Source organism: Devosia sp. RR2S18, assembly GCF_030177755.1.
Taxonomy (GTDB): Bacteria; Pseudomonadota; Alphaproteobacteria; order Rhizobiales; family Devosiaceae; genus Devosia; species Devosia rhizosphaerae.
The window spans coordinates 1,702,772-1,811,499 of the sequence record NZ_CP126539.1; the positions used below are offsets into that span (position 1 = coordinate 1,702,772).

General features: G+C 60.9%; 118 protein-coding genes, 4 tRNA genes and 5 pseudogenes (1 of these 127 cut by a window edge). 91 read left to right on the forward strand and 36 right to left on the reverse strand.

All coding sequences use genetic code 11. From position 1 onward, the window contains the following. Nucleotides 1-882, reverse strand: the 5' portion of a protein-coding gene (locus QOV41_RS08370; protein WP_284580758.1) for a hypothetical protein. The gene continues 96 nt to the left of window position 1, outside the view; the window shows 882 of its 978 coding nt (coding positions 1-882); its start codon is at nucleotides 880-882; its stop codon lies beyond the left edge, outside the window. 193 nt (nucleotides 883-1,075) lie between these two features. Here QOV41_RS08370 and QOV41_RS08375 point away from each other — a divergent pair, with 193 nt between their 5' ends. From QOV41_RS08375 to QOV41_RS08395, 5 genes are all read left to right on the forward strand, one after another. Continuing rightward, the gene (locus QOV41_RS08375) at nucleotides 1,076-1,657 is read left to right on the forward strand and encodes a nitroreductase family protein (RefSeq protein WP_284580759.1); all 582 of its coding nucleotides are present in this window, start codon (nucleotides 1,076-1,078) and stop codon (nucleotides 1,655-1,657) included. Between the two features lie 56 nt (nucleotides 1,658-1,713). Then, complete coding sequence (locus QOV41_RS08380) at nucleotides 1,714-1,962, forward strand: hypothetical protein (RefSeq protein ID WP_284580761.1); 249 nt, start codon at nucleotides 1,714-1,716, stop codon at nucleotides 1,960-1,962. A gap of 68 nt (nucleotides 1,963-2,030) precedes the next feature. Further along, the gene (locus tag QOV41_RS08385; protein WP_284580762.1) at nucleotides 2,031-2,840 is read left to right on the forward strand and encodes a transglycosylase SLT domain-containing protein; all 810 of its coding nucleotides are present in this window, start codon (nucleotides 2,031-2,033) and stop codon (nucleotides 2,838-2,840) included. Nucleotides 2,841-2,978: 138 nt separating this feature from the next. Further along, nucleotides 2,979-3,134, forward strand: coding sequence for a hypothetical protein (locus tag QOV41_RS08390; RefSeq protein ID WP_284580763.1), 156 nt, complete (start codon nucleotides 2,979-2,981; stop codon nucleotides 3,132-3,134). Nucleotides 3,135-3,217: 83 nt separating this feature from the next. Continuing rightward, nucleotides 3,218-4,417 (forward strand): DUF2336 domain-containing protein, encoded by a 1,200-nt coding sequence (locus tag QOV41_RS08395; protein ID WP_284580764.1) that lies wholly within the window; start codon nucleotides 3,218-3,220, stop codon nucleotides 4,415-4,417. A gap of 7 nt (nucleotides 4,418-4,424) precedes the next feature. Here QOV41_RS08395 and QOV41_RS08400 read toward each other — a convergent pair whose 3' ends face one another. Beyond that, on the reverse strand, nucleotides 4,425-5,201 hold the full coding sequence (locus QOV41_RS08400; RefSeq protein WP_284580765.1) for an NAD kinase: 777 nt from the start codon (nucleotides 5,199-5,201) through the stop codon (nucleotides 4,425-4,427). 101 nt (nucleotides 5,202-5,302) lie between these two features. Between QOV41_RS08400 and QOV41_RS08405 the strand changes: the two genes are divergently transcribed. Continuing rightward, nucleotides 5,303-5,440, forward strand: coding sequence for a hypothetical protein (locus QOV41_RS08405; RefSeq protein WP_284580766.1), 138 nt, complete (start codon nucleotides 5,303-5,305; stop codon nucleotides 5,438-5,440). Here QOV41_RS08405 and QOV41_RS08410 read toward each other — a convergent pair. Both QOV41_RS08410 and QOV41_RS08415 read right to left on the reverse strand, forming a co-directional pair. Then, complete coding sequence (locus tag QOV41_RS08410; RefSeq protein ID WP_284580768.1) at nucleotides 5,434-5,931, reverse strand: CpsD/CapB family tyrosine-protein kinase; 498 nt, start codon at nucleotides 5,929-5,931, stop codon at nucleotides 5,434-5,436. The two genes, QOV41_RS08405 and QOV41_RS08410, sit on opposite strands and share 7 nt — an antisense overlap. Nucleotides 5,932-5,993: 62 nt before the next feature. Beyond that, the gene (locus QOV41_RS08415; protein WP_284580769.1) at nucleotides 5,994-6,650 is read right to left on the reverse strand and encodes a hypothetical protein; all 657 of its coding nucleotides are present in this window, start codon (nucleotides 6,648-6,650) and stop codon (nucleotides 5,994-5,996) included. Between the two features lie 664 nt (nucleotides 6,651-7,314). Here QOV41_RS08415 and QOV41_RS08420 point away from each other — a divergent pair. The 3 genes from QOV41_RS08420 to QOV41_RS08430 all read left to right on the forward strand — a co-directional run bounded on the left by QOV41_RS08420 (nucleotide 7,315) and on the right by QOV41_RS08430 (nucleotide 11,374). Continuing rightward, nucleotides 7,315-8,658 carry a UDP-glucose dehydrogenase family protein gene (locus tag QOV41_RS08420; RefSeq protein WP_284580771.1) on the forward strand — a complete coding sequence of 448 codons (1,344 nt, stop codon included), beginning with the start codon at nucleotides 7,315-7,317 and terminating at the stop codon, nucleotides 8,656-8,658. Then, the gene (locus tag QOV41_RS08425; protein ID WP_284580772.1) at nucleotides 8,655-9,689 is read left to right on the forward strand and encodes an SDR family NAD(P)-dependent oxidoreductase; all 1,035 of its coding nucleotides are present in this window, start codon (nucleotides 8,655-8,657) and stop codon (nucleotides 9,687-9,689) included. Before QOV41_RS08420 ends, QOV41_RS08425 begins: the two co-directional genes overlap by 4 nt. A 605-nt stretch (nucleotides 9,690-10,294) precedes the next feature. Continuing rightward, entirely contained in the window at nucleotides 10,295-11,374 is a 1,080-nt protein-coding gene (locus QOV41_RS08430; protein WP_284577058.1) for an IS5 family transposase, read from the forward strand. A 707-nt stretch (nucleotides 11,375-12,081) separates the two neighbouring features. Here the strand turns inward: QOV41_RS08430 and QOV41_RS08435 are convergent. The 5 genes and pseudogenes from QOV41_RS08435 to QOV41_RS08450 all read right to left on the reverse strand — a co-directional run bounded on the left by QOV41_RS08435 (nucleotide 12,082) and on the right by QOV41_RS08450 (nucleotide 15,960). Beyond that, the gene (locus QOV41_RS08435; RefSeq protein WP_284580774.1) at nucleotides 12,082-12,537 is read right to left on the reverse strand and encodes a hypothetical protein; all 456 of its coding nucleotides are present in this window, start codon (nucleotides 12,535-12,537) and stop codon (nucleotides 12,082-12,084) included. A 19-nt stretch (nucleotides 12,538-12,556) separates the two neighbouring features. Then, nucleotides 12,557-12,751 (reverse strand): annotated as a pseudogene (locus tag QOV41_RS19855) (spike base protein, RCAP_Rcc01079 family); the annotation flags it as partial. 490 nt (nucleotides 12,752-13,241) lie between these two features. After that, complete coding sequence (locus QOV41_RS08440; RefSeq protein ID WP_284580776.1) at nucleotides 13,242-13,667, reverse strand: hypothetical protein; 426 nt, start codon at nucleotides 13,665-13,667, stop codon at nucleotides 13,242-13,244. 37 nt (nucleotides 13,668-13,704) lie between these two features. Beyond that, nucleotides 13,705-14,163: a hypothetical protein gene (locus tag QOV41_RS08445; protein WP_284580778.1), complete on the reverse strand. Its 459-nt coding sequence runs from the start codon at nucleotides 14,161-14,163 to the stop codon at nucleotides 13,705-13,707. Between the two features lie 135 nt (nucleotides 14,164-14,298). Next, complete coding sequence (locus tag QOV41_RS08450) at nucleotides 14,299-15,960, reverse strand: Na/Pi cotransporter family protein (RefSeq protein WP_284580779.1); 1,662 nt, start codon at nucleotides 15,958-15,960, stop codon at nucleotides 14,299-14,301. Nucleotides 15,961-16,250: 290 nt separating this feature from the next. Here QOV41_RS08450 and ugpB point away from each other — a divergent pair, with 290 nt between their 5' ends. The 7 genes and pseudogenes from ugpB (at nucleotide 16,251) to QOV41_RS08485 (ending at nucleotide 22,880) form a co-directional block, all read left to right on the forward strand. Beyond that, on the forward strand, nucleotides 16,251-17,576 hold the full coding sequence (ugpB, locus tag QOV41_RS08455) for a sn-glycerol-3-phosphate ABC transporter substrate-binding protein UgpB (protein WP_284580781.1): 1,326 nt from the start codon (nucleotides 16,251-16,253) through the stop codon (nucleotides 17,574-17,576). 108 nt (nucleotides 17,577-17,684) lie between these two features. Beyond that, nucleotides 17,685-18,567: pseudogene (gene ugpA, locus QOV41_RS08460) on the forward strand (sn-glycerol-3-phosphate ABC transporter permease UgpA). 23 nt (nucleotides 18,568-18,590) lie between these two features. After that, nucleotides 18,591-19,439 (forward strand): sn-glycerol-3-phosphate ABC transporter permease UgpE, encoded by an 849-nt coding sequence (gene ugpE / locus QOV41_RS08465; protein ID WP_284577742.1) that lies wholly within the window; start codon nucleotides 18,591-18,593, stop codon nucleotides 19,437-19,439. A 4-nt stretch (nucleotides 19,440-19,443) separates the two neighbouring features. Next, nucleotides 19,444-20,487, forward strand: a complete 1,044-nt coding sequence (locus QOV41_RS08470; protein WP_284577741.1) for a sn-glycerol-3-phosphate import ATP-binding protein UgpC — start codon at nucleotides 19,444-19,446, stop codon at nucleotides 20,485-20,487. 88 nt (nucleotides 20,488-20,575) lie between these two features. After that, a complete protein-coding gene (locus QOV41_RS08475) occupies nucleotides 20,576-21,322 on the forward strand; it encodes a glycerophosphoryl diester phosphodiesterase (RefSeq protein ID WP_284580783.1) in 747 nt (248 codons plus the stop codon). Between the two features lie 20 nt (nucleotides 21,323-21,342). Further along, nucleotides 21,343-22,113 carry a DeoR/GlpR family DNA-binding transcription regulator gene (locus QOV41_RS08480; RefSeq protein WP_284580784.1) on the forward strand — a complete coding sequence of 257 codons (771 nt, stop codon included), beginning with the start codon at nucleotides 21,343-21,345 and terminating at the stop codon, nucleotides 22,111-22,113. Then, entirely contained in the window at nucleotides 22,110-22,880 is a 771-nt protein-coding gene (locus QOV41_RS08485; RefSeq protein ID WP_284580785.1) for an HAD family hydrolase, read from the forward strand. The genes QOV41_RS08480 and QOV41_RS08485 overlap by 4 nt, the downstream gene beginning before the upstream one ends. A 21-nt stretch (nucleotides 22,881-22,901) precedes the next feature. Here the strand turns inward: QOV41_RS08485 and QOV41_RS08490 are convergent. Both QOV41_RS08490 and QOV41_RS08495 read right to left on the reverse strand, forming a co-directional pair. Continuing rightward, a pseudogene (locus tag QOV41_RS08490) lies at nucleotides 22,902-23,279 on the reverse strand (RrF2 family transcriptional regulator); the annotation flags it as partial. A 53-nt stretch (nucleotides 23,280-23,332) separates the two neighbouring features. After that, nucleotides 23,333-24,493, reverse strand: coding sequence for a hypothetical protein (locus QOV41_RS08495; protein WP_284580787.1), 1,161 nt, complete (start codon nucleotides 24,491-24,493; stop codon nucleotides 23,333-23,335). Between the two features lie 169 nt (nucleotides 24,494-24,662). Between QOV41_RS08495 and QOV41_RS08500 the strand changes: the two genes are divergently transcribed. Beyond that, entirely contained in the window at nucleotides 24,663-25,103 is a 441-nt protein-coding gene (locus QOV41_RS08500; protein WP_284580789.1) for a DUF305 domain-containing protein, read from the forward strand. 92 nt (nucleotides 25,104-25,195) lie between these two features. Here the strand turns inward: QOV41_RS08500 and QOV41_RS08505 are convergent, their stop codons facing one another. After that, the gene (locus tag QOV41_RS08505; protein WP_350150978.1) at nucleotides 25,196-25,780 is read right to left on the reverse strand and encodes a HupE/UreJ family protein; all 585 of its coding nucleotides are present in this window, start codon (nucleotides 25,778-25,780) and stop codon (nucleotides 25,196-25,198) included. A gap of 179 nt (nucleotides 25,781-25,959) precedes the next feature. Between QOV41_RS08505 and QOV41_RS08510 the strand changes: the two genes are divergently transcribed. The 3 genes from QOV41_RS08510 (at nucleotide 25,960) to QOV41_RS08520 (ending at nucleotide 27,651) form a co-directional block, all read left to right on the forward strand. After that, entirely contained in the window at nucleotides 25,960-26,352 is a 393-nt protein-coding gene (locus QOV41_RS08510) for an MAPEG family protein (RefSeq protein ID WP_284580792.1), read from the forward strand. A 59-nt stretch (nucleotides 26,353-26,411) separates the two neighbouring features. Beyond that, nucleotides 26,412-26,487: transfer RNA gene (locus tag QOV41_RS08515), tRNA-Trp, on the forward strand. 330 nt (nucleotides 26,488-26,817) lie between these two features. Next, nucleotides 26,818-27,651 carry a hypothetical protein gene (locus QOV41_RS08520; protein WP_284580794.1) on the forward strand — a complete coding sequence of 278 codons (834 nt, stop codon included), beginning with the start codon at nucleotides 26,818-26,820 and terminating at the stop codon, nucleotides 27,649-27,651. A 37-nt stretch (nucleotides 27,652-27,688) separates the two neighbouring features. On the opposite strand, the gene QOV41_RS08525 is transcribed toward QOV41_RS08520, so the two are convergent. After that, a complete protein-coding gene (locus QOV41_RS08525) occupies nucleotides 27,689-27,961 on the reverse strand; it encodes a hypothetical protein (protein ID WP_284580795.1) in 273 nt (90 codons plus the stop codon). Between the two features lie 56 nt (nucleotides 27,962-28,017). After that, the gene (locus QOV41_RS08530) at nucleotides 28,018-28,299 is read right to left on the reverse strand and encodes a hypothetical protein (protein WP_284580797.1); all 282 of its coding nucleotides are present in this window, start codon (nucleotides 28,297-28,299) and stop codon (nucleotides 28,018-28,020) included. Between the two features lie 256 nt (nucleotides 28,300-28,555). Between QOV41_RS08530 and secE the strand changes: the two genes are divergently transcribed. From secE to rpoC, 8 genes are all read left to right on the forward strand, one after another. Further along, complete coding sequence (gene secE, locus QOV41_RS08535) at nucleotides 28,556-28,750, forward strand: preprotein translocase subunit SecE (protein WP_284580798.1); 195 nt, start codon at nucleotides 28,556-28,558, stop codon at nucleotides 28,748-28,750. A 40-nt stretch (nucleotides 28,751-28,790) separates the two neighbouring features. After that, nucleotides 28,791-29,321, forward strand: a complete 531-nt coding sequence (nusG, locus tag QOV41_RS08540) for a transcription termination/antitermination protein NusG (protein WP_284580799.1) — start codon at nucleotides 28,791-28,793, stop codon at nucleotides 29,319-29,321. A gap of 140 nt (nucleotides 29,322-29,461) precedes the next feature. Further along, on the forward strand, nucleotides 29,462-29,890 hold the full coding sequence (rplK, locus tag QOV41_RS08545) for a 50S ribosomal protein L11 (protein WP_284580800.1): 429 nt from the start codon (nucleotides 29,462-29,464) through the stop codon (nucleotides 29,888-29,890). 4 nt (nucleotides 29,891-29,894) lie between these two features. Further along, entirely contained in the window at nucleotides 29,895-30,587 is a 693-nt protein-coding gene (rplA, locus tag QOV41_RS08550; RefSeq protein ID WP_284580801.1) for a 50S ribosomal protein L1, read from the forward strand. 301 nt (nucleotides 30,588-30,888) lie between these two features. After that, nucleotides 30,889-31,407, forward strand: coding sequence for a 50S ribosomal protein L10 (rplJ, locus tag QOV41_RS08555; protein WP_284580802.1), 519 nt, complete (start codon nucleotides 30,889-30,891; stop codon nucleotides 31,405-31,407). 45 nt (nucleotides 31,408-31,452) lie between these two features. Further along, nucleotides 31,453-31,833 (forward strand): 50S ribosomal protein L7/L12, encoded by a 381-nt coding sequence (gene rplL / locus QOV41_RS08560; protein WP_284580803.1) that lies wholly within the window; start codon nucleotides 31,453-31,455, stop codon nucleotides 31,831-31,833. 285 nt (nucleotides 31,834-32,118) lie between these two features. Then, entirely contained in the window at nucleotides 32,119-36,261 is a 4,143-nt protein-coding gene (rpoB, locus tag QOV41_RS08565) for a DNA-directed RNA polymerase subunit beta (protein ID WP_284580804.1), read from the forward strand. A 79-nt stretch (nucleotides 36,262-36,340) separates the two neighbouring features. Beyond that, the gene (gene rpoC, locus QOV41_RS08570) at nucleotides 36,341-40,525 is read left to right on the forward strand and encodes a DNA-directed RNA polymerase subunit beta' (RefSeq protein ID WP_284580805.1); all 4,185 of its coding nucleotides are present in this window, start codon (nucleotides 36,341-36,343) and stop codon (nucleotides 40,523-40,525) included. A 90-nt stretch (nucleotides 40,526-40,615) separates the two neighbouring features. On the opposite strand, the gene QOV41_RS08575 is transcribed toward rpoC, so the two are convergent. Next, entirely contained in the window at nucleotides 40,616-41,083 is a 468-nt protein-coding gene (locus tag QOV41_RS08575; protein WP_284580807.1) for a YbjN domain-containing protein, read from the reverse strand. A 474-nt stretch (nucleotides 41,084-41,557) separates the two neighbouring features. Here QOV41_RS08575 and rpsL point away from each other — a divergent pair, with 474 nt between their 5' ends. The 32 genes from rpsL (at nucleotide 41,558) to QOV41_RS08735 (ending at nucleotide 61,047) form a co-directional block, all read left to right on the forward strand. Beyond that, nucleotides 41,558-41,929 (forward strand): 30S ribosomal protein S12, encoded by a 372-nt coding sequence (gene rpsL, locus QOV41_RS08580; protein WP_035080811.1) that lies wholly within the window; start codon nucleotides 41,558-41,560, stop codon nucleotides 41,927-41,929. A gap of 14 nt (nucleotides 41,930-41,943) precedes the next feature. Then, nucleotides 41,944-42,414, forward strand: coding sequence for a 30S ribosomal protein S7 (gene rpsG, locus QOV41_RS08585; RefSeq protein WP_284580809.1), 471 nt, complete (start codon nucleotides 41,944-41,946; stop codon nucleotides 42,412-42,414). A 12-nt stretch (nucleotides 42,415-42,426) separates the two neighbouring features. Next, complete coding sequence (gene fusA, locus QOV41_RS08590) at nucleotides 42,427-44,517, forward strand: elongation factor G (protein WP_284580811.1); 2,091 nt, start codon at nucleotides 42,427-42,429, stop codon at nucleotides 44,515-44,517. Between the two features lie 55 nt (nucleotides 44,518-44,572). Beyond that, entirely contained in the window at nucleotides 44,573-45,763 is a 1,191-nt protein-coding gene (gene tuf, locus QOV41_RS08595) for an elongation factor Tu (protein ID WP_284580812.1), read from the forward strand. Nucleotides 45,764-45,833: 70 nt separating this feature from the next. Beyond that, nucleotides 45,834-46,142 carry a 30S ribosomal protein S10 gene (rpsJ, locus tag QOV41_RS08600; RefSeq protein ID WP_284581245.1) on the forward strand — a complete coding sequence of 103 codons (309 nt, stop codon included), beginning with the start codon at nucleotides 45,834-45,836 and terminating at the stop codon, nucleotides 46,140-46,142. An 85-nt stretch (nucleotides 46,143-46,227) separates the two neighbouring features. Beyond that, complete coding sequence (gene rplC / locus QOV41_RS08605) at nucleotides 46,228-46,929, forward strand: 50S ribosomal protein L3 (RefSeq protein ID WP_284580814.1); 702 nt, start codon at nucleotides 46,228-46,230, stop codon at nucleotides 46,927-46,929. Further along, complete coding sequence (rplD, locus tag QOV41_RS08610; RefSeq protein WP_284580815.1) at nucleotides 46,930-47,550, forward strand: 50S ribosomal protein L4; 621 nt, start codon at nucleotides 46,930-46,932, stop codon at nucleotides 47,548-47,550. Continuing rightward, entirely contained in the window at nucleotides 47,547-47,840 is a 294-nt protein-coding gene (locus QOV41_RS08615; protein ID WP_284580817.1) for a 50S ribosomal protein L23, read from the forward strand. The genes rplD and QOV41_RS08615 overlap by 4 nt, the downstream gene beginning before the upstream one ends. Before the next feature lie 18 nt (nucleotides 47,841-47,858). Further along, nucleotides 47,859-48,698, forward strand: a complete 840-nt coding sequence (gene rplB / locus QOV41_RS08620) for a 50S ribosomal protein L2 (protein WP_284580818.1) — start codon at nucleotides 47,859-47,861, stop codon at nucleotides 48,696-48,698. A 3-nt stretch (nucleotides 48,699-48,701) separates the two neighbouring features. After that, complete coding sequence (rpsS, locus tag QOV41_RS08625) at nucleotides 48,702-48,980, forward strand: 30S ribosomal protein S19 (RefSeq protein WP_284580820.1); 279 nt, start codon at nucleotides 48,702-48,704, stop codon at nucleotides 48,978-48,980. Nucleotide 48,981: 1 nt separating this feature from the next. Further along, the gene (rplV, locus tag QOV41_RS08630; RefSeq protein WP_284580822.1) at nucleotides 48,982-49,362 is read left to right on the forward strand and encodes a 50S ribosomal protein L22; all 381 of its coding nucleotides are present in this window, start codon (nucleotides 48,982-48,984) and stop codon (nucleotides 49,360-49,362) included. Next, nucleotides 49,362-50,099, forward strand: a complete 738-nt coding sequence (rpsC, locus tag QOV41_RS08635; RefSeq protein ID WP_284580823.1) for a 30S ribosomal protein S3 — start codon at nucleotides 49,362-49,364, stop codon at nucleotides 50,097-50,099. Before rplV ends, rpsC begins: the two co-directional genes overlap by 1 nt. Nucleotides 50,100-50,114: 15 nt before the next feature. Beyond that, nucleotides 50,115-50,528 carry a 50S ribosomal protein L16 gene (gene rplP / locus QOV41_RS08640; RefSeq protein ID WP_284580825.1) on the forward strand — a complete coding sequence of 138 codons (414 nt, stop codon included), beginning with the start codon at nucleotides 50,115-50,117 and terminating at the stop codon, nucleotides 50,526-50,528. Between the two features lie 11 nt (nucleotides 50,529-50,539). Then, a complete protein-coding gene (gene rpmC / locus QOV41_RS08645) occupies nucleotides 50,540-50,734 on the forward strand; it encodes a 50S ribosomal protein L29 (RefSeq protein WP_284580827.1) in 195 nt (64 codons plus the stop codon). 12 nt (nucleotides 50,735-50,746) lie between these two features. Next, nucleotides 50,747-50,998, forward strand: coding sequence for a 30S ribosomal protein S17 (gene rpsQ / locus QOV41_RS08650; protein WP_284580829.1), 252 nt, complete (start codon nucleotides 50,747-50,749; stop codon nucleotides 50,996-50,998). Nucleotides 50,999-51,064: 66 nt separating this feature from the next. Then, nucleotides 51,065-51,433 (forward strand): 50S ribosomal protein L14, encoded by a 369-nt coding sequence (gene rplN, locus QOV41_RS08655; RefSeq protein ID WP_284580830.1) that lies wholly within the window; start codon nucleotides 51,065-51,067, stop codon nucleotides 51,431-51,433. Continuing rightward, complete coding sequence (gene rplX, locus QOV41_RS08660; RefSeq protein WP_284580831.1) at nucleotides 51,433-51,744, forward strand: 50S ribosomal protein L24; 312 nt, start codon at nucleotides 51,433-51,435, stop codon at nucleotides 51,742-51,744. The genes rplN and rplX overlap by 1 nt, the downstream gene beginning before the upstream one ends. After that, a complete protein-coding gene (gene rplE / locus QOV41_RS08665) occupies nucleotides 51,737-52,294 on the forward strand; it encodes a 50S ribosomal protein L5 (protein ID WP_284580832.1) in 558 nt (185 codons plus the stop codon). Before rplX ends, rplE begins: the two co-directional genes overlap by 8 nt. A 30-nt stretch (nucleotides 52,295-52,324) precedes the next feature. Next, a complete protein-coding gene (gene rpsN / locus QOV41_RS08670; RefSeq protein WP_284580833.1) occupies nucleotides 52,325-52,630 on the forward strand; it encodes a 30S ribosomal protein S14 in 306 nt (101 codons plus the stop codon). A gap of 13 nt (nucleotides 52,631-52,643) precedes the next feature. Beyond that, nucleotides 52,644-53,042, forward strand: coding sequence for a 30S ribosomal protein S8 (gene rpsH, locus QOV41_RS08675; RefSeq protein ID WP_284580836.1), 399 nt, complete (start codon nucleotides 52,644-52,646; stop codon nucleotides 53,040-53,042). A 50-nt stretch (nucleotides 53,043-53,092) separates the two neighbouring features. Further along, nucleotides 53,093-53,626, forward strand: coding sequence for a 50S ribosomal protein L6 (gene rplF, locus QOV41_RS08680; protein ID WP_284580838.1), 534 nt, complete (start codon nucleotides 53,093-53,095; stop codon nucleotides 53,624-53,626). Between the two features lie 12 nt (nucleotides 53,627-53,638). Next, entirely contained in the window at nucleotides 53,639-54,001 is a 363-nt protein-coding gene (rplR, locus tag QOV41_RS08685; protein ID WP_284580840.1) for a 50S ribosomal protein L18, read from the forward strand. Nucleotides 54,002-54,020: 19 nt separating this feature from the next. Continuing rightward, on the forward strand, nucleotides 54,021-54,557 hold the full coding sequence (rpsE, locus tag QOV41_RS08690; RefSeq protein ID WP_284580842.1) for a 30S ribosomal protein S5: 537 nt from the start codon (nucleotides 54,021-54,023) through the stop codon (nucleotides 54,555-54,557). A 20-nt stretch (nucleotides 54,558-54,577) separates the two neighbouring features. Beyond that, complete coding sequence (gene rpmD, locus QOV41_RS08695; RefSeq protein ID WP_284580844.1) at nucleotides 54,578-54,766, forward strand: 50S ribosomal protein L30; 189 nt, start codon at nucleotides 54,578-54,580, stop codon at nucleotides 54,764-54,766. Nucleotides 54,767-54,783: 17 nt separating this feature from the next. Beyond that, on the forward strand, nucleotides 54,784-55,284 hold the full coding sequence (rplO, locus tag QOV41_RS08700) for a 50S ribosomal protein L15 (protein WP_284580846.1): 501 nt from the start codon (nucleotides 54,784-54,786) through the stop codon (nucleotides 55,282-55,284). A gap of 134 nt (nucleotides 55,285-55,418) precedes the next feature. Further along, nucleotides 55,419-56,759: a preprotein translocase subunit SecY gene (gene secY / locus QOV41_RS08705; RefSeq protein WP_284580847.1), complete on the forward strand. Its 1,341-nt coding sequence runs from the start codon at nucleotides 55,419-55,421 to the stop codon at nucleotides 56,757-56,759. Continuing rightward, entirely contained in the window at nucleotides 56,756-57,325 is a 570-nt protein-coding gene (locus QOV41_RS08710) for an adenylate kinase (RefSeq protein WP_284580848.1), read from the forward strand. The genes secY and QOV41_RS08710 overlap by 4 nt, the downstream gene beginning before the upstream one ends. 178 nt (nucleotides 57,326-57,503) lie before the next feature. Next, nucleotides 57,504-57,872: a 30S ribosomal protein S13 gene (gene rpsM, locus QOV41_RS08715; protein ID WP_284580850.1), complete on the forward strand. Its 369-nt coding sequence runs from the start codon at nucleotides 57,504-57,506 to the stop codon at nucleotides 57,870-57,872. Between the two features lie 80 nt (nucleotides 57,873-57,952). Then, a complete protein-coding gene (gene rpsK / locus QOV41_RS08720) occupies nucleotides 57,953-58,345 on the forward strand; it encodes a 30S ribosomal protein S11 (RefSeq protein ID WP_284580852.1) in 393 nt (130 codons plus the stop codon). Between the two features lie 103 nt (nucleotides 58,346-58,448). Beyond that, nucleotides 58,449-59,468, forward strand: a complete 1,020-nt coding sequence (locus QOV41_RS08725; RefSeq protein WP_284580853.1) for a DNA-directed RNA polymerase subunit alpha — start codon at nucleotides 58,449-58,451, stop codon at nucleotides 59,466-59,468. A 32-nt stretch (nucleotides 59,469-59,500) separates the two neighbouring features. Continuing rightward, nucleotides 59,501-59,929 carry a 50S ribosomal protein L17 gene (gene rplQ / locus QOV41_RS08730; RefSeq protein WP_284580855.1) on the forward strand — a complete coding sequence of 143 codons (429 nt, stop codon included), beginning with the start codon at nucleotides 59,501-59,503 and terminating at the stop codon, nucleotides 59,927-59,929. A gap of 74 nt (nucleotides 59,930-60,003) precedes the next feature. Continuing rightward, nucleotides 60,004-61,047, forward strand: coding sequence for an NAD-dependent epimerase/dehydratase family protein (locus QOV41_RS08735; RefSeq protein ID WP_284580857.1), 1,044 nt, complete (start codon nucleotides 60,004-60,006; stop codon nucleotides 61,045-61,047). On the opposite strand, the gene QOV41_RS08740 is transcribed toward QOV41_RS08735, so the two are convergent. Next, on the reverse strand, nucleotides 61,028-61,570 hold the full coding sequence (locus QOV41_RS08740; RefSeq protein ID WP_284580859.1) for a P-loop NTPase family protein: 543 nt from the start codon (nucleotides 61,568-61,570) through the stop codon (nucleotides 61,028-61,030). The genes QOV41_RS08735 and QOV41_RS08740 overlap by 20 nt on opposite strands. An 89-nt stretch (nucleotides 61,571-61,659) precedes the next feature. Next, nucleotides 61,660-62,841, reverse strand: coding sequence for a type III PLP-dependent enzyme domain-containing protein (locus QOV41_RS08745; protein ID WP_284580860.1), 1,182 nt, complete (start codon nucleotides 62,839-62,841; stop codon nucleotides 61,660-61,662). Nucleotides 62,842-63,040: 199 nt separating this feature from the next. Between QOV41_RS08745 and QOV41_RS08750 the strand changes: the two genes are divergently transcribed. From QOV41_RS08750 to QOV41_RS08775, 6 genes are all read left to right on the forward strand, one after another. Beyond that, nucleotides 63,041-64,513 (forward strand): DegQ family serine endoprotease, encoded by a 1,473-nt coding sequence (locus QOV41_RS08750; RefSeq protein ID WP_284580861.1) that lies wholly within the window; start codon nucleotides 63,041-63,043, stop codon nucleotides 64,511-64,513. Nucleotides 64,514-64,522: 9 nt separating this feature from the next. Beyond that, on the forward strand, nucleotides 64,523-65,836 hold the full coding sequence (locus tag QOV41_RS08755; protein ID WP_284580862.1) for a replication-associated recombination protein A: 1,314 nt from the start codon (nucleotides 64,523-64,525) through the stop codon (nucleotides 65,834-65,836). Between the two features lie 80 nt (nucleotides 65,837-65,916). Next, nucleotides 65,917-66,297 carry a fluoride efflux transporter CrcB gene (gene crcB / locus QOV41_RS08760; protein WP_284580863.1) on the forward strand — a complete coding sequence of 127 codons (381 nt, stop codon included), beginning with the start codon at nucleotides 65,917-65,919 and terminating at the stop codon, nucleotides 66,295-66,297. Further along, nucleotides 66,294-67,280, forward strand: coding sequence for an RluA family pseudouridine synthase (locus tag QOV41_RS08765; RefSeq protein WP_284580864.1), 987 nt, complete (start codon nucleotides 66,294-66,296; stop codon nucleotides 67,278-67,280). The genes crcB and QOV41_RS08765 overlap by 4 nt, the downstream gene beginning before the upstream one ends. Then, complete coding sequence (locus QOV41_RS08770) at nucleotides 67,277-67,951, forward strand: HAD-IA family hydrolase (RefSeq protein ID WP_284580866.1); 675 nt, start codon at nucleotides 67,277-67,279, stop codon at nucleotides 67,949-67,951. The genes QOV41_RS08765 and QOV41_RS08770 overlap by 4 nt, the downstream gene beginning before the upstream one ends. Then, nucleotides 67,944-68,723, forward strand: coding sequence for an ATP12 family chaperone protein (locus tag QOV41_RS08775; protein ID WP_284580868.1), 780 nt, complete (start codon nucleotides 67,944-67,946; stop codon nucleotides 68,721-68,723). Before QOV41_RS08770 ends, QOV41_RS08775 begins: the two co-directional genes overlap by 8 nt. On the opposite strand, the gene folK is transcribed toward QOV41_RS08775, so the two are convergent. The 7 genes from folK to cysP form a co-directional block, all read right to left on the reverse strand. Then, a complete protein-coding gene (folK, locus tag QOV41_RS08780; RefSeq protein WP_284580870.1) occupies nucleotides 68,720-69,163 on the reverse strand; it encodes a 2-amino-4-hydroxy-6-hydroxymethyldihydropteridine diphosphokinase in 444 nt (147 codons plus the stop codon). The genes QOV41_RS08775 and folK overlap by 4 nt on opposite strands. Nucleotides 69,164-69,166: 3 nt before the next feature. After that, nucleotides 69,167-69,550 carry a dihydroneopterin aldolase gene (folB, locus tag QOV41_RS08785; RefSeq protein WP_284580872.1) on the reverse strand — a complete coding sequence of 128 codons (384 nt, stop codon included), beginning with the start codon at nucleotides 69,548-69,550 and terminating at the stop codon, nucleotides 69,167-69,169. 4 nt (nucleotides 69,551-69,554) lie between these two features. Next, nucleotides 69,555-70,421: a dihydropteroate synthase gene (gene folP, locus QOV41_RS08790; RefSeq protein ID WP_284580874.1), complete on the reverse strand. Its 867-nt coding sequence runs from the start codon at nucleotides 70,419-70,421 to the stop codon at nucleotides 69,555-69,557. Then, the gene (locus tag QOV41_RS08795; RefSeq protein ID WP_284580876.1) at nucleotides 70,421-72,190 is read right to left on the reverse strand and encodes an SLC13 family permease; all 1,770 of its coding nucleotides are present in this window, start codon (nucleotides 72,188-72,190) and stop codon (nucleotides 70,421-70,423) included. Before QOV41_RS08795 ends, folP begins: the two co-directional genes overlap by 1 nt. 180 nt (nucleotides 72,191-72,370) lie before the next feature. Next, nucleotides 72,371-73,201: a sulfate ABC transporter permease subunit CysW gene (gene cysW, locus QOV41_RS08800; RefSeq protein WP_415926756.1), complete on the reverse strand. Its 831-nt coding sequence runs from the start codon at nucleotides 73,199-73,201 to the stop codon at nucleotides 72,371-72,373. After that, entirely contained in the window at nucleotides 73,182-73,958 is a 777-nt protein-coding gene (gene cysT, locus QOV41_RS08805) for a sulfate ABC transporter permease subunit CysT (RefSeq protein WP_284581247.1), read from the reverse strand. Before cysT ends, cysW begins: the two co-directional genes overlap by 20 nt. A gap of 116 nt (nucleotides 73,959-74,074) precedes the next feature. Next, on the reverse strand, nucleotides 74,075-75,073 hold the full coding sequence (gene cysP / locus QOV41_RS08810) for a thiosulfate ABC transporter substrate-binding protein CysP (RefSeq protein WP_284580880.1): 999 nt from the start codon (nucleotides 75,071-75,073) through the stop codon (nucleotides 74,075-74,077). Nucleotides 75,074-75,304: 231 nt separating this feature from the next. Here cysP and QOV41_RS08815 point away from each other — a divergent pair, with 231 nt between their 5' ends. Further along, a complete protein-coding gene (locus QOV41_RS08815; protein ID WP_284580881.1) occupies nucleotides 75,305-76,219 on the forward strand; it encodes a phosphotriesterase family protein in 915 nt (304 codons plus the stop codon). Here the strand turns inward: QOV41_RS08815 and rimO are convergent. After that, entirely contained in the window at nucleotides 76,216-77,541 is a 1,326-nt protein-coding gene (gene rimO, locus QOV41_RS08820; protein ID WP_284580882.1) for a 30S ribosomal protein S12 methylthiotransferase RimO, read from the reverse strand. The two genes, QOV41_RS08815 and rimO, sit on opposite strands and share 4 nt — an antisense overlap. A gap of 230 nt (nucleotides 77,542-77,771) precedes the next feature. Here rimO and QOV41_RS08825 point away from each other — a divergent pair, with 230 nt between their 5' ends. Beyond that, nucleotides 77,772-78,149: a DoxX family protein gene (locus QOV41_RS08825; RefSeq protein ID WP_284580884.1), complete on the forward strand. Its 378-nt coding sequence runs from the start codon at nucleotides 77,772-77,774 to the stop codon at nucleotides 78,147-78,149. A gap of 72 nt (nucleotides 78,150-78,221) precedes the next feature. Here the strand turns inward: QOV41_RS08825 and QOV41_RS08830 are convergent, their stop codons facing one another. Continuing rightward, nucleotides 78,222-78,887 (reverse strand): DUF4282 domain-containing protein, encoded by a 666-nt coding sequence (locus tag QOV41_RS08830; protein WP_284580886.1) that lies wholly within the window; start codon nucleotides 78,885-78,887, stop codon nucleotides 78,222-78,224. Nucleotides 78,888-78,918: 31 nt separating this feature from the next. Next, nucleotides 78,919-79,653 carry a lipoyl(octanoyl) transferase LipB gene (lipB, locus tag QOV41_RS08835; RefSeq protein ID WP_284580887.1) on the reverse strand — a complete coding sequence of 245 codons (735 nt, stop codon included), beginning with the start codon at nucleotides 79,651-79,653 and terminating at the stop codon, nucleotides 78,919-78,921. 98 nt (nucleotides 79,654-79,751) lie between these two features. Here lipB and QOV41_RS08840 point away from each other — a divergent pair, with 98 nt between their 5' ends. Both QOV41_RS08840 and QOV41_RS08845 read left to right on the forward strand, forming a co-directional pair. Continuing rightward, nucleotides 79,752-79,985 (forward strand): FliM/FliN family flagellar motor switch protein, encoded by a 234-nt coding sequence (locus QOV41_RS08840; protein ID WP_284580890.1) that lies wholly within the window; start codon nucleotides 79,752-79,754, stop codon nucleotides 79,983-79,985. Between the two features lie 132 nt (nucleotides 79,986-80,117). Beyond that, nucleotides 80,118-80,202 (forward strand) — tRNA-Leu (locus QOV41_RS08845). 224 nt (nucleotides 80,203-80,426) lie between these two features. On the opposite strand, the gene QOV41_RS08850 is transcribed toward QOV41_RS08845, so the two are convergent. From QOV41_RS08850 to QOV41_RS08860, 3 genes are all read right to left on the reverse strand, one after another. After that, nucleotides 80,427-81,740 (reverse strand): ferredoxin reductase family protein, encoded by a 1,314-nt coding sequence (locus tag QOV41_RS08850; protein WP_284580892.1) that lies wholly within the window; start codon nucleotides 81,738-81,740, stop codon nucleotides 80,427-80,429. A 116-nt stretch (nucleotides 81,741-81,856) separates the two neighbouring features. Beyond that, nucleotides 81,857-82,264 (reverse strand): VOC family protein, encoded by a 408-nt coding sequence (locus QOV41_RS08855; protein ID WP_284580893.1) that lies wholly within the window; start codon nucleotides 82,262-82,264, stop codon nucleotides 81,857-81,859. 274 nt (nucleotides 82,265-82,538) lie between these two features. After that, a complete protein-coding gene (locus tag QOV41_RS08860; RefSeq protein WP_284580895.1) occupies nucleotides 82,539-82,868 on the reverse strand; it encodes a hypothetical protein in 330 nt (109 codons plus the stop codon). Nucleotides 82,869-83,003: 135 nt separating this feature from the next. Between QOV41_RS08860 and mgtE the strand changes: the two genes are divergently transcribed. From mgtE to QOV41_RS08880, 4 genes are all read left to right on the forward strand, one after another. Continuing rightward, the gene (gene mgtE / locus QOV41_RS08865; protein WP_284580897.1) at nucleotides 83,004-84,419 is read left to right on the forward strand and encodes a magnesium transporter; all 1,416 of its coding nucleotides are present in this window, start codon (nucleotides 83,004-83,006) and stop codon (nucleotides 84,417-84,419) included. 324 nt (nucleotides 84,420-84,743) lie between these two features. Beyond that, a complete protein-coding gene (locus QOV41_RS08870; RefSeq protein WP_284580898.1) occupies nucleotides 84,744-85,421 on the forward strand; it encodes a glutathione S-transferase family protein in 678 nt (225 codons plus the stop codon). Continuing rightward, nucleotides 85,418-85,843 (forward strand): DUF1489 family protein, encoded by a 426-nt coding sequence (locus QOV41_RS08875; RefSeq protein ID WP_284580900.1) that lies wholly within the window; start codon nucleotides 85,418-85,420, stop codon nucleotides 85,841-85,843. Before QOV41_RS08870 ends, QOV41_RS08875 begins: the two co-directional genes overlap by 4 nt. Before the next feature lie 99 nt (nucleotides 85,844-85,942). Further along, a complete protein-coding gene (locus tag QOV41_RS08880; protein WP_284580901.1) occupies nucleotides 85,943-86,785 on the forward strand; it encodes a division plane positioning ATPase MipZ in 843 nt (280 codons plus the stop codon). A 41-nt stretch (nucleotides 86,786-86,826) separates the two neighbouring features. On the opposite strand, the gene QOV41_RS08885 is transcribed toward QOV41_RS08880, so the two are convergent. Together QOV41_RS08885 and QOV41_RS08890 are read right to left on the reverse strand one after the other, a co-directional pair. Beyond that, nucleotides 86,827-87,099: a hypothetical protein gene (locus QOV41_RS08885; protein WP_284580902.1), complete on the reverse strand. Its 273-nt coding sequence runs from the start codon at nucleotides 87,097-87,099 to the stop codon at nucleotides 86,827-86,829. Between the two features lie 78 nt (nucleotides 87,100-87,177). After that, nucleotides 87,178-88,719, reverse strand: coding sequence for an SPOR domain-containing protein (locus QOV41_RS08890; RefSeq protein WP_284580904.1), 1,542 nt, complete (start codon nucleotides 88,717-88,719; stop codon nucleotides 87,178-87,180). A 511-nt stretch (nucleotides 88,720-89,230) separates the two neighbouring features. Here QOV41_RS08890 and clpS point away from each other — a divergent pair. The 6 genes and pseudogenes from clpS to QOV41_RS08920 all read left to right on the forward strand — a co-directional run. After that, complete coding sequence (gene clpS / locus QOV41_RS08895; protein ID WP_284580905.1) at nucleotides 89,231-89,650, forward strand: ATP-dependent Clp protease adapter ClpS; 420 nt, start codon at nucleotides 89,231-89,233, stop codon at nucleotides 89,648-89,650. A 9-nt stretch (nucleotides 89,651-89,659) separates the two neighbouring features. Beyond that, complete coding sequence (gene clpA, locus QOV41_RS08900) at nucleotides 89,660-92,002, forward strand: ATP-dependent Clp protease ATP-binding subunit ClpA (protein WP_284580907.1); 2,343 nt, start codon at nucleotides 89,660-89,662, stop codon at nucleotides 92,000-92,002. 267 nt (nucleotides 92,003-92,269) lie between these two features. Continuing rightward, complete coding sequence (locus tag QOV41_RS08905; RefSeq protein WP_284580909.1) at nucleotides 92,270-92,542, forward strand: HU family DNA-binding protein; 273 nt, start codon at nucleotides 92,270-92,272, stop codon at nucleotides 92,540-92,542. Between the two features lie 133 nt (nucleotides 92,543-92,675). Beyond that, nucleotides 92,676-92,751, forward strand: a tRNA-Val gene (locus QOV41_RS08910). Between the two features lie 251 nt (nucleotides 92,752-93,002). Beyond that, nucleotides 93,003-93,079, forward strand: a tRNA-Asp gene (locus tag QOV41_RS08915). 340 nt (nucleotides 93,080-93,419) lie between these two features. Then, nucleotides 93,420-93,926: pseudogene (locus tag QOV41_RS08920) on the forward strand (circularly permuted type 2 ATP-grasp protein); the annotation flags it as partial. Between the two features lie 193 nt (nucleotides 93,927-94,119). Here QOV41_RS08920 and tnpC read toward each other — a convergent pair. From tnpC to tnpA, 3 genes are all read right to left on the reverse strand, one after another. Continuing rightward, nucleotides 94,120-95,664 carry an IS66 family transposase gene (gene tnpC, locus QOV41_RS08925; RefSeq protein ID WP_284578503.1) on the reverse strand — a complete coding sequence of 515 codons (1,545 nt, stop codon included), beginning with the start codon at nucleotides 95,662-95,664 and terminating at the stop codon, nucleotides 94,120-94,122. Nucleotides 95,665-95,733: 69 nt separating this feature from the next. Next, nucleotides 95,734-96,087, reverse strand: a complete 354-nt coding sequence (gene tnpB, locus QOV41_RS08930) for an IS66 family insertion sequence element accessory protein TnpB (RefSeq protein WP_284577182.1) — start codon at nucleotides 96,085-96,087, stop codon at nucleotides 95,734-95,736. Next, nucleotides 96,084-96,476 carry an IS66-like element accessory protein TnpA gene (gene tnpA, locus QOV41_RS08935; RefSeq protein ID WP_284577183.1) on the reverse strand — a complete coding sequence of 131 codons (393 nt, stop codon included), beginning with the start codon at nucleotides 96,474-96,476 and terminating at the stop codon, nucleotides 96,084-96,086. The genes tnpB and tnpA overlap by 4 nt, the downstream gene beginning before the upstream one ends. 86 nt (nucleotides 96,477-96,562) lie before the next feature. Here tnpA and QOV41_RS08940 point away from each other — a divergent pair. The 11 genes and pseudogenes from QOV41_RS08940 to QOV41_RS08990 form a co-directional block, all read left to right on the forward strand. Then, nucleotides 96,563-97,480: pseudogene (locus QOV41_RS08940) on the forward strand (circularly permuted type 2 ATP-grasp protein); the annotation flags it as partial. 22 nt (nucleotides 97,481-97,502) lie between these two features. After that, nucleotides 97,503-98,444: an alpha-E domain-containing protein gene (locus QOV41_RS08945; RefSeq protein WP_284580911.1), complete on the forward strand. Its 942-nt coding sequence runs from the start codon at nucleotides 97,503-97,505 to the stop codon at nucleotides 98,442-98,444. A gap of 7 nt (nucleotides 98,445-98,451) precedes the next feature. Then, nucleotides 98,452-99,249 carry a transglutaminase family protein gene (locus QOV41_RS08950; protein WP_284580912.1) on the forward strand — a complete coding sequence of 266 codons (798 nt, stop codon included), beginning with the start codon at nucleotides 98,452-98,454 and terminating at the stop codon, nucleotides 99,247-99,249. A gap of 31 nt (nucleotides 99,250-99,280) precedes the next feature. Continuing rightward, nucleotides 99,281-100,006 (forward strand): proteasome-type protease, encoded by a 726-nt coding sequence (locus QOV41_RS08955; RefSeq protein ID WP_284580913.1) that lies wholly within the window; start codon nucleotides 99,281-99,283, stop codon nucleotides 100,004-100,006. Between the two features lie 195 nt (nucleotides 100,007-100,201). Further along, nucleotides 100,202-101,236 carry an ABC transporter substrate-binding protein gene (locus tag QOV41_RS08960; protein WP_284580914.1) on the forward strand — a complete coding sequence of 345 codons (1,035 nt, stop codon included), beginning with the start codon at nucleotides 100,202-100,204 and terminating at the stop codon, nucleotides 101,234-101,236. A gap of 89 nt (nucleotides 101,237-101,325) precedes the next feature. After that, complete coding sequence (locus QOV41_RS08965) at nucleotides 101,326-102,081, forward strand: ABC transporter ATP-binding protein (protein ID WP_415926771.1); 756 nt, start codon at nucleotides 101,326-101,328, stop codon at nucleotides 102,079-102,081. Further along, nucleotides 102,078-102,896, forward strand: coding sequence for an ABC transporter permease (locus QOV41_RS08970; RefSeq protein WP_284580918.1), 819 nt, complete (start codon nucleotides 102,078-102,080; stop codon nucleotides 102,894-102,896). Before QOV41_RS08965 ends, QOV41_RS08970 begins: the two co-directional genes overlap by 4 nt. 117 nt (nucleotides 102,897-103,013) lie before the next feature. Beyond that, the gene (locus tag QOV41_RS08975; protein ID WP_284580920.1) at nucleotides 103,014-103,886 is read left to right on the forward strand and encodes a helix-turn-helix domain-containing protein; all 873 of its coding nucleotides are present in this window, start codon (nucleotides 103,014-103,016) and stop codon (nucleotides 103,884-103,886) included. 129 nt (nucleotides 103,887-104,015) lie between these two features. Then, on the forward strand, nucleotides 104,016-106,118 hold the full coding sequence (locus tag QOV41_RS08980; protein ID WP_284580922.1) for a TonB-dependent siderophore receptor: 2,103 nt from the start codon (nucleotides 104,016-104,018) through the stop codon (nucleotides 106,116-106,118). A 231-nt stretch (nucleotides 106,119-106,349) separates the two neighbouring features. Then, nucleotides 106,350-106,850, forward strand: a complete 501-nt coding sequence (locus QOV41_RS08985; protein WP_284580923.1) for an SH3 domain-containing protein — start codon at nucleotides 106,350-106,352, stop codon at nucleotides 106,848-106,850. A gap of 438 nt (nucleotides 106,851-107,288) precedes the next feature. Beyond that, complete coding sequence (locus tag QOV41_RS08990; protein ID WP_284580925.1) at nucleotides 107,289-107,705, forward strand: host attachment family protein; 417 nt, start codon at nucleotides 107,289-107,291, stop codon at nucleotides 107,703-107,705. Nucleotides 107,706-107,806: 101 nt separating this feature from the next. Here QOV41_RS08990 and QOV41_RS08995 read toward each other — a convergent pair whose 3' ends face one another. Then, entirely contained in the window at nucleotides 107,807-108,550 is a 744-nt protein-coding gene (locus QOV41_RS08995) for a hypothetical protein (RefSeq protein ID WP_284580926.1), read from the reverse strand. Between the last annotated feature and the right edge of the window lie 178 nt (nucleotides 108,551-108,728).

Here is a 108,728-nt window from a genome sequence, read left to right on the forward strand (position 1 = left end):
CACGTAGTCACCCTCGGCGAGCACGGTAGCCGGAAACGCGCCGAGTTCGGAGAATATTGTCTCTCCAGCCGCATTCTGCACAGTCCAGTCCACGTCGGCAATTGCCTCCCCACCTTCTTCCGAAACCAGTTTGAAGGACACTTGGCTGGCGTGATGAAAGAGAGTGGCGTCGGTCAATTGCCCCGGCTCGACGCGCAGGTCAGCGCGGACAACGGCATTGATCGTGCCGAAACGCGAGACGATGTGGTAGGTGCCGGCCGTTAACGTGACAATCTCATTGGCCGAGAGACCTTCGGCAATAAGGGTGCGAGTGGCTTCATCGCCGCCGGTATAGACGTCAAAAGTGAGCAGCGGCGGCGGAATGGGTATGTCGCCGGTGACCGCCGAGTTAAGGCGCAGGGCGCCCGCCTGAAGCACGAAGCTCCTGTTGTTCTGACCGGGAACGATGGTGACGGTCTCGCTGATCTGGGCGCGCCCATAGGCGGCGTGTACGACGTATTCGCCGGGCGGGAGCTCGAGACTGGCAACAGCGTCGTCGGACTTCGCAACAAGGGCCAGTTCACCGCTTGCGTCAGGCTCTGTTTCGAAGATGCGCCAGACGACGCCATCGGGAATGGCTTCGCCGCCTTCGGTGATCGTGGCGGAAAAAGAGACCGGCTGAGGTGCTGAGACCGCCGCAGAAATGGCGGCGGTGGCAGGTGTATCGCTGGAGCCCGCTGGAGCCGCCGTGCCGCCGTCCGAGAGTGTCGCTGGGTCGGGGCGGGGTCGGGGGAGGGGTGGCATCGCCTGGGCATCCTGCGCCAGCACTGGTGCAATAGAAGCAAAGGCGGCGGAAAGCGAGGCCAGGGCAAGCAACAGCACAAAAACGGGTCGCAAGCGCATCGGGTCTCCTGGCGTCTCCGCTGAATCGGAACATGGCCTAAGCGGCCAATGGGGAAAAGCTGTGTCATACCGCAGGCAGGATGAAAACAGCTGCGTTCTCCACATGCCTAAATTTGCCGTGCTCGGCAAGCAGAGCTGGCCCTGGGCGGGAGGAATGCGCTAACCCTCTCCGCGAAAAAAGGAGCCGAACTTCATGCCTGCGAACATTGCCCTGCGTGACTATCTGCTGACCCGGCGTTCTGTCGGCATTGCCTTTCTGCAGGAGCCGGGGCCCAGCGACGCCGAACTGGAGCAGATCCTGACCATCGGCACGCGGGTGCCCGATCACGGCAAGCTTGCGCCCTGGCGCCTGGTGCTGATCCGGAGCGAGAACCGCGCGGCGGCGGGCAAGAAGCTAGCGGAGATCGCACATCGCAGGAATCCAGAGATGGATGAGGCATCGCTCGCGGTCGAGGAGAACAGGTTCCTCCCGGCGCCGCTGACCATCATGGTGGTTTCCGCGCCCAAGGAGCACCCGACCATACCGCCGCTGGAGCAGTTGCTCTCGGCGGGGAATGTCGCCTTCAATCTCGTGCATGCCGCCTACGCCCTCGGCTTTGCCGCATCCTGGGTCACGCGCTGGTATGCCTTCGACGAGGAGGCTGCGACAATGCTGGGTGCCGGGCCGGGGGAGCAGGTGGTAGGCTTTATTCATATGGGCACGCCGACAGCCAGCATCGAGGATCGGCCACGGCCGGATCTCAGCACGGTGGTCAACGAGTGGATGACCCGCTAGTTCTGCAACATTCTGCCTTCGCCCCGCGTTCCCCTGGCGGGTAGGAGGAGGCAGCAATGACTGCACAACATTATATCGTGGCCCGGCATGAAGGACAGTGGAAGGTGAGCTTTCACGGGACCGATCAGGGGCCATTTCCGAGCAAGGACGAGGCTGTCGAAGTTGCAATCACCGACGCGCAGACACTGCACGAACGTGGGCTCGACGTGGAGGTTCTGGTTCAGGACATCGACTCAAGTTTCCGTACCGCCTGGTCTTCCAAGCCGGGCGGCGGTGAAGCAGAGGACCTGGGCAGCACGGCCTGACATGGTTAACGAGGGGTTAACCCTGCCGGGGTGAAAATCGGCAGAACGATTCTGCGGATAGAATACCTATGGGCGTACAGCCGATCTCCGTCCCACAGAGCCTGGCTCATGTGCTGACCTCTGCGGGCGATCGCAGCGGCGTGGATTTCGACTATCTGCTGCAGACTGCCATCCGCGAGAGCAGCCTCAATCCGCAAGCCAAGGCACAAACCTCGTCGGCGACGGGACTCTTCCAGTTTCTTGAAAGCACCTGGCTGCAGGTCATCAAGCAGGAAGGACCGCGGCTGGGCTATGGCGAAATTGCCCAGCATGTGGAGCGGACCGGGGGCGGCGACTACGTGGTGCGCGATCCGCAGTTGCGGGCGCAGATCCTCGATATGCGGAAAGATCCGCAAATGGCAGCCGATCTAGCCGCAGCCTTCACAAAGTCGAACGGGGACTACCTCCAGCAGCGGTTCGGTCGCATGCCAAGTGCCGGAGAACTCTACATCGCGCATTTCCTGGGGGCGCAGGGCGCGGAGCGTATGTTTCAGGCGGGCCTGCAGAACCCTGACCAGATTGCGGCCGAACTCTTTCCCCGGCAAGCCGATGCCAACCGCTCGATCTTCTATAATGGAGGGCAGCCGCGGACCATCCGCGAAGTCTATCGTGTGCTCGTTGCCAAGCATGAGGGGGGCGGTGTTGACGCAAGTTTTGCGGCCCAGCAGATGACGGGCGAGAGTGTTGCGCCAGAACTGCCAGTGGTGCCGTCGCGCTTTTCCCAGGAGAACATGTCGTTCACGGGCCTGTTCAAGACCGAGGCGGAACTGCCGGAGGAGGGTGCCAACACCGAGGGTGGCGAAGGGAGTGCCTTCTTCACGCAGCTCTATGTGCGTTAAGGTTTTGGTTGCCATGGCATATAACGGGCGGCGGAAAGCTGGCAGATCGATACAATTGTAGCAAACCGGGCAAGGGTCTGTTGAGGGAGGCGGCGCTTAGTGAGGGCAGCGAAACCGAATTCGCCCAAGGAGCACGAGATGCACGACGGCATCGTCCCAGCAGAGAGCGCAACCAGCACGACCATTCCGCGCGGCTGGATCATCCTGGGTGCGGCTGTGACGAGCTGGGCGCTGGTGCTGAGCGTCGGCGCTGGCGCAACGCAGCTGTTTGGGTATGTGGCAAGCGCCATCTAGCAGCCAATGGGTTACCAGACATGGTGAACCGTTCCTTAAGCCTTGCTGCATAGAGTGTTCTCTGCCGATGTGCGGAGAGCGGAATGGTTGCTTATCAGGAGTTCGTGTCACTTTCCCGGTCGCCAGACAGCGAGGAGAGGGGCAAGGCCGCGCACCTAGCCGCCTACGCTTATCTTAATCATGTGGGGCCGGCTGATGAACACGCGGCACTCTACGCCGCCCTTTTTGGCTTCCTCGATGACCCATCGGTAAAGGTGCGAGCGGCACTTGCCTATGGCTTGCTGCACTCGAGCGAAGCACCTCGCACGATCATGCTGGCGCTGCTTCGGGATAGTGCCATCATCTCGCGTGCCGTGGCGCAGTATTCTCCGGTGTTCATCGACGCCGACTTAATGGGGCTGATCCGAAGCGCTGACTTGCCTATGCTGACTGCACTGGCACAGCGCGCGAACATGAGCGAACGGGTGGCGGAGGCGCTGGTCGGACGCGAAGACCCTCAGCTGACACTCCGTCTCCTGCGGCGAGGAGACATCATACTTGGCGGGATGCTGCTGCAGCGACTAGCGGGTGATTTCGGCTCGGACGCAGCGATGCGTGGGGCGCTGCTGTCGCGCGCGGACCTGCCCGCCGCGGCACGGCTGCTGCTGGTGCAAAAGGTTGCCGAAGACCTGCGGCAAGCCCGCGTCGTCAAGGGGGCCTTGGCGGAGGAGCGGCTCGGCCGCGTGCTACGCGACAGCACCGATACAGCCGTGTCGGTGATTGGCGAGAAAGAGGCTGCGAAGGCCCAGGCTGACTATGTGACCGACCTTGTCGGCTCGGAGCGCCTAAACACAAGGGTGCTGCTGCATGCGGTGGTGACCGGTCATGTGCTGTTCTTTGCCGATTGCCTTGCCGAACTGGCGCAGACGCCCCGGCACAAGGTGTTCACCCTGCTTGAACATGGCAGCCGGCCCGCGCTCAACGCCTTGTTGGCACGCTGCGGACTGGGTGAGGGCGTGCGCAACCTCCTGGCGCGATTGGTGCTGCATGCACGTGCGAGCGATCTCGCCGATGATGTGGCGGCGCGGCATTATGTCGTGACTGCGCTGACCGAAGAGCTGATTGCTGAACACGCGGGTGCCATTCCCCCCGAGCTGGAAGAGGCATTCGCCTATCTCAGCGAGCAGAACGTCGTCTTGGCGCGCAAGGCGGCGCGCGGCGTAATGAGGGCGTTCGCCGAAGAGGCCACCGTGCCGATGGCGGCCATGAAGCTCGAGCACCAATTGGCACTACCTGCAGCCTGAGCTTCGACTAGAAGCGGAACTGCTCGCTCAAGACGCGCTCTTCCAGGCTGGTGCCGGGATCAAAGAGCAGGGTCACGCCGTGGGAGCGGTCCTCGCGCACCGTCACCTCGAGGATGTTCTGGAACTCGACGTTGTCGGCCACGGCGCTCACAGGACGCTTGCTTGCTTCCCGCGTGATGAACTTGACGATGGCCCGGTTGGACAGGATCGCACCGCGCCAGCGACGCGGCCGGAACGGTGAGATCGGCGTTAGTGCCAGCAGTTGCGCTTCGATGGGGAGAATGGGGCCGTGAGCGGAAAGATTGTAGGCGGTGGAGCCGGCGGGCGTTGAAAGCAGCACTCCGTCGCAGATCAGTTCCTCCATCCGCGTCTCCCCATCCACGATGATCTGGATCTTGGCGGCCTGATAGGTGGATCGAAACAGCGAAACTTCATTGAGCGCCAGCGCACTATGGGTGCCGCCCCCCGTGTCGAGCGCCTGCATCGCCAGGGGGTAGATGCGGGTGTGCTGCACCTGTGCCAGGCGTTGATCGAGGTGGTCTTCGGAGAAGGTGTTCATCATGAACCCGACGGTGCCGAAGTTCATGCCATAGACGGGAATGCCCCTGTCCATAACCTTGTGCAACGTCTGAAGCATGAGCCCGTCGCCACCCAAGGCGACCACGACGTTTGCTTCGCTGAGCGAGTGGTCGCCATAGCGCAGGCGTAGACGCGCCGCAGCAGCATCGGCATCGAAAGTGCCATTCGTCACGAAGCAGATGCGATCAACGGCAAAGTCCGGCACGGATGCACTCCACTGAATGGGCGTGCTTGCCTATCACGGCTTTGTCGGGGGAGCCAGCATCAGCCACACCGGCTTCAGTAAGGCTTACCTGGCGCTTCCTGATGATTGAGTACACCGACGACCTTAACAGCTTCGAGCTTGGATGCGTTGAGGATCTCAACGGCACGCCGCATCTCGGATTGGGCGGTGGTGACCGCACGTACGACGAAGACAATGAGGTCGGCGAAGAGCGTCAGTAGATTCCGTCGACAGCACGGGCGAGCGGTGGAGTATCGAGGATGATGATATCGAAAGACTTGCGTGCCGCTGCCATCAGCCGCTGGAAAGCGCACCCGGCGATCAGTTGATCGGTGGGGAAGTCGCTGGCTTGCGAGCCAACCAAGACAGTCAGTCCGGTGCTTTCATCACGTCCGACGATGGCACTCATGCGATCTTCCAGAAAATCGTCGGAGAGAAGATTCTTCAGGCCATATTGCGGGGCGATATCGAGATGGTGCGCAACGCTGGGCTTGCGCAGTTCGCGATCGATCAGGAGCTTGCGCTGGCCTGCGAGTGCATAGGCGCGGGCTAGCGACAGGGCCACCGTGGTCTTATCTTCGCCCGCCGATGAAGAGGTCACCATGATGATATGGCCGCCGCTGGCTCCCGTCGGATGCCGACGCAGCACCTGGTCGACACTGGCTCGCACCCGCCTAACGGCCTCTTCGAAGACGGAGAGGGGCGCATGCATCAAAGCATCCGAAATGCTGCGGTGCTCTGCCCGCCCAGGGCGGTGGCGCGGCATGGAGACCATCAGGCGCGATCCCAGAACTGCCGACGCTTGGCCTTCGGTGATGATGCCGCCGATGAAACGCTCATAAAGTGCGGCAAGAGCCAGCCCGAGACCCGCAGCCCAAGTACCGAGAGGACTAGCAGAAGCGGCCGGTTTGGGCCCGAAGGCGTACCTGGCGGCAAGGCGGGGGCGGCGATTCGGCTGTCGGCAAAGCTGGAGAGATGCTTCCGCCTGGAGCTGTTGGGATCTTGCAAGGAGAGAGCCTGATAATGGCGGCGCGCCAGTTCGGAAGATTGCTGCAGGGTCGAGAGTGCCGCCAGTTGTGCGTTGAGGCTCGCCTGCTCAGCGGCATTTTGGGAAGCGGCGAGGCGTTCGAGCAAACCTTGACGCGAACTCTCCAGTTGTGCCGCTGCCTGTTCGGCAACAAGTACAGGTCCCAAGTGCGGCCATAGCTGCGGACTGGCAGGGTCGAGGGTGCCCGCACTCGAGCTTTCCTGCCAAGTGGCACCGATGTAAGCCGAGAGAGCGTCGCGTGATCGCGTGGCGCTGGCGATCTTCGAGGTCAACTGGTTGTCGATGTCCGTTTGCGCAATGGAGTTGGCTATCCGAGCAGCCTTTTTGGGATCCTCCGAGCGTACGCTGATCGTAATCAGAAAGGTGAGACCCCGGCGCTGCACGCTGGTACGGGCGAACAGCTTGCCGAGGGCTCGCTGCAGAACCTGCTCTTCACTTCTGAATTCCGGCGCCCAGTGATAGGGGGCAGCAGAGTTTGGATGAAACCGCTGCTGCCGCCAAATTCCGGATCGGTCATCAGGTTCTGCTCTTTGAGCACCGCCAAAAGCACGTGATCGGATTTGGCGAGTTCGACCTCGCCGTCCACACGGGAATTTTCCAAACCACTCGGACCATAGTCTCGCTCGGGCGCAAGGACACTTCGCGCAGTCGGGTCGACCATGACGATAACACTCGCCGTGTACATATCGGACTATTGACGACAGCGATGATCGCAAGAGCCAGCAGCAGGATCGCCGTGCCGAAAATTATGCGGAATTGCCGCCGAACCAGGCTGCCCCCTCCGCAAGTCAGACACAGCGTCCATGGCAGACCTTCTATGCGGAGGGTGCAGGTGGAAGTGAAGTAACAGGGTATCTGAAATCTGATACGGCAAACTACTGATGTCACATAATTCTTATCAGCGTGCCGCGAGTTCTTCCAAATACCGTGAGCAGGTGAGTGCGTCGCTTGCGGCGGAGGTCGGCAAGGGAAACCATACCGACACAGGGTTCTAGTCACAAAGGGTACTCTCCTTTAGGAAGAGCACACCAATTGTGAGGGACTGCCATGAAGATTGCCGTTGTTGGGTCTGGTTATGTTGGTCTGGTCAGCGGGGCGTGCTTTGCAGACTTCGGTCACGAAGTGACCTGCATCGACCTCGACGAGCGCAAGATCACAGCGCTGAACAATGGCGAGATACCAATCTTCGAGCCGGGGCTGGAGCAGTTGGTCGCCGACAACAAGGCGGCCGGGCGGCTGTCCTTCACCACGAGCCTCGACGAGGCTGTTGCTGGCGCCCAGGTGGTGTTCATTTCGGTGGGCACGCCGTCGCGACGCGGCGATGGCCATGCTGATCTCAGCTATGTCTATGCAGCGGCAGCCTCGATCGCCAAGGCGGTGACCGGCTTCACCGTCGTGGTGACCAAATCCACCGTGCCGGTAGGAACCGGTGACGAGGTAGAGCGCATCATCCGCGAAACTAATCCGCAGGCAGATGTGGTGGTGGTCTCCAACCCCGAGTTCCTGCGCGAAGGCGCTGCCATCGAGGACTTCAAGCGCCCCGACCGGATTGTAGTTGGGATCGAGGACGAGCGCGCGCGCGAGGTGATGTCGGAAGTCTACCGCCCGCTTTATCTTAACCAGGCGCCGCTCCTGTTCACCGGCCGTCGCACGGCTGAATTGACCAAGTATGCCGCCAATGCGTTCCTCGCCATGAAGATCACCTTCATCAACGAGGTCGCCGACCTTTGCGAGCGCGTCGGCGCCGACGTGCAGGACGTGGCGCGGGGTATCGGCCTCGACAATCGCATCGGTTCGAAGTTCCTCAATGCCGGTCCTGGCTATGGTGGCTCGTGCTTCCCCAAGGATACGCTAGCCATGGTCAAGACCGGCCAGGACTATGACAGCCCACTGCGGCTGGTGGAGACCACCATCTCCATCAACGACCAGCGCAAGCGCGCCATGGGCCGCAAGATCATTGCCGCCTGTGGTGGCGATGTACGCGGCAAGACCATCGGCTTGCTTGGTCTTACCTTTAAGCCCAATACCGACGACATGCGCGACGCGCCCGCCATTGCCATTGTGCAGACCCTGGTGGATGCCGGAGCCAAGGTGCGGGGCTATGACCCCGAGGGGATGCAGGCGGCCAGACACGTGCTCGAGAACATCGAGTACGGGACCGACGCTTATGATGTGGCGAGCGGAGCCGATGCGCTGGTGCTGGTCACCGAGTGGAACGCTTTCCGTTCGCTCGATTTTGATCGGGCGCGCAGCGTCATGAACAGTCCCGTGCTGGTGGACCTGCGCAATGTCTATCGTCGCAAAGAAGTCGAGGCGAAGGGCTTCACCTACTACAGCATCGGCAAGCCAGCGCGCGCCGAAGCTGCGGGCGTGGCGCAAGCTGCCGAATGAAGGCACTAGTTACTGGATCGGCGGGCTTTGTGGGGTTCCACCTCGCCCGCCGCTTGTTGGCTGAGGGGCATGAGGTTCTCGGCTATGACGGTATGTCGGCCTATTACGATGTCGAGCTGAAGCGCCGACGCCATGCCATTCTCCGTCAGGAGGCGCGGTTCACCGCCGTCGAGGCCATGCTGGAGGACAAGGCAGAGCTCGACCGGGCTGTTGCGGACTTCCAGCCCGACATGGTGTTTCATCTCGCCGCACAGGCTGGGGTGCGCTATTCTATCGAGCAACCCGAGACCTATGTCAGCTCGAACCTGGTGGGCACCTTCAATCTGCTTGAGGCCATGCGGGCGCATCCGCCGCAGCACCTGCTGATCGCTTCCACTTCATCGGTCTATGGCGGCAATGAACAGATGCCGTTCGGCGAAGTGGACCGGACGGACTTCCCGATCTCCTTTTATGCCGCAACCAAGAAGGCCTGCGAGGCGATGTCGCATTCCTATGCGCATCTCTATGCGATCCCGACCACCTGCTTCCGGTTCTTCACGGTGTTTGGGCCGTGGGGCCGGCCCGACATGGCGCTGTTCAAGTTCGTGGACGCGATCGAGAAGGGCGAACCTATCGACATCTACGGCATGGGCCAGATGCGGCGGGACTTCACCTATATCGATGACCTGATCGAAGGCATTGTGCGGCTGATGGATGTGGTGCCCGTTGCGGGGCAGCCGGTGCAGGTGGAGGGAGTGACGGATTCTCTTTCGCCTGTCGCACCCTGGCGCGTGGTCAACATTGCGGGGGGCGAACCCACCGGACTGCTCGACTTTGTCACTGCCGTCGAGGCGGCGATGGGCATGCCGGCCAAGCGCAATATGCTGCCACGCCAGCAAGGCGACGTGGTGGATACATTTGCCGACGAGAATTTGTTAGCGGCGCTGACCAAATTTGTACCGCAAACAGACCTCGCCACCGGCGTGCGCGCCTTCGTTGCATGGTATAGGCACTACAAGTCTGGCCGAGCGAAAGTAAGGCGCCGCGCTTAGTCGCTGTCGTGGTGCAATTTTTCTCTGAGTACGTATTTACCTCTAGTATAGCCGACTAGAGGCGAAACTTGCGCCGGGCTCCAATCCGAAGGCGTATTGTATTGAAGATATTGATTGTCGGCCTCAACTATGCACCCGAGTGCATGGGGATCAGCGTCTATACAACGGGTTTGGCAGAGGCGCTTGCTGCTGCGGGGAACGAAGTTAAAGTCATCGCCGGCGTGCCATATTACCCGCGTTGGCAAGTGTTCCAAGTGGTGGGACGGCCTGGACCGATCCGGCACTTGAAGATGGTGTGTCGATACAGCGGGTGCGGCACTACTTGCCGCATAGACCTAGCGGCCTCGGACGACTGCTCCATCACTTTAGCTTTGCGGCCAACACCCTCCTGCCGGCGGTGTTGGCGGCCCGCTCCATGCGTCCGGACGTCGTGTTCACGGTGGCGCCTTCCTTAGCTTCAGCTCCAATAGCCAAATTGGCGGCAATTCTCTGCGGCGCCCGCGCTTGGCTGCATTTCCAGGATTTCGAGCTGGAGACCCGCAAAAACTCTCGCAGCATCGATGCTATCGTGATTCACTGATGTCGCCCGATCATGGAGCTGCATCATGGACCCACACTCGCTGTTCAGTCTCAACGATCATCTTGAGGCGCTGAGTCAGCATGGCGATCCGCTCGAGGTGTTGGAGCAGACGGTAGACTTTGAGTACTTCCGGTCTTGGCTGGTCGAAGGGCTGGGTTATGGCGATGGCAGCAAGGGTGGCCGCCCTCCGTTCGATCCGGTAGCCATGTTCAAGATACTGATCCTGCAAGCCCAGCACAACTTATCCGATGCCCGCATGGAGTTCATGATCCGGGATCGGCTCAGCTGGATGCGGTTCCTGGGGTTCTCGCTCGGTGACCGCACCCCCGATGAGAACACCATTCGCCATTTCCGCAACCGGATGACCGAGACCGGCACGCTCAAGCGGGTGATGAAGGCGTTCGACTGGCAACTGCACAAGAAGGGCTACATCCCTATGTCGGGGCAGATCGTCGACGCCTCCCTGGTGCCTGCGCCCAAGCAGCGCAACACCGATGGCGAGCGGGACGCCATCAAGGCTGGCAAGACGGCACAGGAGATATGGCCTGACGAGCCGGCCAAGGCGGCGCAGAAGGATACCGATGCGCGCTGGACGCTCAAGATTGGCGGCAGGGTGCGGTATCGGCCAGATGGCACGCCGTTGCCCATGATCGCGCTGCCGGTGTTCGGATACAAAAGCCATATCAGCATCGACCGGCGCTATGGCTTCATCCGGGCCGCTGCCGTGACCTCGGCCAATCATCCCGATGGACGCATGCTGCGCCAGGTCATCGACCGACAAAACACTGGCAGCGAAGTCTGGGCCGACAGCGCCTACCGCTCACAGAGCAACGAGGCTTGGCTCGCCGACCGCATGCTGACCAGCCGCATCCATCGGCGCAAGCCCAAGGGCAAATCGATGCCGATCGCGACCGCCAGAGCCAACGCGGCCAAGTCTGCGATCCGTGCCAAGGTCGAGCATGTCTTTGCCCATCAGAAAAACCGGTTCGGCCTGTTCATCCGCACCATCGGCATCACCAGAGCCGAAGCCAAACTCACCTTGGCCAATCTCGCCTACAACTTCGACCGCCTGATCTTCCACGAAAGGTGCGTTGCCAAGGCATGAGTCCGCCCGAAGCACCTCGAAAACGCCTCCATGGGTCGCCACCCAGGGCCGAAGCCCTAGCCCGACACTGAACTCAGCCAGCACTCATGGAAAAGCTGGGGCTCACCAAAGCAGTTTTTGCGGGTCTCCAGCTTGAGGCGGCTATAGCAACTGGTCTGCTGCGCGAGGGTCGTGTCTGCCGGCTGGGGAGAGCCGTTGAGTGCCTCACCATCCTGATGTTTGACACGGTGAGTACTATCTCATCCGCAGATGTGCCGGAAACTTGCCGAGAAGGGCGTGCTTGCCCATCGAATTGTGCAACTGCGCAACTGGGCTGATCTGGAGCGGGTGCAGCCACTGGATGGGCCTTCCAGGTACCGATCCGAATGGAATATTGCGACGCCGCATGTGGTGCTCTACTCCGGCAGCCTTGGGCTGAAGCAAGGAATGGACACCTTGTTAGAGGTGGCGCGATGCCTCTACCGACGCGAAGATTTGACCTTTGTCATCTGTGGGGAAGGGCCGGACCGCCGCGCCTTGGAAGAGGCGCGGTGGGACTATCCCGGGTTCAGTTCCATGATCTGCAGCCCACTGAAAACCTCCCGCAATTGCTGGGACTCGCGACAGTGCACCTCTTGCCGAGGTTCACCTGAGCGCCCGTGCCGAGCCGGAAGGTCGTCACCACCGGCATTGCTGTGGCGACGACGTTTGCAGTGCTGCCCGCGTCCTTAACTGCGGCGTGGAAGGTCTTGGACTGCGCTGACTGGCTGGAGCGGATGGCCCAGCCGCGCCGCCGCCATCGTGCCGATGTCCGATAATGTGGTGCCGTTGGCGATGGCGAATACCCGCACCACTTGGGAGGAGATGTCTCGTCGTACTCTCAGGCAGTTGGTGCCATCGTCGAGTGAGTAGAGCACCTCGTTGCCCGTTGGGTGCTCCGCCACAAGTGCGTCGACCCGGACCTGCACCGAAGCGTCCGTCCAGGGAAAGGTGACGGGTCCACTGACCACGGCGCCTCCGATAGCGTTGAGAAACGCTCCTAGAGTGGCGAACTGGCGTCCATCCCGCCAAAAGCGATTGCCGGCAAAGTCGAGGTGAGGGCGGCCTGGTCCTCCCACCAGCGATCGCGGAACCGGATTGCCGCTGTAACCCCCGATTGCCGCAACACCAAGCAAACCGCCCATGGTCAGCACAGCCCAAGAGATAAGTGGCGGTGGTTGCCGCGAGAACTTTCCGTACCCCCAGCGGCAGGAGCGTTCCGCCGGGCACCGCCTTCAATGTGACCTCGCCGCCCCACGCCATCTCCACGGCAAGATCACCTCCCGCGCCAACATTAATCGCGCGCGTGATTTCTTGTAGATTGTTAGTGTCGGATGGCACGAACTCATATCCCGAGATGGCTGGGCCAGTGTCGCTAAGCGCCTATTCTCAAACCGGTCCATTTCAACCTCCAATATTGCCCACCTAGGGTAATGGAGGTCCGCACCGCGGGGATGAGCGGTACAAGTGCGGGGGCGGAGGGGGCGCTGTAGACCCTGTGGGTCCTAGATGCTGACGACGGTCAACCCGCCACACTGAACTCAACTGCAGACCCGCCGACGCTCCCATGCAGGCGGCCCTCGTGGCGCGACCGGGCCACAGCGCATTTGCCAACCGCAACACCAGGGCTACGATTGATTGGCAAGTCCAGGAGGCAGTCTAACCGCTGGGCGAGACGAAAGCTGGGGAGGAGGGGTTTGATTGCCATTCTGGCGGATGGCCCGGTGCGTCATCCGGTTCTTCGACAGCGCCGAAGGGGCAGGAACAGGGAGCGGCGTTCGGAACTAGACACCAATAGAAAGACCCCGCCGAAGCGGGGTCCGTAATTCTTGGGCTCAAATCGTCTAGATTACTGAACCGGAGTGATGGTCGGAGCAGGGATTGTCTCTTCATCGGTTTCCAGCGGCTCAGCGTCGTCCTCGACGGGAGCTACGACCACAGCGTCAGGCTCGGCTGGCTCGACAGCATCAACCGGCTCAACTTCGGTAACGACAGCGTCGACCTCAGGGGTGGCCACCGGTTCTGCATCGATCGGCTCAACGATTGGCTCGACCTCTTCCACGATGGGCTCTTCCTCGACGATCGCAGGCTCAGTCTCGGTGATAACTGGAGTTTCCTCGATGACCGGCTCTGGCTCATCGGTAGCGAACCAGCCCAACAGCCAACCAAGCAGCAGCAGGGCGAGAATAACGGCGATCGCAATGCCGATCCACTTACCAGCACCGCTGCTCTTATTACCGCCGTCGGTGACCTTTGGGTCTCGATAATTTGCCATTTCTTGTTCTTCCGCTTTTATGTTGATGGTTTAGGGGTCAAAGGGCGCCACGACGGTAAGACCGTACATATGGGTCCGTGTAGGCAGGGTCGCGTTCTGCCGAGCCGCCACGCAAATTGGTGTATGGGTCGGCATCGCTGCGGGGGTACACCGTCTGGTCGGCGTAGTCGCTATCGGTGAGGTCGAGGTTATAGGCCTCATCCTCGGGCCGGCGCATGATCTTCTGAACATTGGCGATGTCGCCGTCGTCAGCCACCTCGGCCGAAACGACAAAGTCGCCACGCCGCACGCAGTTCTGATAGGTGCGAAGGTCATTTTCCGGCAGGTGAAGGTCGTGCAGCCGGTCATCATGCGACTGGTAGTCACCGCCGCTTGCCTGCGCCTGATCTGGAATGATGTGGATATCGCCGCGCGATAGGCCGATCGCCTCCAGTTCCTGTCGAACCAGATCGGCAACGGCGTGGGTACGGTAGATTGCTGTCACGTTGCGTGCCATGTCTGCTTATCCCAAGCTCGTGTAAGGTCTCCACTCAACTCACTGCCTCACGCATGGTTCCCATTCCCGTGAGCGGCTGCGTAGTGCGGAAGAGTCTTCTATCTCAGAGCAATCGGGAGAAGTGCAGTATGGCCTCTATGAGGGGGCGTGCACCAGCCTGGAGCTTAGGAGTTCGCCATTGTCGCTCAGGATCGAATAGGCGATCCCGCTGAGGAGGGAGTTGATCCGCCGCAGCGCGTGGATTGTCTCGAGGTGTAGGTCACTGGTGGCGATACTGGTGGCGTTGCCCACCCGCAGCCGCGCGAAATGGAGATCCATGCTGCGGCGCTCGAGGACCCCGATTTCGTCCTTCTCCGCTACCAGCTGCCGAGCAGACTCGGTATCCTCTGAGACGAGAACATTCAGGGCGAGCTGCATGTTGTCGAGCACGCGGGCGTGGAGATCGGTCAGCTCCTGCCAGCCCTGCGGGGAAAAGGTGAGCCGCCGTTCTTGCTTTTGGTCTGCAAGCTTTAGCAATTGCTTGGCGATGATGTCGCCCGCCTGCTCAAGGCTGATGGCAAAATTGGTGAGGTCGGAGGCGCGCCGGGTCTGGATCTCGTCCATCTGGTCCCAGTCTAGCCGCGTAAGGAAGAGCTTGATCTCGCGATTAGCTTGATCCACTTCCACCTCAAGGGCCTTGATCCGGCGGACGGCCGCCTTGTCGCCGCTCTGGTAGACATCCATCACCGGCTGCAGCATCACCTCAACCATCTCGCTCATGCGTAGCAATTCGCGGGTTGCACTGGCGAGGGCCGCATCGGCATTGCGGTAGTTGTTGGCGAGCAAGGCGGGTGTGCGCAGGCGAGCGACGTTAAGCTCCCCTTCAGTTGGTGGTTCGTTGATGAACTTGTCGGCCAGGTTTGCGGTGAGACGCGTTAACGGCAACCCCAGGATGAGGACGCCGAGATTGAACGCGATGTGCAACACGCTGGCCTGCTGCCCCACGCCGCCGGGCAGTTCACCGATGTTACCACGGAGCAATTGGTAGAAAGCCAGGCACAAGAGCGCGGCGCCGCCGCGGAAGGCAAGGGCCCCCATGGCGATGCGGCGGGCGCGAATATCGGCGCCACGGGTGAGGCCGAGCGCAATCAGCGTGCCTCCGAGATTGGCGCCCAGCACAAAGGCCGCGGCAACATCGAACGGGATCAATCCGGCGGACCCGAAGGTGATGATGACAAGCACGCTCGCCACCGAGGAATAGGACATCCAGGTAATCAGCGCCGCGACCAGGAAACCGGTCCAGAGATCCCCCTCCAGATAGCCGATGATGGTTCCGACCACGGCGCTGTCACGCCAAGGGGCGGTGGCCTCGGAGACCATCTCGAGGGACAGCAGCACGAAGGCGATGCCCAGCACCATGCGTCCCAATTGCTTGGTCTGCCGGCTGGTACCACGCAAGAACAAGATACCTCCCGCAATGATCAGGGGTGGCATAAGGAGGCTTAGATCGAACGAGAGAATGCTGGCGACGATCGCCGAGCCAAGATACGCCCCTAGCATCAAAGCGAGGCCCGTCGCCCCCTGCATCAGCCCGCCGGCAGCAAAGCCCGAGGCGAGTGCAGCCACCGCTGTTGAACTCTGCAGGGCAATGGCCATCACAGTGCCGGCGCCGGCTGCTGCCACGCGGCTCTTGTCGGCATGTGCCAGCAGACGCTTGAGCTGCGCGGAGTAGGCGCGTTCCACCGCGGTGCGCACCATGCGTACGGCCCACAAGAGCAGAACGATTGCGGCAATCAGGTGTACGGCAATGAAGTACATCGGGTCTCCTCGCTCAACTGCCGAGTTAATCTAAGCAGGAGCGTTTTTGATCCTATCATGTTCACATGAAAGCTCGCGCGGCAATGGCCAGCGTGTTGTACCCGATCGCAGCAGCGCAGCTCAGCTTGTAACGTAAGTAGCATCAGTATCTTGTTCGGCGCTTATCACGTCGAGCATGCAGGGCTGTGTTCAAGTGAACATTTTCGGCTTGCAAACTTGAACTCGGCTGCTACCACTTAGGTAAGCACGGGAGCGGGAGGCTCCTGGCGAATAAGAAAATGGGAGTGAGCATGTTCAAGAACGCACTGTTCCTGTCTGCAGGAATGGCGGCCGTGCTGGCTGCAACGCCGGCCTTTGCGCAAACTGAGATCAGCTGGTGGCATGCGATGGATGCCGAGTTGGGTCAGAAGCTTGAGGCGATTGCGCAGGGCTTCAACGAGAGCCAGGACGAGTTTGTTGTGGTGCCGACCTATAAGGGCACCTATGCCGAGACGCTGACCTCGGCGATTGCCGCGTTCCGAGCCAATGAGCAGCCCGCCATTGTGCAGGTGTTCGAGGTTGGCACCGGCACCATGATGGCGGCCGAAGGCGCCGTCCGCCCGGTCTACCAGCTGATGACCGACAATGATCAGCCCTGGGATCCCTCGGCATTCCTCGAGCCGGTGACCGGCTATTATTCGGACACCGAGGGCAATATCCTCTCGATGCCGTTCAACTCCTCGACCCCGATCATGTACTACAACAAGGACGTGTTCGAGGCTGCTGGGCTTGATCCCGAGACCCCGCCCCGGACCTGGGCCGAGCTCGAGGAGATGAGCCGCACCATCATGGAGGCGGGTGCTGCCCCCTGCGGCTTCACCACCGGTTGGGTAAGCTGGGTGCAGCTGGAGAACCTCTCGGCCATTCACGACCAGCCCTATGGCACGCTCGAGAACGGCTTTGGTGGCCTGGGCACCGAGTTCACCTTCAATGGCGAGGTGCAGACCCAGCACTGGGAGAACCTCAAGGCCTGGGCTGACGAAGGCCTGTTCCAGTATGGCGGTCCGGTGGGTGGTGCCGATGCGCCGCCGAAGTTCTATGCGGGCGAATGCGCCATGTACATGAACTCCTCGGCTTCGCGCGCCGGCGTCATCGCCAACGCCACCGATTTCGAGGTCGGCTTTGCCCCGCTGCCCTATTACGACGATGCGATTGCAGAGCCCAAGAACTCGATCATCGGCGGGGCGACCCTGTGGGTGCTGAACGGCAAGGACGAGGCGGTCTATGACGGCGTTGCCCAGTTCTTCACCTATCTCTCGAGCCCCGAAGTGCAGGCCGAGTGGCACCAGGCGACCGGCTACCTGCCGATCACCAATGCCGCCTATGAGCTGGGCCAGGAGCAGGGCTATTACGGCGAGAACCCCGGTTCGGAAGTGGCCATTGAGCAGATCACCCGGGGTGAGCCGTCGGCCAACTCCAAGGGCATCCGCTTTGGCAATCTGACCCAGGTGCGCACCGTTATCGACGAAGAGTTCGAAGCTCTCCTGGCCGGCAACAAGACCGCCCAGGAAGCCCTGGACGCGGCTGTCGAGCGTGGCAACCAGATCCTGCGCGACTTCGAAGCCGCCAACAGCTAAGCCGCTGCCGCTGAGCCGCCCTGGCGGCTCAGCCACCCAATCTCCAAGGGGCCTGGCGCAGCCGTGCCAGGCCCCCTTCGATAGCAGCCTATTGCCGCCGGAGTGCCCATGCAGGCCAAGCGCACCATCTTCCCCAACAAGCTCTTGCCCTATCTGCTGCTGGCCCGCAGCTGGCGGTCACGCTGGTGTTTTTTATCTGGCCGGCGGCCCAGGCGGTGAAGTCGAGCTTTGAGCGCGAGGACCCCTTTGGCTTCCGCACCACCTTTATCTGGTTCGAGAACTACCAGCGCCTGTTTGCCGACCCCGGTTACGTCAACGCGCTCTGGGTCACGGGGGTGTTCGCCATCTCGGTAACGCTGTTCTCGATGAGCCTGTCGCTGGTGCTGGCGGTGGCGGTCAACCGCGTGCTGCGCACCAATCGGATCTATACCACGCTGCTGGTCTGGCCCTATGCAGTGGCCCGGTGGTGGTGGGCATTTTATGGTGGTTCATGTTCAACCCCACCATCGGCATCGCCCCCTATCTGCTGCGGGGGCTGGGCATTGGCTGGAACCATCGCGTCAATGGCGAGCAGGCCATGCTCCTGGTCATCATTGCGGCGAGCTGGAAGCAGATCTCCTACAACTTCCTGTTCTTCGTGGCGGGGCTGCAATCGGTGCCCCAATCGCTGAGCGAGGCGGCGGCCATCGATGGCGCGGGGCCCATGAAGCGGTTCTGGACCATCATCTTCCCGCTCCTGTCACCCACCTCCTTCTTCCTTTTGATCGTCAACATCAACTACGCCATGTTCGACACCTTCGGCATCATCGATGCGACCACCTCGGGCGGCCCGGGGCAGGCCACCAACATCCTGGTCTACAAGGTCTATGCCGACGGCTTTTTGGGGCTCAACATCGGCTCCTCGGCAGCCCAGTCGGTGGTGCTGATGCTGATCGTCATCGCCCTGACGGTGGTGCAGTTCCGCTATGTCGAGCGGCGCGTGCAGTACTAGGGACCAGAGGGAAACAAAACATCATGGTCGAAAACCGCCCCTGGCTGACGCTGCTCACCCATCTGGTGCTGCTGGCCGGCGTCCTTGTCGTCGCCTTCCCGGTCTATCTGGCCTTTGTCGCCTCCACCCACACCAGCGGCGACTTCTTCCGCGGGCTGGTGCCGCTCCTGCCGGGTCCGCACCTGCTGGAAAACTACGGCCGCATGCTGACCGTGGGCATCTCCACGGCCGGCGCGCCACCGCTATGGATCATGCTCACCAACTCGCTGATCATTGCGGTGATCATCGCGGTGGGCAAGATCATCATCTCGCTGCTGTCGGCCTATGCCATCGTCTTCTTCAAGTTCCCGTTCCGCCTTCTGGCCTTCTGGATCATCTTCATCACCCTGATGCTGCCGGTCGAGGTGCGCATCATCCCCACCTTTGCAGTGGTCGCCAATCTGGGCCTGCTCAACTCCTATCTGGGGCTGACCCTGCCGCTGATCGCCTCGGCGACGGCCACGTTCCTCTTCCGTCAGTTTTTCCTCACCATCCCCGATGAGCTGATGGAAGCAGCGCGGGTGGACGGGGCGGGGCCCATGAAGTTCTTCCGCGATATCCTGCTGCCGCTCAGCCGCACCAATATCGCGGCACTGTTCGTGATCCTGTTCATCTATGGCTGGGTGCAATATCTCTGGCCCCTGCTGGTGACCACCGACAGCCGCTATTACACGGTGGTCATGGGCATCAAGCGGCTGGCCGCCACGGCCGATGCCGAGCCGCAATGGCACCTGGTCATGGCCGCCGTGATGCTGGCCATGCTGCCCCCCGTCCTTATTGTCATCTTCATGCAGCGCCTCTTCGTTAAAGGCCTGGTCGAAACGGAGAAATAACCCCATGGCCACGATCACCCTGTCCGGGGTCAAAAAGACCTATCCCGGTGGCGCCCAGGTGGTGCACGGGCTCGACCTCAACATCCTCGATGGCGAACTGGTGGTGCTGGTGGGCCCTTCGGGCTGCGGCAAGTCCACGCTGCTGCGCATGATCGCCGGGCTCGAAACGGTGACCGAGGGCACCATCGCCATCGACGATGCGGTGGTCAACGACAAGGAACCTGCCGAGCGCGACATCGCCATGGTGTTCCAGAACTATGCGCTGTATCCCCATATGAGCGTGCGGCAGAACCTGGAATACGGGCTCAAGAACCGCGGCACGCCACGACCCGAGATCGACGCCCGCGTCAGTGAAGCGGCCCGCATCCTCGAGATCACGCCCTTCCTCGACCGCAAGCCGCGCCAGCTCTCGGGGGGGCAGCGCCAGCGCGTCGCCATGGGCCGCGCCATCGTGCGCCAGCCCAAGGCCTTCCTGTTCGACGAGCCGCTCTCCAATCTCGACGCCAAGCTGCGCGGGCAGATGCGCATCGAGATCCGCCGGCTCCAGCGCTCGCTGGGCACCACCAGCGTCTATGTGACCCACGACCAGCTCGAGGCCATGACCCTGGCCGATCGGCTGGTGGTGATGCATGCCGGCCGCATCGAGCAGGAGGGCAAGCCCATGGACCTCTATGAGCGGCCCGCCTCGCTCTTCGTCGCGGGGTTCATCGGCTCGCCACCCATGAACCTCATCCCCCTCGATCAGCTTCGCGCCGCCGCCGGCACGCTGCCCGACCAGCTACCCCAAGGCGCCGACATCATCGGCATCCGCCCCGACGCCCTGCGTCTGGGTCCGGGCGAAGGCATCACCCTCACCGGCGTGGTTGAACTGATCGAGCCGGTGGGCGGGGAAAGCCACCTCTATGTGCGTCTCGACCCCCTCGCCGAACCGCTGATCCTGGTTACCCACGGCCGCGCCACCGTCTCCGAAGCCCAAACCATCACCTGCCACATCCCACTCTCAGCCATCCACCCCTTCAACAGCCAATCGGGAAAACGAGTGGAGTAGGGGGAAAGCCTTGCGCCCGCCCGGCACTGTCGCAAAACCGTAACAGAACCGACATAGGGGCAGGCGAGCCCGTTCGGAAAGAAGCGTCATGACTGAAACCGTGAAGAATGGTCCCGCCCGGGATGAAGTCCAGGCCCATCGTGGCGCCTCAGCCCTTGCACCGGAGAACACGCTGGCCGCGTTTCGGGTCGCTGCCGAGCAGGGCGCCAAATGGGTAGAACTGGACGTTGCGCTTCTCGCCGATGGCACCTTGGTGGTCATCCATGATGACACGGTGGACCGCACCACCTCCGGCGCCGGATCCCTGGGCGAGCTGACGCGGGGCGACCTGGGCCGGCTGGACGCTGGCGCCTGGTTCAAGGATCAGTTCGCCGGCGAGCGCATTCCCACCCTCGAAGAAGCGCTCAAGGTTCTGGGCGAGCTGGGTCTCAGCGCTAACGTCGAGATCAAGCAGCACAAGCACCACAAATCGCTGGATCAACTCACCAGCGCCGTGCAGGCCGCCTTGCGTACGCGCTCGCCGCAAACCGAAATCATGATTTCGAGCTTTGATCCCGGAGCGCTCAAGGCCATGCACCAGCTCGAGCCAGAACTCGAGATGGCCATGCTCTGGGTGCAGGTGCCGCAGGACTGGGAAGCTCAACTCGCCGGCATCCCGGCCAAGACCATCCACATGCACTATAAGGCTGTCAGCATCGGCTTGCTGGAGGAGGCGCAAAAGCGCGGCATCAAGGTGCGGGTCTGGACCTGCAACGATCCGGACGCACTGGCTTCCTTCTGGCGGGCCGGCCTAGCCGGCGTCATCACCGACGATCCACGCCTGTTCCTGAGCTGAGCGGGGCATGGGAGCGGGACATGCTGTCAGGCAGGCAACGCGACATCCTGGCTCTCATCGAGACCGAAGGCGCTCAATACATTGAAGCTCTGGCGGAACGTTATCATTTAACTACGCAAACCATCCGGCGTGACATCAATGCCCTTTGCGATCTCGGCTATGCCCGGCGTTTCCATGGCGGGGTCGATGTGCCGGTCGAGGCGCGGAACATCTCGGTTAACGCTCGCGCGGCCCTCAACAGCACAGCCAAGCAGCGGATCGCCCGGCGCATTGCCGAGGCTATCGAACCCCGCTCGACCGTGTTCATGGGCATTGGCAGTACGGTGCAGTTCGTGGCCGAAGCGCTGCGCGGTCATGAGGGGCTGACGATCGTCACCAACAATATCGATGTGGCACTGACCCTGTGCGAAGCGCCCCATATCGAGGTGCACCTGACGGGCGGGCTTTTGCGCCACAATGACCGGGACGTGGTCGGCGCCGATGTGCTGCGCTTTTTCGAAAAGTTCTACGCTTCCTACGCAGTCATCGGGGCCGGAGCCCTCCACCCGGCTAATGGCGTGCTCGACTTCAGCTACAGCGAGGCCCAGATCACCACAGCTTTGATCGACAATTCCCGCGCGCAATTTCTGGCGGCTGACGCCAGCAAGTGGACGCGTGACGCCTCGGTGCGCGTGGTGCCGTTCAGCCGCGTCAGTTGCCTGTTTACCGATCGTCTACCCGATGACGAAATTGCGCGGACGCTCAAAGCAGCCGGCACCGAACTGGTGCTGTGCGAAGAGGTGCCGGCATGATCTTCCGTGGGGTCGTTCCGGCGGCCGATGAGCTGGCCCAGGTGCGGTATCTCTTCACCGACATCGACGACACCCTCACCACCGAGGGGCGGCTGCTGCCCCAGAGCTATCAGGCGCTGTGGGACCTGCATGAAGCCGGCATCGCCATCGTCCCGGTTACCGGTGGCTCTGCGGGTTGGTGCGAGCATATCGTGCGCGCCTGGCCGGTTGCAGCGGTAATCGGGGAGAGCGGCGCCTTTAAAATGCGCCGGGTCGGGGGGCGGGTCGAGGTGGAGTTCTGGGAAGGCGAGGAGGTCCAGGCCAAGCGCCAGCGCCAGCATCTTCAAGCCATCACGCCGCTCCTGGGCGAGAGCTTTCCCGTCGCGCACGATCAGGCCTTTCGTCTTGCCGACGTTGCCATCGATATTGGCGGGCACAGCCGGGAGGCGATCGACGCCCTGGCCGAGGCGATCCGTGCCCAAGGGGGAACCGTGGCCATCAGCTCGATCCACATCAACACCTGGATCGGCGACTACAATAAACGCGCTATGAGCGAGCGACTGCTGGGGCAGTGGGGCGTGGCGGACAGCGATGTGGCGCGTTCAACCGCCTTTGTCGGGGACAGCCGCAATGATGGTCCCATGTTCGGCTTTATCCGCAATTCCTTTGGGGTGGGAAATATCCTCCCCATCCTTGATGATCTGTTGTTCAAGCCGCAATGGATCGTCAACCGGCCGGCAGGCCTTGGTTTTGCCGACATTGCCACGGCCCTGCTGAGCGCTCGCTAAAGCGAGCGGAGCAACCAGCTCGGCCAACGAGTGGCCGTTGGCGGTCGCAATAAACGCCTCCAGAGCCTCGTTGAGAACCTGCGGCAGGCTACAGACGGGTGTGTGGGGGCAGTCCGCGCCGCTCATGCATCCGACCATGGCAAAGTCGGGTTCGGTTACCCGGATGATGTCGCCGATCATGATCTCACTGGCAGGCCGGGAGAGACAAAGGCCGCCGCTGCGACCGCGGCTGGGCCGCAGCAAGTTTTCGCGGGCAAGCAGGTTCGCCACCTTCATGAGGTGGAAGCGGGAGATGCCGTAGAAGGCGGCGGCTTCCTGAATGGTGACGCGTTGCCCGGACTTGGAAGCCACATGCATCATCAATCGCAAGGCGTAATCGGTAAACTGGGTGAGACGCATGCAAGCCTCAAAAATGAAGGCAGCCCCGCCACGTGCGAGACTGCCACTTTTGCTTACTGTGCGGGCTGCAGGACGGTGAGGCCGTGCGGGTGCTCGGGGTTGGGCAGGTGGGTCAGCAATTCGCCGTCTGGGGCGACCGGCCCGGTGTGGCGCTCATAGTCGTAGAACATGGCGTGGAGCCCCCAGTAGCTGCCGGCAATGACGACCAGGGCGGCGAGTAGTCCTGCTGGGATGCTGCCGACGGCAGGCACGAGGCTCTTGAGCTTGAGGCCCGAAGGTGTCGGGTCGGCGGCGATCAGGAAGAGCGTGCCCATGATCAAAGCGTGGCCAACCAGGTCGATGCGGCCGAAAGGATAGACCGCGGCGATGAAGATGATCAGCAGCGCAATGGCCGAGAGGCGACGAATCAAGGGGGTCCAGAGGAGGCCAAAGCCCATGGTAAATTCGGCAACGCCAGCCATCGGGATGAAGGTATCACGCGGCATGCCGAAGGTCAGGAACGGACGCTCGTCAACCAGTGGGTAGAACCATTCGGGATAGGCGAATTTCTCCAGGCTCGACCACATCAGCGCAATTGCCACGCCCCAGCGCAAGATGGTGAAGCGGTGCTGAAACCACTTGCCGTTCGGGTCGGCCGCAAGAACAAGGTAGCCAGCGACAGCCACGCCAAGAGCGAGATAGTCGAGCAGGTGGAAGAAGTCGTAGTCGCGCAGGGCGATGACCCATAGGCCGATAATGCCTGCGGCGGCCAAGGGCATGGTGCGGCGCGAAAATACCAGCGCAGCGATCAACAGCTGCAACCACGACACCCACTCATTGGGGGTCTGCAGGTCGGGGGTGAGGTAGACCCCGCCAACGGCGAAGATGGCGACGAAGAAGGCGCCGATAACGCACCGCATGAAGTCGTCCGAACGGGTCCACAGCGGAAGGCTGGCGCGGTCCAGGCCGGCAGCAATGGTCGGGCCAGCCTGGCTGCGCTCGAAGAACACCGTGGCGGCGAAGAAGGCCAGCACAAGGATGATGCCGAGCCAGAACCAGCCATTGGCCAACGTGTCGGTGATTGGCGCAGGGGCTGCGCCCACCACATAGGGGGCAAACCACTTCACGTGTGCATAGGCGGGGGTGGCAAGGCTCATGGCGCCGCCAAGCGTCACGGCACCAGCGGCGAAAGGGGCGAGCCGGCGCAGCGCAGTCCGTCCGAACCGGCTGGCCATCTTTGGCTCTTGTTGCATGTGTTTCACTTCCGACTCCTATAGTCCCTGCAAATCCTGCAGTCCGGAGACGGTTCTAAAGATGCATTTCGCCCGCATCTTTGATCTCGGTCAATCACGGGCGCCGGTTTTTGCGCGATGGTCTGGTCACGAAATCGAAGGATCAAAGATCATGGACATTATCAAATGGGGCACTGCGGCGGTGCTTGTCGCCGCCTTTACAGGCGCTCTGCTGGTGCGCGACAATCCCACCGTATCTGCCACCGAGGTGGCGCTACCGGCCATTTGTGGTGACATTCATGCCGATCATGGAGGCAGCTCGATGCAGGCGCATATCGACATGATGGCTGCCGACGCCGGTGATGCACATGCCGCGCTCCTGCAAACCATGGAGCCCATGCACTCAGACATGATGCGGGGCATGACCGCCGAAGATTTTGAGGTCGCCTTCGTGTGCAGCATGATTCCGCACCATCAGGGGGCCATTAAGATGGCGCAGGTAGCACAGCAATATGGAACCGAGCCCTGGGTCATGATGATGGCGCAGGAGATCATCGCCACCCAGGAACTGGAGGTCCGAGAAATGCAGGGCTGGTTGGCGCGCAAGGAATAGCGAGAGCGCCGGCTGTTCGGCTGGCGTGATTACTGGGGGTGCGCCGGTCTCACGGTTAGGCGCTGAGACGGCGAGCACCTGCTCGACCGTCGCTAGAGCCAGCCCGCGAGCACGCCCACGCCGCATAGGGTAAGCGCGCCTCCAGTAAGGCGCGCCATGGCAGTGCCATGACGACCGACCAGCTTGGCCACTCCGGCAGTCACACCAATCCCGGCCACATGGAGCAGGCCGGTGGCCACCAGAAAGCCCAGGCCATAAGTTAGTCCGCTGGCATCGGCCGGCATTTCGGCGCCGTGCGCGTGACCGTGGAAGACCGCGAAGATCCCGACGAGGACTGCAGCAAGGCTGACTGGCAGGGAGCGCCCCGCTGCCGCGAGCGCGCCAATAGCAAAGCTCGAAAGGGCGATGCCGAGTTCCACATGCGGCAGGCCGATGTGGGCCGACCTAAGCAGAAAGCCCACCAGCATCATGCCGACAAAGGAGAGGGGCACCGCCCACAGCGCCCGTCCACCCAGGACAAAAGCAAACACGCCCACCGCGACCATAGCGAGGACATGATCGATCCCGCCGATGGGGTGTTCAAAGCCATGAACGAAGCCACCAGCATGGCCGCCGCTGTGGGCGAAGGCGAGAGACGGGCTCAGCAGCAATGTGGTGAGGGCGAGAAATAGGCGCATCGTCATCCTTCCGGGACGTTCATGTCCCTGAGTGATCAAACTGGCTTTCGCCACAGCTCCCGATCTCGCATCGCCTTTATCAATCTGTCCGTCGGCTTTGTAAATGGTCGCGGTGATCTCTTTACGGCCTGGAGCCGTTGGGAGCAGAGTGCCGCTACGATCACTGCCGGAACACCTTCATGCTGCTGATAATTTTCCTCGTGCTGCTGCTGCTGCTCGTGCAAGTTCAATTGCCCGGCAAGTACCTCACCGACCAGGTCGGTGCGAAGGCGCAGATGGGGCCAAGGGATGATCTCCCCGAGCCAACCGTGGCGCTTTCCCGTTCGCGACGCGCGCTCAACAATCTACAGGAAACGCTGCCGGCATTCCTCACCCTGGCGGTGCTGTCGATCGTCTTCGACGAACAGGGGTGGCTCTCGCTCGCCGGTGGGGCACTGTATTTCCTGGGTAGGGTTGCCCACATCGTGTGCTACATGAAAGGGGTATCGCCCTGGCGGTCGGTCAGCTTCCTCGTGGCGTCGATCGGTGTTCTTCTTGTGGCCATTCCGCTTGTTCCCCATATCTGGCGCTAGGCCAGTCAGAGGGTCTTGCGCGGCGCGTTCTTTGCTATTAGACACTGCCGCACGCCTGAAGGGGTTTAGCTCAGTTGGTAGAGCATCGGTCTCCAAAACCGAGGGTCGTGGGTTCGAGTCCCCCAGCCCCTGCCAGGCGGAAATCTTCCAAATCGATGATTTGATGCAAAGCCTCTGACGCGAGTCAGCCGAGATCGCCTGCCTCAGAGATGTTCAGCGTGGCCTTTGCCGCACGCTCAAGCGCTTTAGCTGCCGCTCCTTTGCAGGCTTACGGAACTCTTCGGACAACTCGCCCGCGTCGGAACGATAATCGAGCTCGGCATAAGGATCGGGATCGGCGGGGACGTGCGTCATAGCCGAGGATGTGAACCATCCGCTTCCTCCGTTCAAGTCAATCGTGAGCAACTTCCTTGTCACTTCCCCGTTTGGTTGCCGCGGGTGGCTTGAACTCTCCTGGAGGAGATCATGAAGAGCGTTTCTTGTCTGGCTTTGGCAGCAGCCTTGGCCCTTTCGTTCTTGCCGATGTCCTATGCTCAATCTGCTAGCGCCACGATGGACGCTGCAGCTGGTGCTTCGGTTGACGCCACGGCTGGTGCCACTGTTGACGCTGCAACCGATGCTGCCGGTTCGGGAACCGGCGCGAGCACCACAACGGGTGCAAGCACTGATGCTTCGGCTGAGGTTGACGCTTCCCTGGACGGCGATGGCGATGGAACCGTCTCTGCAGAAGAGCAGGCTGTCGGCGGCAATGCTTCCGGTGGTACGACTGCGGGCGGAACTGTATTGGGGGGTGCGACAGCTGGCGGTTCGGCTTCCGGTGGCACAAGTAGCGGAACAGCGGCTGGCACCTCCGGCACGGCTACTGAAGAGGAAAGCGGCGCGTGTTACCTCGCCGATTTCAGCTCCATGGCTTCGTGGACCGAAGAGGACATGGCGTCGCTGAATGCCGCGACCAACGCGCAGATCATCATGGTCAGCGGATGCGATGATGACGATGCGACGGTCTTGACCACAAACTCAACAACCAACGCGGATCTGAATGCCGCGGTGTTCGCCAATCAGAACCTTGCCTCGCAGCTGGCAGCACAAGGCATCGGTTCGGGAGAAGTGCTTGGCGTTGATCTAGAAGGCGGTAACGTCGTCCTCTATGTCGAGGACAATACGGCCTCTGAGGGCAGCAGCAGCGCTACCGAAGGTGCCATGAGCACCGAGGCGACCGGCACCACCGATGGATCCGCAACGACCGACACAAGCGGGTCAGTCGAAGGCTCGGTCACGACCGAAGGCAGTAGCAACTAAACTAGAACCCGAAAGGGGCGGGGGACCGCCCCTTTCCTCAAGGCGGATTCAGCCGTTGAAGATTGTTGAATCGCTGCTGTAGTTCCAGCCGCTTGATGTCCATTTGGAGAGCGCGCAGCTGGAGCGACTGGTCTCGAGCGGCAGCCGCAGCATTGGCCTCTAGTTGCAGACAGAGCAGGCGCTGTTGGTTTGCGGCGATCGCCTCGGCTGTTGTGGCGGGCACCGCAGCAGGACACCCGGCCCAGCTCGACGCGGTGCCGAGCAGCGTCGCCATGGCGGCAATAGAGAGTGACTTGGCTAGTTTGCGCATGCTCCATACTTGGTCGCTGCCGCGCCTGAAGCAAATCACAAACGGTGGAGGGGCGCCTACTCAGCTGCCACGGCGAACTTTTGGGTGTGCCGCGACTTTAGCCGGTTAAGCTGATGGGCCGCATGCGCCAGCAGAGCCGTGCGCACCTCGTTGGAGGGCACATGGCCAACATCAGCCTTCACCTTGAGGTCAAGGTTGTAGCGGCTCTTATTCCCCATGAACCGTTCTTCGATACCGACGCGCACCACGCCGGTGATGCGTCCCGATATCGTCTTATGCGGTCCAAAGTATCGGACCTCGCATGCCGTCACGCTGAAAGCCGTATCCTCGAACCCCACGCCAAGGCCCTCCCGAAGCCATGTTTTGGTCGCAATCGGATCAAAGTGCATCGCGCGGCGGAGTGCAAGAAGAATCCACAGCTTTTTCAGGATTCGTTAACACAGTGTCGTGGGCGTCACTGATTCGGTGGTCTTGGAATAGTTTGTGAACGCTGTTGCAATTGGCGCCGGCTTTCTCTAGATACCCAAGCTCCAGCCGTGCGGGATTCCTGCGCGGCCTTTGGTTTTGCACCAAAACACCAAAGAGTAGATTTCGATGGCCCGTACCAACCCGATGACGTTCCTGCAGCAGGTGCGGCAGGAAGCTTCCAAGGTAACCTGGCCGGGCCGCAATGAAGTGCTGGTCTCGACCCTGATGGTTCTCGTCCTGGTCGCCTTCGCAAGCATCTTCTTTCTGGTCGCGGATCAGGTCATTTCCTGGCTGGTCTCGCTGATGCTTTCGATCCGCTAGTCGGGTCACGAACACTAATATCTAGGAGCGGCGACGCGGCATGGCCAAGCGCTGGTACATCGTTCAGGCTTACTCGAACTTCGAGCGCAAAGTCGCCGAAGACATCAAGCAGAAGGTTGCCCAGAACAAGCTGGAAGACCTTTTCGAAGACGTCATCGTGCCGACCGAGAAGGTCGTCGAGGTGCGGCGCGGCCGCAAGGTCGATGCCGAGCGCAAGTTCTTCCCGGGCTATGTGCTGGTGAAGATGGAAATGACCGACCAGGCGTTCCACCTCATCAAGAACACGCCCAAGGTCACCGGCTTTCTCGGTTCGGACAACAAGCCGATGCCAATCTCGGAAAAGGAAGCCATGGCCATCCTGCAGCAGGTGCAGGAAGGCGTCGAGCATCCCAAACCTTCTATCAGCTTCGAGGTTGGTGAGAATGTGCGCGTGTCGGACGGTCCCTTCGCCAGCTTCAACGGCGTGGTGGAAGAGGTCGATCACGAACGTGCCCGCCTCAAGGTGGAAGTTTCGATTTTCGGGCGTCCCACTCCGGTGGAGCTCGAATATGGTCAGGTCGAAAAGGTCTGATCCCAGCGATTGGCGTGAGCCAAATCGCACCAGCCCCCGGGCTGGGAAGCCGTGGGAGAGCAGGGCGGTCGCCAATTGCCCTTAAGTCTCGCACCACGGCGTCAAACGCCTGCTTCGGCAGGCTCTAGAAAGGACGAAAAATGGCAAAGAAAGTCGTTGGCTACGTAAAGCTGCAGGTGCCCGCTGGCTCCGCAACGCCGTCCCCGCCGATCGGGCCGGCCCTGGGTCAGCGCGGCCTGAACATCATGGAATTCTGCAAGGCCTTCAATGCGGCCACGCAGGAGATGGAAAAGGGTTCGCCCATTCCCGTGGTAATCACCGCCTACGCCGACAAGAGCTTCACCTTCGAGATGAAGCAGCCGCCGGTGACCTACTTCATCAAGAAAGCCGTGAACCTTAAGTCGGGCAGCAAGCTGCCGGGCAAGGAATCGGCCGGTACCATCACGACAGCCCAGCTGCGTGAGATCGCCGAAAAGAAGATGAAGGATCTCAACGCTGACAATGTCGACGCCGCTGTGTCGATGATTGCCGGCTCCGCCCGTTCCATGGGCATTCAGGTCGAGGGCTAAGAGAATGGCAAAGATCGCAAAGAAGGTCGCCAAGGCTCGCGAGGGCATCGACCGCAACAAGCTCTACAAGCTTGATGACGCCATCAAGATGGTCAAGGAACGCGCCACCGCCAAGTTCGACGAGACCATTGAGGTAGCAATGAACCTGGGCGTTGACCCGCGTCACGCCGACCAGATGGTCCGCGGCGTCGTCAACCTGCCCAATGGCACCGGCAAGACCGTGCGCGTGGCTGTGTTCGCCCGTGGCGCCAAGGCTGAAGAAGCCACCGCTGCTGGCGCCGACGTGGTCGGTGCCGAAGACCTGCTCGAGACCATCCAGGGCGGCAAGATCGATTTCGATCGCTGCATTGCCACTCCGGACATGATGCCGCTGGTCGGCCGTCTCGGTAAGATCCTGGGCCCGCGCAATCTGATGCCGAACCCCAAGGTCGGCACCGTGACCATGGATGTCGCTGGCGCCGTCAAGGCTGCCAAAGGTGGCGCCGTGGAGTACCGCGTCGAAAAGGCCGGTATCATTCATGCTGGCGTTGGCAAGGTCTCGTTCTCGGACGAGCAACTGCTGCAGAACATCAAGGCGTTCACCGATGCCGTGCAGAAGTCCAAGCCCGCTGGCGCCAAGGGCACCTATGTGAAGCGCGTTGCCGTGTCTTCCACCATGGGCCCGGGCGTGCATGTCGAGCCCGCTTCGGCCGTCTAAGGCCGATCAAGAATTCCAGGCGGGTTCGCTCGCCTGGATTGTTCCTTCGGGAACGAAAAGTCCTGTCCGAGACTGCCGGTACCAACCGATTTGGGTTGGCTTAATGCCACAAGGCGCCAGCATAGATGGGGTGAGAAACCGGATTTCGGCCCGCAAGGGCAGGGGTGCGGATCGAACCTAAGCCAGAGCTTTCGAGCGCTTGGCTGGCAGGCACACTAACCGCTGATGTCCGGCTTGCCGGCACCAGCATTTGGCAATGGTCCAAGGCTCCGTGCCGGACGACCAATTCGTGGAGACTGTAATGGAAAGAGCGGAAAAGCGTGAAGTCGTCGCTTCGCTCCAGGCTGCCCTTGGTGGCGCTGGGTCGATCGTCGTCGCGCAAAACTCCGGCCTCTCCGTCGCTGCCTTTACTGACCTGCGCGTGCAGGTCAAGAAGGCTGGCGGACAGGTCAAAGTCGCCAAGAACCGCCTTGCCAAGCTCGCTCTGAAAGAAACCGACGTTGCGGATATCGCGGACCTGTTTACCGGTCCAACGGTCCTCGCCTATGCGGAAGACCCGGTTGCTGCGCCCAAGATCGCAGCTGCCTTCGCGGATAAGAACCAGAAGTTCATCATCCTCGGTGGCGCCATGGGTCAAACCGCGCTCGACGCCAATGGCGTCAAGGCGCTGGCCACGATGCCGTCGCTCGACGAACTGCGTGCCAAGCTCGCCGGTCTGGTTAAACAGCCGGCTGCGAAGATCGCAACCGTCGTCGCGGCGCCGGGCGCGGGCATTGCCCGTGTTTTGGCCGCTCATGCGGAAAAGAGCGAAGCGGCGTAAGGCCCTTCAATAGTTCGAACCCAACCCTATATAGAGAGAAACAAAATGGCTGCTGATCTCGCCAAAATCGTTGACGACCTGTCCGCACTGACCGTCCTGGAGGCTTCCGAGCTCTCCAAGATGCTCGAAGAGAAGTGGGGCGTTTCCGCCGCTGCTCCGGTTGCTGTTGCCGCTGCTGGCGGTGCCGGTGCTCCGGCCGCTGCTGCTGAAGAAAAGACTGAATTCGACGTGATCCTCGCCTCCTTCGGCGACAACAAGATCAACGTCATCAAGGAAGTCCGTGCCATCACCGGCCTGGGTCTCGGCGAAGCCAAGGCTCTGGTTGAAGGCGCTCCCAAGGCGATCAAGGAAGCAGTGTCGAAGGCTGAAGCCGAAGACATCCAGAAGAAGCTGGAAGCTGCTGGCGCCAAGGTCGAACTCAAGTAAGTTCGCCTCTGCCATAAAATTTGCGAAATGGCGCTATACGTGCCATTTCGTTTCTGCATCTCCGTGCGAGATGATTCGCTGGGCCGATTGGATGGGTCACAGGCGCCACTCTACGAAAATATGAAGAATTGGATGCCGATGGTCGGGCAATAGCCCCATGTGACCTCTCTTGAGGTGGCCGACGGAAGCCCATGAATACCGGGCATATATCCCGATACCCGACGGCTGATAGTCGGGTCTTTGGATATGTGCCTCCGAGACAATCGCTAAAGAAGAGGAGCCCTTATGGCTACCACGTTCAACGGCCGCCGCAAGGTCCGCAAGTCCTTCGGTTCCATTCGCGAAGTCACGGAGATGCCCAACCTGATCGAGGTTCAGAAGGCCTCCTATGATCAGTTCCTCCTTGTGGACGAGCCAGAAGGCGGCCGCCCCGATGAGGGGCTTCAGTCCGTTTTCCGCTCGGTTTTCCCGATCACGGACTTCTCCAATACCGCTTCTCTCGAATTCGTGAAGTACGAGTTCGAGCAGCCCAAGTACGACATTGACGAGTGCCGTGCGCGCGACATCACGTTCGCTGCCCCGCTCAAGGTGACGCTGCGGCTGATCGTTTTCGAGGTGGACGAGGAGACCGGTGCTCGCTCTGTCAAGGACATCAAGGAGCAGGACGTCTACATGGGCGACATGCCCTTCATGACGTCTAACGGCACCTTCATCGTGAACGGCACCGAGCGCGTTATCGTTTCGCAGATGCACCGTTCGCCGGGCGTGTTCTTCGATCACGACAAGGGCAAGACACACTCGTCCGGCAAGCTGCTGTTTGCTGGCCGTATCATTCCTTATCGTGGTTCCTGGCTCGACATTGAGTTCGACGCCAAGGACATCGTCTATGCGCGTATCGACCGTCGTCGTAAGATCCCGGTCACCTCACTGCTCAAGGCCCTGGGTATGGACGCCGAGGAAATCCTCGCGACCTATTACAACACCTTGCAGTACGAAAAGACCGAGAAGGGCTGGCGCGTTCCCTACGATGCCGAGAAGTGGAAGGGCGCAAAGCCTAGCCGCGACCTGATCGACGCTAAGACCGGCGACGTCGTGCACGAAGGCGGCAAGAAGCTGTCTGCGCGCCAGGCCAAGAAGCTGGCCGAGGAAGGCCTAACGCATCTGCTCGCTACCGATGAAGACCTCTACGGCATGTATGTCGCCGAGGACCTCATCAACATGAAGACCGGTGAGGTCTACATGGAAGCCGGCGACGAGTTGGACGAGAAGACGCTCACCAAGATGGTCGAGCTGGGCTTCGACGAGCTGCCAGTTCTCGATATCGACCACATCAGCATCGGTGCCTATCTCCGCAACACGCTTGCCGTGGACAAGAACGAGTCGCGGGAAGACGCGCTCTTCGATATCTACCGCGTGATGCGCCCAGGCGAGCCGCCGACCGTTGAGACGGCCGAGGCCATGTTCCAGTCGCTGTTCTTTGACTCCGAACGCTACGACCTGTCGGCCGTAGGTCGCGTCAAGATGAACATGCGTCTCGAACTCGACGCTCCTGACACCATGCGGACCCTCCGCAAGGAAGATATCGTGGAGGTCGTTCGCACATTGGTCGACCTGCGCGATGGACGTGGCGAGATCGACGACATCGACAATCTGGGTAACCGCCGCGTCCGTTCGGTTGGCGAACTCATGGAGAACTCCTACCGCCTTGGCCTGCTCCGCATGGAACGCGCCATCAAGGAGCGCATGAGCTCGGTCGAAATCGATACGGTCATGCCGCAGGACCTGATCAACGCCAAGCCGGCGGCCGCCGCCGTGCGCGAGTTCTTTGGCTCGTCCCAGCTCAGCCAGTTCATGGACCAGACCAACCCGCTTTCGGAAATCACGCACAAGCGCCGTCTCTCGGCTCTTGGACCAGGTGGTCTCACCCGCGAGCGTGCTGGCTTCGAAGTCCGTGACGTGCACCCGACGCACTATGGCCGTATCTGCCCGATCGAGACGCCGGAAGGCCCCAATATCGGTCTGATCAACTCGCTGTCGACCTTCGCCCGCGTCAACAAGTACGGTTTCATCGAAACTCCGTACCGCAAGATCGTGGACGGCAAGCTGACCGAGGACGTGGTCTACCTTTCCGCCATGGAAGAGGCCAAGCACTACGTCGCTCAGGCCAACGTGCAGTTCAATCCGGATGGCACGCTCAAGGACGATCTGGTTGTGGCTCGCCACGCTGGTGACAACGGCCTGACGCCAAAGGAAAACGTCGACCTTATGGACGTTTCCCCCAAGCAGATGGTGTCGGTTGCCGCCTCGCTGATCCCGTTCCTTGAAAACGATGACGCTAACCGTGCTCTGATGGGCTCGAACATGCAGCGTCAGGCTGTGCCGCTGCTGCGTGCCGAGGCTCCCTATGTGGGCACCGGCATGGAAGCGGTGGTGGCTCGTGACTCGGGCGCTGCCATCGTGGCCAAGCGCAAGGGCATCGTGGACCAGGTGGACGCCACCCGTATTGTTATTCGCGCAACGGAAGAAACCGATGCGTCGAAGTCGGGCGTCGACATCTACAACCTGATGAAGTTCCAGCGTTCGAACCAGTCGACCTGCATCAACCAGCGTCCGCTGGTGGTTGTGGGCGACCACATCAACGCCGGTGACATCATCGCCGATGGTCCCTCCACTGAACTGGGCGATCTCGCCCTGGGCCGCAACGTGCTCGTCGCGTTCATGCCGTGGAATGGCTACAACTTCGAAGATTCCATCCTGCTTTCCGAAAAGATCGCGATGCAGGACGTCTTCACCTCGATCCACATCGAGGAATATGAAGTGATGGCCCGCGATACCAAGCTCGGCCCCGAGGAAATCACGCGCGACATTCCGAACGTGTCGGAAGAAGCGCTTAAGAACCTCGACGAAGCCGGTATCGTCCACATCGGTGCGGAAGTTGCCCCTGGCGACATTCTCGTCGGCAAGATCACGCCCAAGGGCGAAAGCCCGATGACGCCGGAAGAAAAGCTCCTCCGCGCCATCTTCGGCGAGAAGGCTTCCGACGTTCGTGATACCTCGCTCCGCGTGCCGCCGGGCGATGCTGGTACTGTTGTTGAAGTGCGCGTGTTCAATCGCCACGGCATCGACAAGGACGAGCGCGCCATGGCTATCGAGCGCGAGGAAATCGAACGTCTCGCCAAGGACCGTGACGACGAGCAGTCGATCCTCGACCGTAACGTTTATGCGCGTCTCAAAGAGATGCTGTTTGGCAAGGCTGCCACTGCTGGTCCCAAAGGCTACGTGGTCGGCACCAAGCTCAACGACTCGATCTTCGAGGCCCAGCCCCGGTCCAAGTGGTGGCAGTTTGCCGTCGACGACGACAAGGTGATGGCCGAGATGGAAGCCCTCCACGCTCAGTATGAGGAGAGCCGCCGTCTGCTCGAGCAGCGCTTCATCGACAAGGTGGACAAGCTGCAGCGCGGTGACGAACTTCCGCCCGGCGTGATGAAGATGGTCAAGGTCTTCATCGCGACCAAGCGCAAGATCCAGCCAGGCGACAAGATGGCTGGTCGCCACGGCAACAAGGGTGTGGTTTCCCGCATCGTGCCAGTGGAAGACATGCCGTACCTTGAAGACGGTACGTCGGTCGATATCGTGCTGAACCCACTGGGCGTTCCTTCGCGCATGAATGTGGGCCAGATCCTCGAGACGCACCTGGGCTGGGCTTGTGCCGGCATGGGTCGCAAAATCGACGAGATGGTTCGCATCTACCAGCAGAAGGGCGATCTGACACCGCTGCGTAACGAGGTGGCTACCCTCTTTGAGGGCGACACCTCGATCACCGATCTGGACGATGATGGCCTGATCCGCCTGGGAGAGCACCTTTCCAAGGGTGTTTCGATCGCTACGCCGGTGTTCGATGGTGCCAAGGAAGCCGACATCGTCGTGATGCTCGAGCGGGCAGGGCTCAAGGGCTCGGGTCAGTCGACCGTCTTTGACGGCCGTAGTGGCGAGCAGTTCGACCGGCAGGTGACCGTTGGGTATATCTATATGCTCAAGCTGGACCACCTTGTGGACAACAAGATCCACGCCCGTTCGATCGGACCGTACTCGCTCGTTACCCAGCAGCCGCTGGGCGGCAAGGCCCAGTTTGGTGGTCAGCGCTTTGGCGAGATGGAGGTCTGGGCTCTGGAGGCGTATGGCGCTGCTTATACGCTGCAGGAAATGCTCACCATCAAGTCGGACGACGTTGCTGGTCGTACCAAGGTCTACGAGGCGATCGTCCGCGGCGACGACACCTTCGAAGCGGGTATCCCGGAAAGCTTCAACGTTCTGGTCAAGGAAATCCGGTCGCTCGGTCTCAATGTCGAGCTCGAGAACCGCGAGATTGCCGGACCGGACTCGGAAGCCGAAGCGGAGCTCGCTCCTCCTCAGGAAGCGGCGGAATAATCCGGCACTTCCAAACCCTATCAACTTCCGTTCAGAATGCGTTCATAATCGCATCCTGAACGGATAGAGGAGAGAATTGATGAATCATCATTCCCACGTCATGGATCCGTTCAACCCGGCGGTTCCGGTGCAGACCTTCGATCAGATGAAGATCTCCATCGCCAGCCCCGAAAAGATCCTGAGCTGGTCCTACGGCGAGATCAAGAAGCCCGAGACGATCAACTATCGTACGTTCAAGCCTGAACGCGATGGTCTGTTCTGCGCGCGCATCTTTGGCCCCGTGAAGGACTATGAATGCCTGTGCGGCAAGTACAAGCGCATGAAGTTCAAGGGCGTCATCTGCGAGAAGTGCGGTGTCGAAGTCACCCTCAGCCGCGTCCGTCGCGAGCGCATGGGCCACATCGAACTCGCCGCCCCCGTCGCCCACATCTGGTTCCTTAAGTCCCTGCCGAGCCGCATCGCACTGCTGCTCGACATGACGCTGAAGGACATCGAGCGTATCCTCTACTTCGAGAACTACGTGGTTCTCGATCCCGGTCTGACGCCGTTCACCCAGAACGAGCTTCTGACTGAAGAGCAGTTCCTCGACGCCCAGGACGAATACGGCGCTGACAGCTTCACCGCCAAGATCGGCGCTGAGGCTATTCGCGACATTCTGCTTGCACTCGACCTCGAGAAGATCGCGGCCGACCTGCGCGTGGAGATCGCCGAGGCGACCACCGAGCTGAAGCCAAAGAAGCTGGCCAAGCGCCTCAAGATCGTCGAGCAGTTCATCGTTTCGGGCAACAAGCCCGAGTGGATGATCATGACCGTCATTCCGGTCATTCCGCCCGAGCTGCGCCCGCTGGTGCCGTTGGATGGTGGCCGCTTCGCCACCTCCGACCTCAACGATCTCTATCGCCGCGTTATCAACCGCAACAACCGGTTGAAGCGCCTGATCGAACTGCGTGCTCCGGACATCATCATCCGCAACGAAAAGCGCATGCTGCAGGAAGCTGTGGACGCGCTGTTCGACAACGGCCGCCGTGGCCGCACCATCACCGGTGCCAACAAGCGTCCGCTGAAGTCGCTATCCGACATGCTCAAGGGCAAGCAGGGCCGGTTCCGCCAGAACCTGCTTGGCAAGCGCGTCGACTATTCCGGGCGTTCGGTGATCACCGTGGGCCCGAACCTCAAGCTGCACCAGTGCGGTCTTCCCAAGAAGATGGCGCTCGAGCTGTTCAAGCCCTTCATCTATTCGCGTCTCGAGGCCAAGGGCTTCTCCTCGACGGTGAAGCAGGCCAAGAAGCTGGTGGAAAAGGAAAAGCCGGAGGTCTGGGATATCCTGGACGAGGTGATCCGTGAGCACCCGGTTCTGCTTAACCGCGCACCGACGCTTCACCGCCTTGGCATTCAGGCCTTCGAACCCATCCTGATTGAAGGCAAGGCCATCCGTCTGCATCCGCTCGTCTGCTCGGCCTTCAACGCCGACTTCGACGGTGACCAGATGGCTGTGCACGTTCCGCTGTCGCTCGAAGCGCAGCTGGAAGCGCGCGTTCTGATGATGTCGACCAACAACATCCTGCATCCGGCGAATGGTCAGCCGATCATCGTACCGTCGCAGGACATCGTGCTGGGCCTCTACTATCTCTCTCTCATGAACGAGCGTGAGCCGGGCGAAGGCATGGTGTTCGGCTCGTTCGCCGAGCTCGAGCACGCGCTCGACAACAAGGTCGTTACGCTCCACACCAAGATCAAAGGTCGCGTTCCTGCCTGGGACGAGAACGGCAACAAGACCACTCAGATCGTGGAGACCACCCCTGGTCGCATGCTGATCGGTCAGATCCTGCCGCTGAACCCTGCTGTGCCGTTCTCGACGGCCAATCAGCTGATGACCAAGAAAATGATCTCTAAGATGATCGATACCGTTTATCGCGGTTGTGGTCAGAAGGAGACGGTCATCTTCTGTGACCGCGTCATGCAGCTTGGCTTCAAGAATGCTTGCGATGCCGGCATCTCGTTCGGCAAGGACGACATGGTTATCCCTGCGTCCAAGTATACGATCGTGGATCAGACCCGTAAGCAGGTCGAGGAGTTCGAGCAGCAGTACAATGACGGCCTGATCACTCAGGGCGAAAAGTACAACAAGGTTGTCGACGCTTGGGCCAAGTGCGGTGACAAGGTCGCCGAAGAGATGATGGACGCGATCCGCACCGTGCAGATCGATGAGGAGACCGGTCGTCAAAAGCCGATCAACTCGGTCTACATGATGAGCCATTCGGGTGCGCGCGGTTCGCCGGCGCAGATGAAGCAGCTTGCCGGCATGCGTGGCCTGATGGCCAAGCCGGACGGCTCGATCATCGAGACGCCGATCACGGCTAACTTCAAGGAAGGCCTCAACGTTCTCGAGTACTTCAACTCCACCCACGGTGCCCGTAAGGGTCTGGCGGATACGGCGTTGAAGACTGCGAACTCGGGTTACCTGACCCGTCGTCTCGTCGATGTGGCGCAGGACGCCATCATCGTTGCCGAAGACTGCGGCACCGAGCGTGGCCTCACCATGGAGCCGATCGTTGACGCTGGCCAGGTTGTTGCCTCGATCGGGCAGCGCGTGCTGGGCCGTACCGCGGCCGACGACATTTTCCATCCGCTGACGGGCGATCTGATCGCTCCCAAGGGGACGCTCCTGGAAGAAAAGCACGTCGAGGTCATCGAGGAAGCCCGCATTCAGTCCATCCGCATTCGCTCGCCGCTGGTCTGCGACATGCGTCAGGGCACTTGTGCGGCTTGCTATGGCCGTGACCTGGCACGTGGTACGCCGGTCAACATGGGCGAAGCCGTCGGCGTCATCGCGGCGCAGTCGATCGGTGAACCCGGGACACAGCTCACCATGCGGACGTTCCACATTGGTGGTACCGCGCAGGTGGTTGATACCTCGTTCCTGGAAGCTGGCGCGGAGGGCACCATTGCCATCCGTAACCCGAGCGTTGCCATGGTCGAAGGCGGCCGTCTGGTCGTCATGGCCCGTAACGTCTCACTCGCCATTCTCGATAGCGACGGCAAGGAACGTGCGACCCACAAGGTTGCCTACGGCTCCAAGCTGCTCATCAAGGAAGGTGACCAGGTTCGTCGTGGCCAACGTCTGGCCGAATGGGACCCCTACACCCGTCCAATCCTCGCCGAAGTCGAGGGTGAGGTCGTGTTCGAGGATCTCGTCGACGGTGCCTCGGTGGCGGAGAACACCGACGAAGCAACCGGCTTCACCAAGCGCGTGGTCATCGACTGGCGCTCCAGCCAGCGTGGCGAAGGTCTCAAGCCAGCCCTTGCAATTGCTCGGGGTGGTCAGGTTGCCAAGGCCGATCGTGGTGGCGATGCCCGGTATCTGCTGTCGGTCGACGCGGTTATCGCGGTCGAACCAGGCGAGAAGGTCTCGCCGGGTGATGTGCTTGCCCGTATTCCGCTGGAATCGGCCAAGACCAAGGACATCACTGGTGGTCTGCCGCGTGTTGCCGAACTGTTCGAGGCTCGTCGTCCGAAGGATCACGCCATCATCGCCGAGATCGATGGTACCATCCGCTTCGGTCGCGACTACAAGAACAAGCGTCGCGTCATTATCGAGCCGAACGAGGACGGTGCCGATCCGGTGGAGTACCTGATCCCTAAGGGTAAGCCGTTCCACCTTCAGGAAGGCGACCCGATCGAAAAGGGCGAGTACATCCTCGACGGCAATCCGGCACCGCACGACATCCTGGCAATTAAGGGCGTGGAAGAGCTTGCTCGTTACCTCGTCAACGAGATCCAGGAGGTCTATCGACTGCAGGGCGTGTTGATCAACGACAAGCACATCGAGGTGATCGTTCGCCAGATGCTGCAGAAGGTTGAGATCGTGGAGCCCGGTGATTCTGGCCTGCTCAAGGATGAGCAGCTCGATAAGCTGGATTTCGACGAGCTCAACGACGCGCTTGTTGCCGAAGGCAAGAAGCCCGCAACGGCCAATCCGGTCCTGCTGGGCATCACCAAGGCGTCGCTGCAGACCCGCTCGTTCATCTCGGCGGCCTCGTTCCAGGAAACCACTCGCGTCCTTACGGAAGCTGCGGTTTCGGGCAAGGCCGACCTGCTCGAAGGTCTCAAGGAGAACGTCATCGTTGGTCGCCTGATTCCGGCCGGTACGGGTGCGGGAATCTCGGCTGCCAAGCAGATCGCCACCAAGCGCGACGACCTCATCCTCGACGAGCGCCGTCGCCAGGCGAACACGGTGCAGATCCCGGCTCCTGCGGCCGAGTAAGATCAAACCACGTTGCAGAAATAGGGAAGGGGCCTTCGGGCCCCTTTTCTTTGTTCACTCCGCTAGATGGATCGGCCGCTTCCAAGCGCCTCAACGGTAGCCGACATACTCCGCATACTGGTTGAGGACACGCTCCCATATCCCGAACTGAGCCTGGAGATACGCCTTCGTGACGCCAGGGGCGAGGTCGACATCCATTTCCACGCAGGCATCCTCATCCTCGTCCAGATAGGCGCGGCTGAAGCGCATGTTGTAGTTCCAGGTATTAATGACTTCCAGACTAGGTTCTATATCTAGAAAGCCGAGGTAGAAGTTCAGATCTTCGCAGTCTTCGTTACTGCTGCAGTTGCGAAAATAGACTTGGTAGGCAATTCCGTTGATCTTTCCCGAGATCTGCGGATCGCCATTGGACTGGGTTACGAGGTTAGCTGATCCAAAGCTCTGCGCTATGTTGAGGATCTCGGAGGTGTCCGCTGCCGTCAGCAATTCCTGTCCTAGGGGCGCAGCCGTCATCGCCAACAGCATCCCAGCCCCGGCCCAGAAAGTGGTGAGCTTCACTTGTCTTCCCCCCTTTATTGCTGCCTTCCCACGCGGCGTGGGGATGCAAACCTAGTGGACGATCCTACATATTTGAACGCGACCTGAAAGATGCGGATGGGTCAACTCGACTGCTCTGCGAGAGGTTAACGCCCTTATCACCGCCAAGTGTTCGAAAGTTTCCGCATGGCTCGCTCCCGGATTTTTCAAGAAAGAATCCTTGACGGCGCGAGTCATCGGCTCTAAACAGCGCCTACCTTAGCGGTCGGTCGTGATTGTCACACCGGGTCCCTGCCACCTAGCGCGGGAATCCAGGACAATCAAACACACTGTCGGGTAACTAGACGAAGCAAATCCTTGTGCGCATGACTGCTGCCGAAAGGCGGGTGGTCCGCTGCAATTAGGGCGCTGCCGGCTCCAATATGGTGTCGGGTGAGCGCCGTTTTGGTTTGCTTGTGTTGACCGAACTAAATTTTGGACGATGGAAAGAGCGCAATGCCCACCATTAATCAGCTGATCCGCAAGCCACGCGCCAGCAAGCCAAAGCGGAACAAGGTTCCGGCCATGGAAGCGAACCCGCAAAAGCGCGGCGTTTGCTCTCGCGTTTATACGACGACCCCGAAGAAGCCGAACTCGGCTCTCCGTAAGGTTGCCAAGGTTCGCCTGACAAATCAGCGCGAAGTCATCTCGTATATTCCGGGCGAAGGCCACAACCTGCAGGAGCACTCCGTGGTCCTGATCCGTGGTGGCCGCGTTCGCGACCTTCCCGGTGTTCGTTATCACGTGCTCCGCGGCGTTCTCGATACGCAGAGCGTCAAGGACCGCAAGCAACGCCGTTCGAAGTACGGCGCGAAGCGGCCGAAGTAAGGAGAATTTGAGTCATGTCCCGTCGCCACCGCGCAGAGAAGCGTGACGTCATTCCCGATCCCAAGTTTGGCGATCTGGTTGTCACCAAGTTCATGAACTCCCTCATGAAGGACGGCAAGAAGTCGGCTGCAGAGTCGATTGTCTATGGCGCCTTCGAGATCGTCGAGTCGAAGTCCAAGCAGGATCCGATCACCGTGTTCCACGGCGCTCTGGACAACATTCGTCCGGCTGTTGAAGTCCGTTCGCGCCGCGTTGGTGGTGCCACGTACCAGGTTCCGGTCGAAGTTCGTGCCGACCGTCAGCAGGCCCTTGCCATTCGCTGGCTGATCGACTCCGCCCGCAAGCGCGGCGAGAACACCATGCGTGAGCGCCTGTCGGGCGAGCTCATGGATGCGATGAATGGCCGTGGTCAGGCCGTCAAGAAACGCGAAGATACGCATCGTATGGCTGACGCCAACCGTGCCTTCTCGCACTACCGCTGGTAGGAAGGATTACCGATGGCTCGCGATTACGAAATCGGCAAATACCGCAACTTCGGCATCATGGCTCACATCGATGCCGGTAAGACCACCACGACCGAGCGTATCCTCTACTACACCGGCAAGTCCCATAAGATCGGCGAAGTCCATGACGGCGCTGCTACCATGGACTGGATGGAGCAGGAGCAGGAACGCGGGATCACCATCACTTCGGCTGCTACCACGACCTTCTGGAAGGGTCGCGATGGCACCATGCACCGCTTCAACATCATTGACACCCCCGGCCACGTGGACTTCACCATTGAAGTTGAGCGTTCGCTGCGCGTGCTCGACGGTGCGATCGCGCTGCTTGATGCCAATGCTGGTGTTGAGCCGCAGACCGAGACCGTCTGGCGTCAGGCTGACAAGTACAATGTTCCGCGTCTGATCTTCGTCAACAAGATGGACAAGATCGGTGCCGACTTCTACCGCTGTGTCGAGATGATCGGCTCACGCCTCGGCGCCAAGGCCGTTCCCGTGCAGCTGCCAATCGGCGCCGAGAACGAGTTCAAGGGCGTTGTCGACCTGATCGAGATGAACGCACTGGTCTGGCGCAACGAAGAGCTCGGCGCGCAGTGGGATGTCGTCGAGATCCCTGAAGACATGCGTGCGTCGGCCGAGAAGTACCGCGAGCAGATGATTGAAGCGGCCGTGGAAATGGACGATGCGGCTATGGAGTCCTACCTGGAAGGCCAGGCTCCGGACAACATGACCATCCGTCATCTGCTGCGTCGCGGCGTGATCGACACCAAGTTCTTCCTGGTCTATGCGGGTTCCGCTTTCAAGAACAAGGGCGTACAGCCTCTGCTTGATGGTGTGGTTGACTTCCTGCCGGCTCCGATCGACGTTCCTGCTATCCAGGGCATCGATGCCAAGACCGAAGAGAAGATCGAGCGTCACGCTGACGACAGCGAGCCGCTGTCGATGCTGGCCTTCAAGATCGCCAACGACCCGCACATGGGTACGCTGACGTTCTGCCGCATCTATTCGGGTCACCTCGAAGCCGGTGCGCAGCTGGAAAACACGGTCAAAGGCAAGCGCGAGCGCGTCGGCCGCATGTTCCAGATGCACGCCAATAGCCGTGAGCAGATCACTGAAGCCTATGCTGGCGACATCGTCGCGATCGTTGGCCTCAAGGATACCACGACCGGCGATACGCTCTGCCCGACGAGCTCCCAGGTTATCCTCGAACGGATGATCTTCCCCGAGCCGGTTATCGATATCTCGGTGGAGCCCAAGTCAAAGGCCGATCAGGAAAAGATGGGCCTCGCGCTCAATCGCCTAGCTGCCGAGGATCCGTCGTTCCGCGTCAAGACCGACGAAGAATCCGGCCAGACAATCATCTCGGGCATGGGTGAACTTCACCTCGACATTCTTGTCGACCGCATGCGCCGCGAGTTCAAGGTCGAGGCCAATATCGGTCAGCCGCAGGTGGCCTATCGCGAGACGATCACCCGCAAGACTGACAAGGACTATACCCACAAGAAGCAGTCGGGTGGTTCGGGTCAGTTCGCGCGCATCAAGCTCATTGTTGAGCCCGGTGAGGCTGGCAAGGGTCTTGAGTTCGTCAACGCCATCGTTGGTGGCGCTGTGCCGAGGGAGTACATCCCTGGCGTATCCAAGGGTGTTGAATCAGTCATGGGCGCAGGCCCGCTGATCGGCTTCCCGGTGGTGGACGTGAAGGTGACGCTCGTCGATGGTGCCTACCACGACGTCGACTCTTCGGTCCTCGCCTTCGAAATCGCCGCACGTGCGGGCTTCCGTGAAGCTCTTCGTGAAGCTGGCCCGAAAATTCTCGAGCCAATCATGAAGGTTGAAGTTGTCACGCCGGAAGACTACATGGGCGACGTCATTGGCGATCTCAATTCGCGTCGTGGGCAGATTCAGGGCACTGAAAGCCGTGGTGTTGTCCAGGTCGTGAACGCCTTTGTGCCGCTTGCCAACATGTTCGGCTACGTGAACTCGCTGCGCTCGATGAGCCAGGGTCGTGCACAGTACACGATGGTCTTTGACCACTACGAACAGGTTCCGCAGGCGGTCGCCGACGAAGTCCAGGCCAAGTACGCCTAACTTAAAAACTGAAACGAGAGGTTGGCCTCCGGGCTGACGAATACGGAGAAAAGCGATGGCTAAGGAAAAATTTTCCCGCAATAAGCCTCACTGCAACATCGGCACGATCGGTCACGTTGACCATGGCAAGACCTCGCTGACCGCAGCGATCACCAAGGTCCTGGCTGAGACCGGTGGCGCAACCTTCAAGGCGTACGACCAAATCGACGCGGCCCCCGAAGAAAAGGCCCGCGGTATCACCATCAATACCGCTCACGTCGAGTACGAGACCGCGAACCGTCACTACGCTCACGTCGACTGCCCCGGCCACGCTGACTATGTGAAGAACATGATCACCGGCGCGGCCCAGATGGACGGCGCGATCCTGGTTGTGTCGGCTGCTGACGGCCCAATGCCCCAGACCCGCGAGCACATCCTGCTTGCTCGTCAGGTTGGCGTGCCAGCTCTGGTCGTGTTCCTGAACAAGTGCGACATGGTCGACGATCCGGAACTGCTCGAGCTCGTTGAGCTGGAAGTCCGCGAGCTCCTGAGCTCGTACGAATTCCCCGGCGACGACATTCCGATCGTCAAGGGTTCGGCTCTGGCCGCGCTCGAGAACTCGGACCAGAAGCTCGGCCACGACGCCGTTCTGGAACTGATGCGCAATGTCGACGAGTACATTCCGCAGCCAGAGCGTCCGGTTGACCTGCCGTTCCTGATGCCGATCGAAGACGTGTTCTCGATCTCGGGTCGTGGTACTGTTGTGACCGGTCGTGTTGAGCGCGGTATCGTCAAGGTTGGTGAAGAAGTCGAGATCGTCGGCATCAAGGCAACCCAGAAGACCACCGTTACCGGCGTTGAAATGTTCCGCAAGCTGCTCGACTCGGGCCAGGCTGGCGACAACATCGGCGCGCTGATCCGTGGTATCGACCGCACCCAGGTGGAGCGCGGCCAGGTTCTCTGCAAGCCCGGTTCCGTGACCCCGCACACCGACTTCGTTGCTGAGGCTTATATCCTCACCAAGGAAGAAGGCGGCCGCCACACTCCGTTCTTCGGCAACTACCGTCCCCAGTTCTACTTCCGTACGACTGACGTGACGGGCATCGTGACCCTGCCTGAAGGCACGGAAATGGTGATGCCGGGCGACAACATCAACATGAACGTTCAGCTCATCGTTCCGATCGCCATGGAAGAGAAGCTCCGCTTCGCTATCCGTGAGGGTGGCCGCACCGTCGGCGCCGGCGTCGTCGCGAAGATCCTGAAGTAAGTTTCTCTGAAACATTCGCGGCGCGCGGATGATCGCGCGCCGCGATCCTTTTTCGTCAGGATTTGAGAAGATGAACGGTCAGAATATTCGCATCCGGCTTAAGGCGTTTGACCATCGCGTGCTCGACTCGTCGACCCGTGAGATTGTCAACACTGCAAAGCGGACGGGCGCGCAGGTTCGCGGCCCAATCCCGCTGCCGACGCGACTTGATAAGTTTACCGTCAACCGTTCGCCGCACATCGACAAGAAGTCGCGCGAACAGTTCGAGATCCGGACCCACAAGCGTCTGCTGGACATTGTGGACCCGACTCCCCAGACGGTTGATGCGCTGATGAAGCTCGATCTCGCCGCCGGCGTCGACGTCGAAATCAAGCTCTAAAAAGCACACGAGTTTCGCGCCTACCAAACAAAGGGTCCTCTGAAGTCATGACCCGGTACGGCGCCAAGAGAGAAGGTAATAACCGATGCGTTCTGGATTGATCGCACAGAAGCTGGGCATGACCCGCATCTTCACCGAGGACGGCTCGCACGTTCCGGTCACGGTGTTGGAACTGCAGAACTGCCAGGTGGTGGGCCAGCGGACTGCCGAAAAGGATGGCTATGTCGCGCTGCAGCTCGGCGCCGGCCAGGCCAAGGCAAAGAACACGACCAAGGCAGAGCGCGGCCAGTTCGCCGTTGCCAAGGTCGAGCCGAAGCGCCACGTCGCTGAATTCCGCGTCGACGCCGAGAACCTCATCGAGGTTGGCGCCACGCTGCAGGCCGACCATTTCGTCGAAGGCCAACTGGTGGATGTCACCGGTACTTCGATCGGTAAGGGTTTTGCCGGCGGTATGAAGCGCTGGAACTTCGGTGGTCTGCGTGCGTCGCACGGTGTGTCGGTTTCGCACCGCTCGATCGGTTCTACCGGTGGTCGTCAGGATCCCGGCAAGACCTTCAAGAACAAGAAGATGCCGGGCCATATGGGCGATCGTCGCATCACCACGCAGAACGTCAAGGTCGTCAAGACCGACGTTGAGCGCGGGCTGATCATGATCCAGGGTTCGGTTCCGGGCGCCAAGGGCGCTTGGATCATGATCAAGGACGCGGTTAAGAAGCCGGCTCCCCAGGGCGCTGCCTTCCCGGGCTCGTTCAAGGCCGCCGCCGAAGTCGCGGGGGAAGGTAAGTAAATGGAACTCAAGGTAACAACCCTCGACGGCAAGGCTGCCGGCAAGGTTGATCTTGCCGATACCGTGTTCGGTCTGGAAGTCCGCCAGGACATCCTGCACCGCATGGTCCGCTACCAGCAGCTCAAAGCTATGGCTGGCACGCACGACGTCAAGAACCGTTCTGAAGGTGCACGCACCGGCAAGAAGTTCGTGAAGCAGAAGGGCTCGGGCGGCGCTCGCCATGGCGATCGCAAGGCTCCCCAGTTCCGTGGTGGTGGCCGTGCATTCGGTCCGACCCCGCGTAGCCACGCGATCGACCTGCCCAAGAAGGTCCGGGCTCTGGCTCTCAAGCACGCCCTGTCTGCCAAGGCCAAGGACGGCTCGCTGATCGTGGTTGACTCTGTTGTCCAGAACGAAGCCAAGACCGCAGCGCTCCGGACGACCTTCGGCAAGCTCGAATGGTCCAACGCGCTGATCATCGACGGTGCTGCTGTCGACCAGAACTTTGCTCTGGCCGCTCGCAACATTCCGAATATCGACGTGCTGCCGGTGCAGGGGATCAATGTCGTTTCGATCCTCAAGCGTGACAAGCTCGTCCTGACCAAGGCAGCGCTTGAAGCGCTGGAAGCGAGGTTCGCATGAACAAGCTCAGCGCTTACGACATCATCCGCAACCCCGTCGTGACTGAAAAGTCCACGATGGCTTCGGAGCACAACCAGGTCGTTTTCGACGTGGCGATCGATGCTAACAAGACCGACATCAAGGCTGCCGTCGAGCAGCTCTTCTCGGTCAAGGTCAAGACAGTGAACACCCTGGTCCGTAAGGGCAAGGTGAAGCGCTTCCGTGGCCGTATCGGTACGCGCAACGACGTCAAGAAGGCCGTTGTGACCCTCGTCGACGGCCAGTCGATCGATATTTCGACCGGCCTCTAAGGGACAAGAGACAGACAAATGGCTCTAAAAACTTACAATCCCACCTCCGAAGGCCGTCGTCAGCTGGTCACGACCGACCGTTCGGAACTGTGGAAGGGCAAGCCGGTCAAGACCCTGACCGAAGGCCTTTCGAAGTCCGGTGGTCGCAACAATCGCGGCCGCATCACCTCGTTCCATCGTGGTGGCGGACATAAGCGTACCTATCGCATGATCGACTTCAAGCGCGTGCGTTTCGACGCCGTCGCTACGGTCGAGCGGCTTGAGTACGATCCCAACCGCACGGCTTGGATCGCGCTGATCAAATACGAAGATGGTGAGCTTGCCTATATCGTGGCTCCGCAGCGCCTTGCTGCTGGCGACAAGGTTATCTCGTCGATGAACACCGTCGACGTGAAGCCCGGCAACGCCATGCCGCTCGAGCGTATGCCCGTCGGTACCATCGTGCACAACATTGAGCTCAAGCCCCGCAAGGGTGGGCAGGTCGCCCGTTCGGCAGGTGCCTATGCTCAGTATGTTGGTCGCGATCAGGGTTGGGCTATCCTGCGCCTCAACTCGGGCGAGCAGCGTCGTGTCCATGGTTCGTGCCTCGCCACTGTTGGCGCGGTTTCCAACCAGGACCACTCCAACACCTCGCTCGGCAAGGCCGGTCGTAACCGTTGGCTGGGCCGCAAGCCCGTCAACCGCGGTGTGACCATGAACCCGATCGACCACCCGCATGGTGGTGGTGAAGGCCGTACCTCTGGTGGCCGTCACCCGGTGACCCCATGGGGCAAGCCGACCAAGGGCAAGAGGACCCGCAGCAATAAGGCGACGGACAAGTTCATCGTTCGTAGCCGTCACTTGAAGAAGGGCAGGTAAGCCATGACCCGTTCAATCTGGAAGGGGCCGTTCGTCGACGGCTACATGCTCAAGAAGGCCGAGAAGGCGCAGTCGTCTGGTCGCAACGATGTGATCAAGACCTGGAGCCGCCGATCGACCATTCTGCCGCAGTTCGTTGGTATTACCTTCGGCGTCCATAACGGTCAGAAGCATATCCCGGTCAACGTGACCGAAGACATGATCGGCCACAAGTTCGGTGAATTCGCGCCGACCCGGACGTACTACGGTCACGCGGCCGACAAGAAGGCCAAGAGGAAGTAAGATGGGCAAGCCAAAGACTGAGCGCGCTCTCAAGGATAACGAGGCTAAGGCTGTTCTGCGCATGCTGCGCATCAGCCCTCAGAAGCTGAACCTCGTCGCGCAGTTGATCCGTGGCAAGAAGGTCGAGAAGGCTCTGGCCGAACTCGAATTCAGCCACAAGCGCATCTCCGGCCAGGTCAAGAAGGTGCTCGAGAGCGCCATTGCCAACGCCGAAAATAACCATGGACTCGACACCGACGCCCTCGTCGTTGCCGAAGCCTTTGTCGGCAACTCGCTGGTGATGAAGCGTTTCACCGCCCGCGGTCGTGGTCGTTCTTCGCGCATCGAAAAGCCGTTCTCGCATCTGACGATCGTCGTGCGGCAAGTTGAGGAGGCCGCATAATGGGCCAGAAGATCAATCCAATCGGCTTCCGCCTCGGCATCAACCGTACGTGGGACAGCCGCTGGTTCGCCAACAAGGGCGAATATGGCACGCTGCTGCAGGAAGACCTGAAGATCCGCGAAATGCTGCTGAGCGACCTCAAGGCCGCTGCCGTTTCCAAGATCGTCATCGAGCGTCCGCACCGGAAGTGCCGCGTGTCGATCCACACTGCTCGTCCGGGTATCGTGATCGGCAAGAAGGGCGCTGACATCGACAAGATCCGCGCCAAGGTGAAGAAGTTCACCGACAGCGAAGTGCACATCAACATCGTTGAAGTGCGCAAGCCCGAGACTGATGCGACGCTGGTTGCTCAGGGCATTGCCCAGCAGCTGGAACGCCGCGTGGCCTTCCGTCGTGCCATGAAGCGCGCTGTGCAAACGGCGATCCGCATGGGCGCCGGCGGTATCCGCGTCAACGTTGGTGGCCGTCTGGGTGGTGCCGATATCGCCCGTACCGAATGGTACCGCGAAGGCCGTGTGCCGCTGCACACCCTGCGCGCCGATATCGATTATGGCACTGCTGAAGCCGAGACCACCTACGGCATCATCGGCATCAAGGTTTGGATCTTCAAGGGCGAAGTCCTTGAGCACGATCCGAGCGCTCATGAGCGTCGCGCTACCGAAGGTAACGAAGGCGGTCAGCGTAGTGAACGCGGCCCGCGGTCTGACCGCGGCGATCGCGACCGCGAACGCGCATAAGAAGGTTAGTTCATTATGCTGCAACCTAAGAAGACCAAGTTCCGCAAGGCCCACAAGGGCCGCATCCATGGCAATGCCAAGGGCGGCACCGAGCTGGCCTTCGGTCAGTATGCTCTCAAGGCGACCGAGCCCGAGCGCGTTACTGCTCGCCAGATCGAGGCGGCTCGCCGCGCGATCACCCGCGAGATGAAGCGTCAGGGTCGCGTCTGGATCCGCATTTTCCCGGACGTGCCGGTTTCCAAGAAGCCGACCGAAGTTCGTATGGGTAAGGGCAAGGGTTCGGTGGAATACTGGGCCGCTCGCGTCAAGCCGGGCCGCATCGTGTTCGAGATCGATGGTGTGCCGGAAGACGTTGCCAAGGAAGCCCTGCGCCTCGGCGCAATGAAGCTGCCGATCATGACGCGGGTTGTTACCCGCATTGCCGACTAAGGACAACGAGTATGAAATCCAGTGATGTGCGGAGCAAGACCGCAGACGAACTGAAGGATCAGCTCGTCGACCTCAAGAAAGAACAGTTCAACCTGCGTTTCCAGCGTGCTACCCAGCAGCTGGAAAAGCCCGACCAGGTCAAGAAGGTCCGCCGCGATATCGCGCGGGTCAAGACGATCCTGGCCGAAAAGAACGCAGCTAAGTAAGGAATAAAAGCCATGCCAAAGCGCGTTCTGCAGGGGACTGTCGTCTCCGACGCCAACGACAAGACCATCGTGGTCCGTGTCGAGCGCCGTTTCACGCACCCGCTTCTCAAGAAGACGGTGCGTCGTTCCAAGAAGTACCACGCTCACGACGAGAACAACGTGGCCAAGGTCGGTCAGACCGTTTGGATCGAAGAAACCGCGCCGATCAGCAAGAACAAGCGCTGGGCCCTGGTCCAGGAAGCTTCTTCTTCGCAGTCTGCGTAAGAGAATTTTAGTTTAGGTCGGCGCGCCGGATGACGGTGCTGCCGGTAATCAAGAAGGCATCCAGTCATGATCCAGATGCAGTCCAATCTCGACGTCGCGGATAATTCCGGCGCACGTCGCGTCATGTGCATCAAGGTGCTGGGCGGTTCGCATCGTAAATACGCCTCGGTCGGCGACATTATCGTCGTTTCGGTCAAGGACGCTATTCCGCGTGGCCGCGTTAAGAAGGGTCAGGTCATGAAGGCCGTGGTGGTTCGCACCGCGTTCGACATTCGCCGCCCCGATGGCACCGTCATCCGTTTCGACAAGAACGCCGCGGTTCTGATCAACAATAATAAAGAACCAATCGGCACACGTATCTTCGGACCAGTTCCACGCGAACTTCGCGCTCGGAACCACATGAAGATCATCTCGCTTGCACCAGAGGTGCTGTAATGGCCGCAAAGATCAAAAAGGGCGATAAGGTCGTCGTCCTCACCGGCAAGGACAAGGGCAAGACCGGCCAGGTCCTGTCCGTCATTCCGACCGAGACCAAGGCACTGGTTCAGGGTATCAACCTGGTCCGCCGCCACACCAAGCAGACCGCGTCGACCGATGCCGGCATCTTCACCAAGGAAGCGCCGATCCACCTGTCGAACCTCGCGATCGCCGATGCGAATGGCAAGCCCAGCCGCGTTGGTTTCCAGATCAAAGACGGCGTGAAGACTCGCGTCGCCAAGTCGACCGGAGATTCGATCGATGGCTGAGACCGCTTACATTCCGCGTCTCCGGACCGAATATGAAAACGCGATCAAGCCGGCCCTGCGCGAGCAGTTCGGCTACAAGAACGTGATGCAGCTGCCGCGCCTGGACAAGATCGTCCTCAACATGGGCGTTGGCGAGGCTGTCAACGACACCAAGAAGGTCCGCAACGCTGCGGCCGAGCTCGAGAAGATTGCCGGCCAGAAGCCTGTTGTCACTCATGCTCGCAAGTCGATCGCCGGCTTCAAGGTGCGTGAAGACATGCCGCTTGGCGTCAAGGTCACCCTGCGCAAGACGCGCATGTATGAGTTCCTTGACCGTCTGGTGAACATCGCGCTGCCGCGTGTTCGCGACTTCCGCGGGCTGAACCCGAACTCCTTTGACGGTCGTGGCAACTATGCCATGGGCATCAAGGAACACATCATCTTCCCCGAGATCAACTATGATCAGATTGATCAGGTTTGGGGTATGGACATCGTGATCGCCACGACGGCCACCACCGATGATGAGGCGCGCGCGCTGCTTAAGGCATTCAACTTCCCCTTCCGCCAGTAAGCGGATAGGGAAGGGAAAAAGGATCAGGACATGGCAAAGACCAGCTCCATCGAAAAGAACAAGAAGCGCGCCACGCTCGCAAAGCAGTATGCTGCCAAGCGCGCTGCCCTCAAGGCGCAGACCAAGGATCAGTCGATCCCAATGGACCAGCGCTTCGCGGCTCAGCTCAAGCTGGCCGAACTGCCGCGCAACTCGGCCAAGGTCCGCGTGCGCAACCGTTGCGAAGTCTCGGGTCGTCCCCGTGGCTTCTATCGCAAGCTCAAGATGAGCCGTATCGCTCTGCGTGAGCTTGGCAATATGGGCCAGATTCCGGGCCTCGTGAAGTCGAGCTGGTAAGGAGAACATCGAGATGAGCTTTTCCGATCCTATCGGCGATATGCTGACACGCATCCGCAACGCCCAGCTGCGTCGCAAGAATTCCGTTTCGACCCCGGCTTCTACGCTGCGGGGCCGCGTGCTGGACGTGCTCCAGTCCGAAGGCTTCATCCGCGGCTACTCGGAGACCAAGTTCGAGAACGGCGCTGCAGAGTACGAGATTGAACTCAAGTACTCCGAGAATGACCCGGTTATCCGCACGATCGAGCGCGTTTCGCGTCCCGGCCGTCGCGTCTATGCTTCGGTTAAGAATATTCCGCAGGTGGCTAACGGTCTTGGTGTGTCGATCCTCTCCACCCCCAAGGGTGTGATGGCCGACCACGAAGCCAAGGCTGCCAATGTTGGTGGCGAGGTACTCTGCCGCGTATTCTAAGGCCTTATGGCCTTGGAATCGTGGTAAGACGATTACTCAAGGAAATACAAATGTCACGTACTGGCAAGAAACCGGTTGCACCGGTGAGCGGCGTTACAGTCACGATCAATGGTCGTACCGTCACCGCCAAGGGCCCGAAGGGCGAACTGAGCATGCAGCTCATGGATATCGTCAATGTGGAGCAGGGGGATGACGGCGTCGTCGTCCAGCCCGCCAACGATACGCGTGAAGCGCGTGCGGCCTGGGGTACCACCCGTGCACTGATTCAGAACCTGGTAACGGGTGTCAGTGCGGGCTTTGAGAAGCGCCTGGCCATCCAGGGTGTGGGTTACCGCGCCGCGATGCAGGGCAAGGATGTCAAGCTGTCGCTTGGCTTCAGCCATGAAGTCGTCTACGAGGCCCCCCAGGGCATCACGCTTGCCGTGCCGGCACCGACGGAAATCGTCGTTACCGGTTCTGACAAGCAGCAAGTTGGCCAGGTTGCAGCGAACATTCGTTCTTGGCGTCCCCCCGAGCCCTACAAGGGCAAGGGTGTGCGGTACCTTGGCGAGCAAGTGTTCCGCAAAGAAGGCAAGAAGAAGTAAGGAGCGCCACCTATGGCTATCAGTGCAAAAGGTGCGGAACGCCGCAAGGCTCGTGTCCGCAAGGCGCTCAAGGCTCGTGCCTTCGGTCGTCCTCGTTTGTCCGTGTTCCGTTCGGACAAGAACATCTACGCCCAGATCATCGACGACACGACCGGTCGTACTCTGGCTGCCGCCTCTACGCTCGACAAGGACATCAAGTCCTCGGTCAAGAATGGTGGTACCGCTGAGGCCGCTGCCACGATTGGTAAGCTGATCGCCGAGCGCGGCACCAAGGCCGGCGTTGCCGAAGTCGTCTTCGACCGCGGGTCGTACATCTATCATGGCCGTGTGAAGGCCCTTGCAGACGCTGCCCGTGAGGGCGGCCTGCAGTTCTAACACGGCGAGGAAAGAAATTATGAGCAGAGACGTTCAAGAGCGCGAAAGCGAATTCGTCGATCGCCTGGTCCACATCAACCGCGTGGCCAAGGTGGTCAAGGGTGGTCGTCGCTTCGGCTTCGCCGCACTCGTGGTTGTTGGCGATCAGAAGGGTCGCGTCGGTTTCGGCCACGGCAAGGCCCGTGAAGTTCCCGAGGCGATCCGCAAGGCCACCGAGCAGGCCAAGCGCACCATGATCCGCGTGCCGCTGCGCGATGCCCGTACCCTGCACCACGACGTGCATGGCCGTCACGGCGCCGGTAAGGTCATCCTGCGTGCAGCCGTTCCAGGTACCGGCATTATCGCCGGCGGTCCAATGCGCGCTGTGTTCGAAACGCTTGGCATCAACGACATCGTTGCCAAGTCGCAGGGCACTGCCAACCCCTACAACATGGTGCGGGCCACCTTCGATGCGCTTAAGCGCGTCGACAGCCCTCGCTCGGTCGCATCTCGTCGCGGCCTCAAGGTATCGGAACTGCAGGCTCGCCGTGGCGAAGCTGCGGTTTCCGAAGCCTGATCCGGAGCCGGAGAAAAGCAATGGCCAAGGACAAGACCATCACCGTGCAGCAGATCGGTTCTCCGATCCGCCGCGAAAAGAGCCAGCGCGCGACCCTGATCGGTCTCGGGCTCAACAAGATGAACAAGCAGCGCGAGCTGGTTGATACGCCCGAAGTTCGCGGCATGATCAACAAGATCCCGCACCTCGTCCGCGTCGTCGGCGAGTAGCAGAGAAGGTCCGACAAATGACCCGTTTGAACGAACTTCGCGACAATCCCGGTGCCAACAAGCCACGCGTGCGCGTCGGCCGTGGCATTGGCTCGGGCGTCGGCAAGACCGGTGGCCGCGGCGGCAAGGGCCAGACGGCCCGTTCCGGTGTTGCGATCAATGGCTTTGAAGGCGGCCAGATGCCCCTTCACATGCGTATGCCAAAGCGTGGCTTCAATTCCTTCAATCCCAAGGATTGGAACCAGATCCGCATTGACCGCATCCAGGCCTATATGGACAGCGGCAAGCTGGACGCCAAGGGTGTCATCGACGCCCAGGCCCTGGTTGATGCCGGTGTAATCCGTCGCCCGCGCGACGGCGTGCGCCTCATCGGCGCCGAAGGCTTCACCGCCAAGAACGTCACCTTCAAGGTGGACTACGCGACCAAGGGTGCTACTGCTGCTGTTGAAGCGGCTGGCGGCAAGGTCGACGTCATCCCGGCTAAGCAGCCGTGGAAGAAGGCCCCACGCGCCGAGTAATCCACTCGGCAGGGCGCACCCGGTCTTGCGGCTGGGTGCGCTCTTTTGGTTTGTTGCGTTCCCTTTGCGGCAGATGCATCTGTCGCTCGGGGCGCTCCGAGCGCACCTGGCCTTGAAGCCATAGGGAGCGAATAATGGCGTCCGCAGCCGAACAGCTGGCCCGTAATCTTAATTTTTCGACCTTTTCCAAGGCGAAGGCTCTGCAGCAGCGCATCTGGTTCACACTGGGCGCGCTGCTCGTCTATCGTCTGGGCACTTTCATTCCAGTTCCCGGCATCGATCCGGATGCGTTCCGCGCGACCTTCGAGCAGTCGCAGCAGGGCATCATCGGCATGTTCAACATGTTCTCCGGTGGTGCCGTCGAGCGCATGGCGATCTTTGCGCTGAACCTTATCCCCTACATCACGGCCTCGATCGTCGTGCAGGTCGTCTCCACCGCTTCGCCGCGCCTTGAAGCGCTGCGCAAGGAAGGAGGCGAGGCCGGCCGTCGCAAGCTCAACCAGTACACGCGCTACTTGACTGTGCTGTTCTGTTCGGTGCAGGCCTATGGCATTGCCGTGGGTCTTGAGGCGAGCCCTGGCGTGGTTCTGGATCCAGGTTGGTTCTTCCGCATGTCGACCGTCATCACCCTGGTGGGCGGTACCATGTTCCTGATGTGGCTGGGCGAGCAGATCACCGCGCGCGGTGTCGGCAACGGTATTTCGCTGATCATCTTCGCCGGTATCGTGGCCAATCTGCCTGCGACGATCATCCAGACGTTCGAACTCAGCCGTACTGGGGCTATCCCGGGTGTTGCCGCTTTCGCCATGCCGGTGATTTCCCTGGCGGTTATTGCGGTGATCGTCTTCTTTGAACGCGCCCAGCGTCGGTTGCTGATCCAGTATCCGAAGCGTCAGGTCGGCAATAAGATGTTCCAGGGGGACACCTCCCATCTGCCGCTTAAGCTCAACACCGCCGGTGTTATTCCGGTGATTTTCGGCTCCTCCTTGCTGCTGCTGCCAGCGACCATCGCGTCGTTCGCGGCCCAGGGGAATGCGCCGGAGTGGTTGCAGGTAATCACGGCCCTTTTGGGTCGCGGGCAACCGCTCTATCTGGCGCTTTTTGCCTTCTTCATCATCTTCTTTGCCTTCTTCTACACCGCGATCGTCTTCAATCCGCAGGAGACGGCTGACAACCTCAAGCGTTCGGGTGGCTTCATTCCGGGTATTCGCCCGGGCGAACGCACCGCTCAGCACATCGACTATGTGCTGACACGCATCACGGTGATCGGGGCGATCTACCTAACGGTCGTGGCGTTGATCCCCGAGGTGATGTTCAGTCAGCTGGCGGTCAGTCAGTTTATCGGTGGTACTTCGCTGCTGATCATGGTCACGGTGACCCTCGATACCGTCAGCCAGATCCAGAGCCATCTGATCGCTCAGCAGTATGAAGGTCTGGTCAAGAAGTCCCGTCTTGGAGGAGGCAAGCGTCGATGAGGTTGATACTGCTCGGACCGCCAGGGGCGGGGAAGGGGACCCAGGCTAAGATTCTCGTGGAGGATTATGGCATCCCACAGCTCTCCACCGGCGACATCTTGCGGGCTGCCATTGCAGCCCAGACTCCTCTGGGTCTGGAAGCCAAGGCAATTGTTGATCGCGGCGACCTCGTTAGTGACACCATCGTCAACGGCATCGTGTCGGAACGTCTCGATGCCGAGGATTGCAAGCCAGGCTTCATCCTCGACGGTTTCCCTCGCACGATCGCCCAGGCGAATGCCTTGGATCAGATGCTCGCGCAAAAGGGCATGAAGCTCGACGCCGTAGTGGAGCTCAAGGCGGATGCCGATGAACTGGTGCGCCGGGTTATCCAGCGGGCCAAGGATTCGGGCGGCGCCCGCGCCGACGATAACGAAGAAGTGCTGCGTAAGCGCCTCGGCGTCTACGCTGAGCAGACTGCCCCCTTGGTGAACTACTATTCGCAAAAGGGCCTGCTGAAGACGGTTGACGGGATGGCTCCAGTCGATCAGGTGACCTCGGCAATCAAAACGGCTATCGAGTCGTAATTAATTGGGCTTGACTTCGCGGTTGACTCCTCGAAATCGAGCCCTTAAAGAACCGCGTCAGTCTCATGGATTATTGGGCTGGATTCGGTTCTCCACACTGGTTGGGGGTCGAAATCCGGTCCCTTGTTGTTTTAGGGCGCCAACCGTGATGGTTCGCGCTGAATGAAGGAGAGCAGACGTGGCTCGTATTGCTGGCGTCAACATCCCGACGAACAAGCGCGTGATCATCGCGCTTCAGTACATCCACGGGATCGGCGAGAAGTTCGCCAAGGACATCACTGAAAAGGTCGGTATCCCGGCCGATCGTCGGGTCAATGAATTGACCGACGCTGAAGTCATCCAGATCCGTGAAGCTATCGACCGCGACTACGTCGTGGAGGGTGATCTTCGCCGTAACGTGGCGATGAACATCAAGCGCCTGATGGATCTTGGTAACTACCGTGGCCTGCGCCACCGTCGTGGCCTTCCGGTCCGCGGTCAGCGGACCCACACCAATGCCCGTACCCGCAAGGGTCCGGCCAAGCCGATCGCCGGCAAGAAGAAGTAAGAACCCGCTTCTCGGGTTCTTCGATGTAGCTGCCGGGGCCTGAGGCTGACGGCAGCGCTGATATCGCTTAGAGGAAGTAAATGGCTAGAGCTGAAGCTGCGCGCGTCCGCCGTAAGGAGCGCAAGAACATCACGTCGGGTGTGGCCCACGTGAATGCGTCGTTCAACAACACGATGATCACCATCGCCGACATGCAGGGCAACACGATTTCGTGGTCCTCCTCGGGCGTGATGGGTTTCAAGGGTTCGCGTAAGTCGACCCCCTATGCGGCACAGGTTGCTGCCGAGGATGCTGCCAAGAAGGCGCAGGAACATGGCATGAAGACCCTTGAGGTCGAAGTTCGTGGTCCTGGTTCGGGCCGTGAATCGGCGCTCCGCGCGCTGCAGGCTGCCGGTTTTAACGTTACCTCGATCCGCGACGTGACCTCGATCCCGCACAATGGCTGCCGTCCTCGCAAGCGGCGCCGCGTCTAATCCAGACGGTTCTGGGCACCCCTGGCCAGTTATGGCTGGGGGTCCTTATTGCGTTTGCGGCAAGCGGCTGGGCTAGAGCCGCGATTTTGAAAGGACATGAACCGTGACGATCCAGAGGAACTGGCAAGAACTAATCAAGCCGACCAAGCTGGAGATTGTTTCGGGCAGCGACAACGCGCGCGTGGCTTCGGTAGTTGCCGAACCGCTTGAGCGCGGTTACGGGCTTACCCTGGGTAACGCTCTTCGTCGCGTGCTGCTGTCGTCGCTTCAGGGCGCGGCAGTGACTGCAATCCAGATTGAAGGCATTCTGCACGAATTCTCCTCGCTCCCGGGCGTGCGCGAGGACATGACCGACCTCGTCCTGAACGTGAAGGAAATCGCGCTCAAGATGGGCGGCGAGGGTCCTAAGCGCCTGCAACTGTCCAAGCAGGGTCCGGGTTCCGTTACCGCTGGCGATATTCGCGTAACCGGCGACATTGAGGTGCTGAACCCCGATTTGGTGATCTGCCATCTCGACGATGGCGCCGAGATCAACATCGAGTTCACCGTCGATACCGGCAAGGGCTATGTTGCCGCCGACAAGAACCGTCCCGAAGACGCGCCGATCGGCTTTATCCCGGTCGACGCGCTGTTCTCGCCGGTTCGTCGGGTATCCTACAAGGTTGATGCGACCCGTGCGGGCGAGAGCCTCGACAAGGACAAGCTGACCCTGCAGGTCGAGACCAATGGCGCAATTTCCCCGGAAGACGCCGTGGCTTACGCTGCGCGCATCCTCCAGGACCAGTTGTCGGTGTTTGTGAACTTCGAAGAGCCCAGCAAGGAAAAGGCGCAGGATTCTGTGCCCGAGCTGGCGTTCAACCCGGCACTGCTCAAGAAGGTCGACGAGCTCGAGCTCTCGGTCCGTTCGGCAAACTGCCTCAAGAACGACAACATCGTCTACATCGGCGACCTGATCCAGAAGACGGAAGCCGAGATGCTGCGGACGCCGAACTTCGGCCGCAAGTCGCTCAATGAAATCAAGGAAGTCCTGGCACAGATGGGGCTTCATCTCGGGATGGACGTCAACAACTGGCCGCCCGAGAACATCGATGACCTCGCCAAGCGCTACGAAGATCATTATTGATCCGGCGCCGCCAAGATTTTTAGGAGATAACCATGCGCCACGGTAATTCCGGCCGCAAGCTGAACCGGACCGCTAGCCACCGCAAGGCTATGTTCGCAAATATGTCGGCAGCCCTGATCAAGCACGAGCAGATCGTAACGACCCTGCCTAAGGCGAAGGATCTGCGCCCGATCGTCGAAAAGTTGATTACGCTAGGCAAGCGCGGCGACCTGCACGCTCGCCGTCAGGCCATCGCCCAGATGCGCGATGAAGATCAGGTGGCAAAGCTTTTCGCGGTGCTCGGCCCCCGCTACAAGGATCGTCAGGGCGGCTATATCCGCATCCTGAAGGCCGGCTTCCGCTACGGTGACAACGCACCGATGGCTGTCATCGAGTTCGTTGATCGCGACGTCAATGCCAAGGGCCAGGACAGCGGTCCGGTTCAGGTGCGTGACGACGAGGACGAGTCGGTCGCCGCATAAGCGGTTCCGACGCTAGACTTTAGGAGGCGGCTGCGGTTCATTCCGTGGCCGCCTTTTGCTTTTGAGGAGTGAGGATGCAGTCGGGATTGGTTCTGGTGACGGGTGCCAGCGGCTTTGTGGGCAAATGGACGGTGCTTGAATTGCTGCGTGCCGGGTTTTCGGTGCGCGGCACGGTGCGTTCGGACCTCAAGGCCGAAGCGGTGCGTGCTGCCGTGCACGAGCATTTGGGTGCCGATGCTGTGGGGCGCCTAAGTTTCGTTCAGACCGATCTGATGCACAACGCTGGCTGGCTGGAGGCCATGGATGGCGTTAGTGCTGTAGCGCACGTGGCGGCGCAAATCGTGGGGATCGAGCCCAAGGATCCGCATGAGGTGGTTGGGCCGGCATTGGAGGGCACGGAACGCGTGTTGCGCCATGCCATAGCGGCGGGGGTGCGGAGGATCGTCATGACCTCCTCGATCGCCACCGTTGCGTATGGGCATGGCCACGAAACCGGCAAGCGGACCTATACCGAAGAGCATTTCACCAATCTCGAAGCGATGAAGTACACCTGGGCCTACTGCACCGGTAAGACCAAGGCGGAGCGGCGCGCTTGGGAGATGGCCAAAACCGATGACCTCGAACTGACCACCATTCATCCTGGCGCCATCATGGGCCCGGCGCTTGATGAGGATACCAGTATTTCGTTGGGCTTGGTCGGTGCGATCCTCGAGGGCAGGGTCAAAGCGCGGCCGAGCAATGGCTTCTCGCTTATCGACGTACGGGATGTCGCCGCCATGCATGTCGCAGCGCTCCGAAAGCCCGAGACAGCCGGCCACCGCTATCTCGCGGCTGGTGACTACGTGCCGTTCCCAGAGGTCGCCGAGATCTTGCGGGAGGCCTATCCTGACCGCGAGATCAGCCGCAAGGACGTGCCCGATTGGGTGATAAAGCTCGTCGCGCGCTTTGTTGGTGGCAGTGCGCGCCAGATCATCAACGACATCGGCAACGAGAAGCACTTCGACCGCAGCAAAGGCGAGGCGCTGCTCGGCCGTCCCTTTATCTCCGGCAAGGAGGCACTGCTCGCCTCTGCCGAAAGCCTGATCAGCCTCGGCTTGGTCAAGAAAGCGACAGCCTGAGATCCCAAGCAGCGCAGAGGGCCGCCACGTCCCGCTGGTCGCGGCAGAAGACAGCAGGCAGGCCTGTCTCGCTAGCCAGCTTGCGGTGTGCCTCTGCAGTGCCGCGCGTGTGCCACAGCCAGTGGATCATGTCCCATTTGATCGAGTCCTTGCCGCCCTCGAGGGCACCCACGCGCTGCCGCTGCAGTGTGCGTTTGAAGTAGCGGACGTATCGACTGAGGAGGGGCGCATCCACCACGACGATGCCGGTCGCGCGGGCGAGGCGTTGTGGCAGGATTTCTGAGTAGTTCCCGTCCATCACCCATTCAGGCTCGGCGATCGCTGCCGCATGGAGGGCGTGGAAGTCCTCAGTTGGCCGCGGCTCCCAGTCGGTGTGCGGAAGATGCCGGAACAGGTCGACATGATAGGCGGGAACGCCGAGCTTGTCGGCCAATGCCACCGTCAGGGTGGACTTGCCGGCATTTGTCGGCCCCGTCACCATGATGCGGCGGCCGAGCTGGGCAAGGGGCAAAATGTCCGTCATCTCGGTGCTTCCATGTGGCAACAGAAAAAAAACCGCCCCAGGGTACCGGAGCGGCTCGCATATCGGCTAGTGATTCTGCTGATGCCGATCTATTCGGCGGGCGCCATATCCTTGCCGGTATAGACTTCCTCGACCCAGAACTGATCGCGGCGGTCAAAGCCGTTGAACGGGGTCAGCGACGCCTGGGTATAGGCACCCATGAGGCCGAACTCGATCCAGTCGTCTTCGTCGATATCGGCGGGCAGGGTGAAGACCTGGGGCAGCACGTCATAGCTGTCGCAAGTGGGTCCCCAGATGGTGAAGTCGGAGAATTCGCCATTGTTGTCATGGAGGCGCGGGCCGCGCCAGACGCGCACGGGTGGAGTGAAGTGCATGAACTTCACTTCCATCAGCGCCCCATAGGCACCGTCATTAACGTAGACCGACTGCCCGCCACGCTGGTGCTTGACCCGCAGCAGCAGCGAAGTGGAGCTGGTGACCAGCGCGCGACCGGGCTCGATGATGAGGTCGGGCTTGTTGTTACCGAAATGCTCCTCGACCGCTGTCAGGATGGTCTCGAAATAATAGTCCATCGGCGGCGCTTCGCTTGTGGGATAGCGCGCCGGATAGCCGCCACCGAGGTTGAGGCGCTTGAGCCCGATCTTGGCTTCCTCAGCGATGCGCGCGGCCGCCGCGATATGCCGCTCATAGGCGTAGGCATCCTCGCATTGCGAACCCACATGGAAGCAGAGGCTGGGCGTATAGCCCATTTTGTCCACGGCCGTGACGATCTCGGCCGCTGCCTGCTCCATCACGCCGAACTTGATGCCGAAATCATAGGACTTGAGCGCCTTGCCGGCCTTGAAGCGGGTGGTCACCTCGACATCGCGGCTGGGCGACACCACCGCCGCGAGTTGATCGAGCTGCTGGGGGTGGTCGATGGTGAAGGAACGGACGCCGAATTCCTCATAGGCGCGAGCAATCTCGCGCTTATTCTTGATGGGATTGTTGTAGTGCATCGCCGCGCCGGGCGCGTAGTCGCGCACCAGTTCCATCTCCGTGTTGGACGCCACGTCGAAAGCCTTGAGCCCCTCTTCATGCAGCCGGGCGAGGATGTGGGGGGAAGGGTTGCACTTGACGGCATAGGTCAGAAGGCCGTCAAAGCCCTTCTTGAACATCTTGACCTGCTTGTGCAATTCCCGCTCGGAGAACAGAAAGGCGGGGAAATCCGGAGCTTCGGCCGCGATCAGGGCCGACGTATTCGGATAGACTTGCTTCGTCTCAGTGGTCATGGACGACTTGCCTTTCAGGGCTGGCGCTGCGGGGGAAACGAGCGCTGCATATAGGGTGCGCGACCCCCTCGCGCAAACGATTATTTGGCCAACCAGAATGACAGGGGCGTGACGTCATTTTGGTGACAGATTCCGGGCGTTTGGCTCGCTCTCCGATGGCCTGCCTCGGGGCCAACGCAAGACCTTGGAGGTTGGTTCGATGAGTGTGCGTAGCTGGCTGATGGCGGCCGTCGTGATCGTGGTGCTGGCCGTCAGCGGTACGTTGCTGTTTTCGCCCTGGAACGGACCATCCATCGCCCAGCTCGATCCACCGGTTGCAACAGCGCCCGTGGAGGAGCCTCGGCAACTCCCCGTCAGCCGCGAGCAGATCCAGCTCAGCTTTGCCCCGGTGGTCAAGAACGCCTCGCCGTCGGTGGTCAATGTCTATGCCACGCGCATTGAGCAACAGGCCGCCTCGCCCTTCGCTAACGACCCGTTCTTTTCGCGCTTCTTCGGCCAGCAGCCCTTTCGCAGTCGCCCCCGCGAGTCCCAGTCGCTCGGCTCGGGGGTGATCGTGGAGGAAAGCGGCGTCATCCTTACCAACCGCCACGTCATCGAAGGCGCGACCGACGTGCGCATCGCGCTCTCTGACGGCCGCGAGTTTCCAGTCGAGATCGTGGTGGAAGACACCCAGACCGACCTTGCCGTGCTGCGCGTCACCGACCCCGATGGGGTGACCTTCCCGGCGATAGTCTTCTCGGATTCCGACGCCCTGCAGGTCGGCGATCTGGTGCTTGCTATTGGCAATCCATTCGGTGTCGGCCAGACCGTCACCAGCGGCATCGTCTCGGCCTTGGCGCGCACCGGCGTCGAAAGCTCGGACTACGAGTTCTTCATCCAGACCGACGCAGCGATCAATCCCGGCAATTCGGGGGGTGCCCTGGTCGATCTCAGCGGGCGTCTCGTCGGTATCAACACTGCCATCTACTCCCAGACGGGTGGGTCGGTCGGCATCGGCTTTGCCATTCCCGCCAACATGGCCCGCGTAGTGGCCGAGGCGGGCGTTGCCGGTGGCGAGATCATCCGGCCCTGGTTTGGCGCCCAGATGCAGGCAGTCACCTCCGATATCGCGGCCAGTCTTGGCCTGGCGGCGCCGCACGGCGCCCTGATCACTGAAGTGGCCCCTGGCGGCCCGGCGGAGCGCGCGGGTTTCGCCTCGGGCGACGTGATCCTGAGCGTCGATGGCCTCAGGGTCGACGATCCCAGCGCCTTCAACTTCCGCCTAGCTACCCGGCCGATCGGGGAAACCACCGTCCTCACTCGCCTCCGGCGCGGCGAAGAGCTGGATGTGCCGTTCACCATCGAGCCGGCGCCGGCGCCCAGCGAGGACATGATCGCCACCATCACAGGCAATTCGCGGTTCGCCGGCGCTACGGTGCGCGAGCTCGACCCGGCGCTCGCCGAAGCCAAGGATCTGCCCTACGACGCCCGCGGGGTCGTGGTCACCGCCATTGAGCCCGGTTCGCCTGCCGATCAGATGGGCCTCTTGCCCGACGATGTGATCCTCTCGCTCAACGACATCGCTGTGGAAACAGCGCTGGTCTTCCGCGACATTGCATCCAATCGCGTGCGGACCTGGCAGATCATCCTGCAGCGAAACGGCAGGGTGACGCGTAGCATCGTCAGCGGCTAGAACAGTACCATGACCGACCTTTTTGCATCAGAGCCGCAGGCCGACACCGCGCGCCCCCTCGCTGACCGGCTGCGGCCCCGCTCGCTCGATGAGGTCATCGGCCAAACGCACCTGCTGGGCCCCGAAGGCACGCTGCGCCGCATGATTGCGAGCGGCCGCTTGGGCTCGCTGATCCTCTGGGGACCGCCGGGCACCGGCAAGACCACTGTGGCACGTCTCCTTGCCGACCGGATCGGCCATCGCTTCGAGCAGATCTCGGCCATCTTCTCGGGGGTCGCCGACCTCAAGAAGGTCTTCGAGAAGGCACGCTTTGAGCGCCTCTCGGGGCACAAGACGCTTCTTTTTGTCGACGAGATCCACCGCTTCAATCGCGCCCAGCAGGATAGCTTCCTGCCGGTGATGGAAGACGGGACGGTGGTCTTGGTTGGCGCCACCACCGAAAATCCGTCCTTCGAGCTCAATGCGGCGCTGCTCTCCCGCAGTCAGGTGCTGCGCTTCGAATCCCTTAGCGCTGACGATCTCGAGCATCTGCTGCAGCGCGCCGAGACGCTGCTGAACACCAAACTGCCATTGGCCGAAGAGGCACGCGCAACCCTCCTGGGTCTCGCCGATGGGGACGGCCGGGCGCTACTCGGGCTGGTGGAGGAAATCGTCTCTGCGGCTTCACCTGATGAGGTGCTCGATGCCAACAGTCTGCTAACACTAGTGCAGCGTCGGGCGCCCATCTACGACAAGGCGCAGGACGGCCACTACAACCTGATCTCGGCGCTGCACAAGACCATCCGCGGCTCCGATCCGGACGCGGCGCTCTATTATTTCGCCCGCATGCTCGACGCCGGGGAAGACCCGCTGTTCCTGGCTCGGCGCCTGATCCGCATGGCTGTCGAGGACATTGGCCTGGCCGATCCGCAGGCGCTTCCCCAAGCAGTCGCTGCCCGCGATGCCTACCAGATGCTGGGCTCGCCCGAGGGCGAATTGGCGCTGGCGCAGGTGGTTGTCTATCTCGCGCTCGCGCCCAAGTCGAACGCGGTCTACACTGCCTATAAGGGCGCCATGAGCATCGCCAAGTCCACGGGTTCTCCCATGCCGCCCATGGTCATCCTCAACGCTCCCACCAAGCTCATGAAAGGCTCTGGCTATGGCGAAGGCTATATCTACGACCACGACACGCCCGAAGCCTTCTCCGGCCAGGAGTATTTCCCCGAGAAACTGGGCCGGCAGAAGTTCTATGAGCCGGTGGAACGCGGCTTCGAGCGCGAACTGCGCAAGCGGGTAGATTACTTCGAGCGCCTCCGCGCCAGCAAAGGCAGCCCTGAAGACTAGGCGCCTAGCCTGACCCCTGCCTTCTATCTACCATGCTGCCTGGTCGTGGTTTTCTGCTTTCGGCTGCGCTAAGGGAAGCTATGCAGGCATTTCTTCTGGTGGGCGCCGGCGGCGCTCTGGGCGCCATGGCGCGCTATGGCACATCGGTCCTGATCACCCGCTGGTGGCAGGGGGGCTTCCCGCTGGCTACCATCGTGGTCAACGTGTTGGGCTCCTTGTTGATGGGGGTGTTGATCGGCATCCTCGCGCGCCTGACACCCACCTGGGCCCCCGAAGCGCGGCTGTTCGTGGCCGTGGGGGTGCTCGGGGGCTTTACGACCTTCTCCACCTTTTCCCTCGATGCGATAACGCTGCTTGAGCGCGGAGCCGTCGGCCAAGCCGCCACTTATATGCTGATCTCGGTTGTGGTTTGCCTCGCCGGGCTCTATCTCGGACTTTTGCTGACCCGAGGCATGGTATGAGTGGCGTTCAACATCGAGAAGTAAGTGGTGATGAGGACGGCATGCGGGTCGATCGGTGGTTTGCCCGCCACTTCCCCCAACTCGGCTTTGGGCGCTTGCAGAAGCTGATCCGCAATGGCGAGGTCAAGGTCGACAAGGCCAAGGTGACCACCAGCACCCGGCTGCTCCCCGGCCAGACTGTGCGAGTCCCACCGATCGATGATCCAGAGGCGCCTAAGCCGGTGCGCGTCAACGACACCGAGGGCCAGTTCCTGCGCGACCTTATCCTCTACGAAGACGAGGACCTTTACGTCTTCAACAAACCGCATGGACTGGCCGTACAAGGGGGGAGTGGGACCAAGCGGCATATCGACGGCATGCTCAAGAGCCTCCCCAACAAGAAGGGCGAGACACCCAAGCTCGTCCATCGGCTCGACCGGGATACGTCCGGCTGCTTGGTGGTTGCCAAGACATCGGCCGCGGCCACCCATTTCGGTGAGGTTTTTCGCTCTCGCTCGGCGCGGAAGATCTATTGGGCCGTGGTCGCCGGCAATCCGTCGCCACGCCAGGGCGAGATCTCGTGCTTCCTGCTCAAGCGTGCTACCACCGATGGCGAGCAGATGGTGGTGGTCAAGAACGGCACGCCTGGCGCCCAGCATTCGCACAGCTACTATTCGACTACCGATACCGCCAGTCGCCGCTTCGCCTGGGTGACCTTGAAGCCGGTCACCGGCCGAACGCACCAGCTGCGCGTGCACATGGCGCAAATGGGAACGCCGATCATCGGTGACCCCCGCTACTTCAACATCGAGAACTACCAGGGCGCCGAGGGTCTGGGGGAGGGCCTGCACCTGCACGCGCGGCGCATCGCTCTTCCCCTGCGCAGTGGCAAGCGGCTCGATATCTCCGCGCCCCTGCCGTCCCACATGCAGCAGAGCTTTGAGGCGCTGGGTTTTGATGCCGACCGTTTCGACGTCAACGGCGACCCGGAGGACGGCAAGTGATCCTCGTCATGTTCGACATGGACGGCACGCTGATCGACACGCAGGCGCTGATAGCCGAGCACATGGCGGCGACGTTTGCCGGGGCTGGCCTGGTGCCGCCCACACCGGCGGAATCGCGCCGGGTGATCGGCCTTTCCCTGCCAGTCGCACTGGCGCGCCTGGCCAAAACCGATGACCCCGTCCTCATCGACCAACTAGTCAATGACTATCGGACGCACTACCGCGCGACCCTCCTCACCCAGCCGGATCGGGAAGGCCTATACCCCGGTGCGCGGGAAGCCGTCGAGGCTCTGCGTGCGCGTGACGACGTCGTGCTCGGCATCGCCACGGGCAAGGGCCTCAATGGCGTCCACCGCATTCTTGAACTGCATGGCCTCACTGACTATTTCAGTACCTTGCAGACCCCCGATCACAACCCCTCCAAGCCGCACCCCGGCATGCTCCAAACTGCCATGCGTGAGACCGGGGCTTCGCCACAACGCACCATCATGATTGGTGACACGACCTTCGATATCGAGATGGGTGTCGCCGCCAAGGCCCGCACAATTGGTGTGACCTGGGGTTATCATGAACCGCGCGAGCTTATCGCTGTTGGTGCGGAAACGATGATTGATCGTTATGATCAGCTTGAGGGGGCGATCGACAGACTGGTGGAACAGACCCATGCGTGACCAGCTCGAAGACGCTCTCCAGCACACCCAAGACGGATACGGCCGGGCACAGCACCTCCAGCAGGTGGAACTGCCCAAACGCTTCTACAAGGACGTCGGGGTGGCGCCCTTCGAAGGCGGCTTTGTCGTTACTCTGGATGGTCGCCAGTTGCGGACCCCCGGCAAGAAGGTCCCGATCATCCTGCCGGCGCTCTCCATCGCCCAGACCATGGCAGAGGAGTGGGCCGCGCAAGGCGAGTTCGTCGATGCCCGCACCATGCCCACCACCCGGCTGATCAATTCGGCGGTAGAGAGCGGCGAGCAAGCGGTTCCCCTATTTCGGGAGGAGATCATAAAGTTCGCCAGTGGCGACCTGATGCTCTACCGCGCCGATAGCCCACAAGAACTTGTGTCCCAGCAGGAAGTCAGCTGGGATCGGCCCCTGGTGGCGATATCCCGCCATTTCGGCGTGGCCTTCCAGCCGACCATCGGCATCATCCATCAGCCGCAGCCGCAATCAACGCTGGATCGGCTGGCCGAGTCGCTGACGGACGAGGGGCTCTTTGTGCTGACGGCGCTGGTTTCGATCACCGGGCTGACCGGCTCGGGGCTCCTGGCTATCGCGTTCTGGAACCGGCTGATCTCAGCCGAGGAGGTTTGGTCCGCCGCCCCTGTCGACGAGGACTTCCAGATCTCCCAATGGGGTGAGGACGAGGAAGCGGCCGAGCGTCGCGCCAAACGGCGGGCGGAGTTCGATAGTGCCATCGCCGTGCTACAGGCTTTGCGCCCTTAGTTGCTAATCCGTGCGTTTTCGATGATCCAATCGACAACAGTTTTGTCGATTTCCCGGAGTGGCGTGAGCACGAAATCGCGCTCATGTGCATGCGGATGGGGCAGGGTCAATCGGGGGTGCTGCAGCACCTCTCGATCATAGGCGATGATGTCGATATCGATGAGCCGCGGACCCCAGCGCTCGTCTCGGACCCGGCCCATCGCCAGCTCGATGCCAAGCAGAACATCAAGCAGATCAAGCGGTTGAAGGCTGGTGTTGATTTCTAGAGTCGCGTTGGCAAAATCCGGCTGATCCGTCTTGCCCCAAGCTTTGGTGGTTAAAACCAAAGACTGTTTCGCCACCGAAATATCGGCATGTGCTGCAATCCGGCGCACCGCCTCGGCCAACTGGGCCGGCGGATCACCGATATTGGCGCCGACACTGAGCCAAGCATTCGCCATGGTTCAGCTTTTCCGCTGTCGGTGCAATTCGATCGCCGCTTCGCCCCGGACCATGGCAATGGGCGCCTCGGGCTTGCGGACACGCACGACGATCCATTTAACCTCTTGAAAAGCCTCAAAAATGGCGGTGACGATGTTCTGTGCGACAGCTTCGATCAGGTGCATGCGGCGGCCATCGAAGGCCTCCTTCACCACATCGTAAATGCCGGCATAGGAAACCGTGTTGCTGATGGTGTCAGTGTACCCCGCTTGGGAGAGATCGACGCCGCATTCAAGGTCCACGAAGAATCGCTGGCCGAGCGCCTTCTCCTCACTCATCAGCCCGTGATACCCGTAAAATCCGAGGTCTTTGAGGATGATACGGTCGCCCGTGAATGCGTCGGCCATGACCTTATTCTCCCGTTTCGGGCGGACCATATAGCGTTGCTTCGGCGACGCGAAGGGCGTCGCGATTGGGTTTTACGTCGTGAACTCGGAAAATGTGACCGCCGTTCATGTAGCCGAGGACAGTGGTGGCAATAGTGCCGGCGAGGCGCTCTTCGGGCTGGTTTTGCAAGAGCTTACCAATCATCGACTTGCGTGACGTGCCGACCAGGATCGGGAAATCGCCGCCAAGATGAACGGATCCAGAATGCGATTTCAGCTCCCGCAACAGCGCATAGTTCTCAGCTAGCGACTTGCCGAAGCCAAAACCGGGGTCCAGCATGATCTTGTCGCGACTTATTCCCGCCGCTGCGGCACGTGCTAGGGTGTCGGCGAAATAAAGCTGCGTCGAGTGTTGCAGCGGTGTGGAGCGATCTCGGTCCTTGTGCCAATGCATAGCGATCACGGGAACGTCGTGGAGCGCGGCAATGGGGGCCATTTCCGGTGCGCCCTGGAGGCCGTGGACATCGTTGATGATGGAGGCGCCGGCCTGGATCGCCTGATCGGCGACGAGCGGCTTGTAGGTGTCAATTGAGATCGGCGCGGACACACCCGCAGCAATCAACGCATCGATCACCGGCATGACGCGGTCGAGTTCTTCCTGAGTGCCCACAGGCTCGGCGCCGGGACGGGTGCTCTCGCCGCCGATGTCGAGGATGTCGGCGCCTTCGGCTATCATGGCCTGGGCATGCGCCACCGCCGACTCGACCAGATTATGCTGACCACCATCGGAGAAACTATCTGGCGTCACGTTGAGAATGCCCATCACCAGCGCGCGGCGGCCCAGTTGCAGGGGCGGGCGGTTCGGCAGGGCGATGGTGTGCGTGCTGTGCATCAGAACGGCCACACCAGCATGAGCATGGGAACGCCCACCAGAACAACAAGGATGGAGAGCGGTAGCCCTAGCCGCCAATAATCACCGAACTTGTAGCCGCCCGGGCCCATCACCAGTGTGTTGCACTGGTGTCCGATGGGGGTGAGAAAGTCGCAGCCCGCACCAATGGCCACCGCCAGAAGGAAGGCTTCGGGGGCGTAGCCTAGTTCGGCGGCGAAGGTCGCGGCGATAGGCGCCATCACCAGCACGGTGGCGGCATTGTTGAGGAAAGGGGTCACCGCCATGGCAGCGACCATGATCAGGGCCAGGGCGCCCCAGCCCGGCAGATGGCTCGCCACCATGGAGAGCCAGGCGGCGATAATCTCGGTTCCGCCGGTGGTGCGCAGCGCATCCGAGACGGGAATTAGGCAGGCGAGCATAATGAGGATCGGCGCGTCGAGCTGGTTATAGACCTCGCGCAGGGGCAGGGCTCGGGTGAGCACCATGGCTACGGCTGCTGCAAAGAAAGCTGCGGCTACCGGAACGAGGCCGGTCGCCGTTGCGGCCATCGCGACCAGGAGGATCACAACGGGAATGAGGCCGTTGCGGAAGCTGCCTAGCCGTAAGCCGCGTTCCACGAGAGGCATGCAGTCCCATTCGCGCAGCAGCTCGGGCAGGCGCTTGATGTGCCCCTGCAACAGAATCACGTCGCCATTTTCGAACTTGATTTGACCCAACCGCTCGGTGAACCGGCGGCCACGCCGGCTAATGGCGAGAAGGTTGAGGCCGGTCCGATCAAAGAGCGTCAACTCCTGGGCGCTTGCCCCAATTAGCCCGGAACTCTGGCCGATGATTGCCTCAATGATCCCGATATCGGCAGAGTCCTTGGTCGCCGCCCCCCGGCGCTCGGAGAAGACCAGTCCGGATTGATTGACCATGGTGTCAAGGGCGCCGGGCTCACCCTCGATGATCAGGATGTCTCCCGCCTTGAGGGTAGCGTCAGGAAGGGGCGTCCGACGGCGCCCGGTGGCGCTGACGATGCCGGTCACCATTGCCTGACCGTCGGCAGCAGCCTGGATGTCGGCGATGGTGCGGCCGATGGCCGGAGAGTCCTCGAGGACGCGCGCCTCGGTCGTATAGTTCTTGATCTCGATGGCCCGGTCAAACCCGGTCTCCTCCTGCCGGCGTTCGGGCAGTAGGCGATAGAAAATCGCGAGGAAGACGACGCCCACGATCGCCAGAGCCGCTCCGACCGGGGTGAAGTCGAACATCGTGAAAGGGACGCCGGTTATCTCGGCACGCACCCGAGAGACAATGATGTTCGGCGAGGTGCCGATCTGGGTCATCAACCCGCCCAGCAGCGATCCGAACGCCATCGGCATCAGGAACAGCGATGGCGATACGGAGGACTTCCGCGCCATCTGAAAGGCGATAGGAATCATAATCGCCAGCGCGCCGATGTTCTTGATGAAAGCGCTGAGCACTGTGACCACGACCACCAGCAGGATCAACTGCGAGCGCGGGGCCGAGAGGTTGGGGGCGAAGCGGCGGACCGCAACATCCATGATGCCGGATCTCGATATCGCGCCACTCACAACCAAGGCGCTGGCAACGATAATGACGATGTCATCAGCAAAGCCGATAAATGCGGCCTCGGGCGGTACGACACCTACCGCCAGCGCCGCTAGAAGAGCCGAAACGGCGACGAGGTCGTAACGCCAGCGCCCCCAAACGAACGCCACCATCATGGCGCCGATGACGGCGAAGGCGAGAAGCTGTGGTGTGGTCATTCAGAACCCAAGGCGGTGTGATCCGCAGAGAACGCAGCAGAGCTCTATGGAGAACCCGAGCTCGCGAAATATAAAGTGCGGGACGAAGGTGGAACCAAGTGCAGGCGCAATGCAAGGACTATGTGGCGGTCGAAGTCCGCGCCGCACGCTTGACCGGCATGCGCCGGGCAAATTGCCGGCTTAGCTGCGCCAGACGCGCGCCTCTAGCGCAGCCTTGAGGACCAGGGTCAGCACGGCGATCAGCGCCAGCGTGGAGGCCGCAGCAAAAGCACCTGTCACATTGAAATCGTTGAACAGCTGACTCACCTGGAGCGGCAGCGTATTGGTTTGGCCGCGGATGGCACCGGACACCACCGAGACCGCGCCAAACTCGCCCATGACCCGGGCATTGGTGAGCACGGCGCCGTAGAGGATGGCCCAGCGAATGTTAGGCAAGGTGACGTGCCAGAACATCTGCCAGCCGCTGGCTCCCAGGCTTAGCGCTGCCTCCTCGTCCTCCGACCCTTGCTGCTGCATGAGCGGGATCAATTCGCGCGCCACGAACGGAGCGGTGACGAAGAGACTGACGAGGAAGATTGCCCAGACGGTGAACATCAACTGGATGCCCGCGCCTTGAAGGGTAGGGCCGAGCAGTCCCTGGCCGCCATAAAGAAAGAGATAGACCACCCCGGCGACGATAGGGCTGACGGATGCGGGGAGCTCGATCAGCGTAACCAGCAGGTTACGGCCCCAAAATTTAAAGCGGGTAACCAGCCAGGCCACGCAGATGCCGATGACGACATTGACCGGCACCACCACGAGCGCTGTCAGCACGGTGAGCCAGATGGCGTGCAGCGTGTTGGGCTCGAAGATGTTGGCGAAATACGCGCCGATGCCTTCGCGCAGGGCAAAGGCGAAGATCAGGAGCAGCGGCACCAGCAGCACCAGAATCGACAGCACGAAGGCAGTGCCGATGAGTGCCAGTTCGGCGCGGGAGCGGGTGGTCTGCATATCAGCCGTTCCGGTTTGCATAGTGGGTTTGCCAGACCTGGAGCGCGTTGGTGAGCAAGAGCGCGGCAAAAGCGAGAAGCAGCATGACGAACGCCATAGCGGCTGCCGCTTCGTAATTATATTCGTCGAGGCGGATGAAGATCAGCAGGGAGACGACCTCCGTCAGTCCAGGCAGATTGCCGGCGATGAAGACGACGGCGCCGAATTCGCCTAGGGAGCGGGCAAAGGAGAGGACACAACCGGCCATGAAGGCGGGTAGGATGGTCGGCCAGATCACGCGGGTGAAAACCTGCCAGCGTGAGGCGCCGAGCGTCGCTGCAGCTTCCTCGAGGCCGCCTTCCACCTCTTCGAGTACTGGCTGGACAGTGCGCACGACAAAGGGCACCGATGTGAAGAACATGGCAATCGCGATGCCGACCAGCGTGTAATTGACCTTGATCCCGTTGGGTTCAAGGAGTTGTCCATACCAGCCCGTATTGGAGAACAGCGTCACCAGCACGAGGCCAGCAACTGCGGTGGGGAGAGCAAAGGGCAGGTCGACGAGAGCATCCAGCATCCGCTTGCCGGGGAATTCATAGCGTGTCAGCACCCAGGCGAGCAGCAGGCCGAAGGCCCCGTTAAAGGCAGTGGCCAGCAGGGCAGCGCTGATGGTGACGCGGTAGGCGGCAAAGGCGCGGTTGGAAGCAACGATGCGCCAGAACTCTTCCAGGCCCATGCCCCCGACCTTGAGCAGCATCGCCATGATGGGTAGCACGATGATGAGGGTCAGATAGATCATGGAGACGCCCAGCGTCAGGCCGAAGCCGGGCAGCAGGTGCCGGCCGCGGCGACGGGGGGCGCCCAGCGGAGCAAGACGCGGCCCGGCGGCCGCGTCGATATGTTTGACCTCAGAGGTCACTGGTTGAGGAACACGCGATCGAGCAGGCCGCCATCGGCGAAGTGCTCTTCGGTGACCTGGGCCCAGCCGCCGAATTCATCCTCGACGGTCACGAGGCGCACTTCGGGGAAGGTCCCGGCGTGGGCAGCAGCGACGGTCTCGTCATTAACGCGGTGGTTGTGCCCGGCTGCGATCTCCTGGCCTTCGGTCGTGTAGAGGAAGTCGAGGTAGGCCTTCGCAAGGTCGCGGCTGCCGCGGTTGTCTACGACCTGGTCGACAATGGCCACCGGGAACTCGGAAAGGAGAGAGACGCTCGGAATCACGGGCTGGTAGTTCTCGGCGCCCAACTGATCGCGCACGCTCAGCACTTCCGCTTCGAAGGTGATGAGGACGTCGCCCAGCTGCCGCTCGGTGAAAGCGGTGGTCGCACCACGTCCACCCGTTTCGAATACCGGCACGTTCGAAAAGAGCTTGGTGAGGTATTCCTCGACCTGCGCTTCGTCGCCGCCAAACTCCTCGTTGGCCCAGGCGCGAGCGGCCAGATAGGTGTAGCGGCCGTTACCGGAGGTCTTGGGATTGGGGAAGATCACCTGCACATCGTCGCGCGCGAGATCGCCCCAATCGGTGATGTTCTTGGGATTGCCCCCGCGGACGAGGAAGGCGGGCAGGGAATAGAAGGGCGAGGCATTGTTGGGGAACTCGCTCTGCCAATCGTCCGAGACAAAGCCGCCTTCGACGAGGCGCTCCACGTCGGTCACCTGATTGAAGGTGACGACGTCGGCGGGCAGCCCCTCGAGAATGGCGCGTGCCTGGGTGGAGGTGCCAGCATGGGACTGGTTGATGGTGACAGCGGTGCCCGTCTCAGCCTCATAAACGGGCACGAAGGCCTCGTTCTGGGCGGCGAAAATCTCGCGGGCAATGTCGTAGGAGGCATTAAGCAAGTCAGTGGGCTGCGCCAGAACAGGCGCGCTGCCAATGGCGAGCGCGGCGACGGCGGCGGAAAGAAGCTTGTGCATGGGACGCTTTCATCAGAGGTGAAACGGAGCTCGGGGAGTTTCTTGCACTGGGCTGTGAGCGGACGTCCAGCAGCAAATGTTTGCTTCGGATGACTAATTCTCGCCCTAGTTCGTGCGCGAAAAGCCGTTGCGTGGCCCTGCGGCGCAACGCGATTTCATTTCCGCGGGATTGCAGCGACGGCTTTACAATGCGTCCGCGGTGGTGACACTCGGGCAAAAAGGGAGGTGACGATGAAGAGCTTGGTGACGACGCTGGGACGGTTCGAGCGGGAGCAGCTCGGCCTGATCCTGCCGCACGAGCATGTGTTCGTGGATATGCGCACGCCCGACCAGCCCGGCTATGGCGAGGCTAACGCGGCCGACGTGATTGCACTGATGGCGCCGCAGATCGAGGCTATCAAGGCGCAGGGCATTACGGCGCTGGTGGAATGCACGACGGGCGGGGTGGGTCGGCGGGCCGATATCGATCTGGCCGTCTCGCGGGCGACCGGCATGCCGATCGTGGTGCCGACTGGCAATTATCGCGAGCCGTGGATACCCCAATGGGTGCATGAGGCCGATGAGACGGCGCTGGAAACCTGGATGGTGGGCGAGTTGACCGAAGGTATCGAAGGTACCGGTGTGGCCGCGGGCTGGATCAAGCTCAGCGCCGGTGATGACGGGATCACGCCGCTCGAGGAACGCATCCTGCGCGCAGCGGGCCGAGCAGCGGTGCGAACGGGCGCAGTTATCGGCTCGCATACGATCCGCGGGAAGGTGGTGATGGACCAGCTGGATATTCTTGCCGAGGAGGGGTGTCCGGCAGACCGCTTCATCTCCATCCACATGCAAGAAGAGAAGGATTTCGGTTTGCACCGGGCGCTGGTGGAGCGCGGCGCCTGGATCGAATACGACCATGTCGGGCGAGCGCCCGATGCCGATGTGCTGGCGCTGGTGCTGCGGGCCATCGAACAGGGGCTCGACCGTCAACTGCTCATCAGCCACGATTTGGGGTGGTACGATCCAGCGCAGCCGGGCGGCGGTGTGCCGCGACCCTATACGCATCTGGTGGACTGGCTGCTGCCGGCGCTGGACAAGGCCGGCGTGCCAGCCGCCACGATTGGGCGGCTGACGCGAGATAATCCCTTCGACGCCTTTGCGCGTTAGCCGGCGAGCGGCTCGGCGAAGAGGTCGTATTCGTCGCTATCGGTGACGACGACGTCCAGCATGTCGCCGGGCTTGATGCCGGTGGCATTGCTGATGATGACCTGACCGTCGATTTCGGGCGCATCCCACTTCGAGCGGGCGATGGCCTTGTTGGTTTCGGGCTGCACGTCATCGACCAGCACCTGGATGGTGCGGCCGCGCTTTTTGGCGAGCTGGCCGGCTGACACGGTCTGGGCGACCTCCATCAGCTGCTCCCAACGCTCCTGCGCCACCTCGTCGGGCACGATGCCCTCGAGTTCGTTGGCGGGGGCACCGGTCACCGGCTCGTATTTGAAGCAGCCAGCGCGGTCGATCTCGGCTTCCTCGATGAAGTCGAGCATCATCTCGAAATCTTCGTCCGTTTCGCCGGGGAAGCCCACGATGAAGTTGGATCGCACAGTTAGATCAGGGACTTGGCGCTTCCAGTCGAGAATTCGATTCAGCGTCTTTTCCTGGTGCGCGGGGCGGCGCATCGCTTTGAGCACCGTCGGCGAAGCGTGCTGAAACGGGATGTCGAGATAGGGCAGGACGAGGCCATCGGCCATCAGCTCCATGATTGCATCGACGTGGGGGTAGGGGTAAACATAATGGAGGCGCACCCAGGCGCCCAGCTGACCCAGCTCCTTGGCCAGATCGTAGAACTTGGCCTTTACGGGGCGGCCGCGATACATCGATTCCGCGTACTTGACGTCCACGCCATAGGCGCTGGTGTCCTGCGAAATCACCAGCAATTCCTTGACGCCGCTGCGGACCAGCTGCTCGGCCTCGCCCAGAACGCCAGCGGCGGGGCGGGAGGCGAGGTCGCCGCGGATCTGCGGGATGATGCAGAAGGAGCAGCGATTGTTGCAGCCTTCGGAAATCTTGAGATAGGCGTAGTGGCGCGGCGTCAGCTTGAGGCCACTTTCGGGGACGAGGTCCACGAAGCGATTAGGCACTGGCGGAAGGTGCTCGTGCACGGCCGAGACGACGCTTTCGTACTGATGCGGGCCGGAAATGGCGAGCACGCTGGGGTGCGTCTTGCGGATCAGGTCCTCTTCGACGCCTAGGCAACCGGTGACGATGACCCGGCCGTTCTCGTTGAGCGCTTCGCCGATGGCCTCAAGGCTCTCCTGCTTGGCGCTGTCGAGAAAGCCGCAGGTGTTGACCAGTACGACGTCGGCGCCGGCATAGTCGCGCGAAAACGAATAGCCCTGCGACCGCAGGGTGGACATGATGCGCTCGCTATCAACGAGGGCTTTGGGGCAGCCGAGGCTGACGAGGCCAATTTTTGGCGCTTGGCTCATGAGAGCGTGACATTCCAATGTTGGAGGATTGGGCGCGTCATACAGAAAACTGCCCGGTTACGCAATGTGACTGCCTCCCGCCCGGCGCGGGGCAGGGCTGATGGGAGCGGCTAACACAGGGTCTTGAATGGGACGCTTCCGCGAACAGTGCGTGCGGCAGAGCCCTGCTACCCGCCGAGGAGGCGCTCGGCTACGCCTCTGGTTTCCTAAAGCGTCACCTGGAGCTTCCCGTGTTTGATCGTCTCTCCGCCTATGCGCCGCAGGCCCTCGCCGTGCTGCGCATCGTCACCGCCCTGCTGTTTCTGGCCCACGGTACGCAGAAGCTGCTTGGCTTCCCGGCAGCCGAATGGTCTCCGGGAGCCTTCTCACTGCCCTGGTTTGCCGGCGTCATCGAGATCATCACCAGCATCCTAATCATCCTGGGCTTCTTCACCCGCCCGGCAGCCTTTGTCGCCTCTGGCACCATGGCGTTCGCCTATTGGATCGCGCATGCGCCGTCCAATTTCTTTCCGGCGAATAACGACGGCGACGCAGCGATCCTCTTCTGTTTTGTCTTCCTCTACCTCGCCTTTGCGGGGCCGGGCGCCTGGAGCATCAACAAGAAGTAGGCTGTGCGCTACGCATGAAAAAAGCCGCCGAGACCAATGTCGCGGCGGCTTTTTCGTGTTCCGTTGCAGGACTTACTCTGGTTTCTTGGCCGGGCTGCGCTTGGCGGTGCGACGCGGTTTGAATACTTCGCCAGATTTGGTTGCCGGGCTGCGAGTCACCTTGGTCTTGGGCTTGGCCCCCTCAGCTGAGGCGAGCGCCGCTTTGGTCTTGGCTGCGGGGTCCTTTGCGGCAGGCGCCGTCGTAGGTTTGGGCGCGATGTTGCCAGGGGAACTCGGCGTGAGGGTCACCACCGGCTCCGGCGGCGCGGAAGGCCGATGGGGCGCAGCATCGGTTGCCGGCGCGGAGTAGTCGTCGGCGTCCGAGTAGTCAGGGTCTTCGCTCTCCTCGGCCAGATCGCGAATCGCTTCGCGAACCTCGTCAAGCAGCGAGGCGGAATAACGCGATCGTGCAGCCGGCTCGCCTTCGCTCTCATGGCGGCGGAAAAAGACCAGCAGCCCTTCGCAGAGGATGCGCAGGCCCACGAAATAGAGAAGGCCAAAAACGACAATCTCGAGCAGACCCCAAAGCCCGATGCCAAAGCCCAAGCTGAAGGTGAAGAAGAAATGCGCGATGGCCCAGAGCAGGATGCCTGCCAGACCCAGAGCATAAAAGATCGGTACCAGCTTGGGCGCGAGCACGGCATCGAGCCGGGACAAGGTCCGGCTGGTGAAGAGGCGTTTGAGATCGTCCATAGTCATCGCATCGCTCCGTAAGGCTCGATTCCGGGTTTCACGCAACTTGGCCGCGCAAGCCAGCGCTGACAAGGCTTTCCTCGGTCGAATCGTGGGTGGAGCCAAAACGGCGCTCGAAAGCACCCCTGAGAACCGAATCCACCTCCGCCATGGACACCAGTTGTCCGAGATCCTCGAAGCTGGTGACGCCCTGGTCGATAATGCCGCAGGGCACAATGCCGTCGTAATGGTCCAGATTCGGTGCGACGTTGAGCGATATCCCATGGAAGGTCACCCATTTGGAGACGCGAACGCCGATAGCGGCAATCTTGTCTTCCTTGAGCAGTCCTTTCTCGGGCCGGCGCACCCAAACACCGATACGACCCTCACGTCGCTCGCCGACGATGCTGTGGGCCGCCAGGGTATCGATGACCCAAGCCTCTAGGCCCTGGACGAGGCAGCGAATGTCGCGCCCGCGTTCGCGCAAATCGAGCATCACATAGGCCACGCGTTGGCCGGGGCCATGATAGGTGTATTGCCCACCGCGCCCGGCATCATAGACAGGAAAGCGCGGCGACAGCAGGTCGCTGGCCACGGCCGAGGTGCCGGCGGTATAGAGCGGGGGGTGCTCCAACAGCCAGACCGCCTCCTGCGCCTCTCCGGCAGCAATTGCCGCAGCCCGCGCCCGCATGGCGGGGAGTGCCTCTTCATAAGACACAAGTTGGGGCGAGATGATCCACTCCACCGCTCGCCCGTCTGCGCGTGCCAGCTTGCTGGACGTTGCGCAGGCCATCTCACCTGATGTTAACGGTTCCATAACCATGGTTGCCAGAAGATTACCCTATCTCGATTCAGCGGCCGCACGCGGCCCTTTGCGGTACAGCCTTATCTATGAGCACGCTCGACAACATTGAAGTGGATATCACCGTTGAGCTGGGTGCAACCACCATGCCCATCCATCATCTGTTGCGAATGGGCCGCGGGGCAGTGATCGAACTCGACGCGCTGGAGAACGATCCGCTCAAGATCTACGCCAATGGTACGCTGATCTCGCAGGGTGAAGTCAGCGTGGAAGAAGGGCATCTGCGCGTCCTCGTCACCGAAAAGATCCTCAAGCGCGGCTAATCCTCGGCGCGCTCTACGCTTTTTGCTCACTTCCCACACGGGTTAGGGAAATCTCGTCGAAACCGCTTGTGGTTACAAAAGACCTTTGCTACATCCCCACTCGCTTCGCCACTGGCGAGGCACTACCAGAGTGCGGTCGTGGCGGAACTGGTAGACGCGCAGCGTTGAGGTCGCTGTGCCGCAAGGCGTGGAAGTTCGAGTCTTCTCGACCGCACCAGTCATCCCTGTGATGACTGAACTACAAAATGGGCTGCCCTCCGGGGCGGCCCTTTTTGTTTCAGGCGGTTCCCGCGTGATTGCAGATGGCTTACTGCTGGGGCGGGCACCGTCAGGCGTCAAACGTTGAGCACCACGCCGAAGCCCAGCGCGAGAGCGACGACGAACGCAATAAGTGCAATGGCAAGGATCAGTGCCAGCCGAGTTCTCATGGCGCCTAGCTCCTCATACCATGCCGAAGACTTCAGAATCGATGTTGCTATCGGGCACTCCCATCTCCTCGAGAGTGGATTTGATCCCCTCCGTCATCGGCGTGGGGCCACAAAGGAGGAACTTGTAGCCGTCGAGATCGCCGGGGAGATGCTTCTCGAGGATCTCCCGGGTCACATAGCCTTTCTCGACATTGGCACCGGGCGGCGGATCCTCCACCACATGCACGAGCTTGAAGTTGAGGCTCTTCTGCATCTCGGCTAGTTCCTCGCGAAACGCGGCGCTTTCCAAATCGGGATTGGCATAAAACAGTACTGTCGGATGGTCATCACCTCGCGCCTGCATGGCTTTGAGGTTTGAGAGCATGGGCGTGATGCCGATGCCCCCGGCAATCATTGCGAAGCCCTTCACCGGCTTTTCCCGCTCCGTGGTGAAGACGCCGAATGGCCCTTCCAAATAGCCGATGTCTCCGGGCTTGGCCTTGACAACCGCATTGGAGAAATCCCCAAGGGGTTTGATGGAGAGCGTGACGTTGGGCCCTTCCTCGGGGGCACTGGCAATGGTGAAGGGGTGCTCGTCCAGCTGGTAGGGCGAGCCTGCAAAGGTGAGCCATACGAACTGGCCGGGCTTCCATGGATTCAGCGGCTTGCCCAGTGGCTCGAACACCAGGGTATGGGCACCGCCGCGCTCCTCGGTGTTACTCACCACCCGCCAGGGATTGCGCCGCTGTAGCCAGGGCTTGCCGACGCGCAGCCACACCAGCAGCAGCACCCACGCCAAGGTGACGCCGAGCCACAGGGCCCGCGTTTCTACGGCGGCGGTAAAGCGCCCGACGCCAAGGACATGGGAGATCGCGGCTCCGAAGCCGATGACGGCGAGCCCAAAATGCACGTAGCGCCAGAACTCGTACTCAAGCTTGAGCCACTTGCGGAACTCGGAGGTCACCACCAAGAGACCAAAGGCAACGAGCGCCACCCGGCCCGAGGTCAGCTCCCACCGCGCCTCCAGCGGGTTGAGCTCACCAAGTTCCGCCTCGAACCAGAAGTAGAGAATGCCGAAATGTCCAAGGATGACACCCAGCGTGCCCAGCGCGAGATAGCGGTGGAAGAGATAGACGATGTCGGCACCGAAGGGGTAGGTCAGCGCGCGAAAGCGGGCGGTTAGGGCAAACTGCATGCCGGTGAGGGCAAGGGCGCCAAAGCCAAGCCCCATGGAGAAATCCCACAGCAGGTTGCGTCCATCGACCCTCTCACCGGCGAGCAGTACCGCAAAGGGGAGCGCCAGGACCACGAAGGCGGCGAATACCCAGGCCACTGCTTGCTGTTTCATGCATGCTCCTCGTCGTCGTTCAAAGAACAACGACAGGAGGGGGGGCTCGTTCCCCTAGGGAGAGTCGGCCCGTTTGTTACATGCGCAGAATTCTCGTTCAGCTTGCCCGCGTCAATTTAGCTTTCCGCTGGCGAGTCGATAACCCAGGTGACACCGAAGCGGTCCATGGTCAGGCCGAACCCTGGAGACCATGGCTGAGACTCGAAGGGCATGAGCACGGTGCCCCCTTGGGACAGCGCCTTGAAAATGCGACGAGCCTCCTCGACAGAGTCAGCGGCGACGGTGACGCTGTAGCCGCTGCGGCCGGAAAAATCCTGCATGTCCTGACCCATCAGCGCCTGGTCGCCGATGTCAATCCAGGCATGAACGATCCGGTCCAGGCGATCCTCAGGGACGCCTTCGGCCATTCCAGGCATGTCGCGATGACTCAACATGCCGCGGATCTCGCCACCCAGAATGCGGGCATAGGTGGTGAACGCCTCGCGGCAATCGCCGTCGAAATCAATGTTGGCAACGACTTTCATGACCCATTCCTTTGGTTGTGGAGCAAACATAGCAAGCCATCTCAACACGCATGTGACTGATGCTATCCCCCGATGACCTGCCTCATCCCGTCAGGACGAACAGGACAGGCTGATTTCGACACGTTCTTGAAACGCAGGACGAATTTTCCTTGGTGCCACACTGGAGTTGCTCCCGCTCGCGTGACGCGGGCTAGCGTCCGCGTCCGGCGTGTTACAGAGGAGCCGCGGTGGGCGCGGATTTCCACCCTTGGAGAGCTGTTGCTCAGCGGATAGTCTAGTCCGGCGTCACGTAGCGCCGAGCATCATCCAGTCGGAGCGACAGCTCCTCGTTGTCAATCTTGTCGAGGTGGATCAGTACGGCCGTCTGGCCCACGAGGTCATCGGATTCGAAGTAGATGGTGGGCGAGATGTCGAGGAGGAGTGCTTTCTGTTCCGCGGGGCAGGGCAGCATCAGGGTCTTGCTGCTGAGCAGGCGCGCAAAGGGCTTATCGCCAACCATCAGTTCGGGTTGCTCGCCGGTGCCGCCGCGCCGGAGATTGTCGAGCCCGCGACCCCGTGCCAGGGTTTCGATGCGGGAGAGGGCGGTATCGAGCTCGGAAGACATGGCAGACATCCTTTTGAGGCGTGCAATTTTCGGTGCTTACGGCGCCAAACCGCTTTGCCCACTCTGGCGGAACGACGTCCGATTGGCTACAGCTTGGCCCGCCCCCGAAACTCCCGTGCCACGCAAAGGGCTCCCATGAGCACAGACCTCGAGACAGAACCCAGGCTAGAGCCTGGGATTGATACCAGTGCGCTGCGCGACGAGAACGATCGCATCAGCATGCATTGGCTCGAGCGCTTGCGCGCTTATCTCGAGGCTGGCCGGGCCGAGGACGTCGCCGAGGTGATGGCGCCGCTACATGCGGCTGATGTAGGCGACGTGCTCGAGGCGCTGAACGGCGATGAGCGCCTGCTTCTGCTGCGGCAGCTGGGCCGGCGTTTCGATTATTCGGCGCTGACCGAAGTCGATGACAGTGTGCGCGCGCAACTCATGGAGGAGCTGCCCAATGCCGAAATCGCCCGTGGCGTGGCGGGGCTGGACAGCGACGACGCCATCTACATTCTCGAGGACCTCGATCAGGAGGATCGCGACGAGGTCTTGGCCAAGTTGCCGACCTTCGAGCGGCTGAGCCTGAAACGCAGTCTCGACTTTCCCGAAGACTCCGCCGGGCGGCGGATGCAGACCGACTTCATCGCCATTCCGCCGTTCTGGACGGTGGGTCAGACCATCGATTATCTGCGTCGCGAACAGGACCTGCCGGACGAGTTCTACCAAATCTACGTGGTCGACGCGTCCTATCAGGTGCTCGGCACCATTCCGCTTGACAAGTTCCTCCGGGCGCCGCGCGTGACGCCCATCGAAGCGCTGATGAACACCAACCTCGTGCTGGTCGATGCCAATGTCGACCAGGAGGACGCGGCCCGCGAATTCGAGCGCTATGACCTGGTCGAGGTTGGCGTGGTCGACGAAAGCCGACGCCTGGTGGGTGTGCTTACCATCGACGACATGGTGGACGTCATTACCGAGGAGGCCGACGAAGACATCCGCCTGCTGGCGGGCGTGGGCGACGAGGATATTTCGGATTCCACCATGGATACGGTGCGCAGCCGCGTACCGTGGCTGGTGGTCAACCTCATTACGGCGGTGGCGGTGTCGGTGGTGATCGGCTTTTTCGATGCCACGATCGAGCAGATGGTGGCGCTGGCCGTTCTTATGCCCATCGTCGCATCCATGGGCGGCAATGCCGGGGCCCAGACCATGACGGTGACTGTTCGGGCCCTGGCCATGCGTGAACTCGATGGCCCTCGCCTCAAGCGTCTCATCACCCGCGAGGTGGTGGTAGGCTTCGTCAATGGCGTGATTTTTGCGTTTTTAATCGGCATCGTCACCTGGTTGCGCTTCGGCGATGCGGAACTGGGCGTGGTGATCGCGCTCGCCATGATCATCAATCTGATTGTGGCGGGGACCGCGGGCATTCTGATTCCGCTCACTCTCGATAAATTCAAGGCGGACCCAGCGATCGCCTCGGCGGTATTCGTTACGACCATCACAGACGTGGTCGGATTCTTCGCTTTTCTGGGTATTGCGGGGCTGTGGTTCGGCCTGTTCTAGGCTCCGCTCGACGGCTTTTCGCACTGTGCACTGTTGCAGTTTGGTCGCTTGCTAACCATCTTTGGCGCGGTTAACGTTTTGCTACCGGATGGCGCGAGCGACATGCTCTCGCCCCGGAGTGAGGCTGACAAGGAGCACTGTATGCGAAGTCAACCGAAGACCAATATGTGGCGGGCTGCGAGCTGGACGCTGGTATGCCTGATGTCCATGGGACTGGTTTTCTCTGTTGTTGCCGGCGTCTAGCGCCTGAGTTCTTCACTTACTCCATTGGAAGGGCGCCCTGGCCACCGGGGCGCCCTTTCTTCGTCGTCCACGAGGTTTTCTATGAAGCTGCTGATCGGCAATCGCAATTATTCGACGTGGTCTCTCCGGCCGTGGCTGGTGCTGACCCATTTTGAAATTCCGTTCGAGGACGAGGTGCTGCAGTTGTCAGGGCCCGGCTGGCAGGAGAACCTGCGCGAACGCTCCCCCACGGGCAAGGTGCCCGTGCTGCTCGACGGCGACCTGGTGGTGCCTGAGACGATTGCCATTATTGAATATCTGGCGGACTGTTTCCCCGACAAGCCGATCTGGCCCACCGATACTAGTCAACGCGCCCGGGCCCGCGCCGCATCGGCGGAGATGCATGCTGGCTTTACTGGTCTACGCAGCCATGCGCCGATGAACCTGCGTGCCAGTTATCCGGGCCGGGTGAACCTCGACACGGTCGCCAAGGACCTCAAGCGCCTCGAAGCGCTCTGGGGTGAACTGTTGCTGGCATCAGGTGGCCCGTTCCTGTTCGGCGCCTTCACGGCTGCCGACGCGATGTATGCGCCTGTGGCAACGCGTATCCGCACCTATGATCTTCCGGTGTCGGACGTTGCGGGAGAGTACGTGGAGTCCATCTATGGCCTGCCGGCTTTCCAGACCTGGCTGGCCGAGGCGCTTAAGGAGCCGTGGGTTGTCGACGACGATGAGATCGACGTGATCCAGGGCCGGATCCCGCCGGGAGTGCTCGCATGATCCACATGATCAAGCTCAGCGTGGGGGTGTCCAGCTTCGAGGAGTTGGAGAGTTATCGCGACCAGCGCGCCCATTGGTGGGGTGCCGATTATGGCGAGGAGGTGCATGTGCACCGCACCCGCATGATGCCCAAGCGGGCCAAGGAGATGGAGGGCGCCTCGTCCATTTACTGGGTGATCTCGGGGCAGGTGGTATGCCGCCAGCCGATTCTGCGGTTGGCGCCCTACACCAATGAGGAAGGCAAGGACTACTGCGACATTATCATGTCGCGCGACATGATCCGCACTGTGCCCTACCCGAAGCGCCCCTTTCAGGGCTGGCGCTACCTGCGGCCGGAAGACGCGCCGCCCGATCTCGGCGCCAACGAGAACGGCGGATCGCTGGAGATTGCCGCCGATCTGGCGCGGCTCGGTCTCATTTAGAGACGACATTCGCGTGTCATCGGCCCTCCGTTAAAGACCTGTTAACCATGCGGGCCGTTGTCTGCGTATGGGGCAAGGTTTCTGATTTGGAGTCGGCACATGGCGCGGACTGGTGCGCATGTCATCGTGGTGGGGAACGAAAAGGGCGGGTCGGGCAAGTCGACCACCGCGTTCCACCTGGCAATCTATCTGCTGTTCGAAGGTTATCGCGTGGCCACGATCGACGTGGACAGCCGGCAGCAGACGTTCACGCACTATGTGCGCAATCGCCGCGCGCACATGCAGGAGCGCGGGCTTAGCTTGCCCAATCCAAAGCATTTCCACCTGCCGTCGGCCTGGGGCGATTCCATCAAGGAGAACCAGCGCGCCGAGTTCGACATCTTCCGCCGTGCGGTGGGGGAGGTGGAGGACAATGTCGACTTCCTGATCATCGATACGCCCGGTTTCGACACCAATTTGTCGCGCCTGTCGCATTCACTGGCTGACACGCTCGTGACGCCGGTCAATGACAGCCTGATTGATCTCAACGTCTTGGCTCGGCTGGATCCCGATACGGGCGTGCCGATCGAGACCAGCCACTATTCGCGCCTCGTGCAGAAGGCGCGCTCCGAACGGCTTGCCGTGGATGGTGAGACCATCGACTGGGTGCTGGTGCGAAACCGCATTTCGATGTTGGGCTCGCGCAATGCGCGGCAGGTGCACGCCACGCTTGATACGATCGCCAGCCGTTTCGGCTGCCGCATGGCCGATGGCATCGCCGAGCGCGTGATATTCCGCTCGCTCTTTCCGATCGGCATGACCGTGTTTGATCCGGTGGAGGATGCGGCAGCCGAGGCTTCGTCGTCGCACGCCAGCGCCCGCCAGGAGTACAGAAACCTAGTCGCGGCGCTCAACCTGCCGCTGCCGCATCGCTTCCGCGAGCCGATGCGCCTCTCGGCCTGAGACGGCAAGGAGCGACCAGCGGGGCTACCCCGCTGGTGGGTTCAGGCGCGTTCGCCGAAACTCATGTGCACGGCGCGCTTGCCACCTGGTGCAAAGACATCGAGATCCACCTGGACCGGCCGCTGCGCCATGCGACGGGTGCGGGCCGATAGCGCCAGTACGACACCGAGCAGATCGCTCACTGAGCGTTTGCGTGGCAGCATGCGGCCGGTCATTCCGGCCAAGGCGCGATTGCGGATCGCCATATCTGGCGAGGCCAGACTGGAGCGGCCGACAAAACTGGCAAGCTCCTGAAGGGCGTTACGTTCACTCATTGGGCTACTCCAAACACAGGCACCAATGCTTCCCTTACTGGCCGGCAGCCCATGGGCCCCGGCTCATTTTTGTTGTGCCTAACCCTGCATGGCCAGGCAGCTCAAATTTTGTTCCTTGAGCTGATTGCAGACAGCGCTGGCATCGTCACGGTCACCGAAGCCGACGAAACGGGCTCGATAGAAGGTCTGGCCGTTCTTCTCAAACCGTTCCACATAGGAGCGGAAATCGTTTAGATTGCCGACCTTGCCGGCAGCGTCCGAAAGCATGGCGCGGGCACTATCCTCTGAGGGCCCGGCACCGATCTGCACTACCCAGCCCCCGACCGCGCCGGCAGCAGCGGTGTCGTTTGCTGCCTGGCCGGTCGAATTGGTCGGACTGAAATCGAGGGGCGCCGAAGGGGTGGTCTGGCCGAGCGCGGATGGGGGCGCACCGAGCTTGTAGCTGTCGCTGAGCCAGGCGCCGATCACGTCGGCATTGGGGTACTCTACCTGCGGCGACTGCGAAGGTGCGGCGAGTACGGTAGCGGCTTCCACCGCGGAGGCTGCCGGTGGCGTCACCGGAACCGGTGCCGCGCTGGCGACCATCACTTCGGGCATGGGCTGGGCCGGAGAAGTCTGCGGACGAGCGCCATTGGCAGCAACCAGTTCGGCCAGGCGCCAGCCGGGCAGGGGCTTGGGCATGACGAAGACAGGCTGCGGCTGCGCAAACGCCACCTGCACATTGCCCTGGCGACCGGGCTGCGGCACCAGCGCTGCCTGTAGGTAATCGCCGCGACGCCCCTTGCTGAAGTAGTTGGAAACCAGCTGCCGCACCTTTTCGTCACGTGCCGCTGCAGAATTGAAGCCAAAGGCAACCACGATGACGTGGCGGCCGTCACTGCGGGCGGCGGTCAGCAGGTTGGAGCCGGCGGCGTTGATGTAGCCGGTCTTGATGCCGTCCACGATACCCTTATAGCCCAACACGCGGTTGTGGTTTCCGTAGGTCTTCTTGCCGTAGCTGAAGCTCTTGGTCTGGAACAGGTCGTAGTAGTTGGGGAAGTGCTGGTAGATGGCAGCTCCGAGGATCGCCTGGTCGCGAACCGTGGTGATCTGGCCGCCATCGGGCAGGCCCGAAGCGTTGCGGTAGGTGGTCGAGCGCATGCCCATGGCGCGGGCCGTGGCGGTCATGCGTTCGGCAAATCTGGATTCGCTGCCGGAAATGTGTTCGGCAATCACGCGGGCCATATCGTTGGCCGAGAGCGTCACCAGCGACTTCATTGCGTCTTCAACGGTGATGGTCGAGCCAGCGCGCAAGCCCAGCTTTGTGGGCACCGCGGACGCCGCATGCTTGGAAACCGTCATCTTGGTAGAAAGCTTGAGGTTGCCCGCACTCAATTCCTGGAAGACGACATAGAGCGTCATCACCTTGGCGACAGACGCCGGATAGCGGCGGGAGTCGGCGTGCTCCTCGTAGAGGACCTGACCCGACTTGGCATCAACGACGATGCCCGCATATTTTCTAAGGTTTTCGATCGCTTGGGCGGGTGCCACCATCGGGGTGGACACTGCCAAGGTTACGAGGACTGCGGCCAGGGCGCGGAAGAGGACGACGCGCCACGGGGTTTTCGCCTGAGAAGCCACCCGGAACTCCAACTCTTTTTACCTGTCACTGCTGTGACTGGTTACTAAACACACGGTTGCTGGTCGCGGCGCGCCCCCGCCGCCAAGCCAAGCTCGATCATGCTGAACCTATGACCCCGCCGTTACCATTCCGTAAAATGCAGTCGAATTAGGCGAGGGTGTGGAAGCTAAGTCACGGCTTGGTGATGTCGTGGTTAACAAAAGAGTTCGGGCGAACGAAATCCACAATGCGGGCATTGCAGCTCAGCAGGCAACCGAGAGGGCACAACGGTGATGACGCATCGCACGAGCAAACCGTTGTCGGCTCCAGATTACCCTGCTCTTGAACTTGGCTACGTTTGCACCAATCTAAGGATCAACACCGGCCGCCGCGAGGCAGCATGCCAAGCCGGTTTTTCTCAAACACCCTCCTCACAATATTGGGAATCCACTCAGCTTAAAACCGGGCTGGATTTGCCTACATAATGGGTCCACCATGCTGCTTCGTCCGATCCACGACAGTTGCCCGAAGATGACCACCGAACTTCTCTCAAAGACCACCACCGCAGCCGATTTCCTCCACATCGTGGAGCGAGTTCCCCTGGTTGATGGTCCCAACGATGATGATGGCGGGAAGCGCGGCGAGGGCAAGAGCGGCACCGAGACGGGCACCATCACCCGTACGCGGCCTAAGACCAAACGCCCGAACCTCTATCGGGTCCTGCTCCTCAATGACGACTACACCCCAATGGAGTTTGTCATTCTCGTCCTGCAAGACGTCTTCAACAAATCACGTGAAGAGGCCGTGCAGATCATGCTGCATGTTCACCAAAAGGGGGTGGGTGAATGTGGCGTCTACCCATACGAGGTCGCCGAAACCAAGGTGACCCGCGTCATGGACACAGCACGCAAGAACCAGCATCCGCTGCAATGCGTGATGGAAAAGCAATAGGAACATCATATGCCCTCATTTTCCCGCGGACTTGAAAAGGCTCTGCATCAGGCGATGAACCTGGCGCGTGAGCGCAACCACGAGTTCGCTACGCTCGAGCACCTCTTGCTGGCCCTGACCGACGACCGCGAAACGATCGCCGTGCTGACCGGCTGCGACGTCGACATCGACGCGCTCAAGAGCGACCTAGAAGATTTCATCAACGAAGAGCTGGACAGCCTCATCGTGGCCAATGGCCAGGATGCGCGCCCCACGGCCGCCTTCCAGCGCGTTATTCAGCGCGCCGTAATCCACGTCCAATCCTCGGGCCGCGAGGAAGTTACCGGTGCCAATGTACTGGTGGCGATCTTTGCGGAACGTGAAAGCCATGCCGCCTATTTCCTGGAACAGCAGGATATGAGCCGGCTCGATGCCGTCAATTTCATCAGCCACGGGATCACCAAGTCCGGTCCCAGCGAGGAGCGCAAGGTGCGTGGTGCCGAAGAGGGTGAAGGCGGTGCCGAAGGCGCCAGCGGTGACGGCAAGAAGAGCTCGGCACTGGCCGACTTCTGCGTCAACCTCAATGACAAGGCCCGCCAGGGCAAGATCGACCCGCTGATCGGCCGCGATGCCGAGCTGCGTCGTACGATCCAGGTGCTCTGCCGACGGTCCAAGAACAACCCGCTTTATGTGGGTGACGCTGGCGTCGGCAAGACCGCCATCGCCGAGGGCCTAGCCCGCAAGATCAACGAGGGCGATGTGCCCGAAGTGCTCAAGGAGGCGGTCATCTACGCCCTCGACATGGGTTCGCTCCTGGCTGGCACCCGCTATCGCGGTGACTTCGAAGAGCGCCTCAAGGCCGTCATGAAGGAACTCGAGAAGCAGCCCAATTCGGTGCTGTTCATCGACGAGATCCACACCATGATCGGCGCTGGTGCGACCTCGGGTGGGGCCCTCGATGCCTCGAACCTGCTGAAGCCGGCTCTCGCCTCTGGCGCGATCCGCTGCATTGGCTCGACCACCTACAAGGAATACCGCCAGTTCTTCGAGAAGGACCGGGCGCTGGTCCGTCGTTTCCAGAAGATCGACGTCAACGAGCCGTCCGTTCCCGATGCCATCGAGATAGTGCGGGGTCTGCGGCCCTATTTTGAAGAGTTCCATAAGATCCAGTACACCGATGACGCGCTGACCGCAGCGGTGGAACTGAGCGCGCGGTATATCAACGACCGCAAGCTGCCCGATAAGGCGATCGATGTGCTCGACGAGACGGGTGCCAGCCAGATGCTGGTGACCGAGGACAAGCGTAAAAAGATCATCGATGTCGAGGACATCGAGGCAACCATTGCCACCATTGCTCGCATACCGCCCAAATCGGTCAGCAAGTCTGATGCGGAACTGCTGAGCGGTCTTGAGAAAAGCTTGCGGACGGTGGTCTTCGGACAGGATCAGGCGATCACGGCGCTGTCTTCGGCAATCAAACTGGCCCGTGCCGGCCTGCGGGAACCAGAAAAGCCGATCGGTTCCTATCTCTTCACTGGCCCGACCGGTGTGGGCAAAACCGAGGTGGCCAAGCAACTCGCCGATACCCTGGGCGTGGAACTGCTGCGGTTCGACATGTCAGAGTATATGGAGCGGCATACCGTGTCGCGCCTGATCGGTGCCCCTCCGGGCTATGTCGGCTTCGACCAAGGCGGCCTGCTCACCGATGGCGTGGACCAGCATCCGCACTGCGTAGTGCTGCTCGACGAAATCGAGAAGGCGCATCCCGATCTCTACAACATCCTGTTGCAGGTGATGGACCACGGCAAGCTAACTGACCACAACGGCAAGTCGGTCGATTTCCGCAACGTCATCCTGATCATGACGTCCAATGTGGGTGCTGCAGAACTGGCCCGTTCGCCGATCGGCTTCGGCCGCAAGCGCGAGCAGGGGGATGACGAAGAGGCGATCAATCGCACCTTCACGCCCGAGTTCCGCAACCGGCTCGATGCGATCATCTCCTTCGCGCCGCTGCCGCAGGAGGTGGTTCGCCGCGTGGTCGAGAAGTTCGTTCTGCAGCTCGAGGGCCAGTTGGCCGAGCGGGGCGTTACCATCGATCTCACGCCGGAAGCTGCCGATTGGCTGGCCGAGCACGGCTATGACGAACGCATGGGAGCGCGCCCGCTGGGTCGCGTAATCCAGGAATACGTCAAGAAGCCGCTGGCTGACCAGGTGTTGTTCGGCGAACTCGTCAATGGCGGGCAGGTGACCGTCGCCGTGGTCGGCGAGGGGGCCGAGGCCAAGCTCGAGCTGATCGCGACGCCACCACGTCCTGCCAAGCCCAAGGCGCTGCCCAAGCCCAAAAAGCCCAAGGCAACTGCCGACAAGAACTAAGGAAAAGGCCGGGAGCGATCCCGGCCTTTTCGTTTCTGGCCAGGAAGCATTCGGCAAAATGCCGCTAAATCACTCATTAGCCCCGGAAAACCGGGAAAATGCTGATGGAAGGCTTGCAGCCTCCACTTTTCCAGTTCATTAACGGAATCGCACCGTCCGGCCTCGTAAAAACCCCGGAATTCCTTGCGTTCTGCGCAGAATCGACAAAGGGTGACCGCGTTTTCAAGGTCCCCCAGCGAGGGCGGGCATTCACTGTGAGGAAACGCTATGAACAAGAACGATCTGGTTGGCGTCGTTGCCGACAAGGCGACGATCACCAAGGCACAGGCCGCTGAAGCGGTTGACGCAGTGTTCGAGGCCATCACCAACTCCCTGAAGGCCGGCGAAGAAGTCCGCCTCGTTGGTTTCGGTACCTTTGCCGTGTCGCAGCGCAAGGCTTCCACTGGCCGCAACCCTGCCACTGGCGCCGAGATCAGCATCCCGGCCTCTAACCAGGCCAAATTTAAGCCCGGCAAGGGCCTGAAGGACGCGATCAACTAAGCTGGTCCATGATCGCATGGCGAGTGGCCCCGAGCGCTTTGCGCCGGGGCCACTTTGTTTTTGTCTGCCCGCTTGACGGATAGGAGCGGGGGCCCTATCAGGGCGCCATCCCAGCGGCGCTTCGCGCTGCGGCGGGCGATTAGCTCAGTTGGTAGAGCGCTTCGTTTACACCGAAGATGTCGGCGGTTCGAGCCCGTCATCGCCCACCATTCTTCCGCACATCAATGGGTACCCGTTTCCGCAGCACATTGCGCCTAAGTGCGGCAGTGGATGCTGTGAGGCGCAATTCTCATCCTTCGCTGCAGTTTTTCTCCGCAACAGCCTCAACATATGAGCTTTTCCACAGGCGGTTGTGGGAATTTTGAGAATCTCGCGACATTCCTGCTTTGGCCGCTTGACTTGCCCCCAGCCCCTCGGTAAACGGACCTCACGTTGCAGGAACGCCTCGCGTTCCAATGCTGCGGGAGTAGCTCAGTTGGTTAGAGCGCCGGCCTGTCACGCCGGAGGTCGCGGGTTCGAGCCCCGTCTCTCGCGCCAACGTTTTCAGGCCGTTAGCCGAAAACGTGGTGGTCAGCTGTCAACATCCTCTTCCAACTTGTTCTCGGCTTCTTGTCGTTGGTTGCGACCGATGTGTGTGGCTCTATCTCCTCCTTGCCGCATGGACGAGACGTCGCAGCGACCCGCAGGTTAGGGGGACGTAGCCCTTCCGCCCATCATGCGTTTTTCACTTTCTCCAAAGTGAATCCGCGGGTTCGTCATGAGCAATATCGGAGCAGCTCATTTTCTGGGCAGAGTGGTTCCCCTGCTTAGCAGGTGAACATTCGCTTGCAGCCTGCCACTTTTGGAGCTCTTATGAGTTCCGGTGCAGGAGAGTGGCGTGCCTCCATTCAATGAAATGCTATGTGCAGATGGCCGGGTCAGGGCTCCCTATGAACCTGTAAAGGCGTGGCTTGATCAGAAGACGCCGGCCGCGCTGGAGAAGAAGGCCCTGGATGCCGAGGGCGTGTTTCGGCGGACCGGGATCACCTTTGCAGTCTATGGCGAAGACGCGACTGCCGAGCGACTGATCCCCTTCGACATCGTGCCGCGGATCATCACGGGAAGTGAGTGGCGATATCTGTCACAGGGCATCGAGCAGCGTGTGATGGCGATCAATGCGTTTCTGGACGACATCTACCATCGCCAGGAGATCGTGCGGGCCGGGCGCATCCCCAAGCAACTGATTACGCAGAACGCGGCATTTCTGCCCGAGATGATCGGCTTCCGACCACCACAGAATGTCTACACCCACATCATCGGTGTCGATCTGGTGCGGACGGCCGAGAACCAGTTCTACGTGCTGGAAGACAATGCCCGCACCCCCTCGGGCGTGTCCTACATGGTAAGCGGTGTTCTGCGGCCACTTGGGCTCAGGGTCGAGGGAACTGAACGACGTTGTTGCCGCGCATGAAGGCGATGGCTCCTTCGCTGTTTAGAGCGGCTAAGGCAGCATCGCGCGCCTCGCTGTCGGTCTCGAACTGATTGGGAGGGCGCCTCGTTGCTGGTGGTTTCCGATTATGCCGCCAGAGCCAAGAGCGTCAATCGCCCAGCTTTGCAGCATAGTTCCACGGCAGCAGATCGTTGATGCGGCTCTGCTTGTAGTCGGCGATGATGGCGTGGAGTGTTGCGGCCAGCCAGGCATAGGGATCGACAGCGTTGAGCTTGCAGGTTTCGATCAACGAGGCGATGACAGCCCAGTTTTCAGCACCGGCATCATGGCCGGCGAAGAGCGCGTTCTTCCGGTTCAGCGCGATCGGGCGGATGGTCCGCTCAACGGTATTGTTGTCGAGCTCGATGCGGCCATCGGTGAGGAACAGCACTAACCCCGACCAGTATTTGGCGATGTAGCTCAAGGCCTCCCCAAGCGGCGCTTTCGCGGAGACGCGGGCGCGATGAAGGTCGAGCCAAGCCTTTGTCCGGGCGACGGCTGGTCCGGATCGTTCCTGGCGAGCAGCGAGACGCTGTTCGGGGCCCAGGCCTCGGATCTCGGCTTCGATGGTATAGAGCTCGCCGATGAGCCGCACACCCTCTTCCGCAATCGGGGCGGTGCCGGCGCGCGTGATCTCGATCAGCTTGCGACGGGCATGGGCCCAGCAATAGGCGAGTTGGATACCCGCGCCGACGCGGCCGGGCGCGATCAGTCGGTTGTAGCCGGCATAGCCATCCACCTGCAGGATGCCGCCAAAGCCCTGCAATATCTGTTCGGCATGAAGACCACCTCGGCCCGGGGCATAGGTGAAGGCAACACCGGGTGGTGCGGTGCCATTCCAGGGACGATCATCGCGGGCCAGGGCCCAGAAGTATCCGGTCTTGGTTTTGCGGGCACCGGGATCGAGCACTGGCGCGCGAGTTTCATCCATGAACAGCTTGGATGAGCGCTTCAGATCCGCCATTAGGGCAGCATAGACCGGACGCAACTCGAAGGCGGCCCGACCAACCCAGTCGGCCAGCGTTGAGCGGTCCAGATCAACACCCTGACGACTGAAGATCTGCGCCTGGCGATAGAGCGGGAGGTGGTCCGCATACTTGCTGACCAGGACATGGGCGACCGTGGCCTCGGTCGGCAGCCCGCCAGGGATCAGCCGAGCGGGCGCCGGCGCCTGCACCACGCCGTCGGTGCAGGACCGGCAGGCATATTTGGGGCGACGGGTCACGATCACGCGGAACTGGGCCGGGATCACGTCGAGCCGCTCGGAGACGTCCTCGCCGATGCAGTGCAGCCCGCCGCCACAGCCACAGACCAGGCTTTCGGGTTCGATGATCTCTTCGATCCGCGGCAGGTGTTTGGGGAGTGAACCACGATTGGTACTGCGCGGCTTGGCCGGACGTCGGGCCAGCCGGTCCTCGGCGTCCTCCGCGGCCTGGACAACCGCGATTGCCATTTCCAGATCCTCCAGCGCCAGCTCGAACTGGTCCGGGTCGCTCTTTTCCGATCGACGCCCGAAGGCCGCCTGCTTGAACGCGGCAACCAGCTTTTCCAGTTGAGCGATCCGCTCGTCCTTGCGCTGATCACGCACCTCCGCTGCGATCAGCATCGCCTTGAGGGCAGCAATGTCATCGGGAAGTTCGGCGGCATCGAGCATGGCCAGAATCTACCAGATCAGGCGCCGCCGATCCCGCAAAAAGACCAGCCCTGAGTCATCCTGCCGCAGTTATTCGACCGCTTCTGGTGCCCGCGCTTCTACCGCCCGAACCCGCCGCCAGTCGAGCCCAGAGAACAGCGCCTCGAACTGCGCGTGGCTCAACGTCATCAGGCCGTCCTTCACCGCAGGCCAGCTGAAGTTGTGCTCTTCGAGGCGCTTGTAGGCCATGACGAGACCCGTGCCATCCCAGTAGAGCAACTTCAGCCGATCGCTTTTGCGAGCACGGAACACGAAGACCGTGCCGGTGAACGGGTCCTCGTGCAACACGTTCTTGACCAGCGCAGCCAGGCTGTCGTGACCTTTGCGGAAGTCGATCGGCTTGGTGGCTACCATGATCCGCACCCGGTTCGAGGGGAAGATCATGTGATCGCCGTCAGTGCACGAACGACCGAAGCAATCCGGCGCGCGGAGGCACCTGGCTCCAGCCGGATGACCACCGATCCCAGCACGATCTCCGGCCCGACCGCCGCCACTGGTTCCGCCGCCGTTACATCCTCAACGACTGGAGCGACCATCAACGTCGCGAACTCCATCTGGTCCTTTGGCGCCGGTAGCACCAGCTTCCCGTTTCTAGCCATCGTCCGCCACGAGGAGACATGGTTGGCCTTCAGACCATGCCGCAGCGCGACCTCGCCCACCGTGGTCCCAGGTCGAAGTGTCTCGGCGACAATCCGAGCCTTCTCATCATCGGGCCATTGCCGGTTGCGGCGGCGCCTACCGCCACTTGTGAGAAACTCCAATGGAGCGTCCATGGAGAACCTCCCGCACCAACTTCAATCCGTGCGGAATCTCATGGCTGACAAAAGAACGGAAGGTGGGGCGGGAACACCGCTTACCCTACATGCTGGAAAACCGCGAGACTATGTTGCAGCTCTTTCCTGAGCTGTTTCAGCAGGTCAAAGTGCACCAGGTTGAGAATTATCCCCAATTGCTTCGGCAGTCGCTCGCTGCCGTAGCCCCGTCCGACAGAGAGGCCGAACGGCCTACCATCGCCGTCCTTACGCCCGGCATTCACAACTCCGCCTACTTCGAACATGCGTTCCTGGCCGATCAGATGGGCGTGGAACTGGTGGAAGGGAGTGACCTTAAGGTGGCTGATGGGCGTATCGCCATGCGCACCACTCAAGGCTACCGACCCATCGACGTTCTTTATCGCCGGGTGGATGACGCGTTCCTTGATCCACTGATGTTCCAACCAGATTCGGCGCTCGGCATCGCCGGCATCATGGATGTCTATCGAGCCGGCCGCATCACGATCGCCAATGCTCCTGGCACCGGCATCGCCGATGACAAGGCGATCTATTCCTACATGCCCGAGATCATCGAGTTCTACACGGGGCGTCGGGCTATTCTCGAGAACGTCCCCACCTATAGGTGCGCCGAGGAGGACAGCCTCAAATACGTGCTGGAGCATCTAGATGAATTGGTCGTCAAGGAGGTGCACGGTTCGGGCGGCTATGGCATGCTGGTCGGACCAGCGGCATCGCGTCAGGAGTTGGCGTCGTTCTCGGACAAGCTGCGAGCACGACCCGGAAACTACATCGCCCAGCCCACACTCGCCCTGTCGACCTCGCCGATCCTGACGAATGCCGGTCTGGCGCCGCGGCATGTGGACCTGAGGCCCTTCGTGCTCGTTTCTGATCGGATACGCATCACTCCGGGAGGATTGACCCGGGTGGCTCTAACCGAGGGGTCGCTGGTTGTAAACTCCAGCCAAGGCGGGGGCACCAAAGACACGTGGGTTTTGGATGACTAGGAGCGGGGGGAAGCGCTAGCACATGCTGTTGGGAAGAACTGCAAGCGGCCTCTTCTGGATGCACCGGTATATCGAACGTGCCGAGAACATGGCGCGCATAGTCGACGCTGGATTGCGCATGGCACTGACCCGCACATCCAATGCGTCGGAAGAGTGGTCTTCTGTAGTCCTTTCTGCTGGATGCATGGAGACGTTTTGCAACAAGCACAGTCACTTCTCGGCAGCTAACGTCTCCGATTTCCTGCTTCGTGATCCGGACAATGCCTCGAGCGTCATATCGTGTATGGAAGCCGCGCGCTTCAATGCTCGCATGGTGAGAACCGCGCTGACGAGGGATGCCTGGGAGGCTGTGAACGAGGCCTGGATGGCCCTCAAGAGCTCGCTATGCGCGCCTGTACCCGAGAGCGAGTTGCCGCCGCTGCTCGATCATATCAAGCGCGAAACCTCGTTGATCCGAGGCGCCTTCCACGGCACCATGCTGCGCAACGAGATCTTCAACTTCTCCCGGATTGGCACATTTATCGAACGCGCGGACAACACGTCCCGTATCCTCGACGTCAAGTACTACGTTCTGCTGCCGGCGATGTCCTATGTCGGCGGCACGATGGATAACCATCAATGGGAATCCATCCTGCGCTCCGTCTCCGCCCACCGTTCGTATCGGTGGGTTTACGACACGCAGTACAGTCCTACCCATATCGCCGAGTATCTCATCCTCAATGGTCGAATGCCGCGATCGCTACACTTCTGCTATCGCAATATCGTAGAAAATCTGAACTATCTGGCGGAAGATTACGAACTTCGGCTGTCCTGCCACGACATAGCTGCCAAGACGCTCACCTCGCTGCGCGGCAAGCATATTGAAGCTGTCTTCGATTCCGGGCTGCACGAATTCCTCACCGACTTCATCTATCAAAACAACAGGCTCGGTGCTGATATTGCACGCGCCTACAACTTCGATTGATCGCCCCGTGCTGCTTTCCATCAGTCACACCTCGACCTACCGCTACGATCAGCCTGTGGACTATGCCGTGCAGAGGCTGCGGCTTTGGCCGCGGAGTTCGTCCGTCCAGACTGTCCTGGACTGGAAGCTTGATATCGTGGGTGCTTCCTCGGAGCTCTCTTATGACGATGCCTTCGCCAATCGGACCGAACTACTTCGGTCGCAGCCGCACACCTCCGAGATCGTCATTCAGGCGATTGGGCAAGTTGAAACCAACGATACTGCCGGCGTTTTTGGAACCGGACTGGGCGTTGCACCCCTGTGGGTCTGCCTACGGCAGACGACGCTGACGGCCCCGGGAGAAGCGGTAAGAGATCTTGCCGGACCCCTGGCGAGTATGACCAGCCGGCTCGACCTGCTGCATATACTATCTGCGGAGATCACCAAGCGGGTCGCATACATTCCCGATAGTACCGACGTCACGACCCCAGCGGAAGTCGCGTTGGCTAGCGGCAGGGGCGTATGCCAGGATCATGCTCATGTCTTCATCGCAGCGGCGCGCCACTTGGGAGTGCCTGCCCGCTACGTCTCGGGGTATCTGCTCATGGAGGGCAGGACCGAACAGACCGCCACCCATGCCTGGGCCGAGGGCTATGTCGAGGATCTGGGCTGGGTAGGCTTTGATGCGGCCAACGGGGTCGCGCCGGACGAAAAATATGTTCGGATCGCGTGCGGGCTGGACTACGGCCAGGCTGCGCCGATCACTGGATTACGTAGGGGGGCTTCGGTGGAGTCGCTTGCCGTAGCCCTCAATGTAGAGCAGTAAGCGCTGCTCTCTGCTTTGTCTGGAAGATGTTATGACCTACTGCGTCGGTTTGAAGACGGATTATGGGCTGGTCTTCATGTCCGACACCCGGACGAATGCTGGTCTCGACAATATCTCTACCTTCTCCAAAATGCGTACTTGGGAAGTGCCCGGCGAACGCGTCATCGTCCTCTTGTCAGCGGGCAATCTCGCGACCACCCAGGCAGTTACCAGCATCTTGGACGAACGCTCCAAGGCGCCTGACGAACGCCGTCCGACGCTTCTGGACACTCCCTCGATGTTCCAGACCGCGCGTCTGATCGGGAACGTGGTCAAAGAGGTCATCAGTGCTGCTGCCACTGCCGGTCAAACAGCTGATGCATTTGCGGCCTCCTTCATCCTTGGTGGTCAGATCAAGGGCGGCGAGCCGCGCCTCTTCTACATTTATCCAGAGGGCAACTTCATTGAGTCCTCTTCGGATACGCCCTTCTTCCAGGTTGGTGAGCACAAATATGGCAAGCCGATCCTGATCCGGGCTTACGACCCGGTGATGAGCTTTGAGGACGCCATCAAGCTCTTGCTTGTCTCGTTCGACTCCACCTTGAAATCCAATCTGTCCGTCGGCCTGCCGCTGGACCTCCAAGTATACGAGAGTGGAAGCCTGCAGCTTGGCCCCAGCAGAAGGTTCGAGCGGGATGATCCTTACTATCTCGCCATCTCGGAGGGATGGTCTGACGCATTGAAGGCGGCGTTCAACAGCCTACCACCGCTAAGCTAGCGGGCTGAGTCGGAAATCCCGTACTCGCCCAAGAGCCAGATACTTGACCTAAGCGCCTCTTCCGTGAGCAAAGCGCTAGGCGGTTGACCTAATTTGTAGGCACTCGGTTTCATTGGCGTCTTCTTAGGCAGTTTTCAGTTGCATCGTGTTTTTTCATGGGGTTCTCTCTTGGGAAATAAACCTGGGGATCTCACCATGCTCACCCGCAGACACTTCGCTGCTTCGATGGCGCTTGCCGCCGGCCTCAGCCTTAGTGGCATCGCTGCACTACCAGCTTTTGCTCAGACCGCCGTCAAACTCACGCTGGACTGGCGCTTCGAAGGGCCCGCTGCCGGCTTTCTGCTAGCGCAGGACCGGGGCTACTTTGCCGACGAAGGACTCGATGTCACCATCGACACGGGCAATGGGTCGGTGGAGGCTATTCCGCGTGTTGCTACCGGTGCCTACCAGTTTGGCTTTGGCGACATCAATTCGCTGATCAAGTTCCTCGACGAAGACCCGAGTCAGCCGGTCAAGGCCGTGATGATGGTCTATGACAAGCCGGTGTTCGCCGTCGTCGGCCGCGAGTCATTGGGCATTACCGACGATCCAAAATCGCTCGAGGGTAAGAAACTCGGGGCGCCGCCACCTGACGGGGCCTTTGCTCAATGGCCGGCATTTGTCGAGGCTGCCGACATTGACACCTCCGGCATCACCCTTGAATCGATTGGATTCCCGGTCCGCGAGCCGATGCTCGCTTCCGGCGATGTCGATGGCGTATTCGGCTTTGCCTTCTCCGTCATCCTCAATCTTAAGGCCAATGGCGTGCCGGACGAGGATATCTCCACCATCCTTTTTGCCGATCATGGGCTTAATCTCTATGGCAATGCCATCCTGGTCAACGAAGCCTTCGCCGAAGAAAACCCAGAAGCGGTCACCGGCTTCCTCCGTGCGCTCGCCAAAGGCTTTGCCGATGCGGTGGCTGACCCTGTTGCCGGTGCAGAAGCTGTTTTGACGCGCAACGAGACGCTCAATCTTGAGACCGAGACCGAGCGGCTGGAAATGGCCAACGCCATGAACATCAAGACCCCTTATGTGGTCGAGAATGGTTTCGGCGGCATCGACGAAGCCCGCCTTGCCGCCTCCATTGACACTCTGAGAATCTCAATGGGACTGCAGGGAAACGTAGCTGCCGAGGACATCTTCGACGCCAGCTACTTGCCACCTGCTGAAGAGCGCATGCTGCCATAGGCTCTGGCTCTATCTCGGTCCGGGCTGACTCGCCCGGACCAACTCTCTTGGAAACGACGATGTCCCTAGTCTCGATTGAAAATGTCGACATGCGCTATGGCGGGCCTGACGGCACGCTGGCGGTCAGTGGCCTCAACATCAGGATCGAGCGGGGAGACTTCGTTGCTGTTGTCGGTCCTTCTGGATGCGGCAAGTCCACGCTGATGAAACTGGTGACGGGTCTGCACTTGCCGCAGAACGGCACAGTGATCGTCGCCGATGCTGAGGTGACCAAGCCCGTCTCCATTGTCGGCATGGCTTTTCAGAACCCAACGATGCTGCCTTGGCGGACAACGCTGGAGAATATTCTTCTCCCCCTCGAAATTGTGGAGCGCCACCGCCATCGCTTCCGCCGGCACAAGAAGGAATATGTCGAAAAAGCCGAGGCGCTGCTGGATACAGTGGGCCTGCAAGGCTTCGGCAACAAGTTTCCCTGGCAGCTATCCGGTGGCATGCAGCAGCGAGCTAATCTTTGCCGTGCGCTTATTCACGAACCTGAACTGCTCATGCTCGACGAACCCTTCGGTGCCCTGGACGCCTTCACGCGGGAGGAACTCTGGTGCGTCATCCGGGATCTCCATGCCAGCCAGAATGTCACCATCGTCCTCGTCACTCACGATCTCCGGGAGAGCGTGTTTCTGGCGGATAAAGTGGTGGTCATGAGCGCTCGGCCGGGGAAGGTGCTCGCTGAGCATCCCGTAGCGTTCGAGCGGCCTCGTGACCTTTCCATCATGTATAGCGCTGGGTTTAACGACATGGTGCAGGCGCTCCACGGCGAAATTGCCAACGCGCGGGTGGCGGCATGAGCATCGTCACGGAGAACACGGCTGTCGCCGCTACACCGCCTAGGCCTGGCTTCCGGATAAACTGGATCCGTCTGGCCCCCATTCTTTATACGATTGGATTGTTCGTCCTGTGGGAGCTGGGTGCACGGGCATCGGGCCTGCCGCATACCATCCTGCCGGCACCCTCGAGGGTGTTCGAGGCCATCGTGCAGTACTGGTCGCCCATTTGGAAGAACTCGCTCCAGACGCTTTATACAACCACGGTTGGCTTCTTGATCGCCGTTGCCGCCGGATTAGGCATCGGGCTCTTCATCGGCTGGTCCAAGACCATCTATGCTGGACTCTACCCGATCATGATCGGCTTCAATGCCATTCCCAAGGTCGCGCTCGTGCCGATCCTCGTGATCTGGTTCGGCATTGGCACGGTGCCGGCTGTGCTGACGGCCTTCCTGATCTCGTTCTTTCCTATCGTGGTCAATGTTGCCACCGGCTTGGCGACTATCGAGCCCGAGACGGAAGACGTGTTGCGGGCGCTCGGTGCCAAGAAGCTCGACATCATGCTCAAGGTCGGCGTGCCCCGTTCGATGCCGTATTTCTTCGGCTCTTTGAAGGTCGCCATCACCTTGGCCTTTGTTGGATCAGTCGTGAGCGAAACGGTCGCTTCCAACAGCGGCTTGGGCAACATGATGGCCTCGGCTCAATCCAACTTCAACGTGCCGCTCGTTTTTGCCGGCCTGTTGATGCTCGCTGTCGAGGGCATCGCCATGTACGCGCTGATGGCCTGGATTGAGAAGCGCATGACCGGCTGGGCACATCGCTCGACAATGTCTAACTGATATCAGAAGGGTCAGGTCACCGAAGTCTCAGCAATGTACCTCTGATCCGCGACTCGCGGATGACACCTAGCTGTCAGGGTGATAAGTTGATGTTGATAATCAACTTAGAAGTGCCCTGTGTTTCACCCAAACATGCATTCGGTCGTCGAAGGGTTTTCGCCAAGCGGTGGACCGAGCTGGCGAAGCTGGAACGGCATGTTGGCCGATGTTTGGACTGTCCAAACGAGCCAGGGGGCGCAGGGGGAATATGTGTCGCCACATGCTCGCCTCTTCGTTGTACTTGAAGAAAGCGTCTCGGGCGCTATTTCCCTGAGCGCGCAGCAAAATCGCGCCGAAAAATCCATGGGGCAGGTGAGTTACATACCCGCTGGAATGCGAATCTGGTCCTTTGTGCCGGAGCGAGCGCATGTCCGTCACCTCGATCTGCACGTCAACATGGGCCTGTTGCAGAACCGGTTCGGAGATGCGATCCCGGCCAACCGCCTGCAGCAGCCGAAACTCATGTTCGACAATGCCCGCATCTCAACCTTAGCCCGGCTGCTTGCGGAAGACGTGGTAGGAGTGGGACTGCATGATCTCTACGGCGAGAGCTTGGCCCAGGCGATCTGGGTTGAGCTTTTCGAGGTGGAGCGAAGTCAGCGTAAACGACAGGGACAGCTTTCGCCGCGGCGACTCCGCCTGGCGACGCAGTATCTGGAAAAACATTGCCTCGAACTCGTGCGCCTCGATGACGTAGCCGACCTTGCGGGCCTTTCAACGTCATATTTCTGCTCGGTCTTCAAGGCCTCGACCGGTATGACACCGCACCAGTGGCAGATGCAGGCGAGGCTGGCGCAGGTGAAACTGCTGCTGGAGGCTCGCAGGGCGAGTCTCAGCGAGATTGCCACTGCCTGTGGCTTTGCCGATCAGGCCCATATGACTCGCGTCTTCAAACAATATGTCGGCGCCACACCGGCGGCCTGGGTGCGCAATCGATCGCAGACGAGTTGATCTCCGCCGTGAATTCCTTCAACCAACCGGAAGGACGAACAATCCCGCGCGGTAAAGATGAGCTAACTCACCATAATTTCATCAAAGCTGCGGCACATTTGTGACGCAGCCGCTGCAGGATCTAGGTTCATGGCCGCTTCCCGTCTCCTTCCACTTCTCCTCCTCGGTACTGCACTGGCCTCGATCGGGGGCGCACTGGCGCAGCCGGTGATCTCGCTAGGCGAAATCGTGGTCGAAGCAGATGCCGTAGGAGGGCAGGGCAGTGCTGCACTCCTCACGACGTCCGGTTCCAAGCTGGCAGTATCGGTGACCGAATTGCCGCAATCGGTGTCGCTGGTGACGCGCCAGCAATTGGACCAATATCCCGGCGCCAAGGCGGACGAGGCGCTGCGGTATAGTGCCGGTGTAAACCCTTCAACCTACGGCACAGACGCCGACACCGATTGGCTATACGTCCGTGGGTTCCAGGCCGATCAAACCGGTGTATTCCTCGACAATCTGCCCCTTTACCAGACCGCCTTCGGCACCTTTCTCATCGATCCCTTCTTGCTGGAGCGGGTCGAAATTCTAAAGGGGCCCGCATCGGTGCTTTACGGCGGGGCCAATGTTGGTGGGATCGTCAACTATGTGAGCAAGCGTCCGACCGGGGACCGGCTCGTCTACACCGAGACCGGGGTGAACAATTTCGGCAACGCCTATTTTGGCTTCGATCTGGGCGATGGCACGGAAGACGGCAATCTCGCCTACCGGCTCACCGCCAAGCTATCCGGTGGCGGTTGGCAAACCCAGGGTGCGGAAGATCTGCGCGGAGTGGTGCAGGGCAGTGCCACCTTGACGCCGAGCGCAAGTACTTCGCTCACGGTCTATGGCTCCTATCAGCAGATCGGACTTAATCATACCAGCACAGGATTCCTGCCTTATGTCGGCACGGCGGTCGAAGCGCCGGGCGGCTTCCACATTCCGCGGGACCTCAACTATGGTGAGCCGGGATATGACCTCTATGACCGCCAGCAGCTGATGATCGGCTATGAACTCGAGCATGACATCAATGGCGAATGGAGCGTGCGGCAGAATGCGCGCTATGCCAAGGTCGACCTCGATGAAGCTTATGTCTATTCCGGCGGCATTCTGACCGGTTCGGTGCTCAATCGCTTTGCCTTCGGCCACAACTCGGACGTTGGCACCATTAGCGTCGACAACCAGCTGGAGGGGCATGTGATAACCGGACCCTTGGAGCACAAGCTGCTGTTTGGTGCGGACTACAAGTATTACTCGATCGATGAGCGCCAGGGCTTCGCATCCGTCGCGGGCCTGGACGTCTTGGACACTGTCTATGGTGCGGCTGTACCCCCGCTGTTCTATTACCGCGACAATGTCATCACCATGCACCAGGCTGGCTTCTATGCTCAGGACCAAGTCCGTCTCGAAGACTGGATTCTCACCCTCAATGGCCGCTACGACCAGGTCTGGACCAGTGTTGACAATGACCTGAGCGCCACATCGACGAGCCGCGAGGAAGGCAATTTCTCCGGCCGGGTTGGGCTCGGCTACCAGTTTGAGAACGGCATGACGCCCTATGTGAGCTATGCAACTTCGTTCAATCCGACGCTCTCCACCGATGCCGCGGGTAACCTCTTCCGGAGTGAGACTGGGGAGCAGTGGGAAGCCGGCATCAAATATGAGCCGACCTTCATTGATGGGCTGATCACCGCGTCCGCCTTTAGTATCAACCGCAACAATGTCGTGGGACCGGATCCGGCGAACCCGCTGGTCCAGGCTGCGGTCGGCCAGGTCAATGTTCGAGGCGCCGAGCTCGAAGGTCGGTTCAACGCCCAAGACTTCACCGTGACAGGTGCTTTGACCTATCTTGAGGCCGAAGTGCTGCAAGCGGCTGGATCCACACCAGTCGGCAACTCGCCAGTGCAAATTCCGACGCTGACAGCCTCGCTCGGGGTCGACTACACCTTTGCTGATGGGACCTTGGAAGGCGTCACCGTCGGTGCGGGCGTGCGGCACCTCGGCGAATCCTGGGCCGATGCTGACAACACCAGGAAGGTGTCCGCTACTACCTTGTTTGACGCGAGCCTGCGCTACGAGAAGGACGACTGGGGTGTTACTTTGACAGCGTCAAACATCTTCGACACCAGCTATGTCGCCAGCTGTCAGTCGCTCACCTCATGCGGCTATGGCGCGGGTCGCACCTTGACGCTGAGCGCACACAAGCGCTGGTGAAAGCAGACGAGCCACATAAGGCAGCGTCCAGCCGCCAAGTTGCGGCTGGATATCTGCCGAGAGTGACGGGTTGCGTTTCAGAGAGGTGACTGCGCTAGCGCAACGGGCAAGTCGCACGCTGCAGGCTAAGATGCTGAACTCTTCCGAACATACCGGTTCAGATCCAGTTCAGGTGAGAGGGGGCTTCATGCGTTTACCGGGCTAAGGCCCATCGCGTTGAGGAGACCCAAGATGCAAATCAAGAAGAACGTGCTTAAGGCGGGAATAGCTGGCGCAATCATGTTGGCGTCCGCTGGTATTGCCCTCGCTGCTCCCGCGGCAGCCACCACCAATGTCAATGTCCGCTCAGGGCCTGGCACTGGCTATGGCGTCGTCGATGCGCTCCGCCGGGGCGAGCGGGTTGAGGTCACTGGCTGCCGTGGTGGTTGGTGCTATGTCGAGAAGCGCGGTCCAGATGGTTGGGTTTCCGCCAACTACTTGCGGGCGTCCAGCCGCGGATACGGCGTGAAGCCTGGCTTCAGCTTCGAATTCAACTTCGGCACTCCGCCCATATATCAACAGCCACAACGTCCGCAGCGCCCCGGACATGGTAGTTGGGACGGCCGGGATCGGCATGATCGGTGGGATCGAGATGATCGCTGGGATCGGAATGGCCGGGATCGAGATGATCGTTGGGGTAGGGACCGGGATGACCGCTGGCCTCGCAGCGATAGGGACTGGTACCGCAACTAGCAGCTCGGGCTAACCGCAGTGAAGCCGCTCAGTCTCTTGAGCGGCTTTTTGCTGGGGGCCTCCTGCTCGCTACCCCTCCCGCCCGAACGGGATACATTTTTCGCATTGCTGCAGGTGCTCCGATCCGCGGCATGTGCCCGGCCTGCGAGGTCCAGGTGTAGGAGGCGCCCACGGCGACATCCAAGGTTAGTACAACAGGTGCGTGGTTGTGGGTGCCGATGATCACTCTACTCCGGCGAGCTGCCTCACACCGAAAGCTGGTATAACAAGACCCGCCGAAAAGCAGCGCCGCTGAGACAGGGATGTCATGAACATCCGTCCAGGCTGCCTCCAAAGGCGTCCAGCTCGATGATCGCCACCTCATCGTCCGGAACAATCGCCCGAAGCCGCCGTTGAGACTTCACGCGCCGTTGTCGCGTGAAACAAGGAGTTTGTTCTATGTCCAAGGTCGTATCAATTCCCCAGCAAACCCTTGTCGTTGTAGCCGATGGGCATCAAGCCATTCTGCTCCGTAGCCATGGTGTGAAGGATGCAATGAGACTTGCCGAGGAACGGCGCTTGACCCCAAAGAACTTGGCAGACGATGGTCCCTCCGGATCACGCCCAGAAGAGCAAACGCTGCGCCAAACAGACGAGGCGACTTTTGCCAAGCAATTGGCGAATGCCCTCTATGCCATGAAGCAGGCCAACAAATACGAGCATATGGTAGTCGCCGCGGATCCGCAGACGCTTGGTCAACTCCGTGACGCAATGCACGAGACCGTTTCGGGCAGCATTATCCTGTCGCTCAACAAGGCCCTGGTAAATCACAGCACCGGCGATATAGCCGATATCGTGCGAGAAGCCGCTGGCTAGGGCCGCGGCGTCGGCGCACAGTCACGATTTCGGGGGCGGGCACCAGGGGTGAAATGCGGACCCGAAATCTATGCTTTGCGGGGCATGCGTTCTAAGTGCCGCTACGCTTCCTGCATCTTCAGCAGAAAATCGCGCATCTGGTCGAGATACTCTTGTGATTGTTGATGCCAGGCATGGGCGTCGTCATAGCTCGCCTGCGCCGCTGCCAAAGAGGATGCGTAGTGCGCATCGATATCAAAGTCCCGCTGCCATAGCCGTGCATATTCCCGCTTGGTCGGAATGGTGTTGTCGGAGTAGTTCGTGACGTCGAGACCTCCGTGGTGATCCCATAGCGCAGACTCCATTTCTCGAGTCAGATAGTCGACGCGCCGTTGCCCGAACAGCTTCAGTTCGTCAGCTTTGTCCACTATAACGTTGAGATACTGCGCGCTACCATTCGACAACCTGGAAGTGCCATCAGTGTTGATCGTGGCTAGCAGCACGCCATTGCTTGAAAATGTCGTACGGACATCTGAAGTGGTATTAGGGCCGTTCGCCTGCACCAAGTCGAGTTGCTTCTGCGCCATCTTTAGTCGTTCGTGCCCGAAACCGGGATTGATGAAGCGATCAATCTGGAAGTCGAGCCACTTGTCAAACGGCACAATGGCCTTTTCCATCTGCTCCGCAGTGATCTGAATAGGTTCGCCAGCAAACACGTTTCTATCAGGAAGCCTGAAAACGAGGTCATCGGCGATCGGCTCGCGGGTTCTCCAGGCCGCCACCGCCTCTGCCTTCTGGTTCTCATAGTAGGCCTGGAGATGGGGACGCATCGTAGGATCGGAGAACGTGGCCGCTGTGATCTGCACTTGGAACCTCCAACAAAGCCGTCGCTTCTGGTCAAGCAAGAAGTAAGCCACGCTCACAGACGCCGGAACATGGGAGCTAGTACCGGTTTCGTGGGTCAATCCCCGCTCGCCTTGGGAAAAGAGTACCCAGTCGAGTGCGGTCCCCGGCAATTTATGCTGAGCGGACCGGCGGCTTTTG

What these genes read in the sequence shown, in the direction of transcription:
- QOV41_RS08375 (WP_284580759.1), top strand. Translation starts at nt 1,076, where the DNA reads ATGCCTGCGAACATTGCCCTGCGTGACTATCTGCTGACCCGGCGTTCT.
- QOV41_RS08380 (WP_284580761.1), top strand. Translation starts at nt 1,714, where the DNA reads ATGACTGCACAACATTATATCGTGGCCCGGCATGAAGGACAGTGGAAG.
- QOV41_RS08385 (WP_284580762.1), top strand. Translation starts at nt 2,031, where the DNA reads ATGGGCGTACAGCCGATCTCCGTCCCACAGAGCCTGGCTCATGTGCTG.
- QOV41_RS08390 (WP_284580763.1), top strand. Translation starts at nt 2,979, where the DNA reads ATGCACGACGGCATCGTCCCAGCAGAGAGCGCAACCAGCACGACCATT.
- QOV41_RS08395 (WP_284580764.1), top strand. Translation starts at nt 3,218, where the DNA reads ATGGTTGCTTATCAGGAGTTCGTGTCACTTTCCCGGTCGCCAGACAGC.
- QOV41_RS08405 (WP_284580766.1), top strand. Translation starts at nt 5,303, where the DNA reads ATGATTGAGTACACCGACGACCTTAACAGCTTCGAGCTTGGATGCGTT.
- QOV41_RS08410 (WP_284580768.1), bottom strand. Translation starts at nt 5,931, where the DNA reads ATGCATGCGCCCCTCTCCGTCTTCGAAGAGGCCGTTAGGCGGGTGCGA.
- QOV41_RS08420 (WP_284580771.1), top strand. Translation starts at nt 7,315, where the DNA reads ATGAAGATTGCCGTTGTTGGGTCTGGTTATGTTGGTCTGGTCAGCGGG.
- QOV41_RS08425 (WP_284580772.1), top strand. Translation starts at nt 8,655, where the DNA reads ATGAAGGCACTAGTTACTGGATCGGCGGGCTTTGTGGGGTTCCACCTC.
- QOV41_RS08430 (WP_284577058.1), top strand. Translation starts at nt 10,295, where the DNA reads ATGGACCCACACTCGCTGTTCAGTCTCAACGATCATCTTGAGGCGCTG.
- QOV41_RS08435 (WP_284580774.1), bottom strand. Translation starts at nt 12,537, where the DNA reads ATGGGCGGTTTGCTTGGTGTTGCGGCAATCGGGGGTTACAGCGGCAAT.
- QOV41_RS08440 (WP_284580776.1), bottom strand. Translation starts at nt 13,667, where the DNA reads ATGGCAAATTATCGAGACCCAAAGGTCACCGACGGCGGTAATAAGAGC.
- QOV41_RS08445 (WP_284580778.1), bottom strand. Translation starts at nt 14,163, where the DNA reads ATGGCACGCAACGTGACAGCAATCTACCGTACCCACGCCGTTGCCGAT.
- QOV41_RS08450 (WP_284580779.1), bottom strand. Translation starts at nt 15,960, where the DNA reads ATGTACTTCATTGCCGTACACCTGATTGCCGCAATCGTTCTGCTCTTG.
- ugpB (WP_284580781.1), top strand. Translation starts at nt 16,251, where the DNA reads ATGTTCAAGAACGCACTGTTCCTGTCTGCAGGAATGGCGGCCGTGCTG.
- ugpE (WP_284577742.1), top strand. Translation starts at nt 18,591, where the DNA reads ATGGTCGAAAACCGCCCCTGGCTGACGCTGCTCACCCATCTGGTGCTG.
- QOV41_RS08470 (WP_284577741.1), top strand. Translation starts at nt 19,444, where the DNA reads ATGGCCACGATCACCCTGTCCGGGGTCAAAAAGACCTATCCCGGTGGC.
- QOV41_RS08475 (WP_284580783.1), top strand. Translation starts at nt 20,576, where the DNA reads ATGACTGAAACCGTGAAGAATGGTCCCGCCCGGGATGAAGTCCAGGCC.
- QOV41_RS08480 (WP_284580784.1), top strand. Translation starts at nt 21,343, where the DNA reads ATGCTGTCAGGCAGGCAACGCGACATCCTGGCTCTCATCGAGACCGAA.
- QOV41_RS08485 (WP_284580785.1), top strand. Translation starts at nt 22,110, where the DNA reads ATGATCTTCCGTGGGGTCGTTCCGGCGGCCGATGAGCTGGCCCAGGTG.
- QOV41_RS08495 (WP_284580787.1), bottom strand. Translation starts at nt 24,493, where the DNA reads ATGGCCAGCCGGTTCGGACGGACTGCGCTGCGCCGGCTCGCCCCTTTC.
- QOV41_RS08500 (WP_284580789.1), top strand. Translation starts at nt 24,663, where the DNA reads ATGGACATTATCAAATGGGGCACTGCGGCGGTGCTTGTCGCCGCCTTT.
- QOV41_RS08505 (WP_350150978.1), bottom strand. Translation starts at nt 25,780, where the DNA reads ATGCGCCTATTTCTCGCCCTCACCACATTGCTGCTGAGCCCGTCTCTC.
- QOV41_RS08510 (WP_284580792.1), top strand. Translation starts at nt 25,960, where the DNA reads ATGCTGCTGATAATTTTCCTCGTGCTGCTGCTGCTGCTCGTGCAAGTT.
- QOV41_RS08520 (WP_284580794.1), top strand. Translation starts at nt 26,818, where the DNA reads ATGAAGAGCGTTTCTTGTCTGGCTTTGGCAGCAGCCTTGGCCCTTTCG.
- QOV41_RS08525 (WP_284580795.1), bottom strand. Translation starts at nt 27,961, where the DNA reads ATGCGCAAACTAGCCAAGTCACTCTCTATTGCCGCCATGGCGACGCTG.
- secE (WP_284580798.1), top strand. Translation starts at nt 28,556, where the DNA reads ATGGCCCGTACCAACCCGATGACGTTCCTGCAGCAGGTGCGGCAGGAA.
- nusG (WP_284580799.1), top strand. Translation starts at nt 28,791, where the DNA reads ATGGCCAAGCGCTGGTACATCGTTCAGGCTTACTCGAACTTCGAGCGC.
- rplK (WP_284580800.1), top strand. Translation starts at nt 29,462, where the DNA reads ATGGCAAAGAAAGTCGTTGGCTACGTAAAGCTGCAGGTGCCCGCTGGC.
- rplA (WP_284580801.1), top strand. Translation starts at nt 29,895, where the DNA reads ATGGCAAAGATCGCAAAGAAGGTCGCCAAGGCTCGCGAGGGCATCGAC.
- rplJ (WP_284580802.1), top strand. Translation starts at nt 30,889, where the DNA reads ATGGAAAGAGCGGAAAAGCGTGAAGTCGTCGCTTCGCTCCAGGCTGCC.
- rplL (WP_284580803.1), top strand. Translation starts at nt 31,453, where the DNA reads ATGGCTGCTGATCTCGCCAAAATCGTTGACGACCTGTCCGCACTGACC.
- rpoB (WP_284580804.1), top strand. Translation starts at nt 32,119, where the DNA reads ATGGCTACCACGTTCAACGGCCGCCGCAAGGTCCGCAAGTCCTTCGGT.
- rpoC (WP_284580805.1), top strand. Translation starts at nt 36,341, where the DNA reads ATGAATCATCATTCCCACGTCATGGATCCGTTCAACCCGGCGGTTCCG.
- rpsL (WP_035080811.1), top strand. Translation starts at nt 41,558, where the DNA reads ATGCCCACCATTAATCAGCTGATCCGCAAGCCACGCGCCAGCAAGCCA.
- rpsG (WP_284580809.1), top strand. Translation starts at nt 41,944, where the DNA reads ATGTCCCGTCGCCACCGCGCAGAGAAGCGTGACGTCATTCCCGATCCC.
- fusA (WP_284580811.1), top strand. Translation starts at nt 42,427, where the DNA reads ATGGCTCGCGATTACGAAATCGGCAAATACCGCAACTTCGGCATCATG.
- tuf (WP_284580812.1), top strand. Translation starts at nt 44,573, where the DNA reads ATGGCTAAGGAAAAATTTTCCCGCAATAAGCCTCACTGCAACATCGGC.
- rpsJ (WP_284581245.1), top strand. Translation starts at nt 45,834, where the DNA reads ATGAACGGTCAGAATATTCGCATCCGGCTTAAGGCGTTTGACCATCGC.
- rplC (WP_284580814.1), top strand. Translation starts at nt 46,228, where the DNA reads ATGCGTTCTGGATTGATCGCACAGAAGCTGGGCATGACCCGCATCTTC.
- rplD (WP_284580815.1), top strand. Translation starts at nt 46,930, where the DNA reads ATGGAACTCAAGGTAACAACCCTCGACGGCAAGGCTGCCGGCAAGGTT.
- QOV41_RS08615 (WP_284580817.1), top strand. Translation starts at nt 47,547, where the DNA reads ATGAACAAGCTCAGCGCTTACGACATCATCCGCAACCCCGTCGTGACT.
- rplB (WP_284580818.1), top strand. Translation starts at nt 47,859, where the DNA reads ATGGCTCTAAAAACTTACAATCCCACCTCCGAAGGCCGTCGTCAGCTG.
- rpsS (WP_284580820.1), top strand. Translation starts at nt 48,702, where the DNA reads ATGACCCGTTCAATCTGGAAGGGGCCGTTCGTCGACGGCTACATGCTC.
- rplV (WP_284580822.1), top strand. Translation starts at nt 48,982, where the DNA reads ATGGGCAAGCCAAAGACTGAGCGCGCTCTCAAGGATAACGAGGCTAAG.
- rpsC (WP_284580823.1), top strand. Translation starts at nt 49,362, where the DNA reads ATGGGCCAGAAGATCAATCCAATCGGCTTCCGCCTCGGCATCAACCGT.
- rplP (WP_284580825.1), top strand. Translation starts at nt 50,115, where the DNA reads ATGCTGCAACCTAAGAAGACCAAGTTCCGCAAGGCCCACAAGGGCCGC.
- rpmC (WP_284580827.1), top strand. Translation starts at nt 50,540, where the DNA reads ATGAAATCCAGTGATGTGCGGAGCAAGACCGCAGACGAACTGAAGGAT.
- rpsQ (WP_284580829.1), top strand. Translation starts at nt 50,747, where the DNA reads ATGCCAAAGCGCGTTCTGCAGGGGACTGTCGTCTCCGACGCCAACGAC.
- rplN (WP_284580830.1), top strand. Translation starts at nt 51,065, where the DNA reads ATGATCCAGATGCAGTCCAATCTCGACGTCGCGGATAATTCCGGCGCA.
- rplX (WP_284580831.1), top strand. Translation starts at nt 51,433, where the DNA reads ATGGCCGCAAAGATCAAAAAGGGCGATAAGGTCGTCGTCCTCACCGGC.
- rplE (WP_284580832.1), top strand. Translation starts at nt 51,737, where the DNA reads ATGGCTGAGACCGCTTACATTCCGCGTCTCCGGACCGAATATGAAAAC.
- rpsN (WP_284580833.1), top strand. Translation starts at nt 52,325, where the DNA reads ATGGCAAAGACCAGCTCCATCGAAAAGAACAAGAAGCGCGCCACGCTC.
- rpsH (WP_284580836.1), top strand. Translation starts at nt 52,644, where the DNA reads ATGAGCTTTTCCGATCCTATCGGCGATATGCTGACACGCATCCGCAAC.
- rplF (WP_284580838.1), top strand. Translation starts at nt 53,093, where the DNA reads ATGTCACGTACTGGCAAGAAACCGGTTGCACCGGTGAGCGGCGTTACA.
- rplR (WP_284580840.1), top strand. Translation starts at nt 53,639, where the DNA reads ATGGCTATCAGTGCAAAAGGTGCGGAACGCCGCAAGGCTCGTGTCCGC.
- rpsE (WP_284580842.1), top strand. Translation starts at nt 54,021, where the DNA reads ATGAGCAGAGACGTTCAAGAGCGCGAAAGCGAATTCGTCGATCGCCTG.
- rpmD (WP_284580844.1), top strand. Translation starts at nt 54,578, where the DNA reads ATGGCCAAGGACAAGACCATCACCGTGCAGCAGATCGGTTCTCCGATC.
- rplO (WP_284580846.1), top strand. Translation starts at nt 54,784, where the DNA reads ATGACCCGTTTGAACGAACTTCGCGACAATCCCGGTGCCAACAAGCCA.
- secY (WP_284580847.1), top strand. Translation starts at nt 55,419, where the DNA reads ATGGCGTCCGCAGCCGAACAGCTGGCCCGTAATCTTAATTTTTCGACC.
- QOV41_RS08710 (WP_284580848.1), top strand. Translation starts at nt 56,756, where the DNA reads ATGAGGTTGATACTGCTCGGACCGCCAGGGGCGGGGAAGGGGACCCAG.
- rpsK (WP_284580852.1), top strand. Translation starts at nt 57,953, where the DNA reads ATGGCTAGAGCTGAAGCTGCGCGCGTCCGCCGTAAGGAGCGCAAGAAC.
- rplQ (WP_284580855.1), top strand. Translation starts at nt 59,501, where the DNA reads ATGCGCCACGGTAATTCCGGCCGCAAGCTGAACCGGACCGCTAGCCAC.
- QOV41_RS08735 (WP_284580857.1), top strand. Translation starts at nt 60,004, where the DNA reads ATGCAGTCGGGATTGGTTCTGGTGACGGGTGCCAGCGGCTTTGTGGGC.
- QOV41_RS08740 (WP_284580859.1), bottom strand. Translation starts at nt 61,570, where the DNA reads ATGACGGACATTTTGCCCCTTGCCCAGCTCGGCCGCCGCATCATGGTG.
- QOV41_RS08745 (WP_284580860.1), bottom strand. Translation starts at nt 62,841, where the DNA reads ATGACCACTGAGACGAAGCAAGTCTATCCGAATACGTCGGCCCTGATC.
- QOV41_RS08750 (WP_284580861.1), top strand. Translation starts at nt 63,041, where the DNA reads ATGAGTGTGCGTAGCTGGCTGATGGCGGCCGTCGTGATCGTGGTGCTG.
- QOV41_RS08755 (WP_284580862.1), top strand. Translation starts at nt 64,523, where the DNA reads ATGACCGACCTTTTTGCATCAGAGCCGCAGGCCGACACCGCGCGCCCC.
- crcB (WP_284580863.1), top strand. Translation starts at nt 65,917, where the DNA reads ATGCAGGCATTTCTTCTGGTGGGCGCCGGCGGCGCTCTGGGCGCCATG.
- QOV41_RS08765 (WP_284580864.1), top strand. Translation starts at nt 66,294, where the DNA reads ATGAGTGGCGTTCAACATCGAGAAGTAAGTGGTGATGAGGACGGCATG.
- QOV41_RS08775 (WP_284580868.1), top strand. Translation starts at nt 67,944, where the DNA reads ATGCGTGACCAGCTCGAAGACGCTCTCCAGCACACCCAAGACGGATAC.
- folK (WP_284580870.1), bottom strand. Translation starts at nt 69,163, where the DNA reads ATGGCGAATGCTTGGCTCAGTGTCGGCGCCAATATCGGTGATCCGCCG.
- folB (WP_284580872.1), bottom strand. Translation starts at nt 69,550, where the DNA reads ATGGCCGACGCATTCACGGGCGACCGTATCATCCTCAAAGACCTCGGA.
- folP (WP_284580874.1), bottom strand. Translation starts at nt 70,421, where the DNA reads ATGCACAGCACGCACACCATCGCCCTGCCGAACCGCCCGCCCCTGCAA.
- QOV41_RS08795 (WP_284580876.1), bottom strand. Translation starts at nt 72,190, where the DNA reads ATGACCACACCACAGCTTCTCGCCTTCGCCGTCATCGGCGCCATGATG.
- cysW (WP_415926756.1), bottom strand. Translation starts at nt 73,201, where the DNA reads ATGCAAACCGGAACGGCTGATATGCAGACCACCCGCTCCCGCGCCGAA.
- cysT (WP_284581247.1), bottom strand. Translation starts at nt 73,958, where the DNA reads ATGATCTATCTGACCCTCATCATCGTGCTACCCATCATGGCGATGCTG.
- cysP (WP_284580880.1), bottom strand. Translation starts at nt 75,073, where the DNA reads ATGCACAAGCTTCTTTCCGCCGCCGTCGCCGCGCTCGCCATTGGCAGC.
- QOV41_RS08815 (WP_284580881.1), top strand. Translation starts at nt 75,305, where the DNA reads ATGAAGAGCTTGGTGACGACGCTGGGACGGTTCGAGCGGGAGCAGCTC.
- rimO (WP_284580882.1), bottom strand. Translation starts at nt 77,541, where the DNA reads ATGAGCCAAGCGCCAAAAATTGGCCTCGTCAGCCTCGGCTGCCCCAAA.
- QOV41_RS08830 (WP_284580886.1), bottom strand. Translation starts at nt 78,887, where the DNA reads ATGACTATGGACGATCTCAAACGCCTCTTCACCAGCCGGACCTTGTCC.
- lipB (WP_284580887.1), bottom strand. Translation starts at nt 79,653, where the DNA reads ATGGCCTGCGCAACGTCCAGCAAGCTGGCACGCGCAGACGGGCGAGCG.
- QOV41_RS08840 (WP_284580890.1), top strand. Translation starts at nt 79,752, where the DNA reads ATGAGCACGCTCGACAACATTGAAGTGGATATCACCGTTGAGCTGGGT.
- QOV41_RS08850 (WP_284580892.1), bottom strand. Translation starts at nt 81,740, where the DNA reads ATGAAACAGCAAGCAGTGGCCTGGGTATTCGCCGCCTTCGTGGTCCTG.
- QOV41_RS08855 (WP_284580893.1), bottom strand. Translation starts at nt 82,264, where the DNA reads ATGAAAGTCGTTGCCAACATTGATTTCGACGGCGATTGCCGCGAGGCG.
- QOV41_RS08860 (WP_284580895.1), bottom strand. Translation starts at nt 82,868, where the DNA reads ATGTCTTCCGAGCTCGATACCGCCCTCTCCCGCATCGAAACCCTGGCA.
- mgtE (WP_284580897.1), top strand. Translation starts at nt 83,004, where the DNA reads ATGAGCACAGACCTCGAGACAGAACCCAGGCTAGAGCCTGGGATTGAT.
- QOV41_RS08870 (WP_284580898.1), top strand. Translation starts at nt 84,744, where the DNA reads ATGAAGCTGCTGATCGGCAATCGCAATTATTCGACGTGGTCTCTCCGG.
- QOV41_RS08875 (WP_284580900.1), top strand. Translation starts at nt 85,418, where the DNA reads ATGATCCACATGATCAAGCTCAGCGTGGGGGTGTCCAGCTTCGAGGAG.
- QOV41_RS08880 (WP_284580901.1), top strand. Translation starts at nt 85,943, where the DNA reads ATGGCGCGGACTGGTGCGCATGTCATCGTGGTGGGGAACGAAAAGGGC.
- QOV41_RS08885 (WP_284580902.1), bottom strand. Translation starts at nt 87,099, where the DNA reads ATGAGTGAACGTAACGCCCTTCAGGAGCTTGCCAGTTTTGTCGGCCGC.
- clpS (WP_284580905.1), top strand. Translation starts at nt 89,231, where the DNA reads ATGACCACCGAACTTCTCTCAAAGACCACCACCGCAGCCGATTTCCTC.
- clpA (WP_284580907.1), top strand. Translation starts at nt 89,660, where the DNA reads ATGCCCTCATTTTCCCGCGGACTTGAAAAGGCTCTGCATCAGGCGATG.
- QOV41_RS08905 (WP_284580909.1), top strand. Translation starts at nt 92,270, where the DNA reads ATGAACAAGAACGATCTGGTTGGCGTCGTTGCCGACAAGGCGACGATC.
- tnpC (WP_284578503.1), bottom strand. Translation starts at nt 95,664, where the DNA reads ATGCTCGATGCCGCCGAACTTCCCGATGACATTGCTGCCCTCAAGGCG.
- tnpB (WP_284577182.1), bottom strand. Translation starts at nt 96,087, where the DNA reads ATGATCTTCCCCTCGAACCGGGTGCGGATCATGGTAGCCACCAAGCCG.
- tnpA (WP_284577183.1), bottom strand. Translation starts at nt 96,476, where the DNA reads ATGGACGCTCCATTGGAGTTTCTCACAAGTGGCGGTAGGCGCCGCCGC.
- QOV41_RS08945 (WP_284580911.1), top strand. Translation starts at nt 97,503, where the DNA reads ATGCTGTTGGGAAGAACTGCAAGCGGCCTCTTCTGGATGCACCGGTAT.
- QOV41_RS08955 (WP_284580913.1), top strand. Translation starts at nt 99,281, where the DNA reads ATGACCTACTGCGTCGGTTTGAAGACGGATTATGGGCTGGTCTTCATG.
- QOV41_RS08960 (WP_284580914.1), top strand. Translation starts at nt 100,202, where the DNA reads ATGCTCACCCGCAGACACTTCGCTGCTTCGATGGCGCTTGCCGCCGGC.
- QOV41_RS08965 (WP_415926771.1), top strand. Translation starts at nt 101,326, where the DNA reads ATGCGCTATGGCGGGCCTGACGGCACGCTGGCGGTCAGTGGCCTCAAC.
- QOV41_RS08970 (WP_284580918.1), top strand. Translation starts at nt 102,078, where the DNA reads ATGAGCATCGTCACGGAGAACACGGCTGTCGCCGCTACACCGCCTAGG.
- QOV41_RS08980 (WP_284580922.1), top strand. Translation starts at nt 104,016, where the DNA reads ATGGCCGCTTCCCGTCTCCTTCCACTTCTCCTCCTCGGTACTGCACTG.
- QOV41_RS08985 (WP_284580923.1), top strand. Translation starts at nt 106,350, where the DNA reads ATGCAAATCAAGAAGAACGTGCTTAAGGCGGGAATAGCTGGCGCAATC.
- QOV41_RS08990 (WP_284580925.1), top strand. Translation starts at nt 107,289, where the DNA reads ATGTCCAAGGTCGTATCAATTCCCCAGCAAACCCTTGTCGTTGTAGCC.